General features: G+C 41.9%; 107 protein-coding genes, 1 tRNA gene, 1 other RNA gene, 3 pseudogenes and 1 riboswitch (2 of these 113 running past the window's edge). Of the genes and pseudogenes, 53 read left to right on the top strand and 59 right to left on the bottom strand.

Annotated features, from left to right (window positions below; all coding sequences use genetic code 11):
• The 4 genes in view from BuS5_RS01395 to BuS5_RS01380 are tightly spaced (at most 18 nt apart) and all read right to left on the bottom strand, a layout consistent with a single transcriptional unit that may run on beyond the window.
• Positions 1–310: the 5' end (the start) of a pyridoxine 5'-phosphate synthase gene (locus BuS5_RS01395; RefSeq protein ID WP_027352675.1), read on the bottom strand. The gene continues 410 nt to the left of window position 1, outside the view; 310 of the gene's 720 nt are visible here — the first part of the coding sequence; it begins with the start codon at positions 308–310; its stop codon lies beyond the left edge, outside the window.
• A gap of 18 nt (positions 311–328) precedes the next feature.
• On the bottom strand, positions 329–685 hold the full coding sequence (gene ybeY / locus BuS5_RS01390; RefSeq protein WP_035264049.1) for an rRNA maturation RNase YbeY: 357 nt from the start codon (positions 683–685) through the stop codon (positions 329–331).
• A complete protein-coding gene (locus tag BuS5_RS01385; protein WP_027352677.1) occupies positions 672–3,089 on the bottom strand; it encodes an HD family phosphohydrolase in 2,418 nt (805 codons plus the stop codon). Before BuS5_RS01385 ends, ybeY begins: the two co-directional genes overlap by 14 nt.
• Entirely contained in the window at positions 3,086–4,111 is a 1,026-nt protein-coding gene (locus BuS5_RS01380; RefSeq protein ID WP_051374509.1) for a PhoH family protein, read from the bottom strand. The genes BuS5_RS01385 and BuS5_RS01380 overlap by 4 nt, the downstream gene beginning before the upstream one ends.
• A gap of 357 nt (positions 4,112–4,468) precedes the next feature.
• On the opposite strand from BuS5_RS01380, the gene BuS5_RS01375 reads away from it, so the two are divergent.
• The 15 genes from BuS5_RS01375 to cobM all read left to right on the top strand — a co-directional run bounded on the left by BuS5_RS01375 (position 4,469) and on the right by cobM (position 18,658).
• On the top strand, positions 4,469–5,209 hold the full coding sequence (locus tag BuS5_RS01375) for a zinc ribbon domain-containing protein (protein WP_027352679.1): 741 nt from the start codon (positions 4,469–4,471) through the stop codon (positions 5,207–5,209).
• Positions 5,210–5,226: 17 nt separating this feature from the next.
• An RNA gene (gene rnpB, locus BuS5_RS01370) (RNase P RNA component class A) lies at positions 5,227–5,614 on the top strand.
• Positions 5,615–5,636: 22 nt separating this feature from the next.
• A complete protein-coding gene (locus BuS5_RS01365; protein ID WP_027352680.1) occupies positions 5,637–6,944 on the top strand; it encodes an HPr family phosphocarrier protein in 1,308 nt (435 codons plus the stop codon).
• Positions 6,945–7,052: 108 nt separating this feature from the next.
• Positions 7,053–7,742, top strand: coding sequence for a 2-C-methyl-D-erythritol 4-phosphate cytidylyltransferase (gene ispD, locus BuS5_RS01360; protein WP_035264057.1), 690 nt, complete (start codon positions 7,053–7,055; stop codon positions 7,740–7,742).
• 4 nt (positions 7,743–7,746) lie between these two features.
• Positions 7,747–8,036: riboswitch (cobalamin riboswitch) on the top strand.
• A 171-nt stretch (positions 8,037–8,207) separates the two neighbouring features.
• Positions 8,208–8,468 (top strand): hypothetical protein, encoded by a 261-nt coding sequence (locus tag BuS5_RS01355; RefSeq protein ID WP_027352682.1) that lies wholly within the window; start codon positions 8,208–8,210, stop codon positions 8,466–8,468.
• A gap of 174 nt (positions 8,469–8,642) precedes the next feature.
• Positions 8,643–9,527 carry a sirohydrochlorin cobaltochelatase gene (locus tag BuS5_RS01350; RefSeq protein ID WP_027352683.1) on the top strand — a complete coding sequence of 295 codons (885 nt, stop codon included), beginning with the start codon at positions 8,643–8,645 and terminating at the stop codon, positions 9,525–9,527.
• Between the two features lie 84 nt (positions 9,528–9,611).
• The gene (locus BuS5_RS01345; protein WP_027352684.1) at positions 9,612–10,694 is read left to right on the top strand and encodes a FecCD family ABC transporter permease; all 1,083 of its coding nucleotides are present in this window, start codon (positions 9,612–9,614) and stop codon (positions 10,692–10,694) included.
• Position 10,695: 1 nt separating this feature from the next.
• The gene (locus tag BuS5_RS01340; protein WP_027352685.1) at positions 10,696–11,469 is read left to right on the top strand and encodes an ABC transporter ATP-binding protein; all 774 of its coding nucleotides are present in this window, start codon (positions 10,696–10,698) and stop codon (positions 11,467–11,469) included.
• Position 11,470: 1 nt separating this feature from the next.
• A complete protein-coding gene (locus BuS5_RS01335; RefSeq protein WP_232222992.1) occupies positions 11,471–12,487 on the top strand; it encodes an ABC transporter substrate-binding protein in 1,017 nt (338 codons plus the stop codon).
• Positions 12,472–13,866, top strand: a complete 1,395-nt coding sequence (locus BuS5_RS01330; protein WP_027352686.1) for a cobyrinate a,c-diamide synthase — start codon at positions 12,472–12,474, stop codon at positions 13,864–13,866. Before BuS5_RS01335 ends, BuS5_RS01330 begins: the two co-directional genes overlap by 16 nt.
• Complete coding sequence (locus BuS5_RS01325; protein WP_027352687.1) at positions 13,863–14,483, top strand: precorrin-8X methylmutase; 621 nt, start codon at positions 13,863–13,865, stop codon at positions 14,481–14,483. The genes BuS5_RS01330 and BuS5_RS01325 overlap by 4 nt, the downstream gene beginning before the upstream one ends.
• Positions 14,476–15,192, top strand: a complete 717-nt coding sequence (gene cobI, locus BuS5_RS01320) for a precorrin-2 C(20)-methyltransferase (RefSeq protein WP_027352688.1) — start codon at positions 14,476–14,478, stop codon at positions 15,190–15,192. Before BuS5_RS01325 ends, cobI begins: the two co-directional genes overlap by 8 nt.
• A 5-nt stretch (positions 15,193–15,197) precedes the next feature.
• Complete coding sequence (cbiD, locus tag BuS5_RS01315) at positions 15,198–16,313, top strand: cobalt-precorrin-5B (C(1))-methyltransferase CbiD (RefSeq protein WP_027352689.1); 1,116 nt, start codon at positions 15,198–15,200, stop codon at positions 16,311–16,313.
• Between the two features lie 325 nt (positions 16,314–16,638).
• Entirely contained in the window at positions 16,639–17,880 is a 1,242-nt protein-coding gene (gene cbiE / locus BuS5_RS01310; RefSeq protein ID WP_027352690.1) for a precorrin-6y C5,15-methyltransferase (decarboxylating) subunit CbiE, read from the top strand.
• Between the two features lies 1 nt (position 17,881).
• Positions 17,882–18,658 (top strand): precorrin-4 C(11)-methyltransferase, encoded by a 777-nt coding sequence (gene cobM, locus BuS5_RS01305; RefSeq protein ID WP_027352691.1) that lies wholly within the window; start codon positions 17,882–17,884, stop codon positions 18,656–18,658.
• Positions 18,659–18,712: 54 nt separating this feature from the next.
• Here cobM and BuS5_RS01300 read toward each other — a convergent pair whose 3' ends face one another.
• From BuS5_RS01300 to BuS5_RS01235, 14 genes are all read right to left on the bottom strand, one after another.
• Positions 18,713–22,504: an SIS domain-containing protein gene (locus BuS5_RS01300; RefSeq protein WP_051374510.1), complete on the bottom strand. Its 3,792-nt coding sequence runs from the start codon at positions 22,502–22,504 to the stop codon at positions 18,713–18,715.
• Positions 22,505–22,514: 10 nt separating this feature from the next.
• Positions 22,515–23,933, bottom strand: coding sequence for a penicillin-binding transpeptidase domain-containing protein (locus tag BuS5_RS01295; RefSeq protein ID WP_051374511.1), 1,419 nt, complete (start codon positions 23,931–23,933; stop codon positions 22,515–22,517).
• The gene (gene metG / locus BuS5_RS01290; RefSeq protein ID WP_084445525.1) at positions 23,930–25,495 is read right to left on the bottom strand and encodes a methionine--tRNA ligase; all 1,566 of its coding nucleotides are present in this window, start codon (positions 25,493–25,495) and stop codon (positions 23,930–23,932) included. The genes BuS5_RS01295 and metG overlap by 4 nt, the downstream gene beginning before the upstream one ends.
• An 11-nt stretch (positions 25,496–25,506) precedes the next feature.
• Positions 25,507–26,304, bottom strand: coding sequence for a PSP1 domain-containing protein (locus tag BuS5_RS01285; RefSeq protein WP_027352694.1), 798 nt, complete (start codon positions 26,302–26,304; stop codon positions 25,507–25,509).
• Positions 26,305–26,350: 46 nt separating this feature from the next.
• A complete protein-coding gene (gene holB, locus BuS5_RS01280) occupies positions 26,351–27,418 on the bottom strand; it encodes a DNA polymerase III subunit delta' (protein WP_027352695.1) in 1,068 nt (355 codons plus the stop codon).
• Positions 27,419–27,421: 3 nt separating this feature from the next.
• Positions 27,422–27,697 carry an HU family DNA-binding protein gene (locus BuS5_RS01275; RefSeq protein ID WP_027352696.1) on the bottom strand — a complete coding sequence of 92 codons (276 nt, stop codon included), beginning with the start codon at positions 27,695–27,697 and terminating at the stop codon, positions 27,422–27,424.
• A 108-nt stretch (positions 27,698–27,805) separates the two neighbouring features.
• Positions 27,806–28,330, bottom strand: coding sequence for a UpxY family transcription antiterminator (locus BuS5_RS01270; protein WP_027352697.1), 525 nt, complete (start codon positions 28,328–28,330; stop codon positions 27,806–27,808).
• A gap of 5 nt (positions 28,331–28,335) precedes the next feature.
• On the bottom strand, positions 28,336–30,666 hold the full coding sequence (locus BuS5_RS01265) for an LPS-assembly protein LptD (RefSeq protein WP_051374512.1): 2,331 nt from the start codon (positions 30,664–30,666) through the stop codon (positions 28,336–28,338).
• A gap of 1,202 nt (positions 30,667–31,868) precedes the next feature.
• Positions 31,869–32,522: a thiamine phosphate synthase gene (gene thiE, locus BuS5_RS01260; protein ID WP_027352699.1), complete on the bottom strand. Its 654-nt coding sequence runs from the start codon at positions 32,520–32,522 to the stop codon at positions 31,869–31,871.
• Positions 32,519–32,725 (bottom strand): sulfur carrier protein ThiS, encoded by a 207-nt coding sequence (gene thiS / locus BuS5_RS01255; protein WP_051374513.1) that lies wholly within the window; start codon positions 32,723–32,725, stop codon positions 32,519–32,521. The genes thiE and thiS overlap by 4 nt, the downstream gene beginning before the upstream one ends.
• Before the next feature lies 1 nt (position 32,726).
• On the bottom strand, positions 32,727–33,842 hold the full coding sequence (thiH, locus tag BuS5_RS01250; RefSeq protein ID WP_027352701.1) for a 2-iminoacetate synthase ThiH: 1,116 nt from the start codon (positions 33,840–33,842) through the stop codon (positions 32,727–32,729).
• Complete coding sequence (locus BuS5_RS01245; RefSeq protein WP_027352702.1) at positions 33,842–34,627, bottom strand: thiazole synthase; 786 nt, start codon at positions 34,625–34,627, stop codon at positions 33,842–33,844. Before BuS5_RS01245 ends, thiH begins: the two co-directional genes overlap by 1 nt.
• 16 nt (positions 34,628–34,643) lie before the next feature.
• Positions 34,644–35,690, bottom strand: coding sequence for a quinolinate synthase NadA (nadA, locus tag BuS5_RS01240; protein ID WP_051374514.1), 1,047 nt, complete (start codon positions 35,688–35,690; stop codon positions 34,644–34,646).
• Positions 35,691–35,766: 76 nt separating this feature from the next.
• Positions 35,767–37,008, bottom strand: a complete 1,242-nt coding sequence (locus tag BuS5_RS01235; protein ID WP_198012163.1) for a YihY/virulence factor BrkB family protein — start codon at positions 37,006–37,008, stop codon at positions 35,767–35,769.
• A 574-nt stretch (positions 37,009–37,582) separates the two neighbouring features.
• Between BuS5_RS01235 and tadA the strand changes: the two genes are divergently transcribed.
• The 4 genes from tadA (at position 37,583) to BuS5_RS01215 (ending at position 41,774) form a co-directional block, all read left to right on the top strand.
• Positions 37,583–38,089, top strand: coding sequence for a tRNA adenosine(34) deaminase TadA (tadA, locus tag BuS5_RS01230; RefSeq protein WP_084445529.1), 507 nt, complete (start codon positions 37,583–37,585; stop codon positions 38,087–38,089).
• Positions 38,089–39,381, top strand: a complete 1,293-nt coding sequence (locus tag BuS5_RS01225) for an adenylosuccinate synthase (protein ID WP_027352706.1) — start codon at positions 38,089–38,091, stop codon at positions 39,379–39,381. Before tadA ends, BuS5_RS01225 begins: the two co-directional genes overlap by 1 nt.
• A 275-nt stretch (positions 39,382–39,656) precedes the next feature.
• Entirely contained in the window at positions 39,657–41,126 is a 1,470-nt protein-coding gene (fliN, locus tag BuS5_RS01220) for a flagellar motor switch protein FliN (RefSeq protein WP_051374516.1), read from the top strand.
• A gap of 210 nt (positions 41,127–41,336) precedes the next feature.
• Positions 41,337–41,774: a response regulator gene (locus BuS5_RS01215; protein ID WP_027352709.1), complete on the top strand. Its 438-nt coding sequence runs from the start codon at positions 41,337–41,339 to the stop codon at positions 41,772–41,774.
• Between the two features lie 357 nt (positions 41,775–42,131).
• Here BuS5_RS01215 and BuS5_RS01210 read toward each other — a convergent pair whose 3' ends face one another.
• Positions 42,132–43,301, bottom strand: coding sequence for a TraB/GumN family protein (locus BuS5_RS01210; RefSeq protein WP_027352710.1), 1,170 nt, complete (start codon positions 43,299–43,301; stop codon positions 42,132–42,134).
• Positions 43,302–43,406: 105 nt separating this feature from the next.
• Between BuS5_RS01210 and BuS5_RS01205 the strand changes: the two genes are divergently transcribed.
• From BuS5_RS01205 to rpmB, 3 genes are all read left to right on the top strand, one after another.
• On the top strand, positions 43,407–44,222 hold the full coding sequence (locus tag BuS5_RS01205) for a CbbQ/NirQ/NorQ/GpvN family protein (RefSeq protein WP_027352711.1): 816 nt from the start codon (positions 43,407–43,409) through the stop codon (positions 44,220–44,222).
• A 231-nt stretch (positions 44,223–44,453) separates the two neighbouring features.
• Positions 44,454–45,494 (top strand): HDOD domain-containing protein, encoded by a 1,041-nt coding sequence (locus BuS5_RS01200; protein WP_027352712.1) that lies wholly within the window; start codon positions 44,454–44,456, stop codon positions 45,492–45,494.
• Between the two features lie 192 nt (positions 45,495–45,686).
• A complete protein-coding gene (rpmB, locus tag BuS5_RS01195) occupies positions 45,687–45,878 on the top strand; it encodes a 50S ribosomal protein L28 (protein WP_027352713.1) in 192 nt (63 codons plus the stop codon).
• 4 nt (positions 45,879–45,882) lie between these two features.
• On the opposite strand, the gene BuS5_RS01190 is transcribed toward rpmB, so the two are convergent.
• The 11 genes from BuS5_RS01190 to BuS5_RS01140 all read right to left on the bottom strand — a co-directional run bounded on the left by BuS5_RS01190 (position 45,883) and on the right by BuS5_RS01140 (position 59,548).
• Positions 45,883–48,030 carry a RelA/SpoT family protein gene (locus tag BuS5_RS01190; protein WP_027352714.1) on the bottom strand — a complete coding sequence of 716 codons (2,148 nt, stop codon included), beginning with the start codon at positions 48,028–48,030 and terminating at the stop codon, positions 45,883–45,885.
• A gap of 33 nt (positions 48,031–48,063) precedes the next feature.
• A complete protein-coding gene (gene proS, locus BuS5_RS01185) occupies positions 48,064–49,584 on the bottom strand; it encodes a proline--tRNA ligase (protein ID WP_027352715.1) in 1,521 nt (506 codons plus the stop codon).
• Between the two features lie 18 nt (positions 49,585–49,602).
• Positions 49,603–50,205, bottom strand: a complete 603-nt coding sequence (locus BuS5_RS01180; RefSeq protein ID WP_027352716.1) for an alpha/beta hydrolase — start codon at positions 50,203–50,205, stop codon at positions 49,603–49,605.
• A gap of 122 nt (positions 50,206–50,327) precedes the next feature.
• Positions 50,328–50,765 (bottom strand): response regulator, encoded by a 438-nt coding sequence (locus tag BuS5_RS01175; protein ID WP_027352717.1) that lies wholly within the window; start codon positions 50,763–50,765, stop codon positions 50,328–50,330.
• A gap of 364 nt (positions 50,766–51,129) precedes the next feature.
• Complete coding sequence (locus tag BuS5_RS01170; protein WP_027352718.1) at positions 51,130–52,557, bottom strand: transferase; 1,428 nt, start codon at positions 52,555–52,557, stop codon at positions 51,130–51,132.
• A 138-nt stretch (positions 52,558–52,695) separates the two neighbouring features.
• On the bottom strand, positions 52,696–53,361 hold the full coding sequence (locus BuS5_RS01165) for a HAMP domain-containing histidine kinase (RefSeq protein WP_051374517.1): 666 nt from the start codon (positions 53,359–53,361) through the stop codon (positions 52,696–52,698).
• 8 nt (positions 53,362–53,369) lie between these two features.
• On the bottom strand, positions 53,370–53,732 hold the full coding sequence (locus tag BuS5_RS01160) for a response regulator (RefSeq protein WP_027352719.1): 363 nt from the start codon (positions 53,730–53,732) through the stop codon (positions 53,370–53,372).
• A 5-nt stretch (positions 53,733–53,737) separates the two neighbouring features.
• Positions 53,738–55,450, bottom strand: a complete 1,713-nt coding sequence (locus BuS5_RS01155; RefSeq protein ID WP_232222993.1) for a sensor histidine kinase — start codon at positions 55,448–55,450, stop codon at positions 53,738–53,740.
• A gap of 38 nt (positions 55,451–55,488) precedes the next feature.
• On the bottom strand, positions 55,489–56,715 hold the full coding sequence (locus BuS5_RS01150; protein WP_027352721.1) for a response regulator: 1,227 nt from the start codon (positions 56,713–56,715) through the stop codon (positions 55,489–55,491).
• Between the two features lie 18 nt (positions 56,716–56,733).
• Positions 56,734–58,863: a SulP family inorganic anion transporter gene (locus tag BuS5_RS01145; RefSeq protein WP_027352722.1), complete on the bottom strand. Its 2,130-nt coding sequence runs from the start codon at positions 58,861–58,863 to the stop codon at positions 56,734–56,736.
• A gap of 103 nt (positions 58,864–58,966) precedes the next feature.
• Positions 58,967–59,548: a TetR/AcrR family transcriptional regulator gene (locus tag BuS5_RS01140; RefSeq protein ID WP_027352723.1), complete on the bottom strand. Its 582-nt coding sequence runs from the start codon at positions 59,546–59,548 to the stop codon at positions 58,967–58,969.
• A gap of 282 nt (positions 59,549–59,830) precedes the next feature.
• Between BuS5_RS01140 and BuS5_RS01135 the strand changes: the two genes are divergently transcribed.
• From BuS5_RS01135 to BuS5_RS01125, 3 genes are all read left to right on the top strand, one after another.
• Positions 59,831–60,280 (top strand): Hsp20/alpha crystallin family protein, encoded by a 450-nt coding sequence (locus tag BuS5_RS01135; protein ID WP_027352724.1) that lies wholly within the window; start codon positions 59,831–59,833, stop codon positions 60,278–60,280.
• Between the two features lie 38 nt (positions 60,281–60,318).
• Complete coding sequence (gene lon / locus BuS5_RS01130; protein ID WP_035264075.1) at positions 60,319–62,676, top strand: endopeptidase La; 2,358 nt, start codon at positions 60,319–60,321, stop codon at positions 62,674–62,676.
• Positions 62,677–62,752: 76 nt separating this feature from the next.
• A complete protein-coding gene (locus tag BuS5_RS01125; RefSeq protein ID WP_274427944.1) occupies positions 62,753–63,472 on the top strand; it encodes a septal ring lytic transglycosylase RlpA family protein in 720 nt (239 codons plus the stop codon).
• Between the two features lie 3 nt (positions 63,473–63,475).
• Here BuS5_RS01125 and BuS5_RS20305 read toward each other — a convergent pair whose 3' ends face one another.
• The 10 genes and pseudogenes from BuS5_RS20305 to BuS5_RS01080 all read right to left on the bottom strand — a co-directional run bounded on the left by BuS5_RS20305 (position 63,476) and on the right by BuS5_RS01080 (position 75,924).
• The gene (locus BuS5_RS20305) at positions 63,476–63,913 is read right to left on the bottom strand and encodes a helix-turn-helix domain-containing protein (RefSeq protein ID WP_443112717.1); all 438 of its coding nucleotides are present in this window, start codon (positions 63,911–63,913) and stop codon (positions 63,476–63,478) included.
• Positions 63,914–65,002 (bottom strand): annotated as a pseudogene (locus BuS5_RS01120) (sigma 54-interacting transcriptional regulator); the annotation flags it as partial.
• A gap of 10 nt (positions 65,003–65,012) precedes the next feature.
• Complete coding sequence (locus BuS5_RS01115; RefSeq protein WP_027352727.1) at positions 65,013–65,453, bottom strand: response regulator; 441 nt, start codon at positions 65,451–65,453, stop codon at positions 65,013–65,015.
• Positions 65,454–65,612: 159 nt separating this feature from the next.
• Positions 65,613–66,764, bottom strand: a complete 1,152-nt coding sequence (locus tag BuS5_RS01110) for a hybrid sensor histidine kinase/response regulator (RefSeq protein ID WP_035264078.1) — start codon at positions 66,762–66,764, stop codon at positions 65,613–65,615.
• A 56-nt stretch (positions 66,765–66,820) separates the two neighbouring features.
• Positions 66,821–68,401: an SLC13 family permease gene (locus tag BuS5_RS01105; RefSeq protein WP_027352729.1), complete on the bottom strand. Its 1,581-nt coding sequence runs from the start codon at positions 68,399–68,401 to the stop codon at positions 66,821–66,823.
• On the bottom strand, positions 68,401–68,877 hold the full coding sequence (locus tag BuS5_RS01100) for a response regulator (RefSeq protein WP_338000280.1): 477 nt from the start codon (positions 68,875–68,877) through the stop codon (positions 68,401–68,403). The genes BuS5_RS01105 and BuS5_RS01100 overlap by 1 nt, the downstream gene beginning before the upstream one ends.
• Positions 68,831–70,576 carry a PAS domain-containing sensor histidine kinase gene (locus BuS5_RS01095; protein ID WP_035264081.1) on the bottom strand — a complete coding sequence of 582 codons (1,746 nt, stop codon included), beginning with the start codon at positions 70,574–70,576 and terminating at the stop codon, positions 68,831–68,833. Before BuS5_RS01095 ends, BuS5_RS01100 begins: the two co-directional genes overlap by 47 nt.
• Positions 70,577–71,183: 607 nt before the next feature.
• Positions 71,184–73,865 (bottom strand): bifunctional acetate--CoA ligase family protein/GNAT family N-acetyltransferase, encoded by a 2,682-nt coding sequence (locus BuS5_RS01090; RefSeq protein ID WP_035264083.1) that lies wholly within the window; start codon positions 73,863–73,865, stop codon positions 71,184–71,186.
• 34 nt (positions 73,866–73,899) lie between these two features.
• A complete protein-coding gene (locus tag BuS5_RS01085) occupies positions 73,900–74,577 on the bottom strand; it encodes a CBS and ACT domain-containing protein (protein ID WP_027352732.1) in 678 nt (225 codons plus the stop codon).
• 498 nt (positions 74,578–75,075) lie between these two features.
• Positions 75,076–75,924, bottom strand: coding sequence for an MTAP family purine nucleoside phosphorylase (locus BuS5_RS01080; protein WP_027352733.1), 849 nt, complete (start codon positions 75,922–75,924; stop codon positions 75,076–75,078).
• A 390-nt stretch (positions 75,925–76,314) separates the two neighbouring features.
• Between BuS5_RS01080 and BuS5_RS01075 the strand changes: the two genes are divergently transcribed.
• Positions 76,315–76,629, top strand: a complete 315-nt coding sequence (locus BuS5_RS01075; protein ID WP_027352734.1) for an MBL fold metallo-hydrolase — start codon at positions 76,315–76,317, stop codon at positions 76,627–76,629.
• 482 nt (positions 76,630–77,111) lie between these two features.
• Here the strand turns inward: BuS5_RS01075 and BuS5_RS01070 are convergent, their stop codons facing one another.
• Positions 77,112–77,288 carry a hypothetical protein gene (locus BuS5_RS01070; RefSeq protein WP_157487287.1) on the bottom strand — a complete coding sequence of 59 codons (177 nt, stop codon included), beginning with the start codon at positions 77,286–77,288 and terminating at the stop codon, positions 77,112–77,114.
• A 411-nt stretch (positions 77,289–77,699) separates the two neighbouring features.
• On the opposite strand from BuS5_RS01070, the gene BuS5_RS01065 reads away from it, so the two are divergent.
• From BuS5_RS01065 to BuS5_RS20300, 8 genes are all read left to right on the top strand, one after another.
• Positions 77,700–78,323, top strand: coding sequence for a TetR/AcrR family transcriptional regulator (locus BuS5_RS01065; RefSeq protein WP_027352735.1), 624 nt, complete (start codon positions 77,700–77,702; stop codon positions 78,321–78,323).
• 51 nt (positions 78,324–78,374) lie between these two features.
• Positions 78,375–79,598 (top strand): efflux RND transporter periplasmic adaptor subunit, encoded by a 1,224-nt coding sequence (locus BuS5_RS01060; protein ID WP_051374519.1) that lies wholly within the window; start codon positions 78,375–78,377, stop codon positions 79,596–79,598.
• Positions 79,598–82,777 carry an efflux RND transporter permease subunit gene (locus BuS5_RS01055; RefSeq protein ID WP_035264086.1) on the top strand — a complete coding sequence of 1,060 codons (3,180 nt, stop codon included), beginning with the start codon at positions 79,598–79,600 and terminating at the stop codon, positions 82,775–82,777. The genes BuS5_RS01060 and BuS5_RS01055 overlap by 1 nt, the downstream gene beginning before the upstream one ends.
• A gap of 1 nt (position 82,778) precedes the next feature.
• Entirely contained in the window at positions 82,779–84,209 is a 1,431-nt protein-coding gene (locus BuS5_RS01050; protein WP_027352736.1) for an efflux transporter outer membrane subunit, read from the top strand.
• Positions 84,210–84,294: 85 nt separating this feature from the next.
• Positions 84,295–85,248: a universal stress protein gene (locus BuS5_RS01045; protein WP_027352737.1), complete on the top strand. Its 954-nt coding sequence runs from the start codon at positions 84,295–84,297 to the stop codon at positions 85,246–85,248.
• Complete coding sequence (locus BuS5_RS01040) at positions 85,241–85,582, top strand: TolC family protein (RefSeq protein WP_027352738.1); 342 nt, start codon at positions 85,241–85,243, stop codon at positions 85,580–85,582. Before BuS5_RS01045 ends, BuS5_RS01040 begins: the two co-directional genes overlap by 8 nt.
• 576 nt (positions 85,583–86,158) lie before the next feature.
• Positions 86,159–86,395, top strand: coding sequence for a hypothetical protein (locus BuS5_RS01035; protein WP_198012164.1), 237 nt, complete (start codon positions 86,159–86,161; stop codon positions 86,393–86,395).
• Positions 86,338–86,508: a CHASE sensor domain-containing protein gene (locus BuS5_RS20300; protein WP_084445533.1), complete on the top strand. Its 171-nt coding sequence runs from the start codon at positions 86,338–86,340 to the stop codon at positions 86,506–86,508. The genes BuS5_RS01035 and BuS5_RS20300 overlap by 58 nt, the downstream gene beginning before the upstream one ends.
• On the opposite strand, the gene BuS5_RS01030 is transcribed toward BuS5_RS20300, so the two are convergent.
• From BuS5_RS01030 to BuS5_RS00985, 10 genes and pseudogenes are all read right to left on the bottom strand, one after another.
• On the bottom strand, positions 86,463–87,086 hold the full coding sequence (locus tag BuS5_RS01030; protein ID WP_274427941.1) for a hypothetical protein: 624 nt from the start codon (positions 87,084–87,086) through the stop codon (positions 86,463–86,465). The genes BuS5_RS20300 and BuS5_RS01030 overlap by 46 nt on opposite strands.
• A gap of 25 nt (positions 87,087–87,111) precedes the next feature.
• Positions 87,112–87,213, bottom strand: a pseudogene (locus BuS5_RS01025) (MerR family transcriptional regulator); the annotation flags it as partial.
• A 210-nt stretch (positions 87,214–87,423) separates the two neighbouring features.
• Complete coding sequence (locus BuS5_RS01020) at positions 87,424–88,170, bottom strand: N-acyl homoserine lactonase family protein (RefSeq protein WP_027354258.1); 747 nt, start codon at positions 88,168–88,170, stop codon at positions 87,424–87,426.
• Between the two features lie 96 nt (positions 88,171–88,266).
• Entirely contained in the window at positions 88,267–89,466 is a 1,200-nt protein-coding gene (locus BuS5_RS01015) for an acetyl-CoA acetyltransferase (RefSeq protein ID WP_027354257.1), read from the bottom strand.
• Between the two features lie 69 nt (positions 89,467–89,535).
• Complete coding sequence (locus BuS5_RS01010) at positions 89,536–90,984, bottom strand: hydroxymethylglutaryl-CoA synthase family protein (RefSeq protein WP_027354256.1); 1,449 nt, start codon at positions 90,982–90,984, stop codon at positions 89,536–89,538.
• A gap of 170 nt (positions 90,985–91,154) precedes the next feature.
• Positions 91,155–91,481, bottom strand: coding sequence for a hypothetical protein (locus BuS5_RS01005; RefSeq protein WP_027354255.1), 327 nt, complete (start codon positions 91,479–91,481; stop codon positions 91,155–91,157).
• A 40-nt stretch (positions 91,482–91,521) separates the two neighbouring features.
• On the bottom strand, positions 91,522–91,947 hold the full coding sequence (locus BuS5_RS01000) for a MaoC/PaaZ C-terminal domain-containing protein (protein ID WP_051374869.1): 426 nt from the start codon (positions 91,945–91,947) through the stop codon (positions 91,522–91,524).
• 19 nt (positions 91,948–91,966) lie between these two features.
• Entirely contained in the window at positions 91,967–92,410 is a 444-nt protein-coding gene (locus tag BuS5_RS00995; RefSeq protein ID WP_027354253.1) for a MaoC family dehydratase N-terminal domain-containing protein, read from the bottom strand.
• Positions 92,411–92,494: 84 nt separating this feature from the next.
• The gene (locus tag BuS5_RS00990; RefSeq protein ID WP_027354252.1) at positions 92,495–93,688 is read right to left on the bottom strand and encodes a CaiB/BaiF CoA transferase family protein; all 1,194 of its coding nucleotides are present in this window, start codon (positions 93,686–93,688) and stop codon (positions 92,495–92,497) included.
• 95 nt (positions 93,689–93,783) lie between these two features.
• Entirely contained in the window at positions 93,784–95,265 is a 1,482-nt protein-coding gene (locus BuS5_RS00985; RefSeq protein WP_027354251.1) for a M48 family metallopeptidase, read from the bottom strand.
• A gap of 56 nt (positions 95,266–95,321) precedes the next feature.
• Between BuS5_RS00985 and BuS5_RS00980 the strand changes: the two genes are divergently transcribed.
• From BuS5_RS00980 to BuS5_RS00940, 10 genes and pseudogenes are all read left to right on the top strand, one after another.
• Complete coding sequence (locus BuS5_RS00980; RefSeq protein WP_027354250.1) at positions 95,322–95,612, top strand: ParA family protein; 291 nt, start codon at positions 95,322–95,324, stop codon at positions 95,610–95,612.
• A gap of 105 nt (positions 95,613–95,717) precedes the next feature.
• Positions 95,718–96,401, top strand: a pseudogene (locus tag BuS5_RS00975) (ParB/RepB/Spo0J family partition protein); the annotation flags it as partial.
• Positions 96,399–96,605, top strand: coding sequence for a hypothetical protein (locus BuS5_RS20295; protein ID WP_443112716.1), 207 nt, complete (start codon positions 96,399–96,401; stop codon positions 96,603–96,605). The pseudogene BuS5_RS00975 and the gene BuS5_RS20295, both read left to right, overlap by 3 nt.
• A gap of 7 nt (positions 96,606–96,612) precedes the next feature.
• A complete protein-coding gene (locus BuS5_RS00970; RefSeq protein WP_027354249.1) occupies positions 96,613–97,134 on the top strand; it encodes an NYN domain-containing protein in 522 nt (173 codons plus the stop codon).
• 21 nt (positions 97,135–97,155) lie between these two features.
• On the top strand, positions 97,156–97,581 hold the full coding sequence (locus tag BuS5_RS00965; protein ID WP_027354248.1) for a DUF3842 family protein: 426 nt from the start codon (positions 97,156–97,158) through the stop codon (positions 97,579–97,581).
• Positions 97,582–97,592: 11 nt separating this feature from the next.
• Positions 97,593–97,781, top strand: coding sequence for a CooT family nickel-binding protein (locus BuS5_RS00960; RefSeq protein WP_027354247.1), 189 nt, complete (start codon positions 97,593–97,595; stop codon positions 97,779–97,781).
• Positions 97,782–97,791: 10 nt separating this feature from the next.
• Positions 97,792–98,643, top strand: coding sequence for a 4-hydroxy-3-methylbut-2-enyl diphosphate reductase (ispH, locus tag BuS5_RS00955; protein WP_027354246.1), 852 nt, complete (start codon positions 97,792–97,794; stop codon positions 98,641–98,643).
• Positions 98,640–99,182, top strand: coding sequence for a methylated-DNA--[protein]-cysteine S-methyltransferase (locus BuS5_RS00950; RefSeq protein WP_051374863.1), 543 nt, complete (start codon positions 98,640–98,642; stop codon positions 99,180–99,182). Before ispH ends, BuS5_RS00950 begins: the two co-directional genes overlap by 4 nt.
• A gap of 28 nt (positions 99,183–99,210) precedes the next feature.
• On the top strand, positions 99,211–100,956 hold the full coding sequence (locus BuS5_RS00945; protein ID WP_027354244.1) for an ABC transporter ATP-binding protein: 1,746 nt from the start codon (positions 99,211–99,213) through the stop codon (positions 100,954–100,956).
• Positions 100,946–102,988 carry an ABC transporter ATP-binding protein gene (locus tag BuS5_RS00940; protein WP_027354243.1) on the top strand — a complete coding sequence of 681 codons (2,043 nt, stop codon included), beginning with the start codon at positions 100,946–100,948 and terminating at the stop codon, positions 102,986–102,988. Before BuS5_RS00945 ends, BuS5_RS00940 begins: the two co-directional genes overlap by 11 nt.
• A gap of 2 nt (positions 102,989–102,990) precedes the next feature.
• On the opposite strand, the gene BuS5_RS00935 is transcribed toward BuS5_RS00940, so the two are convergent.
• The 8 genes from BuS5_RS00935 to BuS5_RS00900 all read right to left on the bottom strand — a co-directional run bounded on the left by BuS5_RS00935 (position 102,991) and on the right by BuS5_RS00900 (position 108,291).
• Positions 102,991–103,503 carry a metal-dependent transcriptional regulator gene (locus tag BuS5_RS00935; protein ID WP_035265637.1) on the bottom strand — a complete coding sequence of 171 codons (513 nt, stop codon included), beginning with the start codon at positions 103,501–103,503 and terminating at the stop codon, positions 102,991–102,993.
• Positions 103,504–103,579: 76 nt separating this feature from the next.
• Positions 103,580–104,284 carry a response regulator gene (locus BuS5_RS00930; protein WP_051374860.1) on the bottom strand — a complete coding sequence of 235 codons (705 nt, stop codon included), beginning with the start codon at positions 104,282–104,284 and terminating at the stop codon, positions 103,580–103,582.
• 24 nt (positions 104,285–104,308) lie between these two features.
• The gene (murI, locus tag BuS5_RS00925; RefSeq protein ID WP_027354242.1) at positions 104,309–105,094 is read right to left on the bottom strand and encodes a glutamate racemase; all 786 of its coding nucleotides are present in this window, start codon (positions 105,092–105,094) and stop codon (positions 104,309–104,311) included.
• Positions 105,095–105,106: 12 nt separating this feature from the next.
• The gene (locus tag BuS5_RS00920) at positions 105,107–105,493 is read right to left on the bottom strand and encodes a YkgJ family cysteine cluster protein (protein WP_027354241.1); all 387 of its coding nucleotides are present in this window, start codon (positions 105,491–105,493) and stop codon (positions 105,107–105,109) included.
• A gap of 48 nt (positions 105,494–105,541) precedes the next feature.
• A complete protein-coding gene (gene recR, locus BuS5_RS00915; RefSeq protein ID WP_027354240.1) occupies positions 105,542–106,141 on the bottom strand; it encodes a recombination mediator RecR in 600 nt (199 codons plus the stop codon).
• Positions 106,142–106,143: 2 nt separating this feature from the next.
• Positions 106,144–106,455, bottom strand: a complete 312-nt coding sequence (locus BuS5_RS00910) for a YbaB/EbfC family nucleoid-associated protein (RefSeq protein ID WP_027354239.1) — start codon at positions 106,453–106,455, stop codon at positions 106,144–106,146.
• Positions 106,452–108,152, bottom strand: a complete 1,701-nt coding sequence (dnaX, locus tag BuS5_RS00905; RefSeq protein WP_027354238.1) for a DNA polymerase III subunit gamma/tau — start codon at positions 108,150–108,152, stop codon at positions 106,452–106,454. Before dnaX ends, BuS5_RS00910 begins: the two co-directional genes overlap by 4 nt.
• A 45-nt stretch (positions 108,153–108,197) precedes the next feature.
• Positions 108,198–108,291 (bottom strand) — tRNA-Ser (locus tag BuS5_RS00900).
• 212 nt (positions 108,292–108,503) lie between these two features.
• Here BuS5_RS00900 and BuS5_RS00895 point away from each other — a divergent pair.
• The 9 genes from BuS5_RS00895 to BuS5_RS00855 all read left to right on the top strand — a co-directional run.
• Entirely contained in the window at positions 108,504–108,884 is a 381-nt protein-coding gene (locus BuS5_RS00895) for an ArsR/SmtB family transcription factor (RefSeq protein ID WP_027354237.1), read from the top strand.
• Between the two features lie 15 nt (positions 108,885–108,899).
• The gene (locus tag BuS5_RS00890) at positions 108,900–109,445 is read left to right on the top strand and encodes a permease (protein WP_051374858.1); all 546 of its coding nucleotides are present in this window, start codon (positions 108,900–108,902) and stop codon (positions 109,443–109,445) included.
• A gap of 563 nt (positions 109,446–110,008) precedes the next feature.
• Complete coding sequence (locus tag BuS5_RS00885) at positions 110,009–110,677, top strand: NAD(P)/FAD-dependent oxidoreductase (protein ID WP_027354236.1); 669 nt, start codon at positions 110,009–110,011, stop codon at positions 110,675–110,677.
• Positions 110,678–110,794: 117 nt separating this feature from the next.
• Positions 110,795–111,094 (top strand): glycine radical domain-containing protein, encoded by a 300-nt coding sequence (locus BuS5_RS00880; RefSeq protein ID WP_338000279.1) that lies wholly within the window; start codon positions 110,795–110,797, stop codon positions 111,092–111,094.
• 106 nt (positions 111,095–111,200) lie between these two features.
• On the top strand, positions 111,201–111,470 hold the full coding sequence (locus BuS5_RS00875) for a pyridoxamine 5'-phosphate oxidase family protein (RefSeq protein WP_198012271.1): 270 nt from the start codon (positions 111,201–111,203) through the stop codon (positions 111,468–111,470).
• A gap of 5 nt (positions 111,471–111,475) precedes the next feature.
• Entirely contained in the window at positions 111,476–111,664 is a 189-nt protein-coding gene (locus tag BuS5_RS00870; protein ID WP_157487410.1) for a hypothetical protein, read from the top strand.
• A gap of 1,036 nt (positions 111,665–112,700) precedes the next feature.
• Positions 112,701–113,282 carry a DUF4258 domain-containing protein gene (locus BuS5_RS00865; protein WP_035265635.1) on the top strand — a complete coding sequence of 194 codons (582 nt, stop codon included), beginning with the start codon at positions 112,701–112,703 and terminating at the stop codon, positions 113,280–113,282.
• Between the two features lie 552 nt (positions 113,283–113,834).
• Positions 113,835–114,954, top strand: a protein-coding gene (locus tag BuS5_RS00860; RefSeq protein WP_245266731.1) for an IS3 family transposase whose coding sequence is annotated in 2 segments (ribosomal slippage) — positions 113,835–114,107 and positions 114,109–114,954 — 1,119 coding nt in all. Because the reading frame shifts where the segments join, the coding sequence is not laid out codon by codon here.
• A 234-nt stretch (positions 114,955–115,188) separates the two neighbouring features.
• Positions 115,189–115,343, top strand: partial view of a hypothetical protein gene (locus tag BuS5_RS00855; protein ID WP_274427654.1) — the 5' portion only. It continues 43 nt past the right edge of the window; 155 of the gene's 198 nt are visible here — the first part of the coding sequence; it begins with the start codon at positions 115,189–115,191; its stop codon lies beyond the right edge, outside the window.

Genomic DNA, 115,343 nt, shown 5'->3' with positions numbered 1-115,343 from the left:
CTCCCTCAGTGGTAAGCTCTTCCCTTTTTTCAGGGACCAGGGTTACCAGGTCCGGTTTGATATCCAGGGCAATTCCCACCATTTCCGGGGTCGCAGCCATTTCGAGGATTAGCTTGGTTTGTACAATTTTTCGCAGAATCCTCACATCCCGATCCTGAATATGACGCCGGTCTTCCCGAAGATGAACAACAATGCCGTCGGCTCCGGCCAGTTCCGCAAGCACTGCCGCTGCAACCGGATCCGGGTAGGATATTTTTCTTGCCTCTCTTAATGTGGATACATGGTCAACATTTACAGCCAGTCCAGCCATTTATTTTCTCCTCTTCCCTTAGGAAAGTTCCCTTAAAATTTTCAAAAGTTCCTCGCTTTTTTGCTCCATTATCAAGGCTTCTTTGTCTGATTTTTCATGATCATAACCGAAAAGATGAAGAATGCCGTGCACCATAAGTTGCATAAACCTTTCTTCCATGCTTATATTAAAAAGGCTCCCTTCATCAGCCGCTTTTTCTGCAGAGATCACAACATCCCCTAAAAGCTGGGGCGCTATTTCCGGGTAATCGCCCCCGCGCATGGGAAATGCAATCACATTTGCAGGGCCTTCCCGGTTGAGGTATTTTTGATTTAGTTCGGTTATTTGCAGATTGTCTATAATGAGGAGGGATAGTTCTCCGTCAGGACAATCCAAGGCGTTTAAGATTGCCTGAGCCTTCTGTATTGTCTCTTGCTGAGGTATTTTGTAAAGATTCTGTCTGTTTTTTATCAGAACCGCCATTATGCCCATTCCCGTTAGCTGCTTGCTTTTTTTCCGGATATTCAATCCGGTGATGATGTATTCCGTTTAATATCTTGTTGAAACTTTTTGCTATTTTATGAAGATTTTTAAGTGTCAAGTCGCATTCATCGAGCTCTCCCTCGGCAAAAATTCTGTTGATGGTAGTCTGTACATGCCATTGTATTCTGGACGGGGTCGGATTTTCGAGTGTTCTTGAGGCTGCTTCAACCACATCCGCCAGCATTACAAGCCCGGCCATCCAGGTTTGAGGCTTGGGTCCGGGATATCTGAAATCATCTATTGTAACGGAATCATCGCCCTTAATCCTTTTGGCCTTACCATAAAAATAACTGATCAGGCTGGTCCCGTGGTGCTGTTGTATTGCGTTTATGATAATATCGCCCAGCTTATTTTTTTTAGCAATTTCAACGCCATCTTTTATATGAGAAATCAATATAAGGCTGGACATGGATGGCGCGAGTTTATCGTGTTTGTTTTTGCCGTTTGCCTGGTTTTCAATAAAATAGAGCGGTTTTTTTAATTTGCCTATATCGTGATAATAGCCGCATACTTTCGCCGCCAGGGGATTTACACCTATTTCAGCAGCCGCAGCTTCCGCCATGGAACCTACTACTACTGAATGGTGATAAGTTCCAGGAGCTTCTATCATGAGTCTTCTCAGGATAGGCATGTCAAGATTTGCAAGCTCAAGCATCTTGATATCCGACGTATAATCGAAAGCCATTTCAAAAAGAGGGGCGATTCCCGTTGTAACCGCTGCGGCCCCGATTCCGCCGATAAATGCAAATAGAAGATCCCACAAAAAGGCGAACTTGAAGTATTCTCCCAAATAAAGGCCTAAGACAGCGGCAAGCACCATATTGAGAAGCCCTAATTTTATGCCCGCTTTAATAAGTACCTTACGTTCCCTGCAATCCTGCGCCCAATAGGCGGCCATGACGCTGCTTAACAGGAAGTATATAAGGAATTCGAATTTGTTTGGAAAAACAAATGCGGTGCATATAGAAAAAACTATGGCTAAAAAAATTGCATTATTATATCCGAGGAACATGCAGGCTATCATGGCGCTTGATGCCAGGGGGATTCCGAACAGTATTGAAGATCCGGATATGGGAAAGGGCGCATGGATAGCAAGGGTTTCAGCTACGGATGAAGAGATTACTGTTATGAGAAAAAAAATTATGAATAGACTTGTTATAAATAAAAGGTCTTTGTTGTGGTTTATAGTTATTTTACCATTATGATTCATTTTGAGGATGTACGTGATTATAAAAAGAGATATAAGTATCATGGCCGCGCCAATGCTGTTAGAAAATAATTTTCCCTTTTTTGTTGCGACCTGAAGGTTGCGGAGTTTCGCCATATGATTTTCCGTAATTCGTTCTCCCTCACGCAGGATCATCTCTCCGGCCTTAACCTTGTATAGAATCGGTTTAACTTCCGAAGCGGCTTTTTCCTTTCGTTTATTTGTTTCTATGTAGTTAAGGCTGATATTAGGCCGTATGAGCCTTTGGGTAAAATCGGCTATTAGATTGCGTAGGCTGTAGCTGCAATTTTTAAGCAGGGGCTGCCCGATAATTCTTACCATGGTTTTGGCCTGGTCAGGTCCGTAAATCTTCCTGAGACCTTTAACCAGCACTTCCGAATCAGTGCCGGAATATTTCAAAATAATCCCCTTGCCAGCCTCTCTCAAGAGTATCTCCTTGTTTTTCACAACACCGTTTTCCAGTATTTCCTGGAGAATCCTGACGATGAGATCTTCTATGTTCACGGAAAATTTTTCTTTTTCGAAAACTTCGTATGCCCCTTTACTAACCGGAATCCCTATCTTTTTTTCAAAAATTGCCTTTCTATCCAGCATTATATGATGCGGGGTTGTTCCTATGATAACGTCTTCTACAGATAATTTCTGCAATTCCGCCCCGGACTTGAAATCCATAGTGGAATCCATCTTTCTCTTTTCAGATCCGATAAGCGTACGACTTTTTTCAAAGGCCCCACTAATATTGCTGGAAATTATATTGAAAAGAGACGTGTTGTAATCATAAACGGTCACAACATTCTCCATCGCCTCTTTACGCCTGGCTTCCGTGGCGTCCTTATCTTCTATAAAAAAATCCTTTTGAGCTTTAATGTCTTTATCTGCTATATCTCCGATTTTATACGATTGCTTTTTAACAATGAGGCTCGGATAGAGGGTGAGGGTAAAGAATACCGCCACAAACCCCAGCAGGATCCAGCGCACTGAATTGCCTGATAAAAAACGGCTGCGAATCGATTTTTTATTTTTTTTCATACTTGATTGCTGCTGTTTTGGTTTTCTACTTGTTCATAGGCCCTGATAATTTTTTGCACCAGTTTATGCCGGGCAACATCATTTTTAGAGAAAAAGACCATTTTTATGCCATCTACTTGATTAAGAATATTCTTTGCCTCTATTAATCCGGATGGTTGTTCAACCGGAAGGTCTGTCTGAGTAATGTCACCGGTAATGACGGCCTTGGAATTGAATCCGATCCTGGTTAAAAACATTTTCATCTGTTTGGAGGTTGTATTTTGAGCTTCATCCAGGATAATGAAGGCGTCGTTTAATGTGCGACCGCGCATAAAAGCCAGGGGCGCAACTTCAATAATACCTGTTTCTATCAGCCTTGATGCTTTCTCAAAGCGCATCATATCATGAAGTGCATCATACAGTGGTCTAAGGTAAGGGTTGACTTTTTCCGCCAAATCTCCAGGCAAAAATCCAAGAGTTTCACCTGCTTCCACCGCCGGTCTGGTTAGGACTATCCGGTTTACGATATTTTTTGCGAGCGCTGCAACGGCCATAGCCATGGCAAGGTATGTTTTCCCTGTCCCGGCGGGTCCTATTCCAAAAACTATATCATAACTTCGCATGGCATCAATATATTCTTTTTGAGCTCTGCCCCTAGGTGTAATTGAGCGTTTTTTTGATGTAACATAGACTGTATCTAAAAAAATTTCCTTTAAATTAATACCATCATCGGAAGATAGGAGTCGTATAGCATAATCGATATCATTCGAATAAACAGGATACCCCTTTTTTAGCAAATCATATAATTGCGTAAGCAATTTTTTGGCCAAAGAGGCGGTTGTTGCATCGCCTGTTATGTATACTGTGTTCCCCCTGGCATCAATGCTTAGGCTAAGCTCATCGGCAATCTGCCGGAGATTCTTGTTATAATCGCCGAAAAGTTGCCGTGCATTCTCAATATCAGCAAAAGTAAGCTTTATATGTTTTTTGTCGATTTTTTTTGACGTATTAATATTCAATACCGTATATTTTTTTGTTACCATCAATAAAATTAGATGGCGGTGGCGCTACCAAGAGCATACCGAATCTTTATCATATGTTTTTAAAGAAATGCAAACTATAGATTTCCACATTAATAATTTCACTCAACCGGATTTAACCGCGGAGAACCCAGGGATCGCTGAAGAGATTACATTAAAATTGCAGCGATTCCCCTGGGATTAAAATACCGATTCTACCATGGAAAAAAGTTTTAAGTACTCTTAAACCCCAGTGACAGAATCCCCCAAAAATAACATTGCCTAATATTTTATATTTTTTATTGACCTCTTACATTTAGCATGCTTAATGTAAGAGGTTAAAATGAGTTTTAAAAATATAATTTTTTTGGATATAATACTATGCTTAAAATAACAAGGGAACAGATTGGGAGACTAATAAAACTCCAACAGATAGAAACAGATAAAAAAAGAATTAAAGCTACACTTGAAAATCTCCCTGATCAACTTGCGGAGCTTGATACCGGACTCGATCGTGCTGAAAAGGCCGTTAATAATAAAAAAACGCTTTTGAAAGACTATGAGCAAAAATATCGTTCCTATGAATCGGATACGGAAATTAATCGCACAAAAATAAAAAAAAGCGAAGAAAAACTTGGATTCGCAAAAAACAACAAAGAATACCAGTCATCATTAAAGGAAATTCACGAACTTAAAAACAAAAATTCAAAAATCGAAGATGATATGATTGAATGCCTTGACCGAGCGGAAGAAATAGAGCGTGACATTAAATCCCGAAAAGAAGATTATAATAAAATTGGCAAAAAAATAAATATTGAAAAAAATATTATAAAAAATCAGGCCAAAAATGATGAGCATAAGCTATTAGAGCTCCATGCCGAAAGAGCTAACATAATAGAATCCGTTCAAAAGGATTTAATAGAAAAATTCTTTATCATACAAAAAAAGCAAACCAACGGTATCGCTATAGCGAAGGCTAAAAATTCTATCTGTTACGGATGTAACATGAATATTCCGCCACAGATGTATAATGACCTGCAACGCTGCGATAGTCTGAAATTTTGTCCATTTTGTGACAGGATACTCTACTGGGAACAGGAGAAGACAGATAACGCAGTATGACAACAGAATACACGGCCGGAGCAGTACAAACGATCGCTGGATATTTTATCCGGAGGAAAGTCCGAACACCACAGGGCAGGGTGCTCCATAACGTGGAGTCACGGTGACGTGAAGGAAAGTGCAACAGAAAGTATACCGCCTTTTTTGCCGATCTGTAAAGATCTGCAAAAAAGGTAAGGGTGAAAAGGTGCGGTAAGAGCGCACCAGTTCCCCGGGTGACCGGGGAAGCTTTGTAAACCCCACCCGGTGCAAGACCAAATAGGGGAGCGGCAAGGGTGGCCCGCCAAAGCTCCCGGGTAGGTCGCAAGAAATGCCGGGCAACCGGCATTTACAGATGAATGATCGTTACCGGAATGAGGGTAACCTCTTCCCGGCACAGAATTCGGCTTATGTACTGCTCCGGCCGTTTCATCAAGGAACGTCATAAATGACAAAAAATCACTTCACCAATATATCTTTTAAAGAAAAAACAAAGATCTTTTCAGAAGAATACCTGAAATGTTGTCTGTATATTTCTAATTTTGACATATCTCAATTTATATTTACGGAAAAACTCTTGCTCAAACTTGTCAGCTCATCTCAGATCCTTGAGGATTTCCTTGATTTTCACGGTGCCAGAAACAGTAAAAAGTGGTATTTTTACAGGGAGCTTACAGCTGCTGTAAGGCATTTAAGCCGTGGAAGCCTATATCAGAAACACATCTCAAAACGTTTAGATTTTTATATACTCGATAATGTAGAAGAGTTCAGAAAAGAAGGTTATACTACGCTAGATTTTTTAACTCAGACCTTAATCGATCTTGCACCTGTAATAATCGACGAGGCTCGCAGGCTTAACATACCAATCCCTGAAAACAGCTTTGAGCCCTCAGATTTTCCCAGCATTGTCACAAACGAGATTCTGGATTACGATATTGATGATGCAGACAGAGATCAACAGAAAAAAAATATTGTAAAAATAGCGAGTGACTTTCTTCAAATCATACGGGAATTTGAGCCATGGGAATCTTATGGGCCGCGAACGTTAGAGGAGATCAAAGAAATTGTTCCGGAAAAGGTTAATGAGGTGCTTGTAGGCCGCTTTGAGATGACGATTCACAATTTACAGTCCTCATTTGACACATATGTAATACACGGTGGTCTCAGGTTCGGAAACGAAAAATTTAAAAAATTACGCGGAATTTTTTCCGTTGTGTTTCACCTTCTCCAAACAACCAGCCGGCTCTTACATTTCTATGAACGGCATCTGTACGATGCCGGGTATAAAAATATTTATAAACATGTTCAGGGCCTCCTTTCCGACATTATCGATCCTGACGCATTAATAGACCGCACCATAAACTATGGTCTTTTTTATACCTGTTATTTCCTTTCCGCCGGTAAAAAGATAGCCAAGGAAATACTTAATGAAAATATAGAAAAATCTTCCATAACTGTCGGAGTGCCGGTGGAACTCGGCTTTCACAGCAGACCAAGCATGATGGTTGCTAAAATTGTGCAGCATTACGGCGGTAATGTAGAAATGTGTGTGGGAAATGATAGATTTGACGCCGGCAGCGTGCTTGATATACAGTGGGCTGGGGGTAAAATACAAAAAGAAAATATTGAGGAAGTCACCTTTCAAGGAGATGTGCGCTCTCTACATGATATTAAAATTCTTGCCCGTGTCAATTACGGGGAAGACTCCATGGGAAAGGGGATACCTCTTCCGAATGAATTAAAGCATCTGAGATAGCTATAAATTTTTAGATAATTAATTGCACAAGGCCAGAGGGAGGAAGGCGTATTGTAATACTCCGACGACCGATAACGCAGTGAAATTATTTATGTGGAAATTTATATTATGGTTTCAGCAATAATAGTCGCAGCAGGCCGGGGCATCAGGATGCAGAGTACCCGGCGCAAACAATACATTGAAATTGCCGGCATACCCATATTATCTCACACTCTGCGAGCGATTGATGCATGCGATTCGGTAAATGAAATCATCCTGATAGTCCCTGGGGAAGATATTGATTACTGTTATAACAATATAATCAGCAGCACAAATCTTTCAAAAAAAATCAGACTGGTTGCCGGAGGAGCTGAAAGGAGCGACTCTGTATATAACGGCATACTTGCTGTAAAGGATTTTAATAGTTTAGTGCTTATTCATGACGGAGTCCGCCCCTTTATCCGTCCTGAAGAGATTGATGCCTGTATATCCGCAGCAGAAGATTCCGGGGCAGCCATTCTGGCCGTGCCTGTTAATGATACCTTAAAGAGTGTTGATGATTCCGGAATTATAGATAAAACTCTGCCAAGGGAGAGAGTCTGGCTTGCACAAACTCCGCAGGTTTTTAAATATTCCATCATAAAAGATGCTCTATATAATGCAATTAAATCGAATTATTCAGGAACAGATGATGCCTTCTTTGTGGAACATATGGGAAAAAAAGTTAAAATTCTTAAGGGCAGCAGGTTAAATATAAAAATAACGACTAGGGAGGATCTTCAATTGGCTCAAGCAATAATTACCTTGACAGAAACATGAATCAAACATAAAGTTAATTAAAGGTGCTTTTATAAAGCTTAAAAGGGAATCTCGTATAGATTTTCAGATAATTAATTACACAAGGATAGAGGGAGAAAGGCGTATTGCAATACTCCGACGACCGATAACGTAGTGAAATTATTTATGTGGAAATTTATAGAAGCGAGAGTGGTCCCGCCGCTGTAATCGGGGACGAAATCTGCATATGCCACTGTCTGATTAGAATCGGATGGGAAGGCGCAGTGATTAGAATGATCCGAAAGCCAGAAAACCTGCCTTTAATGATAGATAGTTTATTCTGCGGTGAAACAGAATAAATGATAAGCAAAGGGCCGATAAACTGGGTAAAGCCCTTCAAGCCGTATAATGGTTTGAAGGGCTTTTTTTATTTCAAGGTGCAATACCGCCCGTCCCGGCCCTTTAACGCGGGACCTCCGAAAAATTTATGAAAGGGGGTGAATCTTGATGAAAACAGGAATAATAGTATATATCGCCGGCAGTGATTTGCCGGATAATGCTGTCGATCATAAAACAGCCGTCAGCAATCTTAACATTGAAGCTGACAGGCTTGAATTTGTATCAGCCACATCCGGCCACTTTGATATAAGCGATGCCTGGTGGTCCCTAACGGTTAAAGGTATGCAAAGAATTATATGCAAACTGGCCGAGTTCACCAGTTTAGGAGACCTTAAGCTGACCGGGCGCGAGCTCAGATTGTGCGGGTAACTTTTCCGGCATTACCCATAGGGTTTCGTCTACATAATTTCACTGCGTATCGGTAAAAACCTTCGGTCGACGTACCACCAGTACGCCTTCTCCAGGTTTTTACCTCTATCCTTGTGAAATTAATTATTAATCGATAAAAAATATTTTCTTTCTTTGGGAGGAATAAAATAAAAAATGAACAGTAAAAGAATTATCCAAGCCGCAGTTCTTATCGTAATCCTTGCCTTTGTCTGTATCTCGGCGCATGCACACGGCGACAACCGTCCCATGAAAAAAGGAATTCTGCTGGTAGCCTTTGGATCAAGCATACCTGAAGCGCAGGTATCTTTTAAAAACATCGACAACAAGGTCAAAGCCGCCTATCCTGGGATACCTGTGCGCTGGGCATTTACATCTTCCATTATACGCCATAAACTTGCAAAACAGGGTAAAAATCTCGATTCCATTGCAATAGCCCTTTCAAAAATGATGGAAGAAAATTTTACGCATGTGGCTGTACAGTCACTCCATACTATCCCGGGTGAAGAATATAATGACCTGATTGCGACAATCTCGGCCTTCAAACATATTCCCGGCGGATTTGATAGAATTATTGTTGGGCAACCCCTTATATCAAAACAGGAGGATATGGAAAAAGTTGCAGATGCCATTATTCAGAATATCCCCAAGGAGAGAAAAAAGAAAGATGGAGTGGTTTTGATGGGACACGGCACTCCGCACCCGGCCAATGCATTTTACGCGGCCATGGCCTATAATCTTCAACAGAGTGACTCGAATATAATTGTAGGGACAGTGGAAGGGAGCCCGACAATTGACGACGTAAAAAAGATGCTGCTTGCAAAAAAGATAAAAAAAGCATATTTAATACCATTTATGTCAGTCGCTGGCGATCATGCCAGAAACGATATGGCAGGTGATGAAGATGATTCATGGAAATCTATTCTAACTAAAGCCGGGATCAAATGTGTGCCTGTTCTTAAAGGTTCGGCTGAATTCGATAATATTGTCGATATCTGGGTTGACCATCTGGAGTTGCCTTTGGAACATTTTAACCATTAAGACAAAATATAACCCCTAACAAATAGAACCGGAATACTGAGCTATTGCCGGTTCTTTCTATTTTAATTGAGCGTTCATTCACAAATGACTTTAAACAAATTAAGAAAAACAGTCACAAGTTCAACCGGCGTCCATTTATTTTTACTTGGAATTTTTCTGTTTACAGCCATTATTGTATCATCCGGATCAGGTTATATTAATATAAACTTTGCAGATGTTTTCAAAATTATTGCTTCCAAAATTACCGGAAACAGGGATTTGCTTGAAGAAATGAACAAAATTTTCCCGGTAATAGTTCTTGATGTGCGTCTGCCGAGAATCTTAACTGCTTCCATTGTCGGCGCCGGCTTATCCATATCAGGGGCAGTATTTCAAGGGATACTCTTAAATCCCCTGGCAGACCCTTACACCCTGGGAGTATCCGCAGGAGCGGCTTTTGGCGCTTCGATTGCTATCCTGTTTAACATCAATCTTTTTACGATAGGCCTCTCCTCCTGTTCAGTGCCTGTTTTTGCCTTTGCCGGGGCCATTGCGACCCTTTTTTTTGTTATTTTTCTGGCCTCTTCAAACAGCTCGGCAACAAGGCCGGGGCTCTCTTCAAACAACCTGATCCTTTCCGGAATTATTGTTGCGGCAATATTGTCTGCCGGAATCAGTTTTTTGAAATATCTGGCTGATGAGCAGGTCTCTATTATAATCTTCTGGCTGATGGGGAGCTTTGCGTCGAGCGGATGGCTGGATATACAACTGACCCTGCTGTTTGTATGCGCAGGTTTTTTAGTATCCTTTTTTTTTGCCAGAGATCTCAACCTGATGGCCCTGGGTGACAGGACAGCTTCCTCGCTGGGCGTGGACACAAAAAAGGTAACCCTTGTGCTTCTTGTAACGGCCTCTCTTGTCGCGGCAGTTTGCGTTTCTGTTTCCGGCATTATCGGCTTTGTGGGCCTGTTGATTCCCCACATGACAAGAGCTGTGACCGGGCCCGACAACAGGAGACTTATTCCTGTTTCCATGATGGCCGGAGCTATTTTGCTTTTATGTGCGGATACCCTTACAAGGGCTGTCTTACCATCAGAGATTCCCATAGGGGTTCTCACGGCTATGATAGGAGGTCCTTTTTTCTGCTACATATTTAAAAAACGACAAATCTCCGGAACCGGAATATGAAATGGGTTTTAATATAAAAAAAGTATCGTTTTCATACGGAGATAACAAGGCAATTGATAATGTTTCACTCTATCTTGAATCTGGCCGGTTTTACGGAATAATAGGTCCTAACGGTTGCGGCAAATCGACTTTTCTGGATCTTTTGTCCAGGCAGAGCAGGCCGACGGCAGGCTCTGTTTTTTTTATGGGAAAAGACCTGGCAGAATACTCAAAAAAAGCATTATCCAGATTAATAGCCCTGGTTCCGCAAAATTTTTATATTAATTTTTCATTTACTGCTCGGGAAATAGTATTGATGGGAAGATATCCCCATATTCCGAGATTTTCAGCGCCGGCCCCGCAAGATATTAAAATAGTTGACGATGTAATGACAAAAACAGGTACATGCCAGTTTAAAAACAGATTTATTACCGAACTGAGCGGAGGTGAGAGACAGAGGGTTGTCTTTGCAAGAGCACTGGCCCAGGATACTAATGTTCTGATTCTGGATGAAGCTACCTCAAACTTTGACATCAATCATTCCATCAGGATGCTGAACCTGGCCGCGCGGGGTGTTGAAAAAAACGGTAAAACCGTGATAACAGTATTGCAGGATGTTAATCTTGCAGCAATTTTTTGTGAATACCTGATCTTTATCAAAAACGGACGTATTGCAGCTTACGGCAAAACCAACGAGGTTTTAAATGAAAACTCAATCAAATCAGTTTTTAGCGTTGATGCCAAAGTTTATCAGGATTCTTATTCAAATTCAAAGCAGGTGGTCTTCAGGAGGTAGGTTGTCAACTGTTTTTCATATTTTGTTGTTGCTTTCAGGGATATGGCTGAACACTTACGGCATAGTTTATGCATCTTCTTTTTGTATTAAAAATGATACTTTAATAATAGACCAGCCCATAATAGACCCGTCCATAATAGATCAATCCGGTAGAAAAATTGTTGTCAACAAACCTTTTAAACGGATTATATCCCTTTATGGCGCGCATACCGAGAATCTCTTTGCTCTTGGTCTTGATGAAGAAATCATCGGAGTTGCAAGAAATGAAGTATATCCTGAAAAGGCCTTGTTAAAACCGGTCTTCTCCTATCATGATGGCCCGGAAAAATTTTTGGCGGCAACGCCCGACCTGGTGCTTGTCAGGCCGATGATCGACCGCGGATATCCTCAATTAATGCAAAGGCTGGAACAAAATGGAATCACCGTCTGCTCCATTCAGCCTGCAACCATAGAGGAGATGTTCCTCTACTGGAAAATCTTAGGCATTTTAACAGGAAAAAAAGAAAAGGCCTCAGAGGTAACCGCACATTTCAAACAAAGCGTTTCTTTATTTGAGGTAATAACAAAACAGATCAAGAATAAAAAAAGGGTCTATTTTGAAGCCATACATAAAAGGATGAAAACGTTTTCTTCAAATTCCATGGCTGTATTTGCACTTGAAAAAGCAGGCGGCATAAATATAGCAAAAGATGCAAAGCAAGTACGCAATACCAATATTGCCGCATATGGCAAGGAAAAAATACTCTCCCATGCATCGGAAATCGATGTATTCCTGGCGCAATACGGCACAATGAACAGACCTTCGTTATCCTTGATTAAAAATGAACCTGGATTCTCCCTGATAAAGGCAGTCCAAAACGGAGAAATCTATATTATTGATGAAATGATAGTTTGCCGGCCGACATCAAGACTCCTTAACGGAATTTACGAAATAGGCCGGATACTATATCCCGATTATTTTAATAAAAATGTTGAAGCGGCAATAATAACAGGAGGTTTACTATTAAAGGAGTTGTAATAGCGGGAACAAGCAGTGGCTGCGGAAAAACAACCGTAACCTTAGCACTTATGGCGGCCTTGTCCCGGCAGGGATTAAGTGTAGCTCCTTTCAAGGTAGGGCCTGATTTCATAGATCCGGGGCACCATGGCAGGATCACCGGTAAAACAAGCAGGAATCTGGACGGATGGATGCTGCCCAGAGAATATAACCTTGCATGCTTCGGAAAACATTGCGCAAATGCAGACATGGCAATTGTGGAAGGGGTCATGGGACTCTTTGACGGTTATGACGGTAAAACCGAAGCAGGTTCCACCGCTCAAATGGCCAAGTGGACAGGCCTCCCTGTGATCCTGGTGGTCAACGCCAAAAGCATGGCCGGAAGTGCCGCGGCCCTGGTTCAGGGTTTTGAAAGATTTGATAAAAAGCTTTCATTTGCCGGGGTTATCTTTAATAATATTGGAAGTGAACGGCATCTTGAATATCTGCGCGAAGCTTTGGAGAATAATGTTAATATGCCGTGTCTGGGCGGCATTATTCGAGATGAAGATATAACCATACCTGAAAGGCATCTTGGTCTTGTTACTGATAATGACCATCCCCTGTCGGACAAAAATAGAGAAAAATTGGCTGACTTAATTGAAAAGAGCATAGATATTCAACATCTGCTCAATATCCTGCCTGATATACCGGCAGATTCAGGGTTTGATAAAAAGCTTCCGAATATATTAAAAAAATATATTAACATCGGAGTTGCAAGAGACAATGCCTTTTGTTTCTATTACCAGGATAACCTTGATATGCTTCAGGCAAATGGTGCTAACCTGGTTTTTTTCTCTCCCATTAATGACAAAGGCCTGCCCGATAACCTGGACGGCCTTTACTTTGGAGGAGGTTATCCAGAATTATTCGCAGAAGAGTTGTCAAAAAATATTGAACTTGCCGCACAAGTCAGACAGAAAAGTATTAACGGCATGCCGATTTACGGAGAATGCGGCGGTTTTATGTATCTTTGCAGCAAACTTTATGATCATCATGATAATGCATATTGCATGTCAGGCTGCCTCCCCTTTACAACAAGAATGTTTACAAAATTAAAAGCCCTGGGGTATCGCGAGATTTCATTGTCACAGGATACTATTATCGGCCGCGCAGGAGAAAAAATAAAAGGGCATGAATTTCATTACTCCGAAACAGATGACCCTTTGATGGAAATAAACATAGACAATATTTATAAGGCCGCCGACAGAAGCGGTCAGGAGAAGAAATTAAAAGGTTACAGGATAAATAATACCCTGGGGAGTTATTGCCATCTGCATTTCGGCTCCTGTCCGGATACTGCCAAGACATTTACAGACGTTTGCAGGGCTTATAATAAATGTAAAAGGACAAAAAAATGAAACCATCTGATATTGAAGCCTTAAGCTTTAAAATAATTGACGAGGAAGCTGGGGAACATAATTTTTCGAAAAAAGAATGGCCAATAGTCCGCCGAATGATTCATACTTCAGCCGACTTTGAATATATGCAAACAGTCCGCTTTCACCATCAGGCCATTGAAGCTGGTATAAACGCCATGCAACATGGGGAAACAATCATAACAGATACAACGATGGCCATGTCCGGTATCAGCAAAAAAAGGCTGAACGGCTTTAATGTAAAGGTAAAATGCCTGATCAGCGATGCTGAAGTTGAAAAAATGGCTGCTGAGAAAAAAACAACCAGGGCGCATGCGGCAGTCGATGCGGCAGTTTCAGATATGGAAGGCGGAATATATGTTATAGGAAATGCTCCGACTGCGCTTTTGCGCCTTATAGAGCTTATTAAAACAGGAAAGGCTGCGCCGGCGCTTGTTGTCGGCCTGCCGGTGGGATTTGTAAACGCGGCAGAATCAAAGGCTGCGCTTATAGAAACAGATTATCCTTACATTACAAATATCGAGCGTAAAGGTGGATCAAATATAGCTGCAAGCGTAATTAACGCCCTTGCAAATATAGCAAAAGGAGAACATGAATAAAAAAACAGGAACATTATACGGTATAGGAGTCGGCCCGGGCGATCCTGAGATGATAACCTTAAAAGCCGTAAAAATTTTAAAAAAAGTAGATATAATTTTTGCTGCTGCTTCCAGCAAAAATCAGCATAGCCAGGCAGTTAATATTGCAAAATCACACATACCCGATACAGCAAAAGTCGAAATGCTCCCTTTCCCCATGACCAAAGATAAAAGTGTGGCTCAAAAAGCCTGGGATGAGCATGCCCGCAAAATAATTACCCTGCTGGAACAAGGGCAGGATGCGGCTTTTGTAACACTCGGAGATTCAATGGTATACGCGACATATGGATATATCCTCCAGTCTACCCAAAGACTTGCTCCACACTTGAATGTAGTCAGCATACCAGGCATAACCTCTTTCCAGGCCGCGGCATCACGCCTGAACAGACCGCTGGTGGAAGGCGAAGAGTCTCTTCTGCTGCTTTCCGGCGCCAACGGCGGCGACCGCTTGAGACAGTTCGCCGGTAAAGCGGAAAATGTTGCTATATTAAAAGCCTATAAAAAAGTTAAAGATATAGTCTCTGCCCTGGATGAAACCGGGATGACGGAAAACAGCATTGCAATAACAAGCTGCGGATTACCCGACGAAGAGGTTATTGAAGATGTAAGAACGCTGGAAAAAAAGCCACCGGAATACTGGACTCTCATTCTTACCAAAAATACAAAATAGAATGGATGAAGACTGAACAACGAAAATCAAAAAAAAAGAGACTCAAATCAGGTTTTACAACCGGAACAGCAGCCGCAGCCGCAGCCAAAGGCGCCCTTGCCTTAATACTTGAAAAAAAAATCCCGGCAAGTGTAAGGATAAGACTCCTTACAGGAGATTATATCAACATAAAAATAGAAAGGTGCGTTTTAAAAAAATCAAATACTGCTGAATGCATAGTAATTAAAGATGCAGGAGACGATCCGGACATAACCCACAGAGCGGAAATCGGAGCAATAGTATCTATTGATAAAGAAAAAGCCGGCCGAATCCATATTGCAGGCGGCCGGGGCGTGGGAAAGGTTACCAAGCCGGGGCTTGAGATACCGCCCGGAGAGCATGCCATAAATCCCGGGCCTCTAAAAATGATAATAGAAGCATCAAAAGATATGCTGATCAGGCACAAAATAAGGAATAATCTTAAGGTCAGCATCTTTGTGCCCCAGGGAGAAGAGCTTGCCAAAAAAACATTAAATGCCAGGCTCGGAATCCTGGGGGGTATTTCCATCCTCGGCACTACCGGCATAGCAAGACCCTTGTCCCATGATGCCTATATTGCAACAATAAAATCATCAATTTCCGTAGCGAATGCAGTCGGTTTAGATACTGTTATTCTGACCACAGGCAGGCGGAGTGAAAAATTGGCCCAGGCATTTATGCCCGATCTTGCTGAAGAGGCTTTTATACAAATAGGCGATTTTTTTGAAATGGCCATTAAAGCAGCTTCAGAAAAAAAATTAAAAACAGCCATTCTGGCAGTCTTTTTTGCCAAAGCAATAAAACAGGCCCAGGGGATTCCCCACACGCACGCTTCAAAAGCGGAATTAACATTGGAAAAGCTTGCGGAATGGTGTCTTGAAATTATCCCGAAACAGGAACAGGGTCAGGTGCTGGCCAAAAAGGTGCGCTCAGCCAATACTGCCCGTCATTCTTTTGACTTTATTTACCCGCAATATCCGGAAATAGTCGCCTACGTGGGCAAAAAAATGATACAATCGGCAAAAAAATTTTCAACCTCCGATATCCGGATAGAAAGTATAATTTTCGATTATAGCGGAAACGTAATTTTTGATTCCATGTAAGCCTTTACATGACCTGGGTTCCAGTGAGTTAATACCTTTGGCGAACTATTACTATTTAGTACCTTACTCCTGAAATCCTGTCATAAAAAACAAGAAAATTATAATGAAAAAGTAGCTACAAATTTTGTAGGTGGTTAATTTGATATCTTCTCCAGAATTATTTTGGTGGATTCGTCGCTTACGCTCCTTAATCCACCCTACAATCCTACCAACTTTATATAAAATGTGTAGGGTGGATTAAGCGTAGCGAATCCACCAAAAATTTCCCAAAACCTAAAACCCAAAACTGCGGCTTTGCCGCTTTAGGAATAAATTAGAACAACGCATGAAACCAATATCTGTTATAGGCATAGGACTTTCGCTGGATGATCTAACAGCCAGGCATCTCGAATTGATCAAGCAGGCTGATATACTCATCGGGGGCAAAAGACATCTTGATCATTTTAAAGATCTGCCTGCCCGGAAAAAAGATATCACCAAAAACTTAAAAAAGATTATAGACTTTATCAAGGATAGAATAGAAAACAGCGAAACAGGGCTCTCCATAGTTGTCCTTGCATCGGGAGATCCGCTCTATTTCGGCATAGGGTCTCTCTTGATCAGATCGATCGGCGCGGATATGATCAATATCTATCCGAATATTACATCCGTTGCGGCGGTATTTGCCCGTATCAAGGAACCCTGGCATGATGTTCATGTGATAAGCATGCATGGCAGGGAACAAAAAAACGCCCTCTTGTCCGCCCTCGCAAAAAAAGAAAAGATAGCTCTTTTTACAGATTCGAACAATAATCCCGCCATGGTCGCAAAGCTGCTGATGGAAAATAACTGCTCTGACTTTCAAATGTGTGTTCTCGAACAGCTCGGAACCCCCTACGAACATGTTGAATGGTATGAACTCGACAATGCAGTCGAAAAGACTTTTTCAGAGCCCAACATGGTTGTTTTAAAACGCAAGCCTGTAGATATGAATATCGAGCCGCCTGAAAGGCCCTATCTCGGCATGCCGGAGTCTTCTTTTGACCATAAGGATGGGCTGATTACCAAAGCAGAAGTAAGAGCAGTTGTTATTTCAAAACTCCGTCTTATGCCGGATAGTATATTGTGGGACTTAGGAGCCGGCAGCGGTTCAGTATCTATTGAATCATCCTGTTTTATTACAACCGGTGTAATATTTGCCCTGGAACAACATAAAGAAAGAATAATACAGATTCAGAATAATAAAAATCGCTATAATGTAAACAATCTTGAAATCATCAATACAAAACTGCCCATAGGGCTCGAAAATCTGCCGCGGCCGGATCGAATCTTTATGGGAGGAGGAGGCCGGGATTTGGGAAAAATAATAAAAGCAGCATCTTCCCGCCTCAAAGAAAATGGAATTATAGTCATCAACACGGTTTTAGTGCAGAATATTGAAGCTGCCCTGCAACCCCTGGAAAAGGCCGGATTTACAACTGATTTTATTCAGATCCAGGTAAATAATAGAAAAGATATGCCGTGGGGTGAAAGGCTGGAATCTCAAAATCCGGTATGGATAATAACCGGAAAACGCAAGGAGGCGTAACATGCCAAAAACCAATCCTGTAATTTTTGTCGGTGCCGGGCCGGGAGATCCTGAATTGATTACTGTTAAAGGACAGCGCGCTCTTATGAATGCCGATCTGGTTATTTATGCAGGCTCGCTTGTTCCGGAAAGCCTGTTAACATGGACTACCAAGGGAGTAAAAATTTTAAGCAGCGCCTCAATGCATCTTGCTGAAATAATAGAAGAGATTAAAAAATATTATTTAGATGGGAAAAATGTTGTGCGCCTGCATACCGGAGACCCCAGCCTTTATGGAGCCATTTTTGAACAGATGGCGGAATTGAAAAAAAAATCTATCGATTATATTGTTATACCCGGAGTTACGGCCGCCTTTGCGGCAGCCGCATCCATGGGCATAGAATATACCCTGCCGGAAATTTCACAAACTCTGATTCTAACACGTATGGAAGGCAGAACTCCGGTGCCGGAAGCCGAGGCTTTAGCCAAACTGGCAACCCATCAAGCATCCATGGTAATCTATCTCAGCATTACCATGATCGATAAAGTCTCTGAAATTTTAGAAAAAACTTATGGCGGGGAATGCGCCTGCGCAGTCGCTTTCAGGGTCAGCCAGCCGGAAGAAAAAATATTTTGCACCCAGGTGAAAGATCTTGCCCGGATTGTAAAAGAAAAAAAAATAACTCATCAAGCCTTAATCATTGTCGGCAAAGCACTTAACGTAAGCCTTGACCAGTTAAAGTACAAATCCAAACTTTATGACAAAAAATTCCAGCATGGCTACAGAGGCCTGGAGTAAATACGTCCCACACTAAAACTGCAATTGACAATTGCAAAAAGATGAGCCGGAATTTTATATTAAACTGGCTGCTATATATTCACCGATCTTTTCAGCAGATCGTCCGAAAAGTCTGTCTGTCTCTACCATCTCGATATATTTATCATCCCAGAGCAGGCTGTTTTCCTGAACAATGTTCTTTATATGCTGATATTTTCCCCCCAGGGCCTTTATCTTTACAGGAAGAGGAATATTCTCTTTAAAGGAAATATGCAGCAACAGCAGGCATTCTATGATATTGGGCATATCGGAAGATGCCGACAGCACCGGGATAATTATTATGTTCCGGTCGTCTTTTCTGCCTTTTCCAATATAAACATTGCTCTGTCTGACAATTATCTCTTTTGTTCCCCGAAGCAACTTATGTTTTTCCACACGGGATGGAAACGGGGCTAAAGATCCTTCCTTTCTGATTATCTCTATGGTTGTATTATCAGCAGGTTCTCCCAGGAGAGTCAAGCCGGATATCCTGTACAGAATGGCGCCATTAATTTTAGAAACAATATCCTGAAGATTTCTCAGTACCAGAACATTTCTGTTTAAAATTTGCGAAATTCTCAAACCGTATGAGTTTAACGTATCAAAAAGAATACCCCCAACCTTTGTGCTTATGCGGCTTGTTCCTACGGTAACGGTTTTGGCCTGATGTTTTATCGCGTCAACCGGACGGGACATGGCGTTGATCGAGTTACCCAGGCAACTGAAGAGAATGTCGAGCATGTTCAGGGCCGTTCCCTTTTGCCCAAAGTCTATTTCAAAATCTGATACAGGCAGACGTCCTGACAGATATTTCAGGATAAGGATAAGATCCGACGAATTTGTTATGGCGGTGGGACATTCAGTTTTTGTCCTCATCTCCCTGAATTCATTGTAAAAAAGAACTATCCTTTCCCTGAACCTGTTTTCCAGGATTATCTCATAACCATTAAAGCCGTCCTGGGTGTAGCCGTCTATTATTTCCTGAAGCTCTTTCCTGAAGGTATGTAGAAATTTAGAACCTTCATTTATAGCCAGTGCCGCATAATATCCCCATATATGACCTACCAGGGTATTTACAATAGGGGCAAAATGCTGTTTTACAGCCGGAACGTAAAAGACATCTTCAGCATAAGGTTCAAAATCGGTTTCACCCTCATCCGCAATTATAACCGGAGCAGCCTTATGCGCGTGAAATATGGCGGTATCTTTGACAATATCTCCGATAACGCTATCATTTGCGCCGGCAGCACAAACAATTATCAAAGGCTCGGATGAAAGATCTATATGTTTTTTGTCCTCTACAAAATCAGATGATATGGTTTTATAACATAATTCACTAAGTTTAATCCTGATTTCATCCGCAGAAACCTTGTTCGGCCCGCTCCCGACCGCAGCCCAGTAAATTCTGGTGGAAGCCAGCCTTCGGGCTGATTCCCCGATTTCGTCTTTCTTGGAAAGAATCTCCCGCATCCGATCAGGAAGTTTAAGCATCTCTTTAATCTCGGAGTCAATGAACTCGGCATCCCGCTTTCCTTTCAACCGGGCAATATTAAGCCCCAGGAGGGCTCCGGCGATAATCTGGGAATAGAAGGCCTTGGTCGAGGCAACGGACATCTCTATATCCCGACCGCTGCTGGTGTACATAACTCCATCTACTTTAAAAGTAAGATCCGAATCTCTCCTGTTTACAATGCCGAGTGTATGAGCGCCTCTCTCCCTGACCATATCAATAGCCCGATTGGTGTCCGTTGTGGTGCCGGACTGGCTTATGGCAACAACCAGAGCATCAGCCATGCTCTTGGCATCATCATAATCATTCAACGTAAAGCCGCTAAGTTCGGATGCTTTAAGAGCCCCTACATAGAGGGCGGGATCTCTCATATAATAATTCAGGATATCGGAACATGCCTGGGCAGCCACTCCGGCTGTGCCCTGCCCCACAAAAAAAATCCTTCTTATGTCAGTTTCGTCGCTATTTATACCGGCTAAAGCATCTTTTAAAGATTCTGGGAATACTGTTTCATCCAGCGCCAGGATATACCGCCCGGTCTCATGCTCATCTATTTTCCATCTATTAAGAAGGGTCCTTTCAACAGAAACCGGTGATTCGGAGATTTCTTTCAGAAAATAATGTGAAAACCCCTGACGATCAATATCCCTTGATGTGATTTCCGTATATTTGATATCATCCTCACCAAGGTTAACAGACGTTCCATCATAAAACATGGCATCAATACCGTCCAGTCCTCCCGGGGACTCCTGGTTCAGCACAAAGATCTGTCCCTGGACAGGGCCGTTTTTGCCGGCCACAACCTTTTCTCCGTCCATCTTCAGGTAGCAGGAAGTCTCTTCTATAAATCCATACACCTCTGACGTGGAAATATAGTGATTATCGGCAAGCCCTATAAAAATAGCCTGGCCGCTCCCTCTTTGAGCCAGAAAAAGCTTGCCCGGCGCAAGATCGGTATGCATGGATATTGCGTGTGAGCCTTCAAAATCATTAACCGCCATGCGAAAAGCTTCATAAACATCCAGGCCCCGGTTTAAATATTTTTTTATCTGCAGGGGTATAATCTTGGTATCTGTCGTTATATCTTGATGAATAGAATCTCCACTTTCCTCATACTCATCTTTTAAAATTCTGTAATTATCGATATCTCCGTTAAGACAAACATGGATGATACCGCAACCTGGATTCTTGCCGCCCATTGTCTTGTTATCAACCGGATGACAATTCGGTTCGCTTATTGCGCCTATGGATGCCCAGCGTGTATGAGCCGAAACAGTATTATATTTACATGAAAAACCGGAAAGAACCTGGAGAATGGAATCTTCCCTTACCTGGCTGCGGATAAAATTAATATTATCGCCCAGGCTGCCGATCTCGGCAGCGATTTTATATGTAATTATTACAGCAACCGTACTATTTTTTTCGTTATTCCCGTTTTCACTTATACTGATACTCCTGTTAACAAGGAGATCATCTTCGGAACGTTTTTCAAACTCCGATATTAAATTTTCACCTGATTTTTCATCTTGATTACTCTTCCGGATGGCTTCAAGAAAGAGTTCATATTCATTCTTTTCCAGAACAAATAACAGGGATATGCCTGCGGAATCGCGGCCTCTCACCTCCAGGCAATCGATGCTGCCAAGGACTGCATTGATTTTTTTAAAGATTACCAGGGTTGATGAAGAAGGTTCAGTTTTATTATTTTGTAATAAATTCCCAACTTTTTTTATATTTCCCAAAATTTCTTTATCAAGGCACCAGGCCGCATCCCGCAACCCCTCCAGACACCCTGAGGCGGCATCCAGTTCTGTCGCGCTTAGCAGTCCCATTCGGACTGTTAATTCTTTGGTTTCATGCTCTATAACATCGTTAAGGAGTTGACTTACATCCGCCATATCATCCTGTAAAGCATGATCAAGAAAAATTTTATAAAACAGGTGATCCTGCTTTAAAACACGAACTTCCAGTAACAGGGATTCTATAAAATCTTTCCCTCCGAGATAATAATTTTCAAGGGAAAGATTTCTCTCTTTACAAAATTCAATCGATTTTTCTGAAGTTGTCGCCGCCATTTCTTTGAGAAGTGTAATATTTACGCCTGAAGCAGAGGTTTTATTGCTGACAAAAGAGACTATCCCGGCCAGACCGCAGCAAAGCATGTTGCAATGACAGGGAAATAGAACAATCGCTGAATGTTTCTCCCTGTTTTTGATGCTGCCGGGACTGATGCCGAAATATAAATCAGCCTTAAAATAAGGTTGCAAAAATTCATAAACAGGGTAAACAAACCTGACGATCATATTAAAAAATTTCATGATGCGATCCTTAACTCTTTCCCACCGGTTTTTCATGCTTATGCTGGTTTTTTGCAAAATAATCGCGGAAAAACTCTTTCATAATCAAACGGGCGTACTGGCTTGCCCTCGTGCCGATATATTTTTCATGCGCCACAACTACAGATATCGCTATTTTTTCGGGACCGTCTTTTTCCTCGGCAAAACCTATGAACCAGTCGTACCTGGCATCATGGGTTCTATTATCAATGGTGCCGGTCTTCCCCCCGATATTCAGTTTCGATAGCACCCGATCTTTTTTGTATCCCCTGAAACTTTTCCGGCAAGTTCCGGACCGGATGGTAGTCTCCATCAAATTGGTTAAGGCTCTTGATGTTGCCGGCTTAATTGAGTGCCTTACCAAAGTCACCTGATTTCTGTAAATGGTACGATCTTTCGCATCGGCTATCCTGTCTACTATTGTAGGCTCCACCAGTTCACCATTATTGATTATCACGGATGCTATCAGGGCGCCATGGATTGGAGATATCCTGGTATCCCTGTTAAAACCGGATGCAATTTCCGCCCAATTATATGGATCATCAGATATATGCATAAGGCTTTCCGACATATTAATCTCAAAACCTATTTGATTGTTAAAGCCAAAAGAATCCGCATATTCTTCCAAAGCATTTTTTCCTATATAAATAGCTCCAAGTTTGCCGAAAACAGGATTAACAGACTGCGCAAATGAATTCTTTAAGGTTATACGATTAGTATATTTGTTTGTCCGCTCTTTAAGCTGTAATTTGTATAGAGTATGCTTCTTGCCATTATACTTGAATCCGGATTGCGCTGAAAAACCGCACTTTTCAATCGCCGCTGCAGCAGTTACTATTTTAAAAATACTTGCTGCAGGGAACCTGTTATCCAGGCAAGGGTTGCCGGATGGGTCGGTTTTATCATAACCGGCCATGGTTAAAATCCTGCCTGTTAAAGGATCCATTGTTACAATACCGATGTAACGGGAAGTAGATCTTTTCATCTTTTTCAGGATAAATTGCTGCAAGGGAATGTCGATGGAAGTATCTGCTCTCAACTCAATTCCGTTGGAAATAATTTTTAGGCTTTTATCTTGTATATTAACAAAATCCCTGCCGCTGATCATGCTCTGGATTTCTTCTTTTTGCAAAAATTCTTTGGCATCATTGTTGCTGGTTTCACCCCTTGCCCCTTTCGCGGCAAGCTTTGAGATATCATTATTATGTGCCTCGGCATGATCGCGGTCCGATCCTGCGAACCCGGAGATGATTCCGTATACCATAAGAAATGCACAAAAAGATGCTGCGGTCAATTTTATGGCAATTCGGAAAAACCTGCTTCTCCTGGCAGCCTTTTTCAAATTATCCTGGTAATCCCTCCAGCCTGGTATTTTGGCCGCGGGGACTCTATATTTGATATTTTTTTTCATTCTATTTTTTTTATATCGATTCTTGGAAACAGCCGGACTGATTTTAAAAGTTTTGTTCCAGGCTTAAGCAGGCCCCAGACATTCAGTAAAGCCATATGGTAAAACCTGTTATCAGATTCCAAATCAGGTTCAATGCCAAGATGGTTCTGCATTTTTTCTGCTGTCTCAGGCATAACAGGATATATGAGGCCTGATATTATTCGGAGGCCTTCCAGCAGGTTATAAATAACAACTTCCAGCTCATTTCTTTGAGATTTTTTCTTTGCCAGTTCCCATGGAGAAGCGGCATCAATATATCGATTCATCCGGCTGATAAACTCCCATACATTTGCCAGGGCTTTATGAAAGGCAAAGTCCTCCATAGCACTTTCAAACTTTTCTGCTGCTTCCCGGGCGGAAGTTTTTAAATCCTGATGGAATTGCTCATCTATTTCAGGATCAGGTTCAGGAATTATCCCGTCAAAATATTTATGCGCCATGGATATAACTCTTGAAAACAGGTTCCCGAGATCGTTGGCAAGATCGGCATTAATCCGTTGAACCAAAGCCTCTTCTGAAAAATTTGAGTCAAGTCCAAAGGCCATATCCCGCATTAAAAAAAACCTGAAAGAATCGAGCCCGTATTTTTCCTTTATATGAAGAGGCTCAACAACATTTCCGATGCTCTTGGACATTTTGTTTTTGTCAATATTCCAGTATCCATGCACATTAAGGTGCTTATATATCTCAATTCCGGCCGCCTTAAGCATAATCGGCCAGTAAATACCATGTGGTTTTAATATATCTTTCGCAACCACATGCTGCGCAACAGGCCAGAATTTTTTAAAAAGATCTCCATCAGGATACCCCAAGGCAGAGATATAGTTCAAGAGAGCATCAAACCAGACATATGTAACGTAGTTATTATCAAACGGCAGCCGTATACCCCATTGTAACCGTGTTGTAGGTCTGGATATGCACAGATCTTCAAGGGGTTCTTTTAAAAACGCAAGCACTTCGCTGCTGTATCGTCGCGGACGTATAAAATCCGGGTTGCTCTTTATATGATCTATGAGCCAATCTTGATACCGGCTCATCCTGAAAAAATAGTTCGATTCCTTTATAAGTTCGGGTTCTGTGTGGTGATCGGGACATTTGCCGTCCACAAGTTCACGCTCGGTATAGAATTGTTCACATCCAAAACAGTATAACCCTTCATATTCATGGAAATAAATATCCCCGGCATCATAAATTTTTTGCAGAATTTGCTCAACCAGGGCAATATGCGATTTATCAGTTGTTCTGATAAAATAATCATAACCGATATTGAGCTCCGGCCAGAGATCCCTGAAAAATTCGCTGATACTGTCCACATAAGCGCGAACGCTTAAGTTTGCTTCTTTTGCAGCCCGTTCTATCTTGTCTCCATGCTCATCGGTGCCGGTAAGGAAAAATGTCTCTTTCCCGCACATTGAGTTAAAACGGCATGCTGTATCCACTGCAATTGTTGTATAGGCATGGCCCAGATGCGGTCGTGCATTCACATAATAGATAGGCGTTGTTATATAAAACTGTCCGGTCATCATTTCTCCTGCTATTCTCTTTTAATATCCTTTAATTCATATTCCGCAATAGAATCCTTATCTATCCGCACAGTCAACCGGTCACAGATTACATTATGCCGTATTACCTTACCTTTACCATCAGGGGTTATGACATTTTTACCTATGGCCGGGAATTTTTTTTTAAGCTGCCGGTAGGTATCATTCTCAAAAGTAAGACAGCACATCAGTCTTCCGCACTGTCCTGAAATTTTTGTAGGATTTAATGAAAGAGACTGCTCCTTTGCCATGCGTATGGAAACAGGAACAAATTTATCCATAAATGCCGAACAGCAGATTTCACGTCCGCACCTTCCCAACCCACCACACATCTTCGCCTGGTTTCGTATTCCAACCTGACGCATAGAGATTCTTACATGGAACTTTTTGATCAGCACCTTGACCAGTTTTCGAAAATCGACCCGGCCTTCAGCAGTAAAAAAAAAAATCAGTTTAGTCTCATCAAAAGTCGTCTCTACGGAAAAAAGACTCATTTTAAGCCCCAGTCTCTCTATACAGCTAATGCAGTAATCAAAAGCCCGTTTTTCAAAATCAAGATTTCTTTGCCTTTGTATAAAATCTTCCTCACCTGCGAGCCGGAACACCTTTTTCAAAGGCTTATCAAACGAATTTTCATCATAGGCCGCTGGAGAAACGGCTACATATCCGAAACCGAGGCCTTGCTCTGTCTCGACAATCACATAATCTCCATTATTCAATACAAAAGCTCCGCTGTCAAAGTTATAAACCTTTCCGGACGCTTTAAATTTAATTCCTACCATCTTGTTCATATGTTCAACTCCGATGGCTCATGTCCATCCATAAACAATGATTTGTTTATGCCCCGGCAAGCCTGAGCATCAATACATCCAGGGTCGTTCTTAAATTGGCATTGGCCTGGATATTTTTTTGGGCCTTATGAATGGCGTTAACTTTTGAATTTATTGATTTTATGGAAATTTTTTCAGAGGCAGATCTAATGCTCTTTATCATATCGGCATTAACAACCTTATCAGGAGAGTATTTATATATCGCAATATCTCTAAGCCATGTTTTAATCATTTCCAAAGACTCGAAGAGGAGCTCCTTGTTCCCTGATAATTTATTGGATAAAGCAAAAATCAGTCCATATGGCTCTGCAACAGCATCTGAAGGCTCACCGGTGAAACATTTCCGGGCAACATCATTAAGGAGCCACTTACGGTGGTTTATCCAGTTTACCCTGTTATTAGCACCCATTTTAAGCGCTTTTGAAAAACTGCCGTTCGCCAATGATGCAATAACCTTAGAGCTTTCAGGATCCAGCAAAAACTTTGCAACAAGCATTTCTGTAATGCTTGTTAAAGGAATCGGATTAAACCTGATATGCCGGCACCTTGATACAATGGTAGGTATAAGGTCGGATATCTGGTTGGCGGTAAGTATAAAAATTGTTCTTTCCGGCGGCTCCTCCAGTGACTTAAGAAGAGCATTGCCTGCTTCCGGTGTCATGCACTGCGCATCTGATATAATAACCATACGCATTTTTGCCTCGTATGGTTTCATGGCAATTATATCGCCAAGGTTACGAATCTGTTCAATCCTCATAAAAGCACCAACCGGTTTTATCAAAATTATATCCGGATGATTTGCTGACTCAATTTTCCTGCAAGATCTGCAACTGCCGCAAGGATTAATAAAAGAACCATCGCTTAATGCTGAAAAATCGGCTCCGGCCTGATCCCCGGTTATATGGCGTTTTTCCAAACAATTGCACAACATGGCAAAAGCTATGGCACAGTTTTTTTTCCCAACGCCCTCAATTCCGGTAAATAGTAACGCATGGGGCACAGCTCCTTTTTGAAACAGAGAGGTCAAAATTCTAATAGGCTGCTTCTGATCCGATATCGACTCAAATCCAGGCACAAATTAAGTATCCACCCTTTCTTTGAGTTCTTTACCAGCCTTAAAAAAAGGAAGCCTTTTAGGTTTTATCGTAACTTTCTTACCTGTCTTGGGATTCCTTCCCGTATAGGTTTTGTACTTTTTGACGAAAAAACTGCATAAACCGCGTATCTCTGCACGATCCTCATTTACCATGGCATCAGCCATTGAATCGAAAAAGATCTGAATAATACTGGATGCTTCCGCTTTAGAAATATTCGCTTCTGTTTTTAATGCGGTTATAAGCTCCAATTTGTTCATCTATCCTCCTCCATGTAAAAATTCGTATAATAATTCAAATATTGTTATATAAGTTTAATTTTATTAAACATAAGCTTCTGCTAAGTCAAGTTAATATCATAAAAGGTCTCATAATATTTCAGGAAGCTTCTCAATATCTTCTTGATTAATTTCTACGCTTGCAGATTGTCCAAGAGTATCAATATTAACCACAACCCTTCCCTGACCCTTGTAGCGAACAAAAATACCTGTCAGCCCGGCAAAGGGTCCGTACACAACTATCACCTTCTCGCCCTTCTTGATAATGTTGCCTGTAACAACTGTGGCATCGCAATTTACCATAATCTTAAGCGAATCAATATTTTCCTCGGGCACAGAAACAGGACCTTTCCTGTTACCCAGCAGACGAACCGCCCCGATTGTTTTTAAAATCTCAAGATGTTCCACAGGTCTAAGATCGGTCCTCACAAAAATATATCCGGGAAAAAGCGGAACATTTATCATGGCGTTTCTGTCGCGTCGTTTGCTCTTTACCTTTATTTTCGGGAGAAAAGATTCAAATGATTTTTTGCTCAGTCTATCATAAACAACATTTTCAAACCTGCTCCTTGTATGCAGGGAATACCATGAATAAACCAGTTTGCTTTCTTTCATATTATCTATTTTCTTTCAAATACGTTTTTGCCTCTTGCACCCATAATATCGCTCGTACCTATACCTCCCAGGCCGTAAAGATCAAACATTAATGCATACTCCAGATCACCGTCGTCACTGGTAAAGCCAAAATGAACGGCCCAGCACTGGGAAACATACATAAAGCCGACACCTGTTTTTATATTCTCCTTATAGCGCAGGTTTTCTTCATTTTCCAGGTATACCGAAAAACTGTCCGATAAATTAAGATAAAAATTCGTATAAATAGATTCGCTGTAATCTTTTGTATACCTGTACTCACAAAAAATTGCATCACCGCGATTATCGGATAATCTAGTCCTGAAATTAAATGACTCAAAAGCTCCATCATAAGGAGACCATTCAGAATCAGTGTTTATGGATAAATATTTATTCGGATCAAAATCAAGTTCTGCAAATATCGGTGAAAACGGCCGTTTCGTCGTTCTGTTGTCCCATCTGTCAGGATTATCCTCCCGCTCTTCATCGATATCAAAACTCTGTTCTAATTTAAATCTGCAGAACTCGCTGTAAGTATATTCCTGCGGTGCACTATCTTCCTTGTTGTTAATGGTTTTTTTTAATTTTTTTGATTTTGAAGTAAAAGTATTGGTTATTGAATATGTCAGAAGATTTTTTCTTTCTATCCGGTCAATGTAATCTAAATCAGGATATTTTTCCTGGGATTTGTCGGGGATATAGTCATAAACGATTTGCGGCCTGATCGTGTGCTTTATCTTTTCTATGGTTTCCCCATTGACCTGGAAGACATTATATAATTCCGTGGAAAGATCGAGCTTGATATCATAAATTTCTCTGAATTGTCTGTTTTGTTTATACTTTTCCGAATCATTATCCTCAAATTTACCAATATTCCAGTATGTTTCCCTAACACCTGCAGATGGTTCAAAAGAAAAGAAGTTTTTATACCTGAACGGCAAATAAAATCTTGGATGCACGTCTACCCTGTGACCGTTGGTACCATCTTCACTGTAAAAATATGAATATTGGGAGTCCATATTCCAATAAAACGGAGAATCTGATATCTGCTGTTTGGATGCATCAAAAGAGACATATGGAAGTCTCTGGAGAGTTGTATCTGTTTCATGACTGCGCCTTACTACCACATCATCGTACCATCGTAACTCGGTATTCAGGTTATACCTTGACCAGCGTTTATTTAAATTTAACCGGTTAATTCTCACAGGATCATCAGAATCATCCAGCTCTCTGCCAAAATTCCTGTTAAAATATCTTTTTGTTACGTTAAATCCTGTATACCCGTCCTCGAATTCCCGAAGATAATCCTGATCACTTACAATATCCAGATCCAGCCTGGCAAAAAATCCAAAGGGCATCTCCTGATCCAGCTTTGTCCTGAACCAGTAACGGTCGGAATTGGGACGAAATACGTCCGCTCCGTTATCATCATATCCCCAGTCATCACTCGAATTACCTGTACCGTCATCCACTTTCCTGTCATCCAGGAAATCATACATCAATGTTCCTTTAGACAAATTATTAAGCACATAACGATATTCAAGACCAAATTTATTTCCACGCTTACCCATGTAGTTATTATAAAAGGTGGCATCGGAATTCTCGTTTATGGCCCAAAAAAAAGGTTGCACATATTCAATCCCTTTGCGATCGGAATATCCCATTTCAGGAGTCAGCAGGCCGGACTGACGTTTTTTTTTAGCTGGAAAAAAGAAAAAAGGGGTATATATAACCGGTGTTTTTCCTGCCCATAAGGCCGCATGTTTAACGCTCCCATAGCCTTCGGCTGTCACCTTCAAATTCTTACCGGTTATTTTCCAGGCCGGAGCATCCCCGTCACAGGTTGTGATCGAGGCTGTATCGATCCTGTATGAATCTTCACCAATTTTCTCTATTTTGTCCCCTGTAATGTGGAAATGGTTGTCTGTCAAAAATATGGCGCCATTTGTCAATATGCCGGTTTCAGTTTCCATGTCCATTTCCATACTGCTGCCCGTCAACCAGTTTTTACCTGAACTCATGGTTACATGACCCGATGCATATGCTTTCATATTCCTGTGGTCAAAACGGACTCTATCGGCTGTCAACTTCCTGCCGGTTTTGCTTATGATAACCTGGCCCTCTGCAAAATACTGATCCGTCTTCTCATCATAACTTATCTCGTCGGCATCGATTTGCCATGGTTCATCAGGTTTGTCCTCGAATGCCCGCCCTAAAGTATCCGCAAAAGAAATAGAAGATATAAAAATAAATATAAGAATAAAGGCGGTGCAACAGGAGATGCCGGATCGGTTTATACTGTTTTTGAATATGTTCAATTGTTTTTTCCCAACTTAGACCTCGTTCATTAACTTAGCCTATCTTTCTGACTTTTTTTTACACAAAAACAAAGACAAATCGACATTTTTCATAAAAACAAAAAATATTGGTCTAATGATAACAGGCTGTTAAAATATTTGGGGGGTCAAAAATGATCAATATAGTGCCACAATGTGCTGTTGTGATATTTAGATGTCATTTTTTTATGTGCAACGGTTATCATATGTTTATCCGAAAAACAACGATCAAGAGTCGTAAAATCGGTGAACTGAAATGCGGGTGCAATACAAAAAAGTTACACAAATCAATATGGGTATTTCTTCCTCGGGCTGCCCTGAAAGGGCGATATATAAATGAGTCTCCATTAAAACTCGGGCATGAATTTTAATTCTTTGCTGTTGCTGCAGAAAATTCAACGAATCAATGACAATTCCGGCCTGTTTTACTCCTTCTTCAAGACAGCCATCAGAAAAATCAAAGGAATCAAATATTCCGGCTTTTACCAATAATCAGCAATTACCAACGTAAAGCGTTCTTTAGAGGATATCCTCATCAGCATCCAAATTGCCGGGAATTTATGTAATATAACTTACATTTCGCATCTTTAAAAGCACAATATATTGTGATGTTGACTGAAAATTTTACTATATAAAGTACAAACTAATTAATGAACTTTTCTAATAAAAAAGTGCTAATGTTTAGCATATCTATATATCGATATAACCCTTAAACCAAGACATAATATATAGTATTGTTAATTCAAAAAATATATGATTTAGGTGCGAAATGTAGAATATAATACTCTAAAAAAACAACAATAAACCATAAATGCCATATAAAAACTAAGGAATTCAGGGGACACCATACCTATATATTGAAATGAATCCAGTCAGGACAAAGCTTGTAAAAGATCGGGGTTGGTTCTAACTTCGGCCACTGCACATCCATAAAGAAGAAAAAAAAATGCTGATTATACCGTTAACCACTTGGTCATAAATATTTTTGAATTTTTTTTGATTGATTTCGAATTTTAATAGAAATATGCAGGAAACAAGGAAGGAGGGCGTACTGTAATACTACGACGACCGATAACGCAGTGAAATTATTTATATGACAATCTATAGATTGTTTTATTATAGTCCTGTGAGCAAAAGGGAATATAAATGATTCGATTGTGTCGACTGGTTGAACCCGAAATTCTTTATGGGGAAATCTTTAGAATCATCTCCCTCAATGCACGTACCCTATCTGCAATATCAGGGGCTCGGGTGATGCCGGTGACCATGGCAATACGCCTTGCTCCTTTTTCCAGAACGTCTTGAATATTCTTTTGATTGATTCCTCCCATTGTCGTAAAGGGTATCTTCAGTTTCGGGCTTATTTCCGCAATCGCATCCGGTCCCAGAAAACGGGTTAATTTTTTTTTTGTTTTTGTAGGAAAAACAGGTCCGATATTAACATAATCTGCTCCGTCTTTTTCTGCCCCCAGTGCTTCCTCCAGGCTGTGACTGGAAGCTCCCAGGAGAAGATCAGGCGCAATCTTTCTGGCGGCGCTGATGGGTAAATCATCCTGGCCGAGATGGACCCCGTCCGCTTCCGTGGCAAGGGCTATATCCAGATGGTCGTTTATAATAAGAAGTGCGTCATGAACGAGGGTCCGTTTTCTGAATTCCAGGGCAAGCTCGAAGATTTCCCTTTTTTCCCAGTCCTTTTCCCTGAGCTGAATAATTTTGGCTCCACCGGCCAGAACTGCGTCAAGAACCTTAATATTCGATCGTCCCCCTGACAGTTCCCGGCATGTTACCGGGTAAATATCTATCTTTTTAAATGCCTCCAGACGTTCCTTACGATTCATCCGCCACCCACAAATCTGATAAGTTCAAGTTCGTCATCGTTTACAAGGATTGTTTGCTCATATTTATTTTTATGTAACAGCTCCCTGTTAAGCTCCACAATTAAATTTTCCGCCGGAAGCTCCAGCATCAAAAGAAGAGACGAAATATCCAATGGCTTATCAAGCAGGCGCTCTTCACCATTCAGCTTTATTTTTATTTCCATACTATCCTTCAAGAAAGGCTTTGTCCCAGTCTTTCCAGACAGGTTCATAACCGCTTGAGGTTATCATTCTTGCAACATCTTCCGGAGACCTTATATCGGATATCTCAAATTGATTATCAGCATGTGCTTCCAGGGAATATCCGCCTGGAGAAGTTCTGCTTCCAGCGCTCATCTGGGTAATTCCCAAAGGCATCAGGTTATTTCTCAGTTGTTCCGGCTCCCTGGTGGATATTACCAGTCCGGCATCCGGCAGTAAGAGCCTGAAAGCACATATAAGCTGTGCCAGGGCTGAATCATTTACAGGATATTCAGGCTCATATCCGCCTGTTGCCGGGCGCAGCCTGGGAAAGGAAATGGAAACAAGGCTTTGCCAGTATTGTCGCATAAGGTAGATGGCATGCAGTCCTGTGAAAGCGCCCTCAACTCTCCAATCCGACAACCCAAGCAGGGTGCCGATGTTAAGACGTCTGAATCCGGCTGTTCCGCCCCTGTCCGGCGTCATAAGCCGCCATTTGTAATCGCTCTTTTTCCCCGCCGGATGTACTTGTTGATAGGTTGTTCTATTGTAGGTCTCCTGATAAACAGTTAAACCGTCTACGCCGCTTTGAATCAGAGATTTATATTCCTCTGTATCCATGGGATAAATTTCAATGGAGATAGATGAGAAAAGATTGTTTAAACTTTGGGCAATACGACAAAAGTAAGAAACCGGCACATCTTTCGGGGCCTCCCCGCTTACGAGGAGAATATGTCGAAAACCCAAATTATAAATGGTTTCCGCCTCCTGCATTACTTCTTTTTCTGTAAGTGTTTTTCGATCTATTTTATTGGTACGGTTAAATCCGCAATAAAGGCACGAATTAACACATTTGTTTGAAACGTATAGAGGCGCATACATCTGGATTATTTTGCCGAACCGACGTAAGGTTGTCCTGTGAGCCTGTTGAGCCATATCTTCTATAAAAGGTTCGGCCGCAGGAGAAAGAAGAGCAAGAAGATCATTATATGTTCTTATGTCCGTATAAAGAGCACGTCTCACGTCATCGGCTGTTTTTGCGAGGATAGCCGATTTGACGGCATCCCAGTTATATCCCTTTATTTTATAGGCAAAGCTCATTATGAATTGTTCCTGAGAAATCCTGTCAAAGGTGAACTTGCTTCAGCCTTAATTTTTTCTTTGCCTAATCCGGCCATGCAGGCTGTAAATCCGGCCTCAACACCCAGTTTGAAAGCCCTGGCCATGGCTATGGGGTCTGAGGCGACTGCAATTGCAGTGTTAACAAGCACTGCATCCGCTCCCATCTCCATGGCTTGAGAAGCGTGTGACGGTGCGCCAAGCCCGGCGTCAACCACGACCGGTATCTGAGTCTGATCTATAATGATGCGTATGGAATCAGCGGTTTTAAGTCCCCTGTTTGTCCCGATCGGAGATCCTAAAGGCATGACAGCAGCAGTACCTGCATCTTCAAGCCTTTTTGCCAGTACAGGATCAGCATTAATGTAGGGGAGCACAATAAAACCTTCTTTTACCAGGATCTCGGCTGCTTTAAGCGTCTCTATGGGATCAGGGAGAAGATAATAAGGGTCAGGGGTTACTTCAAGCTTTACCCAGGGTTTGCATCCGGCTGCTCTCGCAATACGGGCTAAACGTACAGCCTCATCAGCATCACGGGCGCCGCTTGTATTAGGTAGAAGAAGATATCTGTCAGTATCTATCGCCCCGATAATATTATCATCCGGATTTGACAAATCGGCCCTGCGAAGCGCAACGGTAACTATTTCAGTTCCGGAAGCAGCAATGGCCTCTTTCATGACATCATTGGAAGAAAATTTCCCGGTTCCCATGAGGAGGCGTGATTCAAAAGTTCGGTTCGCTATTTTAAGACATGGTAATTTTGTCAATTTGTTCTACCTTTATTCATAATGTAAGCATTCTATCCAGCGCTTTTTTTGCACCCTTTTTTATTTTGTACGGCACTTTTATAATATTGACCTTTCCCACATTTTCCAGGGACCATAAAAGCTTCTGAAGAGTTATTTTAGACATATTGGGACAAAGAGAATGTTTGAGTGCAAGTATTTTTTTTTCAGGATATTCAAAGGCAAGACGGTCTATCAGATTGATTTCAGTGCCGATTACGATTGTTGCACCTGCAGGAGCCTGGTCTACATAATTTACAATAAAACTGGTTGAGCCGGCGTCATCTGCAGCGCCTACCACTTCCTGGGGACATTCCGGGTGAACAACAACTTTTGCATCCGGGAATTTGTTTCTCATTTTTAAAATGTCTTCAACCTGAAAACGGGTATGTACCAGGCAATAACCCTCCCATAAAATTATTTTGGCTTTTTTGATAGCCTCTTTGGTGTTCCCGCCAAATGGCGTTTCAGGATTCCATATTATAACCTCTTCAGGAGGAATGCCCAATCTGTTTGCGGTGTTACGGCCGAGGTGCTTGTCAGGGAAAAAGAAAATTTTTTCACGCCTCTTAAAACTCCACTTAAGGGCTTCAGGTGCATTCGACGATGTGCATATGATGCCACCGTTTTTCCCGCAAAAATCCTTTACCACCGCATCGGCGTTCATGTAAACAACAGGTGTTATCTTATCTTCCCCTATAACCGATACTGCCTGTTCCCAGGACTCATCAACAATGGAAATATCGGCCATATTAGCCATCCAGCAGCCGGCGTCAAGATCCGGAATCTGTACTATCTGATTGGGCTGTGAAAGAATTTCAGCGCTTTCAGCCATAAAATTAACCCCGCAAAAAACAATAAAACGGGCATCATTATTCATTGCTGCCTGCCGGGACAGGGCAAAAGAGTCCCCCCCATAATCGCCAAGGTACACGATTTCTTTCCTCTGATAATGGTGGGTCAGTATTACAAGTTCTTTTCCAAGTTTTTTCTTAATCGTTTTTATACGTTTTATAATTTCTTTTTCATTAATATCGTAATGCATTATTTATTCATTTATCCTATTAGTTGTAAGGGCACGATGCATCGTGCCCCTACTGTGGGAATCTATAGATTTCAGGCTATTCAATATCCATAAGCAGTATGTTGGCCCCGGATTGTTCTAAAGCCTCCTTCATGGTTTTCAATGATTGGGACAACACATCAAAGCCATAACTTTTTTTTAATGATATATCATCAATCCCCTGTTTGTCCATAGCATTCAGAATATAATAGATTGACAATTTGCGTATATCTACTGCAGGCTGATATGCTGCAATTTCTCTATCATCAGAACAAACACAGGAAACGATTTTGCAATCCATAAGTTCGCCAAGCAGACTTGAAACAATTTTTTCCGGCGCCCCAAGTGATTCCGATAGCTGGGCTTCTGCTAAAGGCTCCTTGCACATAGCGAAATTTTTTACTATAAGATGAACGATCTGAAGCGCTAATAATCTTTTTAAAGTCAGGTTTATTTCTCCGGCATCCGGTTCAAAGGTATTTTTATCAAGACCCTGGTGAGCATAAGATAATTCCGTACCTGCAAGAACAACCAGCCAACTGATTTGAAGCCAAAGCAAAAACATGGGTAATGCTGCAAAACTTCCGTATATAGCATTATAATTGGATACACCTATCTGGAATGTGATATATCCCCGCTGGATAAACTGGTAAAGAGTGCCTGCCGCAATGCCGCCCAGCAGCCCGGAACTGAAATTCACCCTGGTATTAGGCATTATCATATAAATAAATGTGAAAAGTATCCATATCAAAACATATGGGGCCAGCTTAAAACTGAAAAATATAAGGGGGCTGATTATACCGAGCAGAGCAATTCTTTCGGTAAGCTGGGTGATCCTGGTTGTTATAAAAAGGGTAACGGAGCTGGATACTATAAAAATAAAGGGACAGATAATCATCAATGAAAGATAATCTCCAATTTTGCGGACCAAGGTTCTGGATTTATCTAACTTCCAGATATCATTAAAGGATTGTTCAATATTCCCCAATACTTTTATAACAGCCCAGAAAAGTAATAAAACACCTATACCGGCTATAAGGCCTCCTTTTGTCTTCTCCAGTAACGAATGCGAAAAATCGACTACCTGTAAAATCACCTCTTCCTGTCCGGGTATTTTTTCCAGGAGCAGTTTTTCAAGCAGTTTTTCGAATCCGAATCCACTTGCAATTCCAAATGCCAGGGCGGCAACCGGCACAATGGATAACAAAGACCAGAAGGTTAAGGCCGAGGCCATTAAATAACATTTGTCTTTGTTAAAACCGCGGATAGCCAGCAGAATAATTTTTAAAGATTTTATCACCAATCGTTTTACAGGGGATTGATCCGACAGCCGAATTCTCCAGATTCCGGATTGCTGAAATTTGAATATATTATAAAAGAAGCTATTTATTTTTTTTAAATAATTCATTTACAATAAATAATTATAACTTCTCAAGAAGTTCCGGTAAATCAGATAACAAGAGAGATGCCCACTGATAATAAATAATTAAAAAATAAATCTTACAGTTACTTTCAGCTTCCATTCTTAAACAGTGTGTATTGACAGGCGCTTGTCAGCGGCGCGAGCAGGAAATTACATTTACTAAATGGGAATGTATTTTGCCGAGAATACTGCAGTTGTTTATACACGCGGGGAAATGCTCTCTTGAGCCGCATTCCTTGCATGGGCTTTTTGTTAGATACCCGGATTCAAAATCGAATTTGTTCTTAACAGGATACTTGTCTTTTTTAAATTTTTCTGCTTGCGTTTTTAAATCCATGATTTGACACTTACCATATCATTCTGTAAATTACCATAATATATTTATAAAGAGCATCAAAATGGGGAGGGGTGGGTCTTCATTCTTGACAAACACAAAATAATGGGGAGTAAGATGTATAAAAAATACAAATCCGTCAAAAATGAAGACCTTACCCCCCGGGAAGATCATACGAAATTTATGAATCTTGCTTTAAAGGAAGCTGGAAAAGCAAAGCTTCAAAATGAGGTGCCTGTTGGAGCTGTGCTGGTGGATGAAAAAGGTGGAGTCGTAGCAATGGCGCATAATATGGTCATAGCACTATCCGACCCTACGGCACATGCCGAGATTCTTGCTATAAGGAAAGCTTCCGCAATACTTGCCAACTACAGGTTGTTAAATACAACACTCTATGTTACTATAGAACCTTGTATAATGTGTATGGGAGCATTAATTCATGCTCGCGTAAAAAGAGTGATTTATGGCGCAAGAGATTCAAAATGGGGTGCTGCAGGTTCACTCTATTGCTTTACGGATGATAAAAGATTGAATCACCATCCAGAGATAACAGGTGATGTGTGCGGGAAGGCATGCAGCAATTTGATCAGAGATTTTTTCATAGAAAAGAGAAGGAGTAAATAGTGCCTAATATAGTAATTGTCGGAACACAATGGGGCGATGAGGGCAAAGGTAAAATTGTCGATCTTCTCTCCAAAGATGCAGATATTGTTATAAGGTTTCAAGGAGGTAACAATGCCGGGCATACACTTGTTGTAGGTGGAAAGCAGTTTATCAGTCACCTGGTACCGTCCGGTATTCTGCAGGGGAAAACATGCATTATAGGTAATGGCATGGTTGTGGATCCAAAGGTTTTGATTAACGAGCTTGATGCATTAAGGGCTATGGGGATTGAGGTGGGATTCGACAACCTTAAAATCAGTGAAAAGGCTCATATTATAATGCCGTATCATAAACTGATAGATCTGGAACGGGAAAAGAAAAAGGGTGACAACAAAATCGGCACCACCGGCCGGGGCATCGGCCCCGCGTATGAAGACAAGGCAGCCCGAATGGGTATCAGGTTCAGCGAGCTGATAGATTCGGAAGTTTTTATAGAAAAATTAAAAATAGTGCTTGATGAAAAAAACTTTTATCTTGAGCATCGTTTTTCAGCGCCCACATTAGATCTCAACGCAATAATCGAGGAATATAATATATACGCAAAAAGACTGGCCTCACATGTTACAAATATATCGGTTATTATTGATAACGAGATAAAATCAGGGAAGCAGGTTCTTTTAGAAGGCGCCCAGGGTACTCATCTGGATATTGACCACGGCACATATCCTTTCGTGACTTCATCAAATACTGTTGCAGGAAATGCATGCAGCGGCGCAGGAATCGGACCGAAAAAAATCTCCGGAATACTCGGCATCGTAAAAGCATATACGACAAGGGTTGGGGAGGGCCCTTTCCCATCGGAACTTTTTGATGCCACAGGTGAGAGAATCCAGGAGAAAGGTGCGGAATTTGGTGCTACAACCGGCAGGAAACGCCGCTGCGGATGGCTCGATATGGTTATACTAAAAAATGCGGTCCGCCTGAACAGCCTGACCGGCCTGGTAATCACTAAACTCGATGTGCTTGGCGGCCTGAAATCTTTAAAGATCTGTACCGGCTATGAATGTGAGGGAAGGATCATTAATGATTTTCCATCCGATATAAAAAAGCTTGGCTTATGCAAACCTGTTTACGAAAGCTTGCCGGGCTGGGAAGAAAATATTTCCGGCATCACACAATTGGCAGAGCTTCCGGGTAATGCCAAAAAATATATAAAAAGGATAGAGGAACTTGCGGAAACACCGGCTCAGATCATTTCTGTAGGCCCGGGAAGAGATGAAACCATAATGGTTAACAATCCGTTTAATGAATAATCCCTGCAAATCGTAATAAATTATGAAAAATTACTGGTTAATTGCGATTTTTGTGTTGATTATTAATCTTCCATTCGGTTTCTGGAGGGTGCAAACCAATAAGTTTTCCCGCTACTGGTTCCTGGCAGTGCATATCCCTGTCCCGATTGTTATTTTACTCCGTCTTGTCGCAGGTACAGGATTGCAACTAAAGACTCTGCCAATTTTTATTTGTGCTTTTTTATCGGGACAATTTCTTGGGGGCAAATTCTACAGAAAATACAGGAAAAAATAATATGGAAGCACTCAAGACATTTGACATAAAAAATTCCATTGTGGAGTCGACAAATGAACTGTTTGAAACAATGCTTTCCATGGATGTGGAACTATCCGCTTCGGAAGGCTCTCCTGGTTTTGAAGGCGGAAGAATAACCGGTTCATTAAGTTTTGCCGGTAATTTAATGGGCAGTATATCTATTACCGTAAGCGACGAGTTTTCCCGGGTAATTACCGCGAGCATGCTGGGCATGGAAGTTGATGAGATTGAAGGTGAAGATGAAATCAATGACGTGATTCTTGAGGTATGCAATATTATAGGCGGGAACCTGAAATCTAATTTTAATGATGCCGGCATGCATTGCGTTATCTCTACTCCCTCAATTACAACCGGAATGAATTTTGCGATTGAATCGATGCACATGGATCGGTATGAAAATTATATTTTCATAAGCCAGGGGCATAAAATATTCATTGAGATATCCTTAAAACCCGAGGATAAATCTGCTGTTGACGCAAAAAAGCAACTTTCAAGCATAGATATTCAAAAATTCGGCACAATGGATATAATATCATCCACCGGTGATAAAGTGATTGAATTTTTTGATGCCATGCTTTCCATGGATCTTGAATTAACCGATACAGCCGATCAAGAGCCTGCTGATACGCCAAAACATGTAGGCACGGTCAATTTTGCAGGAGATGTTAACGGTAGTATCAATGTAAAAGTCAGCGAAAAATTCGCCCATGTTATTACAGCAAACATGTTGGGTATTTCTGTTGATAAAATCGAAAATGAGGGTGATATTAAGGATGTTATCGGTGAAATGGCCAACATAATAGGAGGAAATCTTAAAACAGCCTTTTGCGATTCCGGCCTGGAGTGCGTAATCTCACCCCCCTCAATTACCGCCGGCAAAAATTTCAAAATTTCCGTTTTGAATATGGATAGATACGAACGGTTTACCTTTAAGTTCGAGCATCATGATGTTACCGTTGAAGTCTGTATCAAAATAGATGAAGCATCACAACAGAAAAGCCGGGCAGCGGTAAAAGAAATCACTTCAATGGCAACGGCTGATGATCAACAACAAAATATTGACGACCTCGTTTCGGGTGCTTCTGATGCGGAAGTACCAGCCCCTGAAGATAAAAAGCCTACAGATACACGCCCTGTTGCTGAAGGTCAGGCAAAGAGCGCTGATGATGCTTCTGCAATGGAGGAGGATAGGAAAAATCTGGATTTGGTTCTTGATATTGCAATAGATTTAACCGTTGAGCTGGGCCGAACCAGAATCAAGATAAAAGATCTTCTTGCTTTGAGCCCTGGTTCATCAATCAGTTTTTCCAATCTTGAAGGTGAACCACTAGATATTTTGGCAAACGACAAACTGATAGCCAAAGGAGAAGTAATTGTTGAAAACCAGAAATACGGCATCCGTATAACCAAAATACTTAGCCGGATTGATCGTATAAAAAATCTTAAGTGATGTATGACCGCATTCGGCAAACTTCAACAAATTGGTATCAGGTTAAAATCCGGCTAAATGCGTTTGCCCTGTGACGTTTTGCCACTTGACACTCAACTTGCTTTTTGAAATAATTTAATTGTTCGAAATTTAAGAGATAATTTTTTTGATTTACATATAAATTAAGCACAAAAAGACTCTTTTCAAAAGTCTTAACAGGAGGATAGAGGTATGCTTAAACCACTGGTTATGTTAGTTGATGATGAAGCTCCTTTCGTGGAAACCATGACAAAACGTTTGAAAAAAAGAGAGCTCAAGGTTATGAATGCCTTTAGCGGCCTGGAAGCATTGGAAAAGATTGATAAAAATCGTAATACAGATGTTATTATACTTGATGTGAAAATGCCTGGAATTGACGGGCTGGAGACCTTGGAGAGGATAAAAAAGGCATATCCTATTATTGAGGTCATTATGCTTACAGGACATGCTACAGTGGAAAACGCTATAGAGGGCATGAAGCGGGGTGCTTTTGATTACCTTATGAAGCCGTGCGACCTGGAACAGCTTATGCTTAAAGTTAATGAAGCAACTATCAAAAAAAGGGATCACGAAAATAAAATCAAAGAAGCCAAGGTCAAGGAAGCTTTGACAAAACATGGCCTTGAATAGCCTGTTTAAGATTCCTTCACGAATAGCCGAACTTGCAAAGCAGAATTTTAATGCAAAGGTATTAAGGTCATTATTGTTCAGGTTCGGCCTATAGATCCTCACATAAGGATCGCAAATTAAATAACTTGAACAATATTATTTGTCTTTTGGCCCATCTGCTGTGTTGCATTAAATGCCGAATACTTCGAGTATTAAACCTTAATCCTTCATAATCTTTGTCCAATTTATTTAATCTCCGATCCTAAATAATTTCACTGCGTTATCGGTCATCGGAGGGTTCAAGATTTTGAACCCCTACTCCCTCTGGCCTTGTGCCAAATTTTAGGATCTGGTAATTACCTGATAATCTATATCTTGTTACAGCACTTTTAACATCACGGGAATTGCCACGAAGGTTCCCAGGGAGCTGCCAAGATTTGTAAATACTACAACCAGAAGTATCCTGGTGACCTTATTCCCCCAGAAGCCTTTTATGGAAAGGATATCTTTGGAAAGATTCTCAAGGTCTTTTACTTTAGGTTTTCGCATCACCGCCTCTATCAGCCCTGACACCCAACCGGCCGCAATCATAGGATTAAGGGATGTTAACGGGGCGGCCATGATTGAAGAAAATATTGTAAGGGGATGAGCCAGCGCTATTATTGCTCCTAGACCGGCAAAAAAGCCATTGGCTATAATCCACCATTTTACCATATCAGTGCCGGTTCCGGCGCCGCCGTAAAAGAAACCCAGGATAATAAAAAGACCAATCACCGATGGAATCAACCATTTTATAAATCCCGATGCCTTGCCTTTGGGCGGGATTTGTTCCAGTTCACTAATATCAATATGATCATTAAAGTGATTCTTGATACCCGGAACATGGCCTGCGCCCACAACAGCTACAATCTTTTTACCAGGGGCTGATTTAATTCTGGAAGTAAGGTACAGATCCCTTTCATCTATCAGAATTTTTTTTAATACAGGCACGGATTTTCCTACTTCAGACAGGATTGTTTCAAGTATATCCTCCTGCTTCATCCTTTCTATTTCTTCCTTATCAATATCATCTACCTGTCCCAGGGAGAGGACCATCTGGAATAGAAGTTTTATTTTTTGCCAAAGGCCCATGATACGCCATGTTCTTGACAGCGTAATGCGTATGTCACGATCAGCGAGATATATCTCCGCGCCTGCGGATTCACCTGTTTCTATGGCCCTTATCATCTCCTCGCCCGGTTTTACATCCAACTTTGCAGCTATCCTTTTTTGAAAGGAGGCCAGGAGAAGGTTTGAAAGCAAGAGAAATGCTTTTTTCTCCTTAATGACCTTGATGATATCCATCTCGAGCCATTTTTTTTTTTGCCTGATGGCCTGATACCTCGATTCACACAGTTCAACACAAACGGTGTCAGGTTTCTCCTCATTGATAACGGATTGCACAAGTTCGGAGCTTTCTTTGGATACATGAGCAGTACCTATAATAATAATTTCTTTATCTTCCTGATCAATACGATGAACAGCATCATTTCTATTTATACTCGGCATTTTCTGCAAAATTCCTTGTTTATTTTTTTAAATCTAATATACTTAATATTTTATCTTAATCAATGCAATATAAATATAACAAAATAAAGTAGGTTGGTTCCTTTTATGAAGCAGAAGCACCAAACAAAAAATAAAAGTCTTATATCCGGCGCAGAGCCCTTTTACCTTGAAACGTCTAATGAGGTTACACTCTTTGAAGCCGCTTATTTTGAAAGAGTTCCCATTATGCTGAAAGGCCCAACGGGATGTGGTAAAACAAGGTTTATTGAATATATGGCGTTTCGCTTAAACCGCAGCCTGATAACGGTTGCCTGCCATGAAGACCTTTTTGCATCAGATTTAATCGGACGTTTCCTGTTGAAGAATGACGAGACCGTCTGGAATGACGGTCCGCTGACTAAAGCAGTGCGCGCAGGTGCTGTATGCTATCTTGATGAGATAGTGGAAGCCCGCAAGGATACTACGGTTGTTATTCATCCTTTAACCGATAATCGCAGGACTCTTTATATTGATAAAAAAGGAGAAACTATACAAGCTAACGATAATTTTATTATGGTTATATCTTATAATCCGGGATACCAGTCAGTCCTGAAAGACCTTAAGCAGAGTACCCGTCAGCGTTTTATTGCAATAGATTTTGATTATCCGGATGCCGACAAAGAGGCTGTGATTGTTGCGCATGAAGGGAATATTGAAATGAAAACCGCTGAGCAGCTTGTGTCTCTTGCGGGAAAAATCAGAAACATCAGGGAACATGGCTTAACCGAAGGAGCAAGCACCCGCCTGCTGATTTATGCGGCCCAACTGATACGAAGAGGCATCCCTGATAATGAGGCTGTCAGATCAGCCGTTTGTTTACCCTTAACCGACGATAAAAGATTATTGGAGACCCTTACCGATCTGATTGATGATATATTCTGACTTCAATCATTCCAAAAAAGCCGGCACGGTTATTGCTTAACATGTATTTATTTTAACAGCAAACCGTCAGGAACTGAACATATACATGACTTTTATAGATTGTCAGATAATAACCTGATTTTAAAATTTGGCACAAGGCCAGAGGGAGGAAGGCGTATTGTAATACTCCGACGACCGATAACGCAGTGAAATTATTTATGTGACAGTCTATATTTATTCTTGGAGCTTATAATGATAGTAAAATGCCCCGGCTGTGGTGAAACATATGATATTCCGGATGATCGCCTTCCCAAAAAAAAGAGGGCTAGTTTCACTTGTCCGGCATGCAAAGGAATGGTTGAGTTAAATCTGGAGGAGAGAATTGTATTAAACAGATTGCTTGGCAAGCAAGTGGAACCGCCATCTGCGCCTGCAACAGAAACTTCCGGAAATAAAAAGACCGAGGCCCTTAAGGCTTCAATCCTCAAGACCATGGACGACCTGCCTCCCATGCCCCGGGTTATTTCAAAAGTCCGCGAAATCATGTCAAACCACAGGTCAAGCTTTAAAGATATCGCCAAGGTTATTGAGAAAGACCAGGCCATAGCGGCAATGGTCCTTAAAATTGCAAACTCGGCTTATTATGGGATGAGTGGGATGGTCTCCTCCATACACCAGGCCTCCGTGGTGCTTGGATACAATACCCTTAGCGAAATATTGACAGTTGCAGGATCATCTGCCCTTCTCGGCAAAAGATTAAAGGGGTATGATATGGATTCAGGGGCTCTATGGAGACATTCCATTGCAGTTGCAATTGGAGCAAAGATAATTTCTGCAAAAAAGCATCCTGTTATTGAAAATGAAGCTTTTTCAGCAGGGTTGATTCATGATGCCGGTAAACTTGTTATAGATGGCTACCTTTTTGCAAAAAAGAAAATATTTGACAATGAATTAACTAAAAACAAGCATAATATAATAAAAGCCGAAAAAAATACTCTCGGGTTTGATCATGCGGAGATAGCATCGGATTTATGCAAAAAATGGAGTATCCCGGATGATCAGAATATTGCAATAAGGTTTCACCATTCCCCTTCGGAATCTCCTGCGAACCGGATGGCATATATTCTTCATATAGCGGATTTAACAGCCACAATGGACAGTATCGGACTTGATGGTTTTATGGAGCAGGTGGAAGAGGGCGCTATGGATTATATTAACCTTGCGCCTGAAGATATGGAGGGCATCGCGCAAGAGGTAAATCTTGCTGTAGAAAAAATGGCAAACAATATTTAATTGTCTAAAAAAAGAAAAAGCTGATTTAAACATTAAAATTAATACCAAGAATGCCTTGATCGGCACACAATTCATTTAAAAAAATATTTTCCGTTAACGATTGCAAAACATAAAAGAATACTTTACAAGCTTAATTTTGTAAGGTATTATTAATTTTTTTAGTAAAGATCCTTAATCGTAAAGAGGAAAAGTATGTCAAAAATATGTGAAATATGCGGTAAAACACCGATGTTCGGGAATAACGTCAGCCATGCCCATAATATAACCAAGCGTCGTTTCAACCCTAATCTTCAAAAAGTAAGGGCAAATTATAAAGGCCGGGTAAAAAAAATAAAAGTATGCACTAAATGTATCAAAGCAGGCCACGTGATTAAAGCACCTTAATCTGCTAAATGTCTATTCTTTTTACACCCTGAACTCCTTCAACCATTTTGAGAGCGTATATTATGCTCTCAAGATGGGTAGTATTATTTACAGTTATGGTGAAATAACTTGTTACGCTTCCGTCATCTGCGGTTTTTGTGTTTACGTTGAGAATATTAGTATTTTTTTTGCTGATATTGGATGCAAGATCTGCCAATGATCCTATCCTGTCTATTGAATAGACTGCTATTTTAACAGGATATGCTTCAGCAATTTCATTGTTCCATTCTACATCTATCTTTCTTTCAGGATTCATTTTTAAGGAGTTTATACAATTGGCCCTGTGTATGGTAACGCCATACCCCTGTGTGATATAACCTGTTATGGGATCGCCGGGAACGGGCTGACAGCACTTGCCGAACTTTATCAGGATATCATCCGCGCCTTTTACAAGAATTCCGGTTGCGCTTTTTTTCTTTTTATTATGAACGTCAATTTTGCCGGGCGGCGGTTCTTCTTCGATTTCTGTTTCCGTATCAGTAATCAGTTTTCTGATTATCTGCATGGCAGTGGTTTTACCAAAGCCGATACTCGCTATAAGATCCTCGATAGTTTTAAACTTGAAATCGTTTGCTATGCTCTCCATTTCTTCTGTGTTGGCTATCTTGTTAAAATTAAGTTTATACTTGCGGAAAGCCTTTTCACAAATTTCCCTGCCCAAACTGATACTGCGAGATTTTTCCTGAATTTTTATCCACTGCCTGATTCTTGAGCGGGCTTTTACTGTTTTAACAAAATTAAGCCAATCACGGCTGGGATGGTGTCCCTTTGATGTACGGATCTCTACTATATCAGCAGTGTGCAGCTCATATTTTAGAGGAACAATATGACCGTTCACCTTGGCGCCGGTACATTGATCTCCAACTTCAGTATGAATCATATAGGCAAAGTCAACCGGTGTTGAGCCCTTGGCAAGGGTTTTTATCTCCCCCGTGGGAGTGAAAATATAAACCTCATCCGGGAAAAGATCTATCCTTACGTTGTCCAGAAATTCATCCGGATCGAGTATATTTTTTTGGTTTTCAACCAGATTTTGAATCCAGGCAAATGTATTGCTGGTTTTTTCATCTATTTTCAGTCCCTCTTTATAACTCCAATGTGCCGCAATCCCGGATTGGGCGACCTTATTCATTTCATATGTTCTGATTTGAATTTCAATCCTTTCACCCGAAGGGCCTATCACGGTAGTATGGAGAGACTGGTACATGTTGGGCTTTGGCCGCCCGATATAATCTTTGAACTTTCTATCTATCGGTTTCCACAAAGCATGTATTAATCCCAGAATTTCATAACAATGTGGTATAGTATCCACTATCACTCTGAATGCTATAATGTCGTAAACATCTTCAAGTTCCAGATTCTGAGTGATCATTTTTTTATAAATACCGTAAAATCCCTTATACCTGCCGGTAATTTCACATTTTAAGTTATTATCTACAACTAGATCGTAAATATATTGGGTAACGATTTTAATATAATTTTCCCTTTCCTCAGTATCTTTGCTGATGAAATTTTTTATTTTGTTATATTCATCAGGATAAAGATATGTCATGGACAGATCTTCAAGATCTTTCTTAATCCAGTAAATACCCAGGCGGGAGGCAATCGGTGTATAAATATCGAGAGTTTCCCTTGCAATTGCCCTTTTTTTCTCCTCTTTTTTATGGAATTGAAGGGTTTTCATATTATGAAGCCTGTCTGCCAGTTTAATTAAAATGACCCTGATATCATCAGCCATGGCAAGGATCATTTTTCTTATGCTTTCAGCGTGGCGGGCATGGGAATCATTAAATTTCAGAGCGCTCAGTTTTGTTACTCCGGCAACGATATGTAAAACTTCCGGTCCAAAAAACTTTTTTATTTCATCTGGGGTAGCGTTTGTATCTTCGATTACATCATGAAGCAGGCCGGCTGAAATGCTCACTGCATCGAGCTTCATATCGGCCAGAATCCCTGCCACTTCAAGGGGATGTGACAAATAAGGCTCACCAGACAGACGCACCTGGCCTTCATGCACCCTGGCCGAATATATATATGCACGTTCTATTATATCCAGTTCCGCATCCGGATAGTTTTCGGTGATTTTATCCAGTATATCGTTAATACGAATCATAGGTCTGCTCAAAAAAAGTTTAGGTTCTCCATTCTAATAGGATTTTGCAAAAACAACTCTCATGTCGCTGGAGTCGCCGCAGCATATACATTTGCCGTCGTCTTTTGTATTGTTTTGGGGTATTGAGCGTATAGTAACACTCAAATCTTCTTTAATCCGTGACTCACATTTCTCTGATCCGCACCAGTGGGATAATGCAAAACCGCCATATATTTCGGGTTTCTCAATATTTAAAGGAGTAAAAAAATGGTAAAAGTCTTTCTTGGTATCGATTGCCATCGTATTATCCTTTTGAAAAGCAAGTGCACGATCAAAAAGATTAGACTGAATTTCATCCAGAATATCCTTAATCGTCCCGACAAACTGTTCCCTGGCTATCGATGTTTTTTCCCGGTGGCCTTTATCTCTCCTCCCCACAAAAAGCGAGTTCTTAGCGATATCCCGTGGTCCGATCTCAACTCTCAGGGGTATTCCTTTTTTGATCCAGTCCCAGCCCCTTGCGCCTCCGGTTTCTCTTGTATCAACCTCTACTTCTATTCTGCGGTTATGGTAAAAAATCTGTTTAAGTTCATTGGAAAGATTTTCTGTAAATTCCATTACCATGTTTTTTTCTTCCGGCTTCCTGAAGATAGGTAGAAGTACAACATGGGCGGAAGCAATTTTAGGAGGCAGCACAAGGCCGTCATCATCACTATGGGTCATGATCAACCCCCCGATCAGGCGCGTGGAAACGCCCCAAGAGGTAGTCCAGGCAAACTCTTCCTGTTCCTTGGCGGACTGAAATATAATACCGGATGATCTGGCAAAATTCTGCCCCAGGAAATGCGATGTGCCGGCCTGAAGAGCTTTTCTGTCCTGCATCATTACTTCTATACACATGGTATCTACTGCGCCTGGAAAACGTTCCGCAGGAGTTTTGCAACCCTTTATTACCGGCATCGCAAGATATTCTTCCGCAAATTCAGAATAAAGGTCAAGCATTAAACGGGTCCGTTCCATCGCTTCTTCTTTGGTTGCATGGGCGGTGTGTCCTTCCTGCCATAAAAATTCGCTGGTCCTTAAAAAAATACGGGTTCTCATCTCCCATCTTACCACATTTGCCCATTGATTTATTAATATGGGAAGATCACGATAACTTGCAACCCACTTTGAAAATGAATCCCCAATAATTGTCTCGGATGTCGGTCTGACCACCAGGGGTTCATTTAATTCTCCGGCCGGGATCAATTCTCCTTTACCGCCTTTTTCGAGCCTGTGGTGCGTCACCACCGCACATTCTTTTGCAAAACCTTCCACATGCTCAGCCTCTTTTTCAAGAAATGAAAGAGGAATAAAAAGCGGGAAATAGGCATTTTTTACTCCTGTTGCCTTGAACATATCATCTAAAACATTTCTTATATTTTCCCATATGGAATATCCCCAGGGCTTTATAACCATGCACCCCCTGACCGGTGATTTTTCAGCCATATCTGAAGACTTGACAACCTCTTGATACCATTCAGGATAATTGTCAGAACGTGTCGGTGTTATCGCAGTTTTTGTTTTTTTTGTCATAAAACAGATCGCCCTTCATTATATAAATTTACTCAAAACAGACTCCAATTTTTTTGTATAGCCCCCGTAAAAATGATCCGCTCCGTTAATAATCTCAAGCACGGCTTTTTTGTTCCATACCGGCAGAGCCTTTTTTAGCAGATCAGGCGGTGCATAATCATCAATGCTTCCGGTTACAACCAGTTTTAAGCCCGGGATAGATGTAACCGGCTTAAAATCGATAAAAGCAACCGGAGGAGATAGGAGCACAATATTTTTTATGGATGCATCCTTACATGCTACGAGAGAATTTATCCATGCGCCATAAGAATAACCGGCAAGTTCAACCTGGTTTATACCTGTTGAAGCTATAAATGATAACGCTGAGCGTAAATCCTCCTGTTCGCCCTGGTCATTATCGTAATTCCCCTGGCTTTCCCCAACTCCTCTGAAATTAAAACAAAAAGTCGTATAATTTTTTTTTCTGTATACTTTTTTTATGGATTCCACCACATAATTATGCATATCACCGCCATAAAGCGGATGTGGATGTGTTATAATAATACCTTTATCACTTTCACCTTTATTTAGCAATCCTTCCAGTTTTAGCTCATAGGATTCGAAAAAAACTTTTTTTTCCATTTTTACCTTTTTAAATAAAAACAGGGGTCACGTCTTAATTTCTGACAAGCATCCGGATCACCGGACGGTAAAAAAAATCAGAAATAAAGGCATGACCCCTGTATGGGTTTCTGTATATATATCTATTTTAAAACAGACATGGGAGAGGATATAATCTGTTTTACCTTTGCCTCCCTTATACGTTCGTCATGTTCTGCCTTTCTCTCATAGGCTTTGTCAATTTTAGACAGCAGATCTTCCGTTTCACATGGTTTCTGAAGAAAATCATCAGCCCCAAGTTTCATCCCTTCTATGGCTGTTTCCACTGTTGCCTGTCCGGTCAGCATAATAACTGCAGTCAAGGGCTTTAACTTCTTGATTTCCCGCAGAGCATCTATTCCGCTCATGCCTGGCATGGCCACGTCTAGAATTACCACATCAAAATTATATTTTTTTATTTTTTCAATAGCGCCTTCGCCACTGAAAGCTGTGTTTACGGAATAGTTGCGAATAGATAAACGCTCTGATAATGTTTGTACGAATTCTTTCTCGTCATCAACTATTAATATACGTGTTTGCATGCCTGGCTCTCCTTTTACTTATAAAATTAAGATCATAGCGGATTATTGTGGAGATTCTATTTATTGAGCATATACTAATTAAACTTATGCCATCAGGTATTAGTTGTTAGGTCTTAGCTTTTAGCAGTTAATACATACTAACAGTTAAATGCTAATAGCTGTTCATCATGGATTAGCAAACTAACCCGTGATGAACCTCCTTTTGGAATTAATTATCTGAAAATTTATACATCATTTTCCATTTAGGGCTCGCTCAAAAATAATTCTCAATTGTTTTAAACATATACCCCCAAATGTCAAGTAGTTTTGGCAGACCTGACACATGAAGTTGTCCGCTGGATTTTTAACATTAAAAGAGAAGAATCTATGGCTTAATTTCCATTGTCGGATAAATCCCCTTTAAATCCCCAGCAGGATATGGCTGAATCGTGTTAAATGAGATATTTTGATTTTTTTGAGCATGCCCCCCTGCATTATCATCTGATACATCAAAAAAGGCTCCGTTGGCGTGAAGTATATGATCGATCCTTTCCTGAAAGGCATTAATAAAAATGCCTCCATTTCCTTTAAATTTCATATTTCCCAGTTTAAACTCATTTCTTATCTTTGAAAAGGATTCTAAAGGCATTCCGTTTAATTTTAGATCCTCTGCATTTTTAATATATCCCCATACAATAAAACCGGAAGGAATTATCAAGGGCTCTTCGAGATCAATGATCGTATGAGGCATAACAATACAGCCATCTCCTATAATAAGAGGTTTATCAATTTTACCCCGTACAAAGGAATTAAACCCTACAAAAATCTTCTCGCCCAGTCTTGAATTGATAATTTTTGCTCCATGAGCTGTGATATCATACCCTTCAAGATGAGAATGTATAATATAGCAGTTTTCCTGAACATTTGCTCCCTTTCCAAGACTTGCATCCTCCAAATAAGCTCTTTGTGCTACGAGAACATTTTTACCTATTCTTGTCTGACCTCGTACAACTGAATACCTGTCTAAAGCAGTATTTTTCGGTATGGAAACAGGATTTTTTCTATTGATAAACTCAAAAACATTTTCAAAATCCACTTTTCTGTTTTCAACAAAATCCATTAAAACGCCTATGGGCAAATTTTTTGAATCAAAATCAATATATTTTTTTAAAATTTCTTCAGAAAATTGATAATGGAAATCAAATTTGTCTTTATATGATACCCTTATAGTACCCGGATTCACTTTTTGGTGGGCAAGCTCTTCTACTTGTATATAGGAAAATTCCCCGAAAACACAATCATGAATAGTTGTTAAATCAACTGTACTAAAAGGCCCTAAAAAGCATCCTTCTGTTGATGATCCATGAATATTTGTAAAATGGGTTGAAACTGTATTTTTTATATGAAAAATTTCCAGGCTTTCAGGGTCATGGGAAAAATTATGTACAAGGGTTTTAATCAAAATACTATCAGTTATTTGTATTTCTTCATCATCGTAAACAGGAATTTCATAATCTTTATATTGATAAGTAGTACCTTTACTCTTTAATTCATCTCCTCTTATATCGCTTTTATACAATATTGAATGATCTATTTTACTTTTCCCTAAAAAATAACTGCCGGCAAGGGACGAATTAATGAATTTAAAGCTTAATTTGTGATGAGGCGTTATACCATAAAAAGCGTAAAATTTTGACAATCGACATTTTAAATGTATATCGTCAATATAAGGGTTAACATCAAAATCGAGTTCCCTGAGATTGATGTTGACCCTTTGAATGATCCTTTTTATAAGCGTTTCAATTTGTTTCATGTTTGCGGCCTTTTAAGTAGATGTTTTGTTTTATAGATTTACAGATAAATAATTTCCCTCTATCCTTCCCCATTCAGGCCTTCCCCATTCAGTGTTCGCCAAAAACCATCCCCATCTGTTGGTTTTAAACAGGGCACCTCAAAGATTATGCAGTTTTGGCAAATATAGGATAAGCTCTTTTTCTTCGGCGCTGACTGTCAGTTCAGATTTAAGCATACCAAGCAGGGCTGTTTCCCGGTCGGAAGGAAAAGTATCCGCAAGCTCTGATGTCAAACCTTCAAGCCCGGCAAATCGAATCCGGCCGCCTGAACCTGTTTCTTCGATAAGTATGCTGATTGTCTTGGCCGAACCGGTTATGTTCATAGCGAAATCAAGACAAAGCCATATCAGGTTTTCCAGAAAAAAAGCTGCCGTGCTGATTATTACTATATTTTCAGGTGGCTTAATTTCAATTGTAATGCCGCGCATGGAGGCAAACCTGTGGGAGAGAGTGACCACAAATTCAACGGTTTCCCGCAAATCAAGATCTGCTTTTATTTGATCAATAGTGTGGGAGAAGGTGTTCATATTTCGAACAATTTCATCTGCCCGACGTATTTGTACCAATATTTTTGATGCTACATTTTTCAGGCGCTTCGGGTCAATCGGCATTCCTTTATCAGCCATGATAGTAAAATCGTCTAAAAGCCCGGCATTTTCATTGATAATGGCCAGAACATTGTTGATTTCATGTGAGATCGAAGCTGATATTTTTCCAAAAAACTGAAGGCCTGACTCGCCAATTATGTTGATATCAGAATTCATTAAACACCTCAGTGACTATGTAGAGCCTCTTTTATTTTTTTGATAAGGTCGTCAATATCGACCGGCTTAAACAGGTAGTACTCTTTGCCTACTTCATTCGAAATGGACTGGAAATCATCTTCCGACCCGTGTCCCGTCATGAAAATATATTTCATGTCAGGGCATTTTTCCTGTAATATCTTTTTTAGTTTACGTCCGCCTAATTTGGGTAGCTTTACGTCCAGCACGGCAAGATCAAATTTTCCATCTTTCACCCGCAAAAGAGCTTCCTCCCCTGAGATAACCCACTCCGCGTCTATTCCCCTGATTCCTAAACGTTCTGCCAGAGCCGAGACCAGTTCTTCTTCGTCATCTACCAATAATATTTTCATTTGCCTCAATCCTCATTTTTCTTAGTGTTAAGAGGTAATGTTATCGTAAAGGTCGTTCCTTTGCCGGCTACACTTTCCAAGGCGATTTTACCACCGATTTCGTGAACAAGGCGATGGGTTATAGTTAAACCAAGACCTGTTCCTTTTTTTTGCTTAGTTGAAAAAAAAGGCTCAAAAACAAGATGCCGGAGTGATTCGGGTATGCCGCATCCATCGTCAGAAACTTTTATTTCAACATATTTATCCTTTTTTTTCTTTGCCAATATATCCAGGTGCCCACCGTCATTCATGGCGGCAAAGGCATTGTTGATAAGGTTAAGGAAAATTTGCTGTAGTTTGCCACGATCATTTGTAAAGAGGGGGATATCATCAGCTACATGTAAATTAACTGTTATGCTCCGGTATTCGGCTTCTTTGCCCAAAAATCCAAGTACATCAGATATAACTTTTTTCAGGTTGATGGTTTCAATACTTACATCCATGTGCCGAGCGAAGTTCAATAGGCGTTTTGTGATAGTACCGGCTCGCTTCACAGAAGATAGCACTGAGTCTATAAGTCCGATGATCTTTTCATCATTTTGGTATTCTTTTTTTATTTTGAAAAGATCTTTAATGAGCCCTGCCTTTTCATTGATAATAGCGAGGGGATTGTTGATCTCATGGGCAACACCTGCCGCCAGCCGTCCGATGGACGCCAACCTGTTGGTGAATTCCACCTGATGCAATGTCATGACTCGTTTTGTGTCGGCTAAATGTATCCGGTTTACCAGGTGGGTGGTTATGCTCAAAGTTACTATCAGTATAATTGTTATACTGATACAAAGAAACCATATCAGCACCATCCGGGTATTGAGCCATGTCTCCATAACCTCTTTTTTTTGCTTGACCACCATCAGGATGAACGGGCTGTTTGAAATATATCTGTAGCCGATAATCAGCGGCACGCCATTGGTGCCTCTTCCCTCCAGCACCCTGGTTTTAGGAGCATATCCAGGAACAGGAAGTGATATTTTCTGAAAAACTTTTCCATATAAGCGTGATGGGGTCTGGAGTATTCCGGCATGGTTTATTAGAAATGCATCCCCCTGCCCGGCCATTTCAAGATTGTGGAGAAGGTTGTTGTACTGTTTCGTATCAAGGGTTGCGCGGAATACATAAAAAGAGCCATCAGGCAGGATACGTTTTATTGCGATAACGACATGTGGTATTTTTCTGAATCCCAGGAATACATCGCTTATATATACACCCTGGTCCAAAACCTGTTGATACCAATTCTGTTTACTGTAATTGCGGCCTTCAAGATTGTATGGACCGGCATAAACTTTTTGCCTTCCCCCATGGGTGATAACTCCCAGATCTATAAACCCGCTGAATCCTTTCTTTATGTTATCCAGCAGAGCAGCAAGCCTGGCAGGATCAGTCAAAGACTCAAAAGTGTTGTCACGAACAATAAAATCCAACGCGGATCGGCGTTCAGTTATGAAAAATGAAATACTGCGCTGTGTATTGGATACGAGCCTGGCCGTGCGGAGCATGATATCGGACTCAATCGACTGCTCTGTAACGTTGTAGTCAATCAGTGTTATAGAGATCAGGGGTACCAGGGAGACTCCTGCAATAAGCAGCACTGTCAGGCACCAGATTCGTCGAAAATTGAAGCGGTGTTCTGACTTATGTGGCGACGTATCATGATAATCCCAGAATTTAGGTTTTAACATTTTTGGTATCATTATATTACCATATCAACCTGCGAGCCCTAAGCGCGCTGGTTAAAGTTTTTCCGCATTTTTTCATTTGCCTGTTTGATTGTATCGCTCAATAGTTCGATATCCACAGGTTTATGCATATATGCGAAGGCACCCAGATCCATGCAAGTTTTTTTATCTTGCTCTGAACCGTGGCCGGTGAGGATGATGACTTCTACGTCAGGATTTGTTGATTTTACCCTGCGTAACACTTCAATTCCGTCAATGCCGGGCATTTTGAGATCGAGTATCATGACTTCAGGTTCTTCGTCATTGATCAGGTCGAGGGCTGACTCGCCATCGTATGCTACAGCAGAACCCATATCACGCATGAGCAAACGCTCGGACAAGGTCTGCACAAACTCTCTCTCGTCGTCAACCAGCAGAACTTTTGAGGGCATCTCGAAATCGTATTTCCTGTAGCTGTCAGTCCGGTAATATCCCTCTCCAACCTCTGTTTTCACAGAGCGAACATCAGGGATTTTTTCGGCTATAGATTTAAGCTCATCCTCCAGTCGGCTCAGCATCAGGACGTGTTTGTTAATCGTAATTGTGACAATGCCGTTCTTGGCGCTGACACCTACATTATGCCCCTCATCAGCCAAAGCTACTTCGGCTTTAGCTGCAAGAAGAAAATCCGCGACAGCATTTTTTGTTATATCAGTATGCTGAAGGGCTTCTTTTTTTGCATTATCCCTGATAAGAGCTGCCGCATTCTTGACATCTGTTTTATCCATAGGGATTACCAAATCATAAATTTCGGGATCCCATGGATCCTTGATTTTAAACAGGATATCAATCCATGCGCCCCTGTTGCCATCCTGCTTGTGGATTAATGTGGTCGCTTCTTTTTTTGTCAGCCCATCCTTTTCATATGCCCGGGAAACCCTGTATTGCATATCTGCAATAAGGCAAACCCTTAAAATATGACTGATATTTTGAGAAACCAGCTGGGACGTGAATCCGGTAATAAGCAGATTATCTTCTGCAAGCATTTCAGCTATGGTCAGCCTGAGATAGGCAATGGAACGTTCCTTTTCGTGGGTGAATTTATTAAAGATGGAAGGCCTGGATGAAAAGGCCTTCGTTATTTTAACTTCGGATATGCCGGAGCCGGCTGCTGCGCGGACAACAATATCTTTATCGGTAATCAATTTGAATCCGCTGCCTGAAATAATCTCTTGCGCTACGGCGTCTTCATTACAAAAGCTGCCACTGAATATCGTAATATTAGACATTTATCTTTCCTTTTTTTATTAATCAGTCAAGCAAGATACGTTCATGAGTGGACATGTATCTTCCCACTCATCCTTGTGAGCCTGGGAGTGGATTATATTTAAAGCATTTTCCATGGTCGGATAGATATGGTCCTCGCCGATTTTAGCTAATAAGTGGGTGCGCTTCATAATCTTCATAACCGTCTCATTCACACCACTAAAAGAAATATCTATACCAGAGCTTCTTACGTTGTCAATAAACAAGGATAATGTATCCTCACCCGATGCGTCAATATCACTAATCCCGTTGGAAACAAGTATTATATGTTTAAGTTTTTTCTTCCTGCGCAAAAGTTCCATGGCCTGATCTTCGATATGGCTGGCGCTGGCAAAGAAAAGGGGACCTTCAAAACGAATCATGGCTACAAACTCGCATTCTTCGAGGCCGTGTTCAATGTAATCCCGTAGAGATTTATCCGGAGCCCTTGAAAGAGAGGAAAGAGTCGGCCTCATGCTCTTGAATAAAAATACGAGCAAAGAAAGTGCAACTCCGATTTCAATCCCTTTTTCTAAATGAGGCGCAAACATAAGCGTACAGATAAATGAAATTATGGAAATAGCCCCGTCGTACCACTGAACTTTCCAGGCATGAATAAAACCGGAGATATTAACAAGTCCTATAACCGCCATCATAATAACAGCCGCCAGCACCGACTGCGGGAGATTATAGAGTAAAGGGGTAAAAAACAGGAGCACAATAATAACAGCAATACTTGCAAAGACGTTCGATAATCCGGATACCGCCCCGGCCTGCAGGTTGACCGCAGATCTGGAAAAAGATCCTGAAACAGGATAACTCTTTCCAACTGAACCGATAATATTGGCGATACCTTGACCTATCAATTCCTGGTTGGGGTCGAGCCTTTGGCCTGTTTTTGCAGCCATTGCCTTTGCAATAGAGATTGCCTCCATAAAACCCAGCAGTGAAATTATGGCTGTAAAGGGTAAGAGGTGTAAAATAATTTTAAAGTCTAATTCAGGGACGGTTAACTCGGGCAGTCCCTTGGGGATCACGCCTATCACTGCGCCGCCACCGGTAATTAACAGCTTGTCCGGATCAAGACTACTGTTGCCTACCTTGATTCTCCATTCCCGGCCATCGCCCTTGACGCCGGGTGGAAGTGTTCCTTTGGAATAAAATTTTATGGAACCATCAGGCTGTTCTACGCCCTCAAATAATAAACCCCTGATAACTTTACGGCAATGGTGTATTTTTTTTTTAAAAATATTTATATTTTCATTAAGCACTTTAAAATTATGTTCAGCATCGAGCAAGGCTATTATATCGTGGGATTTGCCGGCTTGATCCAGTGCAAAATTAACCTTGGATCGCTCATTGGCAAGCTTAGTTGCAGTATCTACGTTTTTATTAAAATCCGCAATCAGCGCCCGGGCATCCAGAAATTCTATATCTTTGATATCTACAACCAGGTTATGTTCAAAACCGATTGCCCATGAGATAAGTATGGTTACCACTACCGCTACGAGGACATTAGGTATTTTGGGCGATATTTTACGCAGGCCATACATAATACCAAAAGCCAGCAGGCCTAATAGCAAAGTAGGCCAGTGGGTATAATGAAAGGCTGCCTGGCAGACTCGCCATATCGTTTCATAGTGGTGTTCAGCCTTGTCAACATAACAACCGAACATTTTTGACAATTGGGATGAGGCAATAATAATGGCGGCCGCGTTTGTAAATCCATTAACAACAGGATGGGAAAGAAAATTAACAATAAGGCCCAGCTTGCATACGCCAAGAATAAACTGGAAGGCGCCGACCATAAAGGCCAGCAAAATAGCATAAGCTATATATCCTTCACTTCCTGCAGTAGCCAGGGGCTCAAGAGAGGCGGCCGTCATGAGTGAAACTACAGCTACCGGTCCTGTAGCCAGTTGGCGGCTTGAACCGAACAATGATGCCAGCATGGGCGGCAGAAACGATGCATAGAGACCGTAATATGGCGGCAATCCCGCCAATTGCGCGTAAGCCATGGATTGGGGGATTAAGACCAGGGCCACTGTAAGTCCTGAAAGAGCATCTATTCTCAGGCTGTCAGAGCCGTAATTTTTAAACCAGCCAAGAAAAGGGAAAATTTTATTGAGCATTGTTTATTACCTCTATACTTGTGAGATTAATTATCTGAAAATCAATAAAAGTAAATGCAAACTGATAATCCTCTCAATTTCTGGGTTAGACTCAAAATAGGGGTTAACTCTTTTGCAGCATCCTTCTCACTGACTCAATTAATTCCCCATAAAGAGCGTCAGCATGATAAAGGTTATATGTGTTCAAGCGCACAAGACCATCGACCATACTGAGGACTATTAATGAAGCTTTTTTGGCGGGCATATCACGGATGGATCCATCTTTTTGACCGCGCAGCACGGCACGTTCAAAGATATTTAATAAACACGTATAAATAGTGTCAAGATAACCCCTGCAGACCGGATTTGCCTCCGCAAGCTCATAAGCATCATGCCGGTGAAGAAGAAGAAATCTGTCCTCCATGGTGCCGGCTAAATCAAGATAAAAAGCTACTGCCTTTTCTATCGTGTCAAGGCCGTTTTTGAATTCATTCTCTCTAATGTACAGCTCGAATTCATCTGTAATATCTTTTTTAAATTTTTCAAGAATATACAGGAAAAGTTCTTCCTTGTTTTTGAAATGATAAAAAATTGTACCTTCAGCCGCCCCTGTCAGTGTTGAAATCTCAACCATGCGTGTATCCTTGAATCCTTTGCGGGAGAAAAGGTATGTTGCGGCCTGAATAATAGCTTCTTTTTTAGACATAATGCTTTTTTTATAAAAATCAAAAATTGATTGAGTAGTCAGTCGATTTTTATAAAAAATAATTTTTCTATAAAAATGTCAAGAAAAATCAGAATAAATCTAAAAACTTTTCTTTACAATTTTATCCATACTTATATATAAAAGATCTTTAGGGTAGCTATAATTGTTACATCCTCCTGATTCCGAACAAAAAAGCATGGTTCGGGATAGGCGCTGGCAACATAAATGTGTAGTATGGTTTTGGGGAATTTTTACGGGTAGGTCCTTAATATTCAGGAGTTAATGATGGATTATATCAAAATAAGGTTTACCAGAGATTTTGAGCGGACAGGGTCGAATTTTGAAAGAACAATAGAAGAAATGCTTCGATCCTTAAACCCGGTTTTTACCCTTTCCGAGCGTTTATGGAAACCTCAAATGGATATTTACGAAACCGGCGATGAGATAATAGTGCTGGCTGAAATTGCAGGGGTTAATAAGGAAGATCTGGAGGTAGAGATCAGCAGCAAGGCTATTAAAATTTCAGGTGAGCGTGCTGTTACCCAGCGTATTGATGGTGCGGTTTACCGGCTTGCAGAAATTCAATATGGAAAGTTTGAGCGTCTGCTTTTTCTTCCGGCTCTTATAGATCCCGAGACAGTATCGGCATCATATTTAAACGGTATGCTGCAGATCAGATTATCCAAGATTTCTATGGACAAGACTCAAAAAATTACAATATCAGACGAATAATTTGTGTCTTTTATTGTAAAAAAAAATTGGAGGTTAAAATGACAGAGCCTAGCCAGGCCATGGACTTCGGCACTGAAAAAATTCCTGACAACCTTTCTATCCTTCCATTGTTTGATACAGTTCTTTTTCCAAAAATGGTTTTGCCTTTTGTGGTAATGCAGGAAAATTCTCTCAGGCTTATTGATGATGCAATGTCAAAAGATCGTATTATCGGATTTATTGCATCCAAACAGCCGATTGATTCAAAAACCGAATCAGAATCAAAGGATGATCTTTATGACGTAGGCACAAGCGCTCTTATATTGAAAATGGCAAAAATAGAAAACAACAAGGCTCAATTGCTTGTTCAGGGGCTGGGAAGGTTCAGGATTAAAGAATATAACCAAACAGAGCCTTATCTTCTTGCCAATGTGGTCCATATTGAGGATGAAAAAAAGACAGGCAAGGAGATTGAAGCTTTAACAACTAATATTTCGGGTCTCTTCACAAAGATTGTTCAACTATCCCCCGGCCTGCCCCAGGAACTTGGCGTAATGGCACAATCAGTTCAGGAAGCGGGCGTCTTTGCGGATATGGTTGCTTCCATAATAAATTCAACCAGGGATGAAAAACAGAAAATTCTGGAAATCTATGATATAAAAGATCGGTTAAAGGAGGTTACCCGCCTTGTTAATCACCAGCTGGAGATCCTGGAACTGGGCAACAAGATCCAGACCCAGGTAAAGGGCGATATGGACAAGAGCCAAAGGGAATATTATCTGCGGCAGCAGCTTAAAGCTATAAAAGAGGAACTCGGCGAAAAGGATGCATCCTCTGTGGAAATTGATGAATACAGAGCTAAAATTGAGGAAATCAAACTTCCGGAAATTGCTTTGAAAGAAGCGGAGCGGGAACTCAACCGACTTGGCCGCATGCATCCCTCTTCATCCGAATATACGGTTGCCTCTACTTATCTTGACTGGATTACAAGTTTGCCATGGAATAGCAGCACTGCAGATAATCTTGATCTTGATAAGGCGAAAAAAATTCTGGAAGAGGATCATTTTGGTCTTGAAAAACCGAAAAAAAGAGTTATCGAATATTTAGCCGTGCGCAAATTAAAACCTGAATCGAAGGGGCCGATTTTATGCTTTTCCGGCCCTCCGGGCACCGGTAAAACATCTTTGGGACGTTCCATTGCAAGAGCGCTGGGGCGCAAATTTATACGCATATCGCTGGGCGGGGTCAGGGATGAGGCTGAAATAAGGGGCCACCGGCGTACTTATGTGGGAGCGCTGCCCGGCAGGATTATACAGGGAATAAGAAGGGCTGAATCGAACAATCCTGTTTTTATGCTGGATGAAATTGATAAAGTAGGCAGCGATTTCCGGGGCGATCCATCATCCGCCCTGCTTGAGGTGCTGGACCCGGAACAAAACTTCTCCTTTTCGGATCATTACCTTGATGTTCCGTTTGATCTGTCCAAGGTAATGTTTGTCACAACCGCCAATATTCTTGACACCATTCCTTCCGCTTTGCTGGACAGGATGGAAGTATTGCAGCTTTCCGGTTATACCCTGGATGAAAAGATCAAAATAGCAAATAAATATCTCATACCGCGCCAGAGAGAAGCCCATGGGCTGAAAGCCGGACATATAAAATTTACAAAGGGGGCTGTTAAGGATATAATTTCAGCTTATACCCGGGAAGCCGGATTAAGAAACCTGGAAAGAGAAATCGCAACTATATGCCGCGGGGTTGCAGTATTGGTAGCCCAGGAGAAAGTAGAAGCTGTAACGGTTAAAAAGCAGGATATTTTTGAATATCTTGGCCCTGTCCGCTTTTCTACCGAGGAACGTTCCCGAGTCTCAACTCCGGGTGTGGCCTTGGGCCTGGCCTGGACACAGGCCGGAGGGACATTGCTCTTTATCGAGGCTACGGCCATGAAGGGAAAAAAAGCGCTCACCCTGACCGGACAACTTGGTGATGTTATGAAGGAATCCGCTTCAGCCGCTTTGAGTTTTATAAGAACACATGCAAAACGTCTTGGAATTGATGAAGATTTTTTTGAAAAACATGATATACATATCCATGTTCCTGCCGGAGCGATTCCAAAAGACGGGCCTTCGGCCGGAGTAACCATGTTGACTGCAATGGTCTCCATGATGACCAACAAACCAATTAGGAAAAATTTAGCAATGACAGGTGAAATTACCCTTAGAGGGAAGGTCCTTCCGGTTGGTGGTATCAAGGAAAAGGTTCTGGCAGCTCACAGATCAGGAATTAAAACAATTATTTTACCTGCATGGAACAAAAAAGATATGGACGATATACCCAAAAAGGTACAGAACGATATTGAGTTTGTCTTTGCTGAAAAGATGATTGATGTTTTGAAAGTTGCCCTTGCTAAACAATAATGAGGCCTGCAGATTGAATAAAACCTTTTTTCTGGTTTGTATAATATCTTTTTTTTTAATAAATAGCTGCACAACTGTGGAACCTGTCAGTAGACCCGCCCGTCAGCTTCCTGCACCAGTCGGCAAAAAAAAACCTTATATCAAATCTTATACCAAATTTTATAGAATAGGCTCCAACTGGTACCAGCCATTAGCTCATGCCCGCGGCTTTACCCAGATCGGGAAAGCATCCTGGTATGGGAAAAAATTTCATGGCAGGAAAACCGCAAGCGGAGAGATCTATAACATGCATGCAATTTCAGCAGCGCATAAAACACTTCCCCTGGGTACCTGGGTCAGTGTGTCTAACCTGGACAATAATAAAAAGATAAATGTAAGGATCAATGATCGCGGGCCTTTTGTTAAAGGGAGAATAATAGATCTTTCATACGCTGCCGCAAAAAAAATAGGGATAGTAGGGCCAGGGACTGCACGCGTAAGGATAGTTGCGCTCGGGCAGGAACGACAACAGAATGCCGCAACAATTGAATCCGGATCTGGTTTTGTTCCGCTGGACTATTACAAGGGCAACTTTACCCTGCAGATCGGAGCATTCAGCGATTTAAACAATGCTGAAAAATTAAAAAAAGAGCTGGATCCAATTTACAAAAATGTTCACGTCACTCTATTTGACACTGGAGATAGTACCATTTACAGGGTGAGAGCGGGGAAATGCGCCACCCTGGAGCAGGCCGCAAAATATGAAGATATACTTATAAAGCAAGGCTTCCATGATGTGTTTACTATTGCGGAATAAAAATTATCGGTAATCACGGTAGTTGATCATATTTTTTTTGGACTTGTAATTAAATTTTCTAACCGTGGTTTTCAGCATCTGAGCTGCCAAGGTTGCATTTCCGCGTGTATTCTTGAGAGCATCAATTACCATATCTTTTTCCAGGGCAGCTACAGCAGCATCAAGAGTGAGGGACGTCAATGTATTAGTCTCTGAACCTGCCTGAAGGGTCGGAGGCAGGTGATAGGTATGTATTACGCCCTCTTCACCACACAACAACACCGCACGTTCAATGCAGTTTTCAAGCTCTCTGACATTCCCGGGCCAATGATAAGCCATGAGCATATCTATGGCGGGAGTTGAAAATCTTCGAGTTTCCCTAAAATTTTCCTTGGCGTATTTTTCCAGGAAATGGTCTGCAAGAAGAAGGATATCAGTCTTGCGCTCTCTGAGAGGGGGTATGTAAATCGGAAATACGTTAAGCCGATAATAAAGGTCTCCCCGGAAGGTGTCATTATCAACGGCTTTCTCAAGATTTTTGTTGGTTGCCGTAATTATGCGCACATCAATCTTTATTGTTCTGATACCCCCGATACGCTCAAACTCTTTTTCCTGGAGCACACGGAGAAGGTTTACCTGTGTATTAAGATCAATGGAACCTATTTCATCAAGAAAGAAAGTTCCTTTGTGCGCTAATTCGAATTTCCCTTTTTTTTGATTTAAAGCTCCGGTAAAGGCTCCTTTTTCATGCCCGAAAAGTTCGCTTTCAATCAGATTAGATGGTAATGCAGCGCAATTTACCTTGATAAAAGGCTAATTGGCCCTCGGGCTGTTATAGTGAATGGAGTTGGCCACTAATTCCTTGCCGGTTCCACTTTCTCCGCGAATAAGAACGGTTGCATTGCTTCTGGAAACCTGAGAGATCATCTGGAAAACTTCTCTCATCTTGTTGCTGTTTCCTATAATATTGGTTATTTTATATTTATTCTCAAGTTCATCTTTTAGTCGTTTGTTTTCACGTCTTAGATGTTCTTTTTCCAGGCGGATTGTTTCCAGGTTGCCGACATGTCTTGCAATCATGGTGGCTATTACAAGCAGGAGTCGTTTCCCTTCACCAAGCTTATAAGCTTCATCGTATGGTTTATCTACGCTGAGAGCCCCTATCACCTGCTTATTCTTGATCACAGGTACACAGATGAATGACAATTCCTGATTTTGGGCGATTTTTCTTGAAGCCGTTCTGTCGAGGAAAAGTGGTTCTTCGCTTATTTTGGGAATTGTGACAGCCTTACCTGCCTGTATAACCTTTCCTGTAACACCTTCGCCTAGTTTATATTTCCCCTTTTCCATGGCGTTTACGGAAAATCCGTGAGCAACCTCGATATTTATTTCATTGCGTAACGGGTCGAGAATTGATATTGTGCCATGCATCATATTCATGAAATCAGACAGGATATCAAGAACTGCATAAAGAGATTTTTTCAGGTCAAGATGCCTGTTAAGCACCTTGCTGATTTCATAAAACAGGGATATTTCTTCCAGACGTTTCATAAATTACGCTTCATGATCCGCCGGTTTTTCTTAAAAGAGATTTTGCTTCCGCCATCCTGATACGATCTTCCTGTTCATCCTTTCTCTTTCTGGCGGCCTCCAGTTTTTGAGACAAATCACTGAAATCGGCGGGTTTTAACAGATAATCAAAAGCTCCTAACTTCATCCCTTCCACAGCGGTTTCAGTGCTGCCATGGCCGGTCAACATGATGACCTCAACAAGGGGAAATCTTTTCTTGATCTCTTTGAGCGTTTCAATGCCATCCATACCGGGCATCTTGATATCCAGGATAACAACATCAATATTGTTTTTATCTAAAGTTTCGAGGCATTCCTGGCCGCTATAAGCTGATTTAACCTTTTCTCCCGTCTCCTGCAGCCTTAAGGAAAGCATCTCAATCAAATCTTTCTCGTCATCAACTAAAAGTATTTTGGTCGGTATTTTAACCATGACTTTTCCTCTCCATCAAAAAAACAAATTTTTTTTAACGATCATTTATCTATAGATTTTCAGATAATTAATTGCACAAGCCCAGAGGGGGTAAGGGTTCAAAATCTTGAACCCCTACTCCGACGACCGATAACGCAGTGAAATTATTTATGTGAACATCTATATTTCATAATATTTAGGTAGAGTTATATTAAAACTCGTTCCGTGCCCCAGTCGGCTCTCCACCTCAATCCGGCCGCCAAGTTTATTAATAATACTCCTAGTAACAAACAGCCCCAGGCCTGTGCCCTGACCCGGACTTTTTGTGCTGAAAAACGGCTCGAAAATCTTGTCAAGATTCTCTTTCGGAATACCGGTTCCGGTATCACGAACAGTCAAAACTATATCATCTACATCAGCTTTAAGTATTATGGTAATTTCGCCCCCTGTATCCATGGAATGCGCGGCATTTGTCAGCAGGTTGATCAAAACCTGCCGGACCTGATATGGGTCGCTCCAGATAGTGCAGGCCGATTCTTCCATTTCATAAAAAAATTGAATATTTCTGTTTTTGGTCTCCTGCCCCAGGAGTTCCACAGCTTCCCTAGCCAATTCCTTAAGGTCAACCTGGGTAAATACCGAATTGTTTTTCCTGACAGTCTCCAAAAGCTGGTGGGTTATTTTCCTGGCCCGGTCGACACCCTTTTCAATCTTGCCCAGGGCTTTTTCAAAATCTTTTTTGCGGGGCATCTCCGCCAATTCATCCTTTTGTAAAATAAGCCTCATCCATCCGACTGATTCATTGATGATCGCCAGGGGATTATTGATTTCATGAGCCACGCCAGCCGATAAAGTTCCCAGCGAAGCCAGCCTCTCGGTAGCTATCATCTGCTGCTCCATGCTGGCTCGGAATTCTGCGTCTTTACGTTTTTCTTCTTCCCGTATTATTTTATTATAAGCTTGTTTGATTTTGCTTAGTAAATGCTCAAACTCTATCGGCTTGCTCAAATAATCAAAGGCTCCGGACTTGATTCCCGATATACCGTCAGATGTTACCGCATGACCAGTTAAAAGTATAACCTCTGTTTCAGAAAACTTTTCTTTTATATGACGCAGGGTCTCAATGCCATCCATGCCGGGCATCTTTACATCCAGCACAACTATATCAACGGCTTTATTTTCCAGAAGGGCCAGGCACTCATTCCCGCTTCCTGCTTCTTCGGGAGCAAAGCCTCTTTTTTTCAGACGTTTTGCAATTGTTTTCCTAAAATCTTCTTCATCATCCACAAGCAGCAGGCGGATATTGCTATTTACTGTTATATCTGTTCGCATAAATCAGATGCCTTTTTTCCCATGTCCCAGGCCGCGTTTTTTAATACGGCTTTGATTTATATCAGCCCCAAAAACTTCCACCAGATTGATGCAGCCAGAATAAGAATCACGAGTAAAACAGGTGTAGCGACAGCGCCGACCTTGGTAAGATCGGATGATTTAAAATATCGATAACTGTATGCAATGGCATTCGGCGGACAGCCGATTACCAGCAGCATGGCAAAAGATGTCGCTGTTCCGAGGCATAAAGCCAGCACCCTGGGATCTACTCCTTCCAGCTGCGCCATGGGGATAACAATCGGCAATATCAGCGCAGCAGCAGCAACATTCGCCATGGCGTTTGTAACCAGGGCTCCAAAAACAGCCACACCTGCAAATAGAAGCAGCCAGCCTCCGCCCTGAACTAACGGGAAAAAAAGGTTGGCAAAATAATTGGCCGCGCCTGAATAACCCATTGCCAGACCAAGAGATATACCTCCGCCAAAAATAAAGAGAGATGTCCCCCATTCGAGGTTGTCATTGATATCTTCCCATTTCAGAACGCGGAACAAGACTAAAGCAGTAACGCCCAGCATACCGGTTACAGAATAATGTATGCCGTGAAGGCCCTTGGTAAACCAGAATGCAAGGGTCAGACCTATAATAATAAGAGTCTTTTTTTCAACAGCAGTCCAGGGACCCAGTTTCTCATCAAATTCAGGCAGCTTGAATTTAGGATCGGGCCGGAAAACCATATATACCAAACAGACTGCAACGGGCACTGTAATTATGGCCAGCGGCATGGCATACTTTATCCAGTCAAAAAAAGTGATTTCAACACCTGTAAACTCCTTTAGAAAAGCTGCCGCCACCATACATCGGCCGCCTCCCATTAAACTCCCCATACCTCCACAGGAACATGCGAAGGGCAGGGAAAGCAACATAAACTTGGCTGTCCTGGAATGGGGTTCAATACCGACAGCTTTCATCAGTGGCAGCATTGTTACGATCCCTATGGCGCATGCTGCCGCATCATGCATAAAAGAAGATGATATTCCCAGACCTATGGCGATAATGAATGTGAACTTGGTTACACTGCTTCCGGCCATCTTGATTATAAAATACCCCAGGCGTTTCGTAATACCGGCCTTATCCAGCGTAATGGCAAATATCAGGCAGCACATTATAAAAACAACCACCGGGTGCATGTACGGGGCCCAGGCCTGTTTGACATCGCAGATGTTCATGACTACCAGTAAAACACCTATACATATTGCTGTAATTTCAAGGGGTATCGGTTCGGCAACAAACATGAAAACCAGGACTATAAGTACGGCCAGAAATCTTTTCGCCCTGGGGGAAAGGCCATCGACATAATATACCTGAAGCCCCTCTATTCCTAATTCTGATGCCTGCTCCTTGAGAAAATCTCCGGTCGCCTCGGGAGTGCCGGGATTTTTTGACTTTATAATATATTCTCCCGCAACTCCTTCTTTTTCCGGCTCAAAAGTAAAGTATTCATTAATATTTTGAAATAACACTTTGTTTTCATCGCCGGTTATCTTGAATTTTGTTCCCTCGGGTCTAGGCAACAATAAAATAATAATTCCCAGTAAAACCGCTATACAAAGCTGAAACTCCTTGGTTTTTAAAAACATTATTTCTCCCTGTTCAATCCCTTTTCATTTATTATTTTTTCTTTCCTTATCTTAAAGGCTTCCTGAATCTTATCGACAAGTTCTCCGAAATCACACGGCTTGGTCAGGTAATCTACAGCCCCCAAGGCAATCCCGTCCCTGGCCGCCTCTTCGGAACCGTGACCGGTTAGCATGACCACGGAAAGATCCGGAGCCATGGTCTTGAATATCTTTAAAACTTCAATCCCATTCATATCCTCCATCTTCAGATCCAAAACAGCCACATCAAATTTTTTTTTCCTGAGCACCTTAATGGCTTCAGCGCCGCTGTAAGTCGTAGCTACATCAATATTTCTTTTTCGCAATCTTTTTGAAATAACATTTGCAAACCCCTTCTCATCATCTACAAGGAGAAGCCTGATCGGTTCAGGGTTGCCGGATTTTTCCGAATCAGTCTGATTCTTTTTTGCTGCATTCTCTGACATCATCTTTTCCATCTATACAACTGCTTTTTTTGTCAAAAGGTAATTTAATCTTAAATGTTGTTCCCACATCTATTAAGCTCTCGGCTTCTATGTCACCGCCCATTTTTTTTATGATACCGTAACAAATAGAAAGCCCCAGGCCGGTACCTTTACCAACAGGTTTGGTTGTAAAAAAAGGATCAAATATTCTTTCAAGATTGGCGGCCGGAATTCCTGCACCGTTATCCGAGATTTTTATCTCAACATAATCGTCTGACAGTCTGCTCTCTATGTTGAGAATTCCGCCCTTATTCTCCATGGCATCAAGGGCATTATTTATCAGATTAAGAAATACCTGTTGCATTTCCGAATGGGACAAACGTATTTCCGGCAGATCATTATCTAAAATCGTATTAATTTCAACATTGCTGTATTTAGCTCTTTGCGCTGAAAGCGCAACCATATCTTCAAGAAGTTCATTTACTTGCAACTCAGTAATTCTGCTATCGGTTTTTCTTGCAAAACTCAATAATTTATGGGTTATCTCCTTGCAGCGTTTTCCCTGGGTATTGATCTGCTTCAGAGCCCTTTGAAATTCATCGAAATTCTCGGATTCTTCAAATTCCTCTTCCTCCAGCAGATCTTCTATCCAGCCCGCTTCTTCAACCATAATAGCAACAGGGTTGTTGATTTCATGGGCAATCCCGGCCGCCAATTCACCTACAGTTGCCAGTTTGCCGGTTTCTATTACCTTCTCATTCATTGCCTGACTTTCAGTGTCGGATTTTTTAATCCGTCTGACTACATTTTTTGAGAACAAAACGGCATAAAGAATAACGCATAGGACAGTTACCAATATTAACATTACGGCAATATTTCGGGCGTGGTTAAAGTCGGAAAAAGCATCCCCTGCGTCCTGCTGATACAACAGAAGCCAGTCGCCATTTTTGAGGAATGATGCCACATATATCTTGTCAGTACCTGAATCATCGGTTCTTTCAAAAACATAGTCTTCACATTCGTTATTCATGCAGCACTTTAAAAAGTTTAAAATATTTTCCTTGCTGGCCGTAGAGTCGAAAAATGATTTTGTTTGAAAATCTCCTTTTTTATTAATTATAAACGCAAATCCTGTTTTTCCTATACGGAGATTTTTCACTAATGAGTTGAATGCTTTAAAATCGATGGTGGCCCTTAAAATCCAGTATCTGCCTTCCCACTTCTGCCTGACCGCAATGATAAAATGGGGATGCTCACGCAAACCTAAAAAAACATCGCTGATAAAATATCGGCTGTGAATAGCATTTGTAAACCATTCAGCTTTTGAATAATCGGCTTTCAGCAGCTTAAACGGCCCTGCATAAGCAACCTGAAGACCCTTGTCGTCAATCACCCCCAAATCCACAAAGACTGCATCAAATCCCTGGCGCAGCAAGGCCAGTTTATTTTCTAAAAATAATTCATTACTTAAGTCAGGATAGGAAAATAATTTTGATACTACCTGGATATCATTCAATTTTTCAGTCAAAAAGCTATCGATATTCTGTTTATGCTTTAATACAAGTTCTACTAAATGGGCGTGAACTTTCTTATGATTTGCTTTCTGAAACTGAAAAAGAATAATACAACTGACTATAAAAATCGGGATGAGTGACATTATGGTGATTTGAAAAATCACTTTCCTGCCAAGCGACTGGTAATAAACATTGTCGGATTTTTTGTTGGGTTTCATACTTTTAGGTTTGTTTTGTACTAATCTACTCCATTATATTTTTATGATTAATTTTTTTTTCAGGCTGGTCAGGATCAAATTAAAAATATAATTTTTTTTTATATACTTTCTCTTGAAACAAAATTCAACAAAAAACAGCATAAATGAAGTCATAATAAAAGCCGGTTAACAGAACAAAATCATTCCGCCTCTCCTTTTTCCGGCTAAACTCCCTTACTGCATCGTGTCAAACCGTAACTACCGTGAGTAGATATTACAATCAAATCTATAGAATTTTGACGCTCAAAATTTATTGCGGCCTAAGGTGCATCACCCATTTCAACACCTATAGATTTCCACACAAATAATTTCACTGCGTTATCGGTCGTCGGAGTATTACAATACCCCTTCCTCCCTCTGGCCTTGTGCAATTAATTATCTAAAAATCTATATATTAATCACTTAAATCAGAGGCAAATTTTTCCATAAACGCACTATGAATTATATCCACAGCCGTTTGAGGTTTTTTAATATAATCGCAGTTAATACATAGATCGAACTTATAGGGCGAGGCATCCTGTTTATGGAAAACTTTTTTAAAAAATACCCTCTGCTCTTATATGAAAATTTATAATTTAGCCTTCCCGAGTTCCAGGTTTAATTCATAAACACCGGCCCCTGGATTCTTTTTTATTGTAAAGCCGATTTTTTTGCTCAAAGACAACATCTGGGTATTTTCATAAAGCACCATCCCCCAGACCTTTTCTATCCCATGTTCTCTTGCAATTGCCAGGCAGCGTTTGAGCAATTCCGCTCCTATACCTTTGCCCTGCCATGGATCTCCCACCAGAACGGCAAACTCGGCATGCTTGCGATTAATCTGGGTGATAACCCGGGCGGCTCCCAACATTATTTCACCGTCTTTCGTATTGCTGAGAGCTACAAAAGCTATTTCCCTGTCATAGTCTATCTGGGTAAACCTTGCCAGCATGCTGTGAGGAAGACGCTTCAGGTATCCGAAAAACCGATGGTATACACTCTGGGGAGAAAGCGTATTAAAAAGATTTTCAAGCAGCGTAGCATCATCGGGTCTTATGGGTCGTATTAACAGCTCACCAAGCTTTGGATGCGTAATAATCTCCTCATGCTGATTGGGGTATGGACTTATAACAAGATGAAATGGAGCCGGGATATCCGCAGGTTTCAAAATAACACGGGCATCAACAGCGCAGATTTTTCCTTGTTTAATAACAAGGGGATTTATATCGAGCTCCTCGATTTCGGCAATATCTGTAACCATCTGGGATAAACGGATAAGAATTTCTTCAATAAAGACCAAATCAGCAGGAGGGCGGCTCCTGAATCCTTGCAGAATGGAATAGACCTTGGTCTGTTCCATCAGCCTCCTGGCCAGCAGTCGATTAATGGGAGGCAGGGCAATGGCCATATCTTTAATTACCTCTGTCAGGGTGCCCCCCATGCCGAAAAGGATAACCGGTCCGAAATCATGGTCTTTTTTTGCGCCCAGGATAAGTTCATAGTCCACATCGTTAACCATGGGCTGTATCGTCACCCCTTCAATTACGGCTTCAGGGTTGTATTCCTTTGCATTGCGCATAATATTAGCAAACGAATCTATGGCTTCAGCCTTGTTTTTTATATTTAAAGCTATACCCCCTGCATCTGTCTTATGGCTTATATCTTTTGAATTGATTTTAATAACAACAGGAAATCCGGTTGCTTCGGCTTTATCCCCAGCCTCTTTTGCGGATAGGGCTTTTATGGCGGGATTAACAGGAATTCCATATGCCTCAAGGAGCGATAGGGAATCAATTTCCGTCATATTAAATTCTCCGGCTTCTATTTTATTATTAACCAGTTCCTTCGCCTTTTTACGGTCAAATTCCAGTTTCTTGGGAAACTTGGATGGTATCTCCTGGAGCATTTCAATATTTTTCGCATATAGATCAAGATCCATAAAGGCTCTTATCGCCCTCTCCGGCGTGTCAAAAGTCGGGATACCGGCTTTGTTAAAAATTTTCCGGCCGGCCTCAACATAGCTCCCGCCTATCCATGAAGTTATAACAGGAATTTTTTTTCCTCCAAGAAGACCGATAATTGATTCGGCAATATCTGCGGGATCAACCTGGGCCACAGGAGAAAGCATTATTAACAGGCCGTTAATCTCCCTGGCATTTAAACATATCTCTACAACCTTATTATATCTTTCAGCTGCCGCATCACCTAAAATATCAATAGGGTTTCCGCAATTCCAGTATGATGGCAGGATTGCTTCGAGTTTTATAGCGGTTTCAGGGAGTAAAGCGGCAGGTTCAATACCGTAATCAGCAAGGGCATCGGCGGCCATTACCCCGGGACCGCCGGCATTGGTAATCACAGCAAGTCCCGAACCCCTGGGCCTGGGCTGTTTGGCAAGTAATTCGGCGCAATCGAATAGTTCCTCAAAGGTTTTAACCCTTACAATACCGGCGCGCCTGAAGGCAGCATCATAAACAGTATCCTCTCCGGCCATGGACCCGGTATGCGATGCCGCAGCTTTTGCGCCGGCCCGGGTGCGTCCTGATTTGAGCGCAACAATCGGCTTAACCCGCGATACAGCGCGCGCAGCGCTCATAAAATTTCTGAAACGGTTAAGGCCTTCAATATACATTACGATACTACTGACCTCAGGATCACCACCCAGGTAATCAATCATATCTCCAAAATCGACATCCAGCATTGAACCGAGGCTTATAAAATAGCTGAACCCAAACTGTTCCTTGATTGAAAGATCGAGTATTGAGGTACAGATAGCGCCGCTCTGGGAAATAAATGCCATCTTGCCTTTCAGAGGCATGTGACTTGCGAAGCTGGCATTCAAGGCCGCTTTACCGCAGACTATTCCAAGACAATTAGGGCCGATAACACGAAGCCCGCTATGCTTTATCTCTTTTTTTATGGCAGCTTCTATTTTTTTGCCACTGGTCCCGGTTTCTTTCCCACCGGCCGAAATAATAACCACACCCCCTGCCTCAGAGTCTACGCAGCACCTCACAATTTGCGGCGCTGTAACAATCGGAGTGGAAATTATAACAAGATCTATTGATGCTTTAATATCCTGAACCGATGGGTAGGCGGGATGCTTCCAGATTGTTTTATGGTTCGGATTGACCGGATAAACAGTTCCTGAAAATTCACTCTTGATTAAATTCCGCATGAGCGCATTTCCGATACTACCAGGTCTCTCGCTGGCGCCTACTACAGCGACGGATTTCGGTTGAAACATCCTGTTTATATTCTCTACACCCATATTTTTCGTTCCTTAGTGTTCGCTATAAAAAAGCCTAGTAAATAGTTCTCTCGTTAGCAGAATTATCCATCATATAAAGCAGAGTGCTTTTTTCTTCCAAAATTTCTTTCAGCCTCCGAAGGCTGGGGGCGTCAATATTATATGCGGTAATATAAATTTTTATATGGCCTTCCTTAGCCCGCTTGACGGATGTCATTACACTATTAACGCGTCCCCCATGATCCCGGATAAGGTCGGTTATCTCTTTTACACATCCGGAAAAATTAACCTGATCAACGGCAAAACGAATTCCTTTATCTCCAGTGCCTGTAAATAAAATCATTGCTCTGAAAATATCCGCCTGTGTGATAAGACCGAGCATCTTTTTTTTATCATTAAGAACCGGCGCTCCCGATATTTTATTAACCAGGAATACTTCCGCGGCTTCTTGAATAGTATAATCCAATGGAATGGAAACAGGCTCCGCCGTCATAATTTCTTTGATTTTAATCCTTGAAAATTTATCGTCCGGATCATCTGCCGGCTGTATATCAAGATCAGGCACAGATACTTTTTTAAGATTTTTGTCTGTTACAACCCCTACCAGCAAGTCATTTTCCAAAACAGGGAGTAAATGGAGTTCATTTTTAAGCATCAATTCCACTGCATCCTGGACAGTAGCATCTGCATTAATTGTAACCGGCTTTTTGTTCATCCAGTTTTTTACTAACATGGTTGATTTTCTCCCTTCTATTGTTATAAAACTTGAATTTTTTTCATCTGTGGCTGGCACTGGTTAAGCGAGCCAAAAGAAATATACTCAATTAATAGCGCAAAAAAGATGCCAACCCCATACAGATGTCTTTTGTGGATTAACTACTTAAAATAACTTATTATTTATTGAACAACGCTTTCTATTAAATTCAAAATTAGAAAAGAATGTGTCGACTTTTTTTACAAAATGTAAACAAAAATTGATTCAGATAAATATATTATATTACTGAGGTTAAACTTGAAATTTAGTCGATTGTGATGAAATGTGGGTATTTGTTGAAATGAAAAGCAATAAAAATATAGATTGTCAGATAATTACCCGATTTTACAATTTGGCACAAGGCCAGATGGGGCAGGGGTTCAAAATCTTGAACCCCTACTACGACGACCGATAACGCAGTGAAATTATTTGTCTTACAATCTATACCTGTTAAGGACTATCAACACCGGATAAAATCTATCTTTGAAGAACAGCAAGAATAAGCTTTTGATCATCCGGCAGCCCGTCTGCAGGTGTAATCATTGCATCTTTAAGGCTTTCACGGCAGAGGTGCGGTTTTACGGGGGGAAGTTCCTGTATAAATAATTTCAACAAATGAATCACCTTTCCAAGGCTGGATTCATACAGCTCAATTACTTTTGCAACTGAAACATGTTTTGAGGGATCATCAAGCCAGCAGTCATAATCAGTGGCAATGACAATGGATGCATAACATATTTGGGCTTCCCTGGCCAGGAATGCTTCGGGTAAATTAGTCATACCGACAATATCGCATGACGCGGCATTTCTTAGGAAATTACTCTCCGCCACAGTCCCCAGCCGCGGGCCCTCCACACAGGCATACACCACTCCTGTATGAACCGGCTCTTTAATTTTTGTGCCGGCATTTTTAATAGCCTCTGTCAATACCGGGCAGGCCGGCTCTGCCGTGGAAACATGAGCGGACATGCCATTGCCGAAAAAACTCGCCTTGCGAATACCTTTGGTCATATCAAAATACTGACCTGGAACCGAGAAATCCCCAGGCGCAATCTCGCTGCGGAGGCTACCGGCGGCGGAGATGCTTATGATTTGCGTGACACCGGCTAATTTTAATGCAAATATATTTGCGCGGTAATTTATTTCTGAAGGCAGACACTGATGGTTCTCACCGTGGCGGGGCAAAAAAATTACTTTTCCACCATCCAGCTCTCCGGTTACCATGGCACCGGACGGCGCTCCGAAAGGCGTATCTACAAGCTCTTTTTTTATTATCTTAAGATCTCTAATATTATAAAGACCTGTTCCACCTATTATGCCAAGCACAGGAAACCCCGATTAAACATGTTTAATAAAAAAACGACGCTATCGACCGTCACATAAATAATTTCACTGCGTTATCGGTCGTCGTAGTAGGGGTTCAAGATTTTGAATCCTGCCCCATCTTCAAGATTTTGAACCCCTGCCTCCCTCTGGCCTTGTACCAAATTTCAAAATAGGGTAATTATTTGACGGTTTATAAAATAAATATAAATTTTAATATAATACCCTTGAAGTGTTTTTTCAAGAATAATTGATCGGGCTTATGGCAAACCTTTTACCAAAACAAACAAATTTTAACCTGTATTTTTTAATTTGATATTGATTTGAGTGCCGTTTCAAATAATTTTTGGCCTTTGGAGGTATAAATTTGGATAATGCAGGGGGGTATAATACATGCATGTTACGTTTTATGGCGCTGCAAGGGAAGTTACCGGTTCGATGCATCTTATTACTACTGAAACCGACCGGATATTACTGAATTGTGGTATGTTTCAGGGACGTCGGAAAGAGACTGCCCAAAAAAACAATGTATTGCCGTTCGACCCGAATATCATCAGGAACATCGTGTTTTCACACGCACACATAGATCACTCGGGCCGCATACCAATGATCACAAACCGGAATTTTCACGGACAGGTTATTTGTACGCGTGCAAATATCTTTTGCTGGATTCCGCCCACATGCAGGAATTCGACGCTAATTACTTGAATCATAAAACCGTGAGGTCAATTTTGCGGGAGTTGAGGACAACGCCTCAAGGGAACAATATATCGGCACGCACGAATAAAAATATTCAAAAAATCTTAAAAACAGATTAAAATAAACTTAATATAAACAATATTAATGAACTTAGGAACGGGGACGAAATAATTTCCACAAGTAGGCGCACAGATTTAGGTTAGGTTTGTTCGATCGAAAATTATAAAAGTTGCAGGAATAGCGAGCTATTTCAAGATTTTTGTAATTTTAGATCGAGTAAAGATGGCCTGAAGCTGTGATGCATAGTTGAGGAAGTTATTTTGTCCTAGTTCCTAATTACCCGATTTATTATCTGACAATCTATAGGTCTCCGATTTGCTTTGTCAGATCGAATATAGCGAAAAATATTAAGCTCACAGATTTTTTTCCTTCAGTCGAAATGACAATTGTTAGCTGAAACACAAATTAATGCCGGCAAGTCAATGCATTGATCAGGCAAGGGGATCGTCATCCTCAAAAAGTTCTTTTACCACTTCTACATAAGTATCATCGACATCTTCCTTAGAATAGCCTTTATCTATGTATAATTTTTTTATAACAGGCTGAGCCTTTCTTATCAAGTCTTCATCATCTTCCATCAGTTTCAATAATTCCTTGTTTACTCCCATTATTTCTCCTTCCATAATAAAAATATGATGCAAAAAATTTGTTTATACGAATTTATCAGGACATATAAATTTTTAAATAATTAATTTCACAAGGGTATAGGGTAAAACCTGAGGGGGGTACTTTGGCAGAAGGTTTTGACCGATAACACATTGGAATTCTTTTATATAGAAATCTATAAAAATAAACTCAGACATATTTTTTTAGATAACATGCTTTTTTTTGAAAATCAACTGATTTATGAGATTGGTAAGGGGCAAATAGTGTAACATCTTGTCTTCGAAAAATTGGGGATACTTTTTTTTCTTGACAACAAAGGTGAACACCTTAAAATATGATTTTGATGTCATTTTATATAATCAGACGTCAGATTTGTAAAAATTGACAACACCAGACCAAACGGAGGCCGGATAATGCAAGGAGAGAAACTATCACGTCGAGAAAGAGAGAAACTCAGGCAGCGTCGAGATATGCTTGCCGCCGCCCTGGAGCTTTTCTCTGAAAAAGGGTACCATAATGTATCCATGCACGGGATTGCGGAAAAAGCCGAATTTGCCGTAGGAACGCTCTACAAGTTTTTCAAGAACAAGGAAGATCTCTACAAATCCCTTATCGTTGAGCAGGCCGAAAAATTCCATAAGGCCTTAAAGAAGGCCATGGAAGAAGGGGATGACGAGATTGAAAAACTACGAAATTACGTGAAGGTCAAAAGCACAGTCTTTATGGACAACGTCTCCGCCATCCGCCTTTATTTTACTGAAACTCGGGGCGCAAGCTTCAATATCAAGGCAGGCTTTGATATCAAAATTCGGGAACAATATGACCAGCTTCTGCATACCCTTGCCTCGATTTTTGAGAGCGGAATAAAAAAAAAACGGTTTCAGAAGATCGCCGAGCCGTACCACCTGGCCGTTGCCCTTAGCAGTCTTTGCAATGCTTTTCTTTTTCTCTGGCTGGAAGCGCCTGAGCGACATCCTTATCCTGGAGACCCGGACGTCATATTGAACCTTTTATTCAAAGGGTTGGTTAATCCGTAATTATTTGCAGGATTTTGGCAACTTATAATATAAATACTTGGAGTATCCCTGATGCAAAACAATGGAATTGTGTCTCAAATCTTTAAGTGGAGTCTGTTTTTAGCTGCCCTGTCAGTCGGCTTTTTGACGGCAGGTTGCGAGTGCCGTCAAACACCTGTTCCGCCCCCTGTCCCGGAAGTCTCCACGGTAACGATGCAAACCCGAAAAGTTATGCTGTCCACTGAATTGCCAGGCCGCACGGCGCCTTTCCGTATTGCCGAAATCCGGCCACAGGTCAGCGGCCTGCTTCAGAAACGATTTTTCAGGGAAGGTTCCCATGTCAAGGCCGGTCAGGTTCTTTATCAGATAGATCCCGCTCCCTTCCAGGCGGCACTCGACAATGCCCGGGCCGGACTCGGCAAGGCTGAGGCCAATCTGCCTGCGGTCAGGTTAAGGGCCGAGCGTTACAGGGAAGTGCTTGCGGATAAAGCGGTAAGTCAACAGGACTATGACGACGCGGCTGCTGCCCTGAAACAGGCCCAGGCAGAGATTCAATATTGGAAGGCCCAGGTAGAGACGGCTCGTATCAATCTGGGATACTGCCGTATCAACGCACCCATCACAGGCCGCATCGGCAGATCCAATATGACAGAGGGTGCTATTGTGACGGCTTATCAGCCCGTGGAACTGGCAACCATTCAACAGCTGAATCCAATTTACGTGGATGTCCCCCAATCCACCACGGAACTCTTGCGTCTGAAACGCCGTTTGGAGGATGGCCGCCTCAAGAAGTATGGAACAAACCAAAACAAGGTCAAGCTCATCCTGGAAGATGGTACACCATATCCACAGGAAGGGATACTCCAGTTTCGTGATGTCACGGTGGACCCAACGACGGGATCCGTCATCCTGCGGGTTGTCTTCCCAAATCCGGAAGACGTTCTCCTGCCGGGCATGTTCGTTCAGGCGGTTATTAAAGAAGGTGTCAATGAACAAGGCATCCTCGTTCCCCAGCAGGGCGTGTCCCGCGACCGCAAGGGGAATCCCGTCGCGCTGATCGTGGATGCCTCAGACAATGTCCGGCAGCGGATGCTTACGCTCGACCGGGCCATCGGAGACAAATGGCTCGTTTCGGCAGGTCTTGCTCCCGGCGACCAGCTGATCGTCGAAGGGATGCAAAGAGTGCGGCCCGGCGGTACCGTAAAGGTTGTTCCTTTTAATGAGAATAAAACCAGGCGCAGGCCTGAGGCCGAACCTGACGTCCGGCCGCAAAAGCGAACGGACGGAGGTGCCTGATGTTATCAAAATTTTTTCTGGAACGTCCGGTCTTTGCATGGGTCATCGCTATCGCCATGATGGCGGCCGGGGCGCTGGCGATCTATAATCTGCCTATATCGCAGTATCCCTCCATCGCTCCTCCGTCCATTGCCATTGAATCATTTTATCCCGGAGCCTCGGCGGAGACCGTTGAAAATACCGTAACCCAGATCATCGAGCAGAAAATGACCGGCTTTGACAAACTGCTGTACCTCTCCGGCGCCAGTGATTCTTCCGGCGCCTCCCGCATTGAGCTGACCTTTACCCCGGGTACCGATCCGGATCTCGCCTGGTCCAAGGTGCAGAACAAGCTCCAGCTTGCAATGGCCAGCCTGCCCGATGTTGTTCAACGTCAGGGAGTCAAGGTCAGCAAATCGACCAAAAACTACCTGCTGATCGTGGGACTGATCTCGGAAGACGGCAGCATGGACGGCAATGACCTGCGGGATTATTCCCAGTCCAACTTGGAAAAGGTGTTGGCCCGGGTGCCGGGCGTGGGTGAAGTGCAAAACTTTGGTACCCAGTATTCCATGCGGGTCTGGCTCAATCCTGACAAACTGACCAATTACCACCTGACCATGGAAGATGTCATCATGGCGCTGCGGGCCTACAATGTGGAAATTTCCGCGGGTCAGTTCGGCGGGGCGCCGGCCATGGAAGGTCAGCGCTTGAACGCCTCAATTATCGTACAGCACCTGCTCAAGACCCCGAAGGAGTTTGCCGCCATTCCAATCCGCATCAATCCTGACGGTTCCATCGTGCGGATCAGGGATGTCGGACGGACGGAACTAGGAACCGAGCGGTATGATGTCATTGCCCATTACAACGGCAAACCCTCTGCTTTTATGGCCATCCGCAAGGTTTCCGGAGCCAATGCCCTGGAGACCGCTGATGCCATCAAGGGGAAACTGGTTGAAATGAGCCGCTATTTTCCTTCCGGCATGAAGGTGGTTTATCCTTACGACACTACCCCCTTTACCAGGGTGGCCATCGACGAGGTGGTCAAGACCCTTTTCGAGGCGATCCTGCTGGTTTTTATTATCATGTATCTTTTCATGGGCAACATCCGAGCCACACTGATTCCGACTATCGCCGTGCCTGTCGTCCTGCTTGGTACTTTTGCAATGCTGAATTTTCTGGGATTCTCGATCAATATGCTGACCATGTTCGCCATGGTGCTGGCCATTGGTCTGCTGGTGGATGACGCTATCGTTGTAGTCGAAAATGTTGAGCGGCTGATGAGCGAAGAGGGCCTTTCACCCAAAGATGCCACGGCCAAGTCGATGGAAGAAATCACCAGCGCCCTGATCGGTATCGGTCTGGCACTCTCGGCTGTGTTCGGGCCCATGGCCTTTTTCCAGGGTTCTACCGGGGTTCTCTACCGCCAATTTTCTGTGACCATCATCTCCTCCATGCTACTTTCGGTTGTAGTGGCCCTGATCCTGACCCCGGTTCTCTGCGCATCGTTTCTCAAGCCGGTGCCAATCGGGCATGAACCGGCTGATAATGCGGTTTTTTTTCTGCGCCCCTTTTTTCGCTGGTTTGACAGGGTTTTTTTCCGCATAAGAGATTTCTATATAAAACTGGTCGGTCACGCGATTGCCAAACGTATGCGTTACGTGTTTATCTATATCCTGCTGATCGCAACGGTAGGTTTTCTTTTTCATCGGATGCCCACATCCTATCTTCCAAATGAGGATCAGGGAATCCTGTTTGTCCAGGCCATACTTCCGTCTGGTTCGACCCTTGATCAGACTGAAAAGGTCATGGAGGCGGTCAAAAATCATTTTTTGGGAGATGAGAAAGGCGCGGTGGAATCCTTTGCGTGGGTTTCAGGTTACAGCTTTTCCGGCCGAGGTCAGAACGTGGCCCTGGGATTTGTTCACCTCAAGGACTGGAAACTGCGAGAGCGGCCGGACTTGAAGGCCGGGGCAGTGGCTGGCAGGGCCATGTGGATGTTTTCACAAATCCGCAATGCCATGGTGTTCGCTTTTCCGCCGCCGGCGGTCATTGAACTGGGCAATGCTAAAGGCTTCGATTTTCAGTTACAGGACTATGGCGGTCTGGGTCACGCCGCGCTGATGGCGGCCCGTAACCAGCTTCTCGGCATGGCTGCCCGGGATCCGAGATTGATCAGGGTCCGGCCCAACGGCATGGAAGACGTGCCCGAGTACTACATCGACGTGGATTGGGGAAAGGCCGGTGCCCAGGGGGTTTCCATCACCGCCATCCACAACACCATTGCCGCGGCCTTCGGCAGCGCCTATATCAACGACTTTATCCAGGCAGGACGGGTCAAACGGGTGTATGTTCAGGCAGACACTCCCTATCGCATGCTGCCCAAAGACCTGGAAAAGCTCTATGTGCGCAACAGCCAGGGGAAGATGGTCCCCTTTTCTTCTTTTGCGTCCGGACACTGGACTTATGGTTCTCCCAAATTAGAGCGTTATAACGGTTTTCCGTCTATCAACATCTGGGGCGAGCCTGCGCCGGGGAGGAGTTCCGGCGAGGCCATGGCTGCCATGGAAGAATTCATTTCGAAGTTGCCGAAAGGGATCGGCTTTGACTGGACAGGGCTTTCCTACCAGGAGCGGATGGCAACCGCCCAGGGACCGATTCTCTACGCGTTCTCCATTCTCGTAATTTTTTTATGTGTAGCCGCCCTGTATGAAAGTTGGACAATCCCTTTTGTCAACCTGTTAATGTTACCCTTAGGTGTATTAGGGGCAATCGTGGCAACGTCGCAGCGGGGTCTGCCCAACGATGTCTATTTTCAGATCGGATTTCTTACCACCCTTGGCCTTTCGACAAAAAATGCCATCCTGATCATTCAGTTCATCAAAGAGCGGTTGCAGCGCGGGGATGGTTTGATCGAGGCCACCATCGGAGCCGTAAAGACCCGGTTCCGACCCGTTATCATGACCTCACTGGCTTTTTTCTTCGGGGTTCTGCCCTTGGCTATTACCAGCGGAGCCGGGGCAGGGGCCCAAAATGCCATCGGTACGGCGGTTTGCGGCGGCATGCTGTCAGCAACCTTTATTGATCTTCTTTTTATCCCGCTTTTTTTTGTGATTGTTGCCGGTTTTTTCAAAAAAGAGCCGCCCGGCCAAAGCCCCGATAAAAATCCGACAGCCAATAAATCTCGGGGGGTGGTTTAAAATGAGAAAACAAATGTTAGTAATAGCGGGAGTGTTGATTTTATTGGGCGGCTGTTCCCTGGCCCCCAAATATACCCGGCCCGCGCCCCCGATTCCGGCACAGTGGCCGCAGGGTAAAGCCTATAAAAATATTCCGGCACAACCTGATGCGGTAATTATCCCCGAGCTTTACCGGCAGGAGTTTTTTGCCGACGAGTCGTTACAGAAGATTATTGAGATGGCCTTGGTCAACAACCGTGATTTGCGGCTTGCCGCACTGAACGTTGAAAAGGCCCGAGCCTTGTACGGCGTTCAACGGGCTGAGCTGTTCCCAACGGTCAATGCAGCGGGAGGGGGCGGCAAACAGCGCCTTTCATCCGATCTTTCAGTCCCGGGGGAATCGAGGACAGTCGAACAATACAGCATAAACCTGGGGGTTGCTGCATGGGAGATCGATTTTTTCGGCCGTATCCGCAGCCTGAAAGAACAGGCATTGGAAGAGTATCTGGCTACGGATGAGGCACGCCGCAACGTACAGATTGCGCTGGTGTCCGAGGTTGCCATGGCGTACCTGACCCTTGCCGCCGACCGGGAAAATTTCAAGCTGGCCCGCTCCACCCTTGAAACCCGGCAAGCTGCCTATGACTTGATTAAACGGCAATATGACGTCGGTATTGCGACCGAACTGGATTTGCGCCGGGCGCAAATCCCGGTGGATACATCCCGGGGAGATGTTGCCCGCTATGAGCAAATGGTGGCTCAGGCCCAGAACGCATTAAACCTTCTGGCCGGCTCGCCGGTGCCCGAAGATATCCTGCCGGCGGATCTGAGCAGCGTTACCCCCCCAAAAGAGATTTTCCCGGGCCTGTCCTCCGAGGCGCTTTTGCGCCGGCCGGACATTGTGGCCGCAGAACATCGTCTCAAGGGAGCATACGCCTTTATCGGCGCGGCCCGTGCAGCCTTTTTCCCCCGTATTTCACTGACCACCTCGCTCGGAACCGCAAGCGACGAGCTTTCCGGTCTCTTCAGTTCCGGATCGGACACATGGAACTTTGCACCGCAGATTGTAATGCCGATTTTTGACGCCCGCACCTGGGCCGCTCTTCGGGTCAGCAAAGCAGATCGGAAAATTATCCTGACCCAGTATGAAAAAGCCATTCAGACGGCCTTCAGGGAGGTAGCCGATGCCCTTGCCGTACAGGGCACAATAGACCAGCAGGTCTCTGCGCAACGATCTCTCGTTGATGCGGTTGCAGAAACATATCGTCTTTCGAATAAACTCTATGCAAAGGGGATTGACAGCTACCTGGGTGTCCTTGATGCGCAGCGATCCCTATTTGCAGCGCAGCAGGGGCTTATCTCGCTCCGCCTGGCCAGACTCGCCAACCAGGTGAGGCTTTACGCGGTATTGGGCGGAGGCGGTGAGCCGCCTGAGACACCTCATAATAAATAAAAAACCCATAACATCTCATCCATTTATAATCGTAGAGCAGGCAAAAAAAAATGCCATAATTAGAATTGCTGTTGGAGGATAGAATATGACAATTCAAAAAAAACTGCTGGTATTAGTTGATGGTTCCGAACGATCCATACAAACGGTTAACTATGTAAATGATTTTATGCCCGTTGATGAGAATACGCGGATTGTGCTGTTTCATGTCTTCAGCGGTGTACCTGAAGAATATCGGGAATTAGAAAACGAGCCAACGTGCGTTGGCGCCGTAAGTCAATTAAAAAGTCGGGGAACAGAGCAGAAAAGAAAAATCCGGGCGTATCTGGAAGAGGCGAAAAAAATTTTGATCGCAGGCGGGTTTTCGGGACAGTCAATTGAAATCAAATTTCATTTTTTGGAAAAAGGGGTTGCCAGGGACATCATAAATGAAGCAAGAAACGGTTATAGCGCAGTCGTCTTGAGAAGGCGGGGAATGGGTGCTCTGAAAAGTATCATACTTGGCAGCGTTGCTGTCAAGCTGCTGCAATCCTTAACATCAATCCCGATTATCATTGTGGGACAGGCCGCTCCTGTCAAGAAAATTTTGTTGGCCGTGGATGATTCACCTTGTTCGATGAAAGCGGTTGAATTTGTTGCTTCATTGTTAGGAGGACATGGGTATGAGGCCCATATTTTTCATGCAATTCCAGGCCTGGGGGCTATAAACTTCGAACTTCCTGAAGTTAACAAGCCGAAGTTTCCCAAAATTGAAAATCTTAATAACTGTGTTGAAGCCTTTAGAACAAAAATAACACAACAATTTCAATTTATAAAAAAAATGGTGCTGGAATCAGGGTTTGAATTTGAAAAAATATCTGAAAAAATAATTTCCGGTGTACCCAGCCGGTCCCAGGCCATTATCAAGGAAGCGGAAGCCTGCGGCTGCGGCACAATTGTTGTCGGGCGAAGGGGCATTTCAAAGGTTGAGGCGTTTTTCATGGGCCGGGTCGGTCATAAGGTTATCTATGGAGGAAAAGAATTTACGGTCTGGGTTGTTTGATGACAGGCTGCGGGTCAGCAAAGCCGATCGCAAAATCGTCCTGACCCAGTATGAGAAGGCAATCCAGACGGCCTTCAGGGAAGTAGCCGATGCCCTTGCTATGCAAGGCACAATAAACCAGCAGGTATCTGCGCAACAATCCCTGGTAGCTGCGGTTGCAGAAACATATCGTCTTTCGAATAAACTCTATGCAAAGGGGATTGACAGCTACCTGGGTGTCCTTGATGCGCAGCGATCCCTATTTGCAGCGCAGCAGGGGCTTATCTCGCTCCGCCTGGCCAGACTCGCCAACCAGGTGAGGCTTTATGCTGTGTTGGGTGGAGGTTTGGAGTAGAGGGGTTCAAAATTTTGAACCCCTACCCCTCTGGCCTTGTGCCAAATTTCAAAATAGGGTAATTATCTGACGGTCTATAGTTTTCAACAGGATGCACCTCTGCAAATATCCTTTCATTTCCTCAACTTAGGATTAGATCAAAAATTATTTTATATTTTGGCATATAATCTGCAAGCTGTCTTTGCGCGCTCCTCATTTACACCATATTTTATAAAATTGGCTTATAAATAGCTCGTTATTCCTGCGGCTTTGCTCAATCTGAGCGCACAACACAAACTAAGGTGAGGTTAAACTGGATTGATTTTAATTAATTTTTAAAGGTTTTTAAATTTTAACCGATAGATAGTTTGGGGAATTTGTTTTTTTCCTTTTATTCCAAACATCAATTTGCAGATCGAGTCAAGGCAATTTAGCAAGAGTTTTTGCAGTAATAAAAAAAATCGATCTTAACCATAGGTTTTGAGATGAATATTCACAATGCCATGGAGTCAGGCTTGGAAATAAGTTCCAGACTACTTAATCCGGCAGCCATTGTTGAATAAACAGAATTTCAATAACCAGGGAGACAAAATTAAAATGACACATACTTCTAAGCGGTTTCGTTCGTCCTCAATCCGCAGTAAACTTATTCTGTGCATGGTCATCATTGCCTGCATTGGTGTACTTTTGATAATAACGGCAATAATTGCTTACGAAAATACAACCGCAAAAAAAGAAGCTTTAAACGAACTTGAAACCTTGACAAGCGTAATTGGGTGGAACAGTTCGCCGCACTTGCATTCAATGACCATAAAGCTGCAAAAGAAATACTGACAGGATTACGTGCAACACCTGATATTACGGCAGCTTTCTTATATGATGTTTCAGGAAACAAAATAGCTCAGTATGTAGAAAGTGGAATTAATGAAACAGAATTTTTAATCTGAAGTTCCCTTTTAAAAAAAGCACAAATATCCTGTAAATACATATTGTTAGAATTCGCCTTGATGCGATCGTACTGCCTACACACGTATCGTCTCGTTTGCATCCATTCTCTCTTTGGAAAGGCTGGTTCGTACGATGTAGATTCCATCGCTATAGCATCGAGTGCAGCCTCTTTTTTGACCTTATCTCGATTGATTCCGAAGCTGAAATCGTTGTCACGAATGTCGAGTTCGAAATGCTTGCCGACCTTGTACTTGTTGATAACCTTGCCGACACGAACACCAATCTTGTCCTGTCCATGCAGCCGGCCTTTGTCGATCTTCCGGCTAAGCTTTGCCAATTGCCTGGAGATAGACTCAATGTGAGTTCGGCTTCTTTTAAGGCGCTTTTCGATTAACTCTTGATTGCCCTTGCTCTTTGCCGTTATTTCGGCAATGAGCTCGTCCTCATTGACTTTGTAAATAAACCCGTCCTCCCGGATATCAAGATTGAAGTGTTTTCCGATTCTGTACTTTTTCAGTATTGTGCGTACCCGATCGTCAATCTCTTTTTTTCCCCTCAATCGTCCTTTTCGAACCATGCCCCTGACACATAGGGGTAAGTGTCCTCTTGGCTATCAACCTACCCTCTGTGTCCCAACGTCTTAATGTTGAGGCTGATTTTCCTATTCTTTTTGCAAATTCGTTTATTCTATATATTTTACTCATAATAGATAATTATAAATAAGAATGAATAAAATATCAATAACTATTTATAGCTCCATATGCATCAAGCCAAGGCGGTAGTTTTACCTTCATTCCCAGGCTCTGCCTTTTTTATCCATGCGTAAGCTTGCGCTTTGATTTATGTTCCCGTTTACGGAGTGCCTCAACGATTCGTTTGAGGTCATTTCCATGAATCACTCATTTTCCAATCTGTTAACCTATAGTATCTACAGCCGCAAATCCGGGTTCGTGCAAAGGTATCAAGATATCAGCCATATCTTTTATTTTCAGCATAATATCGTATGCTTCGTATGCGTCCACATGGGTTCCCGGAGGGATAACATCCATCTCCATGGCAGTGATCTCTTTAGGAGGGTTGAAATTTTCCATAATAGTGCAACACCCGGTTATTACAGCCCGACCTTTGGATGTTTCCACAAGCACGGAAAGCCCTCCATCGGTATGGGCCGGAGTATGAATAACCTTAATGCCGGAAATTATTTCAGTATCACCTGTTATAGTCGATATCTGACCGGCCTCTTCCACATCTATTATATAATCGTCCAGATACCTGAAATCAAGGGGGTGGGGATCGTGTACCCGCTTTAGTTCTTTGTCATGTACATAAAAAACGGCATTTACACACTTATAGTCGTTTTCACAGTGATCATTGTGCAGATGTGTATGGATCACAATATCAATATCTTCAGGTGCGAGTCCCCAGCGGCTGAGACCTTCTTCAAAAGTATAGATCTTGCCGCCGATTGACGCTTCTCTTGCCTCTGATTTAACAGGATTCATTTCGCCAGTATCCACAATGACTTTTTTATCTCCCCCCTCAAGGTACCAGCAATATATCGGTATTGTGTAAGGCTTGCCATAGTCGTGCTGATAGGTCATCATTCCCTTATCGAAAATTTTTGTACCCATTACAATCGGATGTATTTTATACCTGTTCATTTTATCACCTGGGATTGTAAAATTTAATATGACCCTGTGTATAAAAAAAAACCGGTGAGCCTTCAGCCCACCGGGTTAAATTATCCAGCGTTAATTTTACAAGCCGGCGATAGAGATACTGACAATATTCTGATTGGGGAATCCTCCCATGTTGTGGGTGAGCCCGAGGGATGGATCTTTAATCTGTCGGTCACCGGCCAGCCCCTGGAGCTGCAAATATATTTCATACATCATCCTCAACCCGGAAGCTCCGATGGGATGGCCGAAACATTTCAATCCGCCGTCAGGTTGGCATGGTATCTTCCCGTCAAGATTAAAAAAGCCATCTCTAACATCGTTCCCGGCCTTGCCCCTTTCAGAAATCTGTAGATCTTCATAAGTTACAAGTTCTGTAATCGAGAAGCAGTCATGAACTTCAAGCAGGCTCATCTCTTCCCTGGGATTCTTGATCCCAGCTTCTTTATAAGCTTTGATGGCGCATTCATTACCGGTTTTTACATATGTTCCGTCCCAATCGCTGTACATTAATTCAGCGCCTGAGCAGAGCGCCAGTTGCATGGCCTTGAGTTTGACCGGTTCAGGTTTGCCAAAATTTTTGGCCATATCCGCACGGCAGACTATGGCGGCGGCAGCGCCGTCACTGACTCCGCAGCAATCAAACAGACCTAATGGATAGGCAATCATGGGGGCATTCATAATTTTTTCTACAGAAGCCTCCCGCCTTAAATGAGCTTTGGGATTTTTTGCGCCATTGCTGTGACTCTTGGAAGAAACCATGGCAATTATTTCCTTGCCCTCTTCCGGGGTTAATCCGTATTTCTCAAAATAGGCAATGGCCATCATTGCAAACTCGCCGGGGGCCGTTATATTGGACATCATAAATTTAGCATCAGTGCCCAACATCGACGGCATATCCGGAAGACCGGCAAATCCGGTGTCTTTGAGTTTTTCAACCCCAAGGGCCAGGCATATATCATACGCGCCGGATGCAACTCCATATACAGCTCCTCGCAAAGCTTCGGTACCTGTGGCACAAAAATTTTCAACGCGTGCTACCGGAAGGTAGGGAAGCTTTAGAGTCATGCTAAGAGGCATTGATGTTTTTCCAACATTAGTGTCTGTCATGGATGAACCAAACCAGGCTGCATCTATATCTTTTTTTTCTATACCGGCATCTTTTATTGCTTCCTGAAAAGCTTCAACAATAAGCCCTTCGGAGTCCATGTCCCATCGCTCACCGAACCTTGTGCAACCCATGCCGATAATTGCGACTTTATCTTTTATTCCTTCTGCCATTTCTACCTCCTAAAACAGGTGTCAAAATAAGAATTTATTTTTTATTTTGGATACAGGTCATTATAAAAACTACTCTATTACCGGTACAGCCTTCCAAAAATAACCATGCACACCAAACTTGGTGTCAACATACTTTTTCCTGAAACTCATTTCAACCGACATTCCGACACTTAAATTTTCTAAATCTACATCTGTTATATTAAACTGGTATCTGCCGCCGCCTTCAAAATCCAGCAATCCATATGTTTCAGGAGGGCTGGGGCTAAATGCCAGGCTATCGCCGGTGTACATAATCAGGTTACCTTTTTTATCAGAGAAGCTGTATTTTTCCATCTGGCCAATGGCTCCGCAATCAGGATTTACACACACCTTTTGAGCCGGAAATTGTGGTGTTCCACATTTTGTGCATTTGCTTCCAATCAGCCCATGCACCTGATCTCGTATCCTCCAAAGCTTGGAGAATGGAGTAAAGGGCATTCCTTCACCGCGAATACCTTTTTCAACCGGTAATAACTCCCGGAATGCTATCATTTTTTCATACAAATCAAGGTTTCGTTTTGCTGCAAGATTTTTTTTAATACCTCTTCTGGAACCTTTTATCTTTTCTATCTCATCAGTTACTTCAAATATTATAGCATCACTGCCTGTACCGAAACTGGCAACCAAAATTTTATCTCCGGGTTTTGCATCTTCCAAAGCTGCCACTAGCAGCATTAAAGGATTTCCCGTACCGGTAAAGCCGACATTATTTATCATTGGATCCTGTAACTGGGTTTCTTCCAGGCCAAATTTTCTTGCAATCCCTTTAAAATCCCCGGCATACAGGCACGGATATGCAAACTTTGCTATATCTTTAGCTTCCAGGCCGCATTTTTTGAGTACTTCGCTGATCGATTCAATAATAAATGGTTTGTAGGCCGCGTCTCGAATAAAGCGGTCTTCCCATTGGCGGTCATACTTGTCGGTATCAGATCTCCAATGATCAACAAAGTCATAAGAAACTGAATGTGATCCCACAACCTTTGCGATAACATTATCATTCCCCAACAACAGGGAAGCTGCGCCATCGCCAAACATTTCTTCCTGGATGCTGCCGGCTTTGCCTTTTCTAATATCTGAGGCACAAACGATAATATTTTTTGCACTTCCGGCTTTAACAGTATCAAGAGCTGTAAGTACTGCTGTTGTGCCGGATTTCAATGTGTCTGCAAAATCGACTGTCCGAATATCAGAGCGCATATTAAAGGCATCTGCCATGATTTGAGCACTCTGTCTTTCGTTGTAAGGAAAGGTTGTGCTGGCAAGAAAAGCGCCGTCTACGCTGTTGCGGTCTATATCTCCAAGGCAGTCTATGCCTGCGGCAACTGCCATGGTAATGCTATCCTCATCATAATTGGCCACAGCTTTTTCACCAGGCATAAAAGTGGCTGGATTAAGCCAACCCATGGCCTTGTAAATAATTTTGCGATCTATTCGGTACCTTGGAATATATGCGCCGTAAGATACAATTCCTGTCATTGATTTTACCTCCTTAAGATTAAAAATTATCTTGAATATTGCTGCCTTGAACGAGTCCTTAATTATAGATTGTCACATAAATAATTTCACTGCGTTATCGGTCGTCGGAGTATTATAATACGCCTTCCTCCCTCTGGCCTTGTGAAATTTATTATCTGACAATCTATATATTACCAGAATTCTACCTGTGTAACAACCTCTTGTTCTTTCAATATTTTTATTATTTCTACTTTGTCCTCTTTGCTGAAGACAGGCTCCACCTCTGATATGATGGAGCCGTTTTCATCTTGCTCGCTTGACTGAACATATCCTGGGACAAGCGCATATCTACAGCCTCCCACTCCACAGCAGGATGAGTCTATGATACCCATCCCTGTAACGCAAAGGAGATCCCGGCCTTTAAAATCTATGTTTTCTTCCTTCTCTATGGTGTAGTAGCCTGATATTGTATTGATTATAACATCATCAGACTTTTTTTGATGTATATATTTCCTCATCGGCCTGCCAAATGCTTTCGCATTATTTTTTTAACAGTTTTTAAGAAAGCTCTGCTGTAGCCGTCCCCATTATAATCTTGTCGCCATTCTGGTTGACAGCCAAAAACTCACAATCGACCAGATTTTGACCATCTTCAGTATATTTTTTAACAACCGTTCCTGAAACAGTTATCACGTTTTTAGGTTTAGTCACAGCTCTAAACTGCACCGCAAGTTTTTTTACAGCCGTAACTCCGACCCAGTTCGTCATGAACTGACCTGCAAAACCCATGGATAACATTCCATGGCCTATCACTCCGCCGAAACCGGCTTTTTCACCAAAGGCATGAACTGTATGAATCGGGTTGAAATCTCCTGAAGCCCCGGCATACATTACAAGCTGAGTCTCTGTGATCGGATCTTTAACAAGCTGCGGTATTTTATAACCGACCTCAATATCATCAAACAATACTTTAGGTTGCGCCATTGTTTCCTCCTATTGACTTTTATCTTCGAACCACGAGAGTACACTTGTCGCGCAGCACAGGTTCTTCATTCTGATTAATATAGGTTGTTTCCATGACAACGAAATCCATGGTTCCGGCTTTTCCGGATTTTTCTATTACATCCGTTATTATTGTTTTGGCCTTTACGACGTCGCCCGGTTTAACAGGTTTGAAATATTCATATTCCTGACCACCATGCAAAAGCTTGGCCATATTGATTTCAAGATCTTTAATAACAGATTCAAGCCCGCCTGCCATTGCAAAGAGAGTAAAAAAAGTAGGTGGAACAGCCAGTCCTTCAAAACCATCCTCCCGCGCGGCATCCTCATCGTAAAATATTTTGCTTTTGTCTCCGATCGCTCGTGCAAGTTCACGTATCTTGCATTTTTCGATTTCAAACGTGCGCTCCGGATATTCTTTCCCTATGTTGCTCTTTTCTATCAAGGGATCACCTCCTGTTGTTAAAGAATGGGATAGCTTTTAAGGAACCCATTCATATCCTAAAAAATCAAGATTCTATTAATCTCTCTATTTTTCCTGTGCAACGGCAGCGCCGGCTGCAATCAAGGTCTCTATTTCATCGTCTGAATATCCTAATTCAGACATAATATCCTTGGTATGCTGCCCCATCTCGGGAGACGGGGAACGAACTTCCGGAAATTTTCCATCCCGGTTAATCGGATTTTTGACAAACTTTATTTTTCCAGCGGTGGGATGGTCCTGTTCTGCCAGGCATCCACGCTCTATAACATGTGGTTCTGCAACGGCCTGTTGAATATTATTTACAGGAGAACATGGAATCCCGGTTTTTCTAAGACGGTCTATAATATCCCCGGCCTTTAATTTGCTCATGGCGTCCTGAACCAGTTCGTCGAGTTCATCACGCTTCGCAACTCTATCTGCGGGATCTCTAAAATCTTCTCTCTCATAAAGGTTCATCAGATCGAATTCTTTACAGAATTTTTCCCAAAAATTGTTCGTTGAAACGCCTATAAAAACGCATTGATCCGAAGCTTCATAGACCTTGTAGGGACAAAAAGGAAAAAAACCGGAACCGAATCTTAAAGGGATTTCTCCGGTCATGGAGTTGTAGGCCGCCTGCGCTGACATCCAGGAAAGAGCTGTTTCTATAAGCGAAATTTCGATATGCTGTCCTTTGCCTGTCTTTTCCCTGTCCATCAAAGCAAGCATGACACCCATAGCCAGGTACATCCCTGTACCCATATCTACGATGGACGGGCCGATACGTACGGGCAGTCTGTCACGCTCGCCGGTGTTGTCCATTATGCCTGATATTGCCTGTGCTACAACATCATACCCGCCAAGCTTACTGTAAGGTCCTGTCTGTCCATAACCGGATACTGAACAATAAATGATCCGCGGGTTGTATTTCCTGACCTCATCATAACCGAAACCGAGCCTTTCAATTGCTCCAGGCGTAAAATTTTCGATCAAAACATCTGATTTTTCAATAATTTTTCGTGCTACCTCTTTAGCCTCATTCATTTTAAGATTTAAAGAAATTGTTCTTTTGTTTCGATGAACAACAGCGGCATAAGCGCCTCCCATCAGAGTTCGGAAAATGTCCCCCTTGGGATTTTCTATCTTGATTATGTCGGCGCCCTGATCCCCCAGCAGCATGCTCCCGTACGGTGCGGACAACGCATGACTAAAATCCGCAATAGATACTCCTTTTAACGTCAATCTTTGTTCTTCCGCCATTAACTTTCCTCCTTTAAAAAGATCTTTTTAAATAATCTAATACAGATCAAATATGATATTAAAAAAACTATTTATCCCAAAAAAAAAAAAAATTGTCAATATTTCGGTAACATCCCTTGATATAAATTTTTGTTAAAACCGGTTTTATCCTTATCGTTCTTAAGCCTGGATGATTTACCCCTGATTTTTTCAAGCATGGCCAGAATTTTTTTCTTTTTCTCCTTGTTATCTATATATTTCAATGATTTTTGCAGATGAAAAACGGCATTTTTTCCATCTCTTTTCTCTTTATAATAGATGCCAAGATAATAATGCGCATCGCCGAGCTTATCCTGTTTACCATAAGTCTTGCCAAGAAAATATAATACCTGTGCCCTGTTTCCCGTTTTAGCGGTAATCAGTTTTTCAAATATTGAGGCCGCCTCTTTATAATTACCCAGTCCCATTCTGGTGCGGCCAAGAAAAAATAGCGCTTCCAAATCATCCGGCGTGATGCTCAGCGCCCCTTTTAATGTATTTAAGGCTTCCTCGTAGTCACCATTCAGAAAATATATTCTTCCGAGATCTTTTAATACGTTAGGTTCAAAAACATTTTTACGCAATGCTTTTTTTAGGTGCTGAATAGCGTCATCCCTGTTGCCTGTTCTTGCCAGGATAAGCCCTAATCTATAATTGGCCATTGGGTTTGAAGGATCTTTTGCAAGCTTTGCCTCGAATTTTTTCTTTACATGGTTTTCATCCCCGTAAACCACTTCAAGCCTTGTATGCGCTCTTTCAAAATCAAAAGGATTTATTTTACGCACAGACATTCCACTATCTTTGTTTCCGTTCATCCAGACATCGATATAAGCTATACGATCCTCCACAGCGGGATGGGTCATAAGGTATGAAGGAATTTCTTTGGAACCGAACCAGCTTTTATCGCGAATTTTTTTAAGCATTGTAAGGAGGCCTTGGGCGCTGTAACCGGCTTTTGAGAGCAGTTTTAATCCTATCTGATCGGCCTGCATTTCGTTTTCCCGGCTGAAAGCCAGCATGGCAGACTGTCCTGCCGCAGCAGAGGTTATAGTCATGGCGCTTGCGGCGGATCCGGAACCATCTATACCTAAAAGAATTCCAGCAATCATACCGGCCATTGTCGCGATGCCGACTTTTGATGATCTTGCAATCCGTTGTGATATATGACGGCAAAGTACATGCGAAATTTCGTGGCCTAGTATACCGGCAAGTTCATCTTCACCCTCCATGGCTTCAAATAAACCGCTGTTTATAAAAACATGGCCGCCCGGCACGGCAAAGGCATTATAAACATCCTGCTTGATCATATAAAAATGATATTTAAAAGGCTGCGGCGGAAGAGTTGCTATTATTCTGTTACCGATTTTATTTATATATTTAATGATAACAGGGTCTTCTATAAACTCAAAATGCCTTTTCGCCATTTCCATGAATTTAAGGCCCATATCTTCTTCTTCCCTGGCAGTAATGGCTATGGCCGGTGCAGGTATGAATATGCCGCTGAGAATAATTGAAAGCAGGTAAATTATAAATAATTTTAATATATTTTTTATGCACATTTTCTTAAATCAATTATCTTTGCAAACAGAATTTTTTATGGTAAATTAATTTCATTATGGCACAAATTATCAGTATAGCCAACCAGAAAGGTGGCGTAGGAAAAACTACCACAGCAATAAATCTTTCGGCCGCTATGGCTGTTTCCGAAAAGCGGATCCTTCTTGTGGATTGCGACCCCCAGGCAAATGCGACAATCGGAATAGGGATTGACAAAACCCGGCTGAAACATACTATCTATCATGGAATGATAGGGGAGGTTCAGTCGGCTGATCTTGTTGTGGAGAGCGATATCGAGACTCTAAAGGTAATCCCCTCACGGATTGAGCTTAAATGTAAGATTGGGTGAAGCACCAAGCTACGGAAAACCGATTCTTCTTTACGATGCCGCGTCCGTCGGAGCACAAAGTTACTTCTCGCTGGCAAAGGAAATAATTAACGGTAATAATTGATCATGATAGTTTTACTACGAATTACAAGGGTTGCAAATGGAAAAAAAATGGCTCTGGGAAGAGGTCTCGATTCTTTAATACCGGAATTTGACAACATAGAAAACCAGGCAAAAGAATATATTACGTGTGCCATAGATTTGGTCCGGCCTAACAGATATCAGCCTCGACTTGATTTTTCAGATCAGGCTCTGGAAGAATTGAGTAAATCAATCAAAGAGTAGGGAATAATTCAACCACTTCTGGTAAGAAAGGATTATATCGGTTATGAATTGATTGCCGTCGAGCGACGTCTGCGTGCCGCTAAAATGGCAGGCTTTAACCAGATCCCTGTAATTATAAAAGATATCTCTGATACTGAAATGCTTGAGATGTCTGTTGTTGAAAATGTCCAGCGGGAAGATCTCAATCCGCTTGAAGAGGCGGAATCATATTATCGTTTGATGAATGAATTCGATATGACCCAGGAACAGGTTGCTGAGCGGGTGGGGAAAAGCAGACCCGCAGTTGCCAATTTTTTAAGGATAAGACAGTTGCCCATGCAGATAAAGGTTGATTTAATCAAAGGAACTTTAAGCATGGGGCATGCCAGGGCATTGTTAGGTGTTTCAAATGTTGCCCGGCAGATCGATGTCTGGAGAACAGTTGTAGAAAAACAGCTCTCCGTCAGAGAGACCGAGGCGCTTATTAAACGGATCAATCAAAAGAAAAAGATTCAGCTCAAAGAAAAGCCGGATTCTGATTCATTATATTTTAAAGATATTGAAGATGACTTGGCACGCCTTTTCGGCACAAGGGTTACAATTCAGAGAAAGGACAAAAAAGGAAAGCTTTTTTTTGAATTTTATAATGATGATGATCTAGACCGGCTGCTCGGTATGTTGAAAAAATAATAAAGCTATGTCAATTCATCTTATAGTAGACGGTTATAATCTTATACGCCAATCCAACAGATTGAGCCTGCTTGATCAGCAGGATTTGCAATCAGGTCGGGATGCCCTGATAGAGGCGCTTATAAAATATAAAAAAATAAAGCATCATAAAATTACCGTTGTTTTTGACGGAACAACTTCTCATTCCATAATAGCGTTCAGGGATTATATTAAAGGAATAATAATAAAATTTTCCCGCCAAGGAGAGTCTGCCGATGCAGTAATTAAAAGAATGGCCGCCAGGGAGAGAGAAAAGGCTATGGTCGTCAGTTCCGACCGGGATATTATTAATACGGCTGTTTCTTACGGCTCTGCAGCAATCAGTTCTCCTCTTTTTGAGGAAAAAATGATTATGGCGGAATATATGGATATAAAAGGGATGGTCGAAGATGATAATCCGGGCTGGATTCCCACAACAAAGAAGAAGGGGCCCAGCAAACGTCTTTCAAAAAGAAAGAAACATTCCTGGAAGAAGATCATAAAGCTGTAAACTTGGAATCTAATTATTATTATGAAACAGATTTGCGTTATAGACGGGCAGGGTGGAGGTATCGGCAGCGCTGTCATAAAAAAACTTAAGGGATTGTTTCATGAGTATTTTGAAATAATTGCCCTGGGAACAAATGCCATAGCCACGGCTCAGATGCTTAAAGCCAGGGCTAATCGCGGTGCTTCCGGAGAAAATGCCATTATCCAGACCGTACGGAATGTTGATGTAATAATCGGGCCCATAGGTATTATTATGGCCCATGCCATGATGGGTGAGGTCACCCCGGGAATTGCCGAAGCCGTGTCACTTAGTCCTGCAAAAAAACTTCTGATACCTCTTTCGCAGGAGAATATTGAACTTGCAGGGATAACCGCAATGCCGCTTCCCCATATTTTAGAAGCTCTGATTGAAGAGCATTTATATAAATTCTATAAAAACAACAAATAAGAGGTAATACAATGTGCGAAGCCAATGCATACCTTATAGAAGAAAACGGTAATAAACTGATAATGGAAGCTGTCGATACTGTTGAACCTGAAGAAGACGGTCTGAAACTTGTCAGCATCTTCGGAGATCAAAAATTTATCAGGGCAAACATACATTCACTGGCGCTGGTGGATCATAATATCTTTCTGAAAGAATTCTGATACAGCATTTATGAAAGTAATCATTGCCGAAACGGCAGGTTTTTGCATGGGTGTCCACAGAGCCGTTGAAATGGCCATGGCTGCTCCTGATAAACATGATCCGCCCATATACACTTTCGGTCCCCTTATTCATAATTCAAACGTCCTGCATTGCCTGGAAGAGAAGGGGATTTTTGTTATTGGTGAAATACCGGATAAAATATCCGGCACAATATTAATCAGAGCCCATGGAATACCCCCTGATATCAAGGCCAAACTGATCATAGCCGGATTTAACGTGATAGACGCAACCTGTCCGCGCGTAATAAAGGTCCAGACAATCATAGCCAGGCATGCCGCAAAAGGGTATGTGTCTATAATTATTGGTGATAAGGATCATCCCGAGGTTGTGGGGCTGCTCGGTTTTGCCCGGGGCAACGGACATGTTGTAAATAATATTAATCATCTTCAAGCCTTGCCGTCTTTCAAAAAAGCAATAATCGTTTTTCAGACCACACAAAACATAACTTTTTCTGAAAAAGTCAAGGAATGGGCATCAATAAATTTTCCCCATTACATTTTTTTTAATACTATCTGCAATTCCACCATAAAGCGGCAATCCGAGGCACAACTTCTATCTAAATCAGTAGATGCGGTAATAGTAATCGGCGGCCATAACAGCGGAAACACACAAAGACTCGCCGAGATTGCCGGGGAAACAGGCAAACCGGTTTTTCATATAGAAACAAAATCCGAGATGGATATAAAGATGATTTCCAAATTCAATTCCATTGGAATAACAGCCGGAGCCTCCACACCGGAATGGGTAATCAAACAGGTGTGCCGGGCACTGAAAACCATTCCCGGCAACACGAATAAATGATGTTTTCTCTTTGTGTGACAACAGGTTTTGACGACTTTGCCATATCCTGTACCATATCCTATAATATAAATCCGTTTCAAATTGTCAAAATTCATTTGCCGACCGTAAAAAAAGAATTCCCCGTTAAAAGGATATATCAAAACGGATGTAAAGAATTTGTTGTTCCTGAAAAGGGCACGATGCATCGTGCCCCTGCTTTAATCCAAAACATGATAATCGACTATTGCAAAGGAATACCCATAAGCACACCATGGCAATGGCTGGATTTGGAATACCTGACAGAGCTTCAACGAACAGTTCTGACCGCAACCGCCGGTATTCAATACGGAAGCTTGCGTTCCTACAAGGAGATCGCCGCCGCCATCGGCAGACCGGGAGCATACAGATTTGTCGGCTCCACTCTTGCGAAAAACAGGTTCCCCATACTGATACCATGCCACAGAGTAATCAGAAGTGATGGTTCAGCAGGCATGTTTGGCGCTGGCGCTGCTTTGAAAAAAAGACTGATCAATCATGAAGGGGCCTCGTGCCCTCTTTAAAAAATCAAAATCCGTTTCCATTGCCATTATGAAATCATTTAATATTATAACTCCCTATCTTAAAGAAAACCTCATTTTTATTAATCTCGGTCTTTTTTGTCTTATTATAGTCGATTTTATACAGCTTTTTATTCCCCGCATAATAAAATGGGCGGTGGACGATATATCTTCATACCGGATCGACCCGCACGGATTGCTTTTATATGCCTCATATATTACCGGAAGCGCAATCCTGATAGGTATCTTTCGTTATATTTGGCGGCGCTGCCTGCTCGGTATGTCGAGAAGAGTGGAAGAGGGCTTGCGCAACAGACTTTTTGAGCATATCCAGACACTTTCCGCATCATATTTCGGCGAAATGAAAACCGGCGATCTTATGGCCCATGCCACAAATGATATCATGCATATCAGGATGGCAACCGGCATGGGTATTGTAGCTCTTACCGATGCCCTGGTTCTCGGCACAGCGGCCATAGGTTTTATGGCCTATATAAATGGAGCCTTAACATTACTTGTTTTTATTCCAATGCCTTTTTTGATTTTTGGAACACGTTTTTTCAGTAAAAAGATGCACCAGCGGTATGGGGAGGTACAGTCGGTTTTTGCAGATTTGACTGAAGCCGTCAGGGAGCGCTTTGCAGGTATCAGAACAATAAAAGCCTATAACATGGAAAAAGAGGCCGCATCCAAAGTGGCAAGTATTTCAAAAACATATATAGCAAAAAAATTGGCCTTGATCAGGATCGTCGGATCATTTTTTCCCATGATGGTCTTTTTTTCCAACTTGAGCCTGGCCATAGTTCTTTATATAGGTGGAAAAAAGACTATCGCACTGACCATAACACCCGGTGATTTTGTTGCTTTTATCAGTTATCTGGGGCTGCTGACATGGCCGATGATGGCGACTGGATGGGTAATTAATCTTATTCAGCGCGGCAAAGCATCGATGGACAGAATCGACAAGATCCTGAAGACCGAACCGGAAATTAAGGATTTTCCGGAAGCTCAACCTGTGAATAGTTTGAGGGGAAATATTTTAATAAAAAATGTCTCATTCTCTTATAAACCCGGTTCACAAGAAATTCTTTCCGATGTAAATATAAATTTGGAGCATGGAAAAATTCTTGGCATTGTCGGCCCGCCGGGCGGTGGGAAATCGACCCTTCTCAACCTGCTGCCAAGGCTTTTTGATGTATCGGACGGCATTATTGCATTAGATGGAAACGATATACGGTCAATAAAAATACGGGATCTCAGGTCGATGATAGCCTTTGTGCCCCAGGAACCTTTTCTTTTTTCAGGCACAATACGCGAAAACATCTGTTTTGGCATAAGCGGAAATAATGATTCGGAACTTATCGAGGCCGCGACCGAAGCGTCATTTTATGAGACCATCAAATCATTCCCGGATGGCTTTGAAACGTTTGTGGGTGAAAAGGGGGTAATCCTTTCAGGCGGCCAGAAACAGCGCATCGCCCTTGCGCGCGCTTTTATGCACCATAAGCCTGTTCTTATTCTGGATGATCCCATCAGCCAGGTAGATATTGAAACCGGAAACAGAATCATCAACCGGATAAAACAAAAGGCGGGCCGTATGACAATTATAATTGTATCCCATAGACTTTCGGCTGTCAGTTTTGCTGATCGGATTGTTACTATTGAAAAAGGCCGCATAACTGAATCCGGAAGTCACGCCGAATTAATGGAGAATGATAATTTTTATGCCGGGACTTATCGCCTGCAGGCATTAGAAGAGGAGCTCAATGCATTCTGATCAGAGCTATTTCGAGGAAAAGGAAATCGGAAAAGCCTATGACATCAACCTTTTCATTAGTCTATATCCTTTTACCAAACCTTACAAACGCTATTTTCTGATCTCAATTCTGCTGGTTATTTTTATCACCATGCTTGATCTGGCACTCCCTTATATAACAAAGATTGCGATAGATAAATATATTGTGCCGGAGATTAATCATTCACAAACTCAAGATTACAGTTTATCTGAAAAAAGAATAAGATATCTAAAAGTTGATTTAACTGATTTACGAAAAAAAGCAATTGTAAAGAGATACCCGGAATTTTTTAATATTAACGGAGCATCAGCTTATATATCTTTTAATAATCTGGATTCCATAAAAAAAATCGATATCGAGATTCTTCGCCGGGAGGATATTTCAGGAGTGGGGAAAATTACCATTTTTTTTATCGGCCTGGTAGGCTTAAATTTTTTTCTTAACTTTATTCAAGTTATGATAATGGAATATACCGGTCAGATGACCATGCACGATATGCGAGTGCGCCTTTTCGAGCATATTCAAAATTTGCCTGTGGACTTTTTTTCACGCAACCCGGTCGGCCGGCTCGTTACAAGATTAACAAACGATATCCAGAATATGCACGAACTTTTTACTTCCATCATAGCGTTTGTTTTTAAGGACATTTTTTTATTAATCGGCATTGCAATTATCCTGTTATGTCTTGACTGGAAACTTGCGCTGATTTCTTTTGTGATTCTTCCGACTGTTGTTTATGTCTCAAAGCTTTTTTCCGGACAGGCCAGGGATGCGTTCAGAACATTACGGGTTAAAATTGCCGAAATAAACGCTAAATTTTCAGAAACAATCGAAGGCATAAAGGTGATTCAGTTTTTCCTGCAGGAAAGGGAAAACTACAGGAATTTTAAAAAATTAAATCATGAAAATTATCTCGCTGGAATGAGGCAGATTCATGTTTTTGCGCTATTCATGCCTGTGATCGAACTGCTTGGAGCATTTTCGCTTGCCATTGTAATATTCTATGGCGGCGGGAGAGTGATGTCGGATACAATTACCCTCGGTTCGCTGGTTGCATTTATATCCTATATGAAGATGTTTTTCAGACCTATAAGGGATATAGCCGAAAAATATAACATAATGCAGAATGCCATGGCATCTGCCGAAAGAATATTCCTGATTTTCGACGCAGGCGCTGAAACGGATAATGAGACTGAAAAAACAGCCATGCCTGTTCCGTATAAAAATATTTGCAAGGATCTTACTGCGGAAAGCGGCGGAATGGGAAAACTGGTTTTTGATGATGTCTTTTTTAGTTACATAAAAAATGAGCCGGTTCTGAAAGGTGTTTCATTCAAAGCCGCCAAAGGTGAAACAATTGCCATAGTAGGCCCCACCGGTTCCGGGAAAACGACCCTGATCAACCTGATAGAGAGATTTTACGATCCCGGTTCCGGGCATATCTACATTGACGGAAAAAATATTACAAAAATGACTCGTTCAGAGCTAAGGTCAAAAATATCCTTTGTAATGCAGGATACCTACCTTTTTTCCGGCACTATACGGGATAATATTGCCTTCGGCGCAGCCGGTGTAGACCGCGAAAATATGAACCGGATGCTGGATGATGCCGATTTCGACTCTTTTATTAAAAGTATGCCGGAGGGTATTAACACGCTCCTTTCGGAAGGGGGCGCATCCATATCAAGTGGAGAACGTCAGTTCATAGCAATTTCAAGGGCCTTTGTTCGAAACCCTGAGCTTATGATTCTCGATGAAGCTACATCTTATATTGATTCTATAACAGAAAAAAAGATTGAAGCGGTTCTTGCCAAACTGCTAAAGGGCAGAACCTCTATCGTGATAGCGCACAGACTTTCAACAGCGCGCAATGCCGACAGGATTTTAGTGCTTCATAAAGGACGGATAATAGAAACGGGAACGCATGATAAATTAATGGCGCAAAAAGGGTTCTATTTCAGATTAAACCTGCTACAGCATAAAACAATGGCTGTTAAAATCTATAAAAGTTAGAATTATTGTTTTTGTTTTGGACTACTGCTTATGAATTCCGTAAGGCACTTGCGGCAGGCCTCCCGGTCCGGCTCTTTCCCCTCGCGGAAATTAAAAAAAGTTTCTTTCCAATTAAAACTTGTTTTAGGGCAGGTGTCAAGAAAGTCGATAAACTGAACAAATCTTTCAAAAGACTTCTTGTCCATTGCATGTTCCATACGGCAGGCTGTGTTGTCGGCATTCTTATCATCAAGTTGTAAAACTCTGTATAGAAAATCCTTTAGGATTTTGTGGCGCCGCGTAACATCTTTCGCAATTTTGACACCTTTTTTGGTCAATGTGATAAAACTGTATGGCTCATAATTAATCATTCCTTTTTCGCTGAGGCTCTTTAATGCGCCCGTAACAGTACTTCTCTGTACCCCCATTTTTTCGGCAATATCCTTTGTCCTGGCGACTTTATTGATCTTCTCCAGAGCCAGGATAATTTCCAGGTAATCCTCTAAACTCTCCGAAAGTTGTTCTTTTTTCTTCATGCTACCTCCTTACTCATATATTAATTATAATAAATTATCTCAATTCAAATAGCATGAGAAACCAACCGGTTTCATATCACCTAATAAACTCCGAGGCCTTCTCTATGTCAACTATCTTGCGTCCCGGCAGGTAGTCCCGGCTCTCATATTTTTTTATGCGACTAACTTTTTTTGTTATTTCCGCTATTCTCTTAATCTGTTCATATATGTTAGAAAAATAATCATAAACCTGTTTTTCCATTTGCCCGTCAAGGGTTACGGTCTCACAATACGCATATATAGACTGTAAGGGCTGATTGATTTCATGGCATATCGCGCCTGCCATTTCAATCACACCGGCAAGTTTTTCTTTTTCCAGACGTTCCCTGTGAAATTTCCGGCTATCCAATGTTGTTTTAATTCTTGCCAGCAGCTCAATTTGATTAACAGGTTTTCGTACGTAGTCTGTGCCGCCTGAGTTAAAAGCCTCTTTCAGAATATTATCATCCAGATTTGCCGTCACAAAAATTACCGGAATTCCCTCTGCCTCCGGCTGCTTTTTTAAATATTTGCAGGCATCTATGCCATTCATTACCGGCATGTCAATATCAAGCAAAATAAGATCCGGGAGGTATTCATTAACCTTGTCAAGGCACTCCAGGCCGTTTTTTGCACAGCATGTTTTATATCCGGCGGCTTCTAATATTACTTTTATCAGTTTGTTATTTACAGGATTATCATCCACTATAAGTATTGTATCTATCTGGATTGTATCTATCCGGCAATTTTCGTTATCAAGCATGACAGACTCCGGAGGCCAAGTTTTCTATGGTTTTATATGTACTAATTGTATATCCTTTTTCAAGATCATTCTTGCTGTTTTTTCAAACTGCGGGGTAATATCAGAAACAAAAAATTTTGTTAATCCCTTTTTACTGATTTTTTGCTCGACCCCGGGATGCCCGGATAAAAATTTTTTAATTTCCCTTGCAACTGCTAAGGAAGAATCGGCTATAAAAACTCTTTTGCCGATTTTTCTTTGTATAGTATTCTTTAGTAACGGGTAATGCGTGCAACCTAAAACAAGGGTATCTATCTGCCTGACCTTTAAAGAATGTAAATATTTTTTAACAATCATAACGGTTTCGGGTTTATTGAACCACCCTTCCTCAACAAGCGGAACCAGAAGGGGGCAGGCCTTTGAATATATTTTTGCAGCAGGTTTGACCTCCCTTATTTTTCTTTCATAAGCGCCGCTGCTTACTGTTGCCCTTGTACCGATAACTCCTATTTTAAGGCTGCGGGAATTTTTAATTGACAATTCCACCGCAGGTGTAATTACCTCGAAAACAGGAACATCGTATTTCGCCGTTATGTTTTCAAAAGCAACACTCGAGGCTGTGTTACATGCCACTACTATTAGTTGTGCTCCTTTATCTAAAAGGAATTCCGTATCCTCAAGGGCGTACCCGATTACCGTATCAGGACTCTTGCTCCCGTATGGTGTACGCGCTGTGTCGCCAAAATAAACGATGTCATATCCCGGAACCTGGTCAAGCAATGCTCTGACAACCGTAAGCCCCCCTATACCTGAATCAAAAACGCCTATCATGATAACATCAGATTAACCTTTTGAAAGTTTTTTCCTCACATAGTCCTGCACAATATCCATAGGAATATCTGTGCGTATTCCGGGGCACAAGCTTGCCATAATGTGCCAGTTTTCTATATCCAAAAGCACAGCTTTGATAAACGGCCACTCTTTGCACATGCGTGGTTTAACAGGGTGAATAGTGCATACTTCATCCCAGAAAATACAGTAGCCATTCTCACCCTGGGCAATCAGGGGCTTCCCCCCGGAAATTTGACAAAATTTTTCAATAAAATGCTCAGGCTCGGCGTTAATGTAATCTGAAATAGCTATTATATCATCAGGAGTAACAAAAGCACCCCCATAACCCTTGCAGCAATCACCGCATTTGGTGCAATCAAAAATATCTGAAGGTTTCATTTAAATCCATATACTCCGAATAATCAACCGTCAACCGAAAACTGTTATTCACAACGTATGTCTTGTTTCCATTGCTCTCTTCATGGTAACCTGATCAACATATTTAAGCTCGCCTCCAATCGGCACGCCTGAAGCAATTCTTGTTACTTTTATTTGATATTTTTGAAGAAGTTGCGCCAGGTAGGATGCTGTAGCATCCCCCTCGACACTGGTGCTGGTGGCAATTACCACTTCCTTGATTTCAGCCTGGCCGACCCGGTTTACAAGTTCAGCGATCCTGATATTTTCAGGCCCGATTCCATCCATTGGGGACAAAACACCTCCCAGGATATGATAGAGCCCTTTAAAAGAACCTGATTTTTCTATAGCTACCATATCGGCAACCTTCTCGACAATGCACAACAATCCTGAATTTCTGGCGGGATTGCCGCAGATATTACAGATACCGTCATCACTTAGGGCAAAACATAATGAACATTTCTTTACTTTGTTCTTAACATCAAGAATACTGCCGGCAAGAAGTTCGGCCTCCCGGCGGGGGGCATGCAGTATATGCATTGCAAGACGTTCAGCAGTTTTTTGTCCGATCCCCGGCAGTTTGGTAATATTTTTTATCAGGTTACATATTGATAAAGGATAGTAATTCATCTTTACGTCAAACCAGGTATGTTAAGACCTCCGGTAATTTTGCCCATCTCTGACGCAACCATTTCCTGGGATTTTGTCAAGGCATCATTTACGGCCGCCAGAACCAGATCTTCCAGCATTTCCACATCCTCAGGATCCACAACCTCTTTTTCTATCTGAATCGATATTATCTGCTGTCTGCCATTTGCCGACACTTTTACCATTCCTCCTCCGGAAGTGGTTTCCACAGTCTTATCTGCCAGCTCTTCCTGCATTTTAGCAATACGTGACTGAAGCTTCTGTGCCTGCTTCATCATATTTCCCATACCCTTCATTCAAACACCTCCTGTAAAAGTTTTACGTCTAAAACTTTAGCGCTAAAAATTTCAGTAATATCATTTATCAGCGGATGGTTTAACGCTTCTTGCCGCAAATGCTCCGACTCCATGATTTTATCTGAATTATTTTCCTTACTATTTCCAGCTCTGATTTTAATTTCCGTTTGCTCTCCAAAACAATCCTGACACGCTTTCCGTATAATTGACAGATTTTTTTCCTGGAAAACTGTTTTGCAGTTATAATTGTTACCATTAACTGATAGTTCAAGGCCTTGCCCGTTCATTTTTTTTATTGAAGAATTTTTCAAATGAGCGCAAAGCGCAGGATGCTTGGACGAAAGTGCATTACAGATTTTTCCCCAACAGTTTTCAATATCTTGAAAAGGATCATCACTGCTGCGTTGCACAGGTTTAACAGGCCGGACGTGCGGGACATTTGCCTCGAAATCATGTTGCGCCGCAGGCTCCTTTTCCCGGTATAAATTATTTTCAGTGTAATGGTCTATCTTTGCTTTATAGATTTCATCCAATTCATTTGCCGGCAGGTCACCCGTATTACTTATTAAATCATCTAATTTTTGAATCAGAAGCTCTATGGGCAAAGCAGGCTTAACCTGTAAAATCCTGATAAATGCCATCTCGATCGCCAGTTTCGGTCTTTCCGAGTATTTTACAATCGACTCTTCCTGAAACAGGATATCAAAAACCTGGTTTAAATATGTTGCAGATACTCCTTTTACCTGCCCCAATATCATTTCCAGTTCGTGTACTGGGAGATCAACCAGCTTGTTTACTTTTTTTCCTATTTTGGCTACAAGCATATTCCGGAAATGTTCAACTATATCGGCATATAACTTTTTCATATCATGCCCATAATCGTAAAGTTCATCCAGAATATCAAGCAATATAGAGAGATCGCCGCGCATAACAGCATCTGAAATTTCAAAAATTATCTTCCTGTCGACAACTCCCAGGATATTGATGACCTGGTCATGCGATATATCCCCTTGACCGGCCGCCATCACCTGATCCAGCAGGCTCAAGGCATCCCGCATGCTTCCGCCTGCTTCACGCGCTATGAGCCCAAGACTTTCTATGGCTATCTCTACCCCTTCATCCGCGCATAGCTTCTGCATATGCCTGGCAATAGCTTCGGCATCTATCCGCCTGAAATCATGTCTCTGGCACCTTGACAATATGGTTATCGGAATCTTGTGCGGCTCAGTAGTGGCAAAGATGAACATAACATGCGCAGGCGGCTCTTCCAGAGTCTTCAGGAGGGCATTAAAGGCTGACAGTGTAAGCATGTGGACTTCATCTATGATATATATTTTATACAGACTGTGCGCGGGCATATATTTAATATTTTCGCGCAGCTCCCTGATCTGGTCGACAGAGTTGTTTGAGGCCCCGTCAATTTCAAAGACATCCGCCGCGCCGGATAAAGTGATCTCGCGGCACGATCTACAAGTATTGCAGGGAGATGCAACCGGCCCGTTTTTGCAGTTCATCGCCTTGGCCAATATGCGCGCAATGGTTGTCTTGCCGGTGCCCCTTGGTCCGGCAAAGAGGATTGCGTGGTGAACACGATTTTGTGCAATGGCATTGGCCAGGGTTTGGGTGACATGGTTTTGTCCGATAACCTGGTCAAAAGTTTGAGGCCGATACTTACGCGCAAGGACAAGATAGGACATAAAAAATTATTCCGTATTTTACAGGAATTCACAAGGCTGCTTTTTTGGCGGAGAGAGAGGGATTCGAACCCTCGGTACTGCTATAAACAGCACACACGATTTCCAGTCGTGCTCCTTCAGCCAGCTCGGACATCTCTCCATAATAAAGAAGGTGATGGTAAAAAAAAGATGTTCTTTTTATTTCTTTTTATGAACAAAAAATCAAGGGATATTTTTCTTAATGTATAAAAAAAAACCGTGGAACCTTCTAAAATGGAACCTTCTAGATTGGAATGTTCTAGAGCGGTTGACAATGTTTGAGGTTTATATTATATATGAACATATGCTCAAATATAATAACAGGAAATCAATATGGATGAAAAAAAACAATTTCAAAATCGGATAAACAAAGACCTTTGCAATGTGCGCATGATTCATCTCGAGAGAGTTTTGTATGCAAAACAACAAGCCATTCCCTTCAAAGAACTCGAAGTTATGTCAATGATGTACAAGATGCTGGGAGATCCCACACGCCTGAAAATGCTTATGGCTCTCAGTGATAATGAGATGTGTGTATGCGATTTGGCTGCATTTACGGGCCTGACAGAGTCGGCCGTATCACATCAATTAAGGAGGCTCCGGGATCTTGCCCTTGTAAAAAAAAGAAGAGCAGGCCAGATTCTTTATTACTCATTAGATGACGAGCATGTGGAGGAGCTTCTTGAAATAGGTCTTGCCCATATACGTGAATAGAAACGGAGTAATTCAATGATTGAATTTCTTATAAAAGTATGTGCTTCTACCACGGGTCTTCTGCTTGATTCAGCAATCTATATCCTTGGGGGGCTTCTTTTCAGCGGACTGTTCAGTCTCTGCCTGAGCCCTGAAGCAATCTCAAAGCATCTTGGAAAAGGGCGTTTCAGTTCTGTCTTAAAAGCTGCGCTCCTGGGGATTCCCCTTCCGCTTTGTTCATGCGGTGTTTTACCTGCCGCGGTGTCACTAAAAAGACAAGGGGCCAATAGCGGCGCAACAACTGCTTTCCTGATTTCAACACCGGAATCCGGGGTTGACTCAATTGCCGTTTCTTATGCCCTGCTTGACCCGGTGCTGACGATTGCCCTCTTTTCAGTTACCTTTGGCCTGGTGATTGATCAAATTTACCTTATTATGAATATATCTCCCCAGGCAATTATCGGAAAAGCATCCGAGATGCTTCCCCTGTGGTTGCAGATTGCCGGGACAGTAATTATTGTTTTGATATCTGTAAAACCGTTTTGCAGAATTATCACGGTATGGAGAAATAAAAACTTTTAACCGACGCAAAAAAACAAAGGGGTGTGTTGCACTTGTGCGTCATATTCTTTCATCGCCTTTTCAACAAAAAAATTAATACGTTTCATGAAACGCTTATGTTTCATAGCTAAGTTGAGACACTTTTGTTGCGACATTTTTTTCAAAGCCCCCGACACCCCTTCACCTTACCTGGTACCCGATATAATTATTTAATATAAAAAGAAAAAGACTGTTTAGATTCGTAAAAAATATTGCACCTGTAATCTGTTGTTTTGAAATATTCCGACAAATTTTCCTTATTTTTTTATGACAACATAATGTTATGATATTAAACTGTTAGTGTATAATTGCTTCACGATACATATTTGCCTTGAGATGATTGCCGGCCTTGGGGTTGGTTGATCTGAAATCACACCTCTGATCCTCCCATAACTATTTGTTATCAATATTAATTCTATATGTTTTTAAAATATTTCCGAATCATGGCATGTTTCTTGATAGTTAAATACGATATATCAATTAAAAAAATAGTATAAAGTGATTTTTTTGTGACCAATTATCAACGGCAGAAAGGAGAAAAAAAAGTGGAGAAGAAGAAAGATTTGCTGGAAAAGGGAGCCCTGGTGCAAAGAGATGGTCAAACTTATGCAATTGTACCTCATATACCGGGAGGCTTATGCACACCAGAAATGTTAAGAAAGATTGCTGATGTGTCTGATAAATATAATGCCGCCGCTATAAAGCTGACAAGCGCCTCCCGGGTCGCCATTGTGGGGCTTCAGGAAGAAGATCTCGATAATGTCTGGAAAGATCTGGAATTATCACCCGGCGCGGCGGTGGGCCTTTGCGTACGCAGCATCAAGTTTTGCCCGGGCACAACTTTTTGCAAGCTTGGTAAGCAGGATGCGGTTGGACTTGGGATGAAGCTGGATGAATTATATCACGGAACAAAAATGCCGTCCAAGTTTAAAATAGGTGTTTCGGGGTGTAGAAATGCATGCGCCGAGTCCTGGATCAAGGATCTTGGCCTTGTGGGTGAAAAAAAAGGGTGGAAAGTTCTGGCCGGCGGCAAAGCCGCCTCGCAACCGACGATCGGCAGCCTTATTGCAGATGGCCTTGATACGGATGAGACCCTGGCTTTGATCGGCAGAATAGTAGAACGGTACCAGCAACACCCCAAAGCTGTAAGATTAGGGGTGGTTATAGAAGAGGTCGGTCTTGAGCAATTTAAAAAGGATGTGGGCGCAGCCTGAGCATTTTATAAGGTGTTTATTATTAAGAAACAGTTTTTCATTTGGGAACTTTTATTGAAAAGATTGGAGGCGTTGAAACTTTTCGCTAAACAATCAAGTCGTTGAACAACTTTACATGTGTCTTTTAATTTTTATCAGGGAAAGGAGAACAAAATGAGATTAAATAATGGTACAATAAAATTAGTCGGTGAGAAGGGCATTGGCGCCTGGAATGCTTATATCCAAAGCTGGTGCGATCTTGGAATTAATCATGTTCAGTTTAATATTGTGGATAATGAAACACTGCTCGCTGCTCAGGAAAAACCAGAGGACTTTGAAGAGATGATCGTCCGGGTTGCAGGTTACAGCGCACAGTTTGTAGGACTTAACAAAAAAACACAAGATACAATTATCGCAAGAACAATTCAGGAACTTTAATTTGGCGTTGCTTTTAAGGGGTGTTAAAAAGGGGAATATTTACATTTTTTTAACACCTTTTTCTAATGCTTTCTTCATGGGAAGCCAAAAAAAGAAGGGGGGAAAAATGGAACTAAATGATAAAGTAAAAGAAGTATTGACCAACAAAAACAGAATAAACATATTAAGCACGGCAAATAAAAATGGTGAAACTGATGTTGCTGTTTTTGGCTCTGCATTGCTAACCGAGAAAAACACAGTTTCCTTTGTTCTCAAAGAAACATCAAGGTCTTTAGCGAATATAAAAGAAAATCCATATGCATCGTGCTTGGTTCTTTTACCGGCGGCCGGTGCTAAGGGATTTCAGGTCAAAGGCCACCGCTTCTACCTTAAATGAATTTTATGGAAAGATCTCGAAATCCGGTTTATCTACAGGAAAGAGCAGGTGGGGAAACAGTTGGATGGGAACAATCCTTTAATGTTGATCGTAAAGCTAAAGACACTGAAAAGTCAAAACCGAATGCCTATGTTGTAATTTTTGATATTATTGAGACCAGACCAATTGTTGCTGCAGGGAAAAAGTCCGAATAGATTACATCTGGTATCTTGGTGTTATTTTACAAAGTAATTGCAGACAGCAAGCATAACACGCAGTAAACTCTCAAGAAGTTCGATCATCCCTGTCGTTACCCCAAATTTCTGAGAAGTTACAACACGCACATGGGAAAAGTGTATGGGGGAAAATGGGGGCAATATGAAAAAGTTATTTTATAACCCTCGTTTCCAGGCAGAGCCTGGGAGCGAGGGAAAAAGGGTGGAAAGTCCTGGCCGGCGGCAAAGCCGCATCACAACCGGCGATTGGCAGCCTTATTGCAGATGGCCTTGGTACAGATGAGACCCTGGCTTTAGGGGAATAGCAGAACGGTACCGGCAGCACCCCAAAGCTGTAAGATTAGGGATGGTTATAGAAGAGGTCGGTTTTGAGCAATTTAAAAAGGATGTGGGCGCAGCCTGATACTATTAATTAAACTAAGGGCTCGCTCAAAAATAACTTTACATTTTAAGCGCCGATGCATCCCGTCTGGCTACGTTCCGAAAGCTCAGAAATATCTTGATATTCCTAAGCTTTCGCGCCTTGCCAGACAGGCGCCTCAACACTTAAAATTGCTAATTTATTTTTGAGCGAACCCTAAATCCAGTGAAATTATTTCTTTGGAAATATATATTGATGTTCAGGGCAATTAAATAATTGCAATTTATGGCCTTTAGATTTATAAGTACCAAACTTATACTTTAGCATCAAAATTCGGCATACGCTAAAGCTTTAGTACTACACTAAGAATTTTTCATTTATTTATACGATGAACTTAAACGAAATTGACCATTTTTGGGATGGTTACCATTATGTGATAGCTGAATGAGTTGTTTGTGGATTATAATGACAGCATAATTGTTTTGGTTGAGTTGCTGCCATGTATCCTATTTGGAACAATTCAGCAAGCAACATACCGAAATGCAAAGATAGTTCCCACAAATATTTTGTATATATCACAACGAATGGTACCATCCCATATTTTTTAAAGCTATCCAAAGATGAGCCATAAGGATATTTCGACAGGAAATAGTTATGATATCAACCGATGATGCTCCAGGGATCGAATGGATAAAGGAAAAGACAAAGGCCGCCGATTATCATATATCTGAACATATTATCAGGGACTTTTTGACCAAAAAGGTGACCATCCGTGAGATTGAGGATGCCATCGCAAATGGCAGGATAATCGAAATCCACAGGCACCCCGAAAAGGGAGCCTGTGCTCTATTGCTTGGCTATGCGGGAGAAAAGCCGATCCATGTTATGTGCGCTGATGATCAAGACGGCTGGCTGCTTATTCTTTTTGCCTATGTTCCGGCTCGTCCGATGTGGAAAGATCCCGTAAACAGAGTTAAAGAGGGGGGTAAGGGTATGGGTGAAAATTTAAACAAATGTTTTTTTTGCGGAGGTAAGATAAAACAGGTCAAGGTGGGCAATTTCGATTATCGCCTGGAAGGAAATCTTTATGTGGTCAAGAACATTCCGGCCGGTCTGTGCATGCAATGCGGTGAAAAATATATTACCGCTAAGGCCTCAAAAAAAATCAACCGTCTTATTGAGGAGGATAGATTTGGAGGAACCGAAGAGGTTTTTGTATTGAAGTATGAGCAATAACAAACTGTTTATTGTTAATAAACAGTTTGTCATTTTTTTCTTCAACATACATCCTTTAATCTGAAGTTCCCTTTTTAAAAAAGCACAAATATCCTGTCAATACAAATTGTTAGAATTCGCCTTGATGCGATCGTACTGTCTACACACGTATCGTCTGGAGCAAATCGAATGCTTTTTGCTGTTTTTGGTTACGCTTGGTGGTCATCGTATGGAAGGGAATTTGGGGGAATTGTGTTGTAATTCTTCCGGCAATCAAAACATCCGGCAAGAGTAACCGTTCACGGTTACAAGCGGCATAATTTCCTGTTTATAAATTGAATCTCAGGCCATCAACGTAAGGCGGGACAGCTACTTTGGTGGATTCGTCGCTTACGCTCCTTAATCCACCCTACGGTTCAAGAGCAACGTAAGTTTGTAGGGTGGATTAAGCGAAGCGAATCCACCGAAACCCGCTGTATTTTTCAACCGTTAACTATAATACTCCCCAAAAACTGGACAGTTGTTTAAGGTGTAAAATGAGTATATCCTGATCAACAAAAAGGAGGCTCATTAATGGGTAAAATTCGAAAAAATTACAGTGCATCATTCAAAGCTAAAGTAGCGCTTGAAACGGTTAAAAAGGAAAAGACGATTTCTCAACTATCTAGTGAATATGGAGTTCATTCAAATCAAATAAATCAATGGCGAAAGCGTCTATTAGAAGAATTGCCCGATATATTTTCAAAAAAGCGTCAAAAAAAAGAAAAAGACGCTGAAGAATTCCAGGCGGAGCTTTACCAACAAATCGGCCAATTAAAGGTCGAATTGGACTGGCTAAAAAAAAAATCTAACCTTCTCAATTGATATAAAGCGTCAATACATTGAGCCGAATCATTCTTTGATACCGGTAATGCGCCAGTGTGATCTTTTGGGAATAAACAGATCAACCTATTACTATCAATCCTGCAAAGATGAGAGCTATAACCTGGCTCTCATGCGATTGATAGACGAAGAATATACCCGATATCCGTTCTACGGTGTTGAAAAAATGACGGCCGTATTAAAGCGACAAGGGCACACTGTTAATCCTAAACGAATAAGACGTTTGATGCGGCTTATGGGACTTGAAGCTATATATCCAAAACCAAATTTGAGCAAAGCATCAAAAGAGCATAAAATTTATCCATACTTGCTGCGAGGCGTTTCCATTGAGCAAGTTGACCAGGTGTGGTCAACGGATATTACCTATATCCGTTTGAATTCAGGTTTTATCTATCTTGTAGCAGTGATAGACTGGTTTAGTCGGTATGTCCTGAGCTACGAATTTTCAACCACATTGGATAAGGATTTTTGTATAAAAGCCTTACAGGGTGCCTTAAAAATTGCAAAACCTAAGATTTTTAACACGGATCAAGGCAGTCAGTTTACCAGTGATGCCTTTACCGGCGTTTTAAAAAAAGCCGATGTGAAGATCAGCATGGACGGCCGGGGCCGTGCTCTGGATAACATTTTCGTAGAGCGCCTTTGGCGTACCGTGAAATATGAACGTGTTTATCTTCACAATTATGAGACCGTCAGGGAGGCTATTCAAAACATTGGAGAATATTTTGGCTTTTACAATAATGAACGACTCCATCAATCTTTGGATTACCAGACCCCGGCAGAGATATATTTTAAAACTTTTCCAGGGTAATTTCAGAACCACTTTGTATAATTAATTAGAATACCATTAAGTCGTATTGATATTATAAAAAATGTTTCCTGCTGCAAACAAGATAAAAGCGTACTATCCAACACATAATCAGTTGGTAGTAGAGTTTGTTTGAATATTGCATAACGCTAATCAAATATATAGCGTATTTTTAGGATGATTTTTTGAATAGCGTTGCACTTAATTCAACATACTATATGTTTTGGAGGTAAAAAAATGAGAGGAGGAAAACGTGCAGGGGCTGGTCGAAAAAAGAAACCAGACCATTTGAAACGAGAGCTTGTGACAATTAGATTACCACAGTGGATGATTTCACAGCTCAAGAGGAATGGTCAAATTGGTTATTTAATTGAGAGTCAATTGGCGAAAAA

Source organism: Desulfosarcina sp. BuS5, from assembly GCF_028752835.1.
Lineage (GTDB): Bacteria > Desulfobacterota > Desulfobacteria > Desulfobacterales > BuS5 > BuS5.
Note: the sequence above shows the minus strand (reverse complement) of the source record. Positions and strands in the feature narration are given on the sequence as shown.

Excerpts from the sequence above, each read along its gene's own strand:
- BuS5_RS01385 (WP_027352677.1), bottom strand. The coding sequence starts at position 3,089 with ATGAAAAAAAATAAAAAATCGATTCGCAGCCGTTTTTTATCAGGCAAT.
- BuS5_RS01380 (WP_051374509.1), bottom strand. The coding sequence starts at position 4,111 with ATGGTAACAAAAAAATATACGGTATTGAATATTAATACGTCAAAAAAA.
- BuS5_RS01375 (WP_027352679.1), top strand. The coding sequence starts at position 4,469 with ATGCTTAAAATAACAAGGGAACAGATTGGGAGACTAATAAAACTCCAA.
- BuS5_RS01365 (WP_027352680.1), top strand. The coding sequence starts at position 5,637 with ATGACAAAAAATCACTTCACCAATATATCTTTTAAAGAAAAAACAAAG.
- ispD (WP_035264057.1), top strand. The coding sequence starts at position 7,053 with ATGGTTTCAGCAATAATAGTCGCAGCAGGCCGGGGCATCAGGATGCAG.
- BuS5_RS01355 (WP_027352682.1), top strand. The coding sequence starts at position 8,208 with ATGAAAACAGGAATAATAGTATATATCGCCGGCAGTGATTTGCCGGAT.
- BuS5_RS01350 (WP_027352683.1), top strand. The coding sequence starts at position 8,643 with ATGAACAGTAAAAGAATTATCCAAGCCGCAGTTCTTATCGTAATCCTT.
- BuS5_RS01345 (WP_027352684.1), top strand. The coding sequence starts at position 9,612 with ATGACTTTAAACAAATTAAGAAAAACAGTCACAAGTTCAACCGGCGTC.
- BuS5_RS01340 (WP_027352685.1), top strand. The coding sequence starts at position 10,696 with ATGGGTTTTAATATAAAAAAAGTATCGTTTTCATACGGAGATAACAAG.
- BuS5_RS01325 (WP_027352687.1), top strand. The coding sequence starts at position 13,863 with ATGAAACCATCTGATATTGAAGCCTTAAGCTTTAAAATAATTGACGAG.
- cobI (WP_027352688.1), top strand. The coding sequence starts at position 14,476 with ATGAATAAAAAAACAGGAACATTATACGGTATAGGAGTCGGCCCGGGC.
- cbiD (WP_027352689.1), top strand. The coding sequence starts at position 15,198 with ATGAAGACTGAACAACGAAAATCAAAAAAAAAGAGACTCAAATCAGGT.
- cbiE (WP_027352690.1), top strand. The coding sequence starts at position 16,639 with ATGAAACCAATATCTGTTATAGGCATAGGACTTTCGCTGGATGATCTA.
- cobM (WP_027352691.1), top strand. The coding sequence starts at position 17,882 with ATGCCAAAAACCAATCCTGTAATTTTTGTCGGTGCCGGGCCGGGAGAT.
- BuS5_RS01300 (WP_051374510.1), bottom strand. The coding sequence starts at position 22,504 with ATGAAATTTTTTAATATGATCGTCAGGTTTGTTTACCCTGTTTATGAA.
- BuS5_RS01295 (WP_051374511.1), bottom strand. The coding sequence starts at position 23,933 with ATGAAAAAAAATATCAAATATAGAGTCCCCGCGGCCAAAATACCAGGC.
- metG (WP_084445525.1), bottom strand. The coding sequence starts at position 25,495 with ATGACCGGACAGTTTTATATAACAACGCCTATCTATTATGTGAATGCA.
- BuS5_RS01285 (WP_027352694.1), bottom strand. The coding sequence starts at position 26,304 with ATGAACAAGATGGTAGGAATTAAATTTAAAGCGTCCGGAAAGGTTTAT.
- BuS5_RS01275 (WP_027352696.1), bottom strand. The coding sequence starts at position 27,697 with ATGAACAAATTGGAGCTTATAACCGCATTAAAAACAGAAGCGAATATT.
- BuS5_RS01270 (WP_027352697.1), bottom strand. The coding sequence starts at position 28,330 with ATGAAAGAAAGCAAACTGGTTTATTCATGGTATTCCCTGCATACAAGG.
- thiE (WP_027352699.1), bottom strand. The coding sequence starts at position 32,522 with ATGAATCGTAAGGAACGTCTGGAGGCATTTAAAAAGATAGATATTTAC.
- thiS (WP_051374513.1), bottom strand. The coding sequence starts at position 32,725 with ATGGAAATAAAAATAAAGCTGAATGGTGAAGAGCGCCTGCTTGATAAG.
- thiH (WP_027352701.1), bottom strand. The coding sequence starts at position 33,842 with ATGAGCTTTGCCTATAAAATAAAGGGATATAACTGGGATGCCGTCAAA.
- nadA (WP_051374514.1), bottom strand. The coding sequence starts at position 35,690 with ATGCATTACGATATTAATGAAAAAGAAATTATAAAACGTATAAAAACG.
- tadA (WP_084445529.1), top strand. The coding sequence starts at position 37,583 with ATGTATAAAAAATACAAATCCGTCAAAAATGAAGACCTTACCCCCCGG.
- fliN (WP_051374516.1), top strand. The coding sequence starts at position 39,657 with ATGGAAGCACTCAAGACATTTGACATAAAAAATTCCATTGTGGAGTCG.
- BuS5_RS01215 (WP_027352709.1), top strand. The coding sequence starts at position 41,337 with ATGCTTAAACCACTGGTTATGTTAGTTGATGATGAAGCTCCTTTCGTG.
- BuS5_RS01210 (WP_027352710.1), bottom strand. The coding sequence starts at position 43,301 with ATGCCGAGTATAAATAGAAATGATGCTGTTCATCGTATTGATCAGGAA.
- BuS5_RS01205 (WP_027352711.1), top strand. The coding sequence starts at position 43,407 with ATGAAGCAGAAGCACCAAACAAAAAATAAAAGTCTTATATCCGGCGCA.
- BuS5_RS01200 (WP_027352712.1), top strand. The coding sequence starts at position 44,454 with ATGATAGTAAAATGCCCCGGCTGTGGTGAAACATATGATATTCCGGAT.
- rpmB (WP_027352713.1), top strand. The coding sequence starts at position 45,687 with ATGTCAAAAATATGTGAAATATGCGGTAAAACACCGATGTTCGGGAAT.
- BuS5_RS01190 (WP_027352714.1), bottom strand. The coding sequence starts at position 48,030 with ATGATTCGTATTAACGATATACTGGATAAAATCACCGAAAACTATCCG.
- proS (WP_027352715.1), bottom strand. The coding sequence starts at position 49,584 with ATGACAAAAAAAACAAAAACTGCGATAACACCGACACGTTCTGACAAT.
- BuS5_RS01180 (WP_027352716.1), bottom strand. The coding sequence starts at position 50,205 with ATGGAAAAAAAAGTTTTTTTCGAATCCTATGAGCTAAAACTGGAAGGA.
- BuS5_RS01175 (WP_027352717.1), bottom strand. The coding sequence starts at position 50,765 with ATGCAAACACGTATATTAATAGTTGATGACGAGAAAGAATTCGTACAA.
- BuS5_RS01170 (WP_027352718.1), bottom strand. The coding sequence starts at position 52,557 with ATGAAACAAATTGAAACGCTTATAAAAAGGATCATTCAAAGGGTCAAC.
- BuS5_RS01165 (WP_051374517.1), bottom strand. The coding sequence starts at position 53,361 with ATGAATTCTGATATCAACATAATTGGCGAGTCAGGCCTTCAGTTTTTT.
- BuS5_RS01160 (WP_027352719.1), bottom strand. The coding sequence starts at position 53,732 with ATGAAAATATTATTGGTAGATGACGAAGAAGAACTGGTCTCGGCTCTG.
- BuS5_RS01155 (WP_232222993.1), bottom strand. The coding sequence starts at position 55,450 with ATGTTAAAACCTAAATTCTGGGATTATCATGATACGTCGCCACATAAG.
- BuS5_RS01150 (WP_027352721.1), bottom strand. The coding sequence starts at position 56,715 with ATGTCTAATATTACGATATTCAGTGGCAGCTTTTGTAATGAAGACGCC.
- BuS5_RS01145 (WP_027352722.1), bottom strand. The coding sequence starts at position 58,863 with ATGCTCAATAAAATTTTCCCTTTTCTTGGCTGGTTTAAAAATTACGGC.
- BuS5_RS01140 (WP_027352723.1), bottom strand. The coding sequence starts at position 59,548 with ATGTCTAAAAAAGAAGCTATTATTCAGGCCGCAACATACCTTTTCTCC.
- BuS5_RS01135 (WP_027352724.1), top strand. The coding sequence starts at position 59,831 with ATGATGGATTATATCAAAATAAGGTTTACCAGAGATTTTGAGCGGACA.
- lon (WP_035264075.1), top strand. The coding sequence starts at position 60,319 with ATGACAGAGCCTAGCCAGGCCATGGACTTCGGCACTGAAAAAATTCCT.
- BuS5_RS01115 (WP_027352727.1), bottom strand. The coding sequence starts at position 65,453 with ATGGTTAAAATACCGACCAAAATACTTTTAGTTGATGACGAGAAAGAT.
- BuS5_RS01110 (WP_035264078.1), bottom strand. The coding sequence starts at position 66,764 with ATGCGAACAGATATAACAGTAAATAGCAATATCCGCCTGCTGCTTGTG.
- BuS5_RS01105 (WP_027352729.1), bottom strand. The coding sequence starts at position 68,401 with ATGTTTTTAAAAACCAAGGAGTTTCAGCTTTGTATAGCGGTTTTACTG.
- BuS5_RS01100 (WP_338000280.1), bottom strand. The coding sequence starts at position 68,877 with ATGGAAAAGATGATGTCAGAGAATGCAGCAAAAAAGAATCAGACTGAT.
- BuS5_RS01095 (WP_035264081.1), bottom strand. The coding sequence starts at position 70,576 with ATGAAACCCAACAAAAAATCCGACAATGTTTATTACCAGTCGCTTGGC.
- BuS5_RS01090 (WP_035264083.1), bottom strand. The coding sequence starts at position 73,865 with ATGGGTGTAGAGAATATAAACAGGATGTTTCAACCGAAATCCGTCGCT.
- BuS5_RS01085 (WP_027352732.1), bottom strand. The coding sequence starts at position 74,577 with ATGTTAGTAAAAAACTGGATGAACAAAAAGCCGGTTACAATTAATGCA.
- BuS5_RS01075 (WP_027352734.1), top strand. The coding sequence starts at position 76,315 with ATGCATGTTACGTTTTATGGCGCTGCAAGGGAAGTTACCGGTTCGATG.
- BuS5_RS01070 (WP_157487287.1), bottom strand. The coding sequence starts at position 77,288 with ATGGGAGTAAACAAGGAATTATTGAAACTGATGGAAGATGATGAAGAC.
- BuS5_RS01065 (WP_027352735.1), top strand. The coding sequence starts at position 77,700 with ATGCAAGGAGAGAAACTATCACGTCGAGAAAGAGAGAAACTCAGGCAG.
- BuS5_RS01060 (WP_051374519.1), top strand. The coding sequence starts at position 78,375 with ATGCAAAACAATGGAATTGTGTCTCAAATCTTTAAGTGGAGTCTGTTT.
- BuS5_RS01055 (WP_035264086.1), top strand. The coding sequence starts at position 79,598 with ATGTTATCAAAATTTTTTCTGGAACGTCCGGTCTTTGCATGGGTCATC.
- BuS5_RS01050 (WP_027352736.1), top strand. The coding sequence starts at position 82,779 with ATGAGAAAACAAATGTTAGTAATAGCGGGAGTGTTGATTTTATTGGGC.
- BuS5_RS01045 (WP_027352737.1), top strand. The coding sequence starts at position 84,295 with ATGACAATTCAAAAAAAACTGCTGGTATTAGTTGATGGTTCCGAACGA.
- BuS5_RS01035 (WP_198012164.1), top strand. The coding sequence starts at position 86,159 with ATGACACATACTTCTAAGCGGTTTCGTTCGTCCTCAATCCGCAGTAAA.
- BuS5_RS01030 (WP_274427941.1), bottom strand. The coding sequence starts at position 87,086 with ATGGTTCGAAAAGGACGATTGAGGGGAAAAAAAGAGATTGACGATCGG.
- BuS5_RS01020 (WP_027354258.1), bottom strand. The coding sequence starts at position 88,170 with ATGAACAGGTATAAAATACATCCGATTGTAATGGGTACAAAAATTTTC.
- BuS5_RS01015 (WP_027354257.1), bottom strand. The coding sequence starts at position 89,466 with ATGGCAGAAGGAATAAAAGATAAAGTCGCAATTATCGGCATGGGTTGC.
- BuS5_RS01010 (WP_027354256.1), bottom strand. The coding sequence starts at position 90,984 with ATGACAGGAATTGTATCTTACGGCGCATATATTCCAAGGTACCGAATA.
- BuS5_RS01005 (WP_027354255.1), bottom strand. The coding sequence starts at position 91,481 with ATGAGGAAATATATACATCAAAAAAAGTCTGATGATGTTATAATCAAT.
- BuS5_RS01000 (WP_051374869.1), bottom strand. The coding sequence starts at position 91,947 with ATGGCGCAACCTAAAGTATTGTTTGATGATATTGAGGTCGGTTATAAA.
- BuS5_RS00990 (WP_027354252.1), bottom strand. The coding sequence starts at position 93,688 with ATGGCGGAAGAACAAAGATTGACGTTAAAAGGAGTATCTATTGCGGAT.
- BuS5_RS00985 (WP_027354251.1), bottom strand. The coding sequence starts at position 95,265 with ATGTGCATAAAAAATATATTAAAATTATTTATAATTTACCTGCTTTCA.
- BuS5_RS00980 (WP_027354250.1), top strand. The coding sequence starts at position 95,322 with ATGGCACAAATTATCAGTATAGCCAACCAGAAAGGTGGCGTAGGAAAA.
- BuS5_RS00970 (WP_027354249.1), top strand. The coding sequence starts at position 96,613 with ATGTCAATTCATCTTATAGTAGACGGTTATAATCTTATACGCCAATCC.
- BuS5_RS00965 (WP_027354248.1), top strand. The coding sequence starts at position 97,156 with ATGAAACAGATTTGCGTTATAGACGGGCAGGGTGGAGGTATCGGCAGC.
- BuS5_RS00960 (WP_027354247.1), top strand. The coding sequence starts at position 97,593 with ATGTGCGAAGCCAATGCATACCTTATAGAAGAAAACGGTAATAAACTG.
- ispH (WP_027354246.1), top strand. The coding sequence starts at position 97,792 with ATGAAAGTAATCATTGCCGAAACGGCAGGTTTTTGCATGGGTGTCCAC.
- BuS5_RS00950 (WP_051374863.1), top strand. The coding sequence starts at position 98,640 with ATGATGTTTTCTCTTTGTGTGACAACAGGTTTTGACGACTTTGCCATA.
- BuS5_RS00945 (WP_027354244.1), top strand. The coding sequence starts at position 99,211 with ATGAAATCATTTAATATTATAACTCCCTATCTTAAAGAAAACCTCATT.
- BuS5_RS00940 (WP_027354243.1), top strand. The coding sequence starts at position 100,946 with ATGCATTCTGATCAGAGCTATTTCGAGGAAAAGGAAATCGGAAAAGCC.
- BuS5_RS00935 (WP_035265637.1), bottom strand. The coding sequence starts at position 103,503 with ATGAAGAAAAAAGAACAACTTTCGGAGAGTTTAGAGGATTACCTGGAA.
- BuS5_RS00930 (WP_051374860.1), bottom strand. The coding sequence starts at position 104,284 with ATGCTTGATAACGAAAATTGCCGGATAGATACAATCCAGATAGATACA.
- murI (WP_027354242.1), bottom strand. The coding sequence starts at position 105,094 with ATGATAGGCGTTTTTGATTCAGGTATAGGGGGGCTTACGGTTGTCAGA.
- BuS5_RS00920 (WP_027354241.1), bottom strand. The coding sequence starts at position 105,493 with ATGAAACCTTCAGATATTTTTGATTGCACCAAATGCGGTGATTGCTGC.
- recR (WP_027354240.1), bottom strand. The coding sequence starts at position 106,141 with ATGAATTACTATCCTTTATCAATATGTAACCTGATAAAAAATATTACC.
- BuS5_RS00910 (WP_027354239.1), bottom strand. The coding sequence starts at position 106,455 with ATGAAGGGTATGGGAAATATGATGAAGCAGGCACAGAAGCTTCAGTCA.
- dnaX (WP_027354238.1), bottom strand. The coding sequence starts at position 108,152 with ATGTCCTATCTTGTCCTTGCGCGTAAGTATCGGCCTCAAACTTTTGAC.
- BuS5_RS00895 (WP_027354237.1), top strand. The coding sequence starts at position 108,504 with ATGGATGAAAAAAAACAATTTCAAAATCGGATAAACAAAGACCTTTGC.
- BuS5_RS00890 (WP_051374858.1), top strand. The coding sequence starts at position 108,900 with ATGATTGAATTTCTTATAAAAGTATGTGCTTCTACCACGGGTCTTCTG.
- BuS5_RS00875 (WP_198012271.1), top strand. The coding sequence starts at position 111,201 with ATGGAACTAAATGATAAAGTAAAAGAAGTATTGACCAACAAAAACAGA.
- BuS5_RS00870 (WP_157487410.1), top strand. The coding sequence starts at position 111,476 with ATGGAAAGATCTCGAAATCCGGTTTATCTACAGGAAAGAGCAGGTGGG.
- BuS5_RS00865 (WP_035265635.1), top strand. The coding sequence starts at position 112,701 with ATGATATCAACCGATGATGCTCCAGGGATCGAATGGATAAAGGAAAAG.